This is a genomic window from Brevibacillus fulvus, assembly GCF_016908525.1.
GTDB lineage: Bacteria > Bacillota > Bacilli > Brevibacillales > Brevibacillaceae > Brevibacillus_G > Brevibacillus_G fulvus.
In genome coordinates this window covers 230,687-325,908 of record NZ_JAFBEB010000003.1, presented here as the reverse complement: position 1 = coordinate 325,908, position 95,222 = coordinate 230,687, and the positions used below count along the sequence as shown (strand labels likewise).

98 protein-coding genes, 1 rRNA gene and 4 riboswitches are annotated in these 95,222 nt (G+C 50.1%); of the genes, 37 read left to right on the top strand and 62 right to left on the bottom strand.

The window, feature by feature from the left end; translation table 11 throughout:
• Together JOD01_RS07020 and JOD01_RS07015 are read right to left on the bottom strand one after the other, a co-directional pair.
• A 16S ribosomal RNA gene (locus JOD01_RS07020) occupies positions 1-174 on the bottom strand; the annotation flags it as partial.
• A gap of 257 nt (positions 175-431) precedes the next feature.
• Complete coding sequence (locus tag JOD01_RS07015) at positions 432-1,295, bottom strand: nucleotidyltransferase-like protein (protein WP_204517547.1); 864 nt, start codon at positions 1,293-1,295, stop codon at positions 432-434.
• A 112-nt stretch (positions 1,296-1,407) separates the two neighbouring features.
• On the opposite strand from JOD01_RS07015, the gene JOD01_RS07010 reads away from it, so the two are divergent.
• Positions 1,408-1,764, top strand: a complete 357-nt coding sequence (locus JOD01_RS07010; protein ID WP_204517546.1) for a DUF2614 family zinc ribbon-containing protein — start codon at positions 1,408-1,410, stop codon at positions 1,762-1,764.
• 46 nt (positions 1,765-1,810) lie between these two features.
• On the opposite strand, the gene JOD01_RS07005 is transcribed toward JOD01_RS07010, so the two are convergent.
• The 8 genes from JOD01_RS07005 to bcp form a co-directional block, all read right to left on the bottom strand.
• Positions 1,811-3,559: a glycosyl hydrolase family 18 protein gene (locus tag JOD01_RS07005; protein ID WP_204517545.1), complete on the bottom strand. Its 1,749-nt coding sequence runs from the start codon at positions 3,557-3,559 to the stop codon at positions 1,811-1,813.
• Positions 3,560-3,794: 235 nt separating this feature from the next.
• On the bottom strand, positions 3,795-4,223 hold the full coding sequence (gene perR, locus JOD01_RS07000) for a peroxide-responsive transcriptional repressor PerR (protein ID WP_204517544.1): 429 nt from the start codon (positions 4,221-4,223) through the stop codon (positions 3,795-3,797).
• 140 nt (positions 4,224-4,363) lie between these two features.
• Positions 4,364-6,760 (bottom strand): tetratricopeptide repeat protein, encoded by a 2,397-nt coding sequence (locus JOD01_RS06995; RefSeq protein ID WP_204517543.1) that lies wholly within the window; start codon positions 6,758-6,760, stop codon positions 4,364-4,366.
• Between the two features lie 125 nt (positions 6,761-6,885).
• Positions 6,886-7,548 carry an endonuclease III gene (nth, locus tag JOD01_RS06990; protein ID WP_204517542.1) on the bottom strand — a complete coding sequence of 221 codons (663 nt, stop codon included), beginning with the start codon at positions 7,546-7,548 and terminating at the stop codon, positions 6,886-6,888.
• A gap of 157 nt (positions 7,549-7,705) precedes the next feature.
• Positions 7,706-8,266, bottom strand: a complete 561-nt coding sequence (locus JOD01_RS06985; RefSeq protein WP_204517541.1) for a cob(I)yrinic acid a,c-diamide adenosyltransferase — start codon at positions 8,264-8,266, stop codon at positions 7,706-7,708.
• Positions 8,267-8,314: 48 nt separating this feature from the next.
• On the bottom strand, positions 8,315-9,082 hold the full coding sequence (locus JOD01_RS06980; RefSeq protein ID WP_239565255.1) for a class I SAM-dependent methyltransferase: 768 nt from the start codon (positions 9,080-9,082) through the stop codon (positions 8,315-8,317).
• An 11-nt stretch (positions 9,083-9,093) separates the two neighbouring features.
• Entirely contained in the window at positions 9,094-10,146 is a 1,053-nt protein-coding gene (locus tag JOD01_RS06975; protein WP_204517540.1) for a M42 family metallopeptidase, read from the bottom strand.
• 22 nt (positions 10,147-10,168) lie between these two features.
• Entirely contained in the window at positions 10,169-10,636 is a 468-nt protein-coding gene (gene bcp, locus JOD01_RS06970) for a thioredoxin-dependent thiol peroxidase (protein WP_204517539.1), read from the bottom strand.
• A 171-nt stretch (positions 10,637-10,807) separates the two neighbouring features.
• Between bcp and JOD01_RS06965 the strand changes: the two genes are divergently transcribed.
• Positions 10,808-11,425, top strand: coding sequence for a winged helix-turn-helix domain-containing protein (locus tag JOD01_RS06965; RefSeq protein WP_204517538.1), 618 nt, complete (start codon positions 10,808-10,810; stop codon positions 11,423-11,425).
• Positions 11,426-11,500: 75 nt separating this feature from the next.
• Here the strand turns inward: JOD01_RS06965 and JOD01_RS06960 are convergent, their stop codons facing one another.
• The 4 genes from JOD01_RS06960 to JOD01_RS06945 form a co-directional block, all read right to left on the bottom strand.
• Positions 11,501-12,106: an ECF transporter S component gene (locus JOD01_RS06960; protein WP_204517537.1), complete on the bottom strand. Its 606-nt coding sequence runs from the start codon at positions 12,104-12,106 to the stop codon at positions 11,501-11,503.
• A 228-nt stretch (positions 12,107-12,334) separates the two neighbouring features.
• A riboswitch (FMN riboswitch) is annotated at positions 12,335-12,485 on the bottom strand.
• 76 nt (positions 12,486-12,561) lie between these two features.
• The gene (locus JOD01_RS06955) at positions 12,562-13,350 is read right to left on the bottom strand and encodes an ABC transporter permease (RefSeq protein WP_204517536.1); all 789 of its coding nucleotides are present in this window, start codon (positions 13,348-13,350) and stop codon (positions 12,562-12,564) included.
• Positions 13,351-13,353: 3 nt separating this feature from the next.
• Positions 13,354-14,148 carry an ABC transporter permease gene (locus JOD01_RS06950; protein WP_204517535.1) on the bottom strand — a complete coding sequence of 265 codons (795 nt, stop codon included), beginning with the start codon at positions 14,146-14,148 and terminating at the stop codon, positions 13,354-13,356.
• Positions 14,141-15,151, bottom strand: a complete 1,011-nt coding sequence (locus JOD01_RS06945) for an ATP-binding cassette domain-containing protein (protein ID WP_204517534.1) — start codon at positions 15,149-15,151, stop codon at positions 14,141-14,143. The genes JOD01_RS06950 and JOD01_RS06945 overlap by 8 nt, the downstream gene beginning before the upstream one ends.
• 143 nt (positions 15,152-15,294) lie before the next feature.
• Here JOD01_RS06945 and JOD01_RS06940 point away from each other — a divergent pair, with 143 nt between their 5' ends.
• From JOD01_RS06940 to JOD01_RS06920, 5 genes are all read left to right on the top strand, one after another.
• The gene (locus JOD01_RS06940; protein ID WP_204517533.1) at positions 15,295-16,596 is read left to right on the top strand and encodes a glutamate-1-semialdehyde 2,1-aminomutase; all 1,302 of its coding nucleotides are present in this window, start codon (positions 15,295-15,297) and stop codon (positions 16,594-16,596) included.
• 359 nt (positions 16,597-16,955) lie between these two features.
• Positions 16,956-21,488 carry a glutamate synthase-related protein gene (locus JOD01_RS06935; RefSeq protein ID WP_204517561.1) on the top strand — a complete coding sequence of 1,511 codons (4,533 nt, stop codon included), beginning with the start codon at positions 16,956-16,958 and terminating at the stop codon, positions 21,486-21,488.
• A 328-nt stretch (positions 21,489-21,816) separates the two neighbouring features.
• Positions 21,817-22,500 carry a zinc metallopeptidase gene (locus JOD01_RS06930; protein ID WP_204517532.1) on the top strand — a complete coding sequence of 228 codons (684 nt, stop codon included), beginning with the start codon at positions 21,817-21,819 and terminating at the stop codon, positions 22,498-22,500.
• A 169-nt stretch (positions 22,501-22,669) separates the two neighbouring features.
• Positions 22,670-23,494, top strand: a complete 825-nt coding sequence (locus tag JOD01_RS06925) for a pyrroline-5-carboxylate reductase family protein (RefSeq protein ID WP_204517531.1) — start codon at positions 22,670-22,672, stop codon at positions 23,492-23,494.
• A gap of 29 nt (positions 23,495-23,523) precedes the next feature.
• Positions 23,524-24,378: an NAD(P)-dependent oxidoreductase gene (locus tag JOD01_RS06920; protein ID WP_204517530.1), complete on the top strand. Its 855-nt coding sequence runs from the start codon at positions 23,524-23,526 to the stop codon at positions 24,376-24,378.
• Positions 24,379-24,446: 68 nt separating this feature from the next.
• On the opposite strand, the gene JOD01_RS06915 is transcribed toward JOD01_RS06920, so the two are convergent.
• The 4 genes from JOD01_RS06915 to JOD01_RS06900 form a co-directional block, all read right to left on the bottom strand.
• The gene (locus JOD01_RS06915; protein ID WP_204517529.1) at positions 24,447-25,139 is read right to left on the bottom strand and encodes a DL-endopeptidase inhibitor IseA family protein; all 693 of its coding nucleotides are present in this window, start codon (positions 25,137-25,139) and stop codon (positions 24,447-24,449) included.
• 90 nt (positions 25,140-25,229) lie between these two features.
• Positions 25,230-27,014: an ABC transporter ATP-binding protein gene (locus JOD01_RS06910; protein ID WP_204517528.1), complete on the bottom strand. Its 1,785-nt coding sequence runs from the start codon at positions 27,012-27,014 to the stop codon at positions 25,230-25,232.
• A gap of 70 nt (positions 27,015-27,084) precedes the next feature.
• On the bottom strand, positions 27,085-27,621 hold the full coding sequence (locus JOD01_RS06905) for a DUF402 domain-containing protein (protein ID WP_204517527.1): 537 nt from the start codon (positions 27,619-27,621) through the stop codon (positions 27,085-27,087).
• Positions 27,622-27,727: 106 nt separating this feature from the next.
• Positions 27,728-28,141 carry a GNAT family N-acetyltransferase gene (locus JOD01_RS06900; protein WP_204517526.1) on the bottom strand — a complete coding sequence of 138 codons (414 nt, stop codon included), beginning with the start codon at positions 28,139-28,141 and terminating at the stop codon, positions 27,728-27,730.
• 342 nt (positions 28,142-28,483) lie between these two features.
• Here JOD01_RS06900 and JOD01_RS06895 point away from each other — a divergent pair, with 342 nt between their 5' ends.
• From JOD01_RS06895 to JOD01_RS06885, 3 genes are all read left to right on the top strand, one after another.
• Positions 28,484-28,708, top strand: coding sequence for a hypothetical protein (locus JOD01_RS06895; protein WP_204517525.1), 225 nt, complete (start codon positions 28,484-28,486; stop codon positions 28,706-28,708).
• Between the two features lie 446 nt (positions 28,709-29,154).
• On the top strand, positions 29,155-29,316 hold the full coding sequence (locus tag JOD01_RS06890) for a hypothetical protein (protein WP_204517524.1): 162 nt from the start codon (positions 29,155-29,157) through the stop codon (positions 29,314-29,316).
• A gap of 142 nt (positions 29,317-29,458) precedes the next feature.
• On the top strand, positions 29,459-29,620 hold the full coding sequence (locus JOD01_RS06885; protein WP_204517523.1) for a YrzI family small protein: 162 nt from the start codon (positions 29,459-29,461) through the stop codon (positions 29,618-29,620).
• A gap of 85 nt (positions 29,621-29,705) precedes the next feature.
• Here the strand turns inward: JOD01_RS06885 and mutY are convergent, their stop codons facing one another.
• Positions 29,706-30,830: an A/G-specific adenine glycosylase gene (gene mutY / locus JOD01_RS06880; protein WP_204517522.1), complete on the bottom strand. Its 1,125-nt coding sequence runs from the start codon at positions 30,828-30,830 to the stop codon at positions 29,706-29,708.
• Positions 30,831-31,066: 236 nt separating this feature from the next.
• Here mutY and JOD01_RS06875 point away from each other — a divergent pair, with 236 nt between their 5' ends.
• Positions 31,067-32,068 (top strand): metal-dependent hydrolase, encoded by a 1,002-nt coding sequence (locus tag JOD01_RS06875; protein ID WP_204517521.1) that lies wholly within the window; start codon positions 31,067-31,069, stop codon positions 32,066-32,068.
• Positions 32,069-32,136: 68 nt separating this feature from the next.
• Here JOD01_RS06875 and JOD01_RS06870 read toward each other — a convergent pair whose 3' ends face one another.
• The 12 genes from JOD01_RS06870 to JOD01_RS06815 all read right to left on the bottom strand — a co-directional run bounded on the left by JOD01_RS06870 (position 32,137) and on the right by JOD01_RS06815 (position 46,222).
• Complete coding sequence (locus tag JOD01_RS06870; protein ID WP_204517520.1) at positions 32,137-33,243, bottom strand: hypothetical protein; 1,107 nt, start codon at positions 33,241-33,243, stop codon at positions 32,137-32,139.
• Positions 33,240-35,336, bottom strand: a complete 2,097-nt coding sequence (locus JOD01_RS06865; RefSeq protein ID WP_204517519.1) for a WG repeat-containing protein — start codon at positions 35,334-35,336, stop codon at positions 33,240-33,242. Before JOD01_RS06865 ends, JOD01_RS06870 begins: the two co-directional genes overlap by 4 nt.
• A gap of 93 nt (positions 35,337-35,429) precedes the next feature.
• Complete coding sequence (locus JOD01_RS06860) at positions 35,430-35,702, bottom strand: WXG100 family type VII secretion target (RefSeq protein WP_204517518.1); 273 nt, start codon at positions 35,700-35,702, stop codon at positions 35,430-35,432.
• 142 nt (positions 35,703-35,844) lie between these two features.
• On the bottom strand, positions 35,845-39,939 hold the full coding sequence (gene essC, locus JOD01_RS06855; protein ID WP_204517517.1) for a type VII secretion protein EssC: 4,095 nt from the start codon (positions 39,937-39,939) through the stop codon (positions 35,845-35,847).
• A gap of 27 nt (positions 39,940-39,966) precedes the next feature.
• Positions 39,967-40,368 (bottom strand): hypothetical protein, encoded by a 402-nt coding sequence (locus JOD01_RS06850; protein WP_204517516.1) that lies wholly within the window; start codon positions 40,366-40,368, stop codon positions 39,967-39,969.
• The gene (locus JOD01_RS06845) at positions 40,365-41,198 is read right to left on the bottom strand and encodes a hypothetical protein (RefSeq protein WP_204517515.1); all 834 of its coding nucleotides are present in this window, start codon (positions 41,196-41,198) and stop codon (positions 40,365-40,367) included. Before JOD01_RS06845 ends, JOD01_RS06850 begins: the two co-directional genes overlap by 4 nt.
• Entirely contained in the window at positions 41,195-42,169 is a 975-nt protein-coding gene (locus JOD01_RS06840) for a hypothetical protein (RefSeq protein WP_204517514.1), read from the bottom strand. Before JOD01_RS06840 ends, JOD01_RS06845 begins: the two co-directional genes overlap by 4 nt.
• A gap of 15 nt (positions 42,170-42,184) precedes the next feature.
• Positions 42,185-42,937, bottom strand: a complete 753-nt coding sequence (locus tag JOD01_RS06835; RefSeq protein WP_204517513.1) for a vWA domain-containing protein — start codon at positions 42,935-42,937, stop codon at positions 42,185-42,187.
• Between the two features lie 53 nt (positions 42,938-42,990).
• Entirely contained in the window at positions 42,991-43,818 is an 828-nt protein-coding gene (locus JOD01_RS06830) for a hypothetical protein (RefSeq protein ID WP_204517512.1), read from the bottom strand.
• 62 nt (positions 43,819-43,880) lie between these two features.
• Positions 43,881-44,114 (bottom strand): hypothetical protein, encoded by a 234-nt coding sequence (locus tag JOD01_RS06825; protein WP_204517511.1) that lies wholly within the window; start codon positions 44,112-44,114, stop codon positions 43,881-43,883.
• Between the two features lie 43 nt (positions 44,115-44,157).
• Positions 44,158-45,354 carry a WXG100 family type VII secretion target gene (locus tag JOD01_RS06820; protein ID WP_204517510.1) on the bottom strand — a complete coding sequence of 399 codons (1,197 nt, stop codon included), beginning with the start codon at positions 45,352-45,354 and terminating at the stop codon, positions 44,158-44,160.
• A gap of 259 nt (positions 45,355-45,613) precedes the next feature.
• On the bottom strand, positions 45,614-46,222 hold the full coding sequence (locus JOD01_RS06815; RefSeq protein ID WP_204517509.1) for a superoxide dismutase: 609 nt from the start codon (positions 46,220-46,222) through the stop codon (positions 45,614-45,616).
• A gap of 213 nt (positions 46,223-46,435) precedes the next feature.
• On the opposite strand from JOD01_RS06815, the gene JOD01_RS06810 reads away from it, so the two are divergent.
• Positions 46,436-47,209, top strand: a complete 774-nt coding sequence (locus JOD01_RS06810; protein WP_204517508.1) for a TSUP family transporter — start codon at positions 46,436-46,438, stop codon at positions 47,207-47,209.
• 41 nt (positions 47,210-47,250) lie between these two features.
• Here JOD01_RS06810 and JOD01_RS06805 read toward each other — a convergent pair whose 3' ends face one another.
• Positions 47,251-47,436 (bottom strand): hypothetical protein, encoded by a 186-nt coding sequence (locus JOD01_RS06805; protein WP_204517507.1) that lies wholly within the window; start codon positions 47,434-47,436, stop codon positions 47,251-47,253.
• A 16-nt stretch (positions 47,437-47,452) separates the two neighbouring features.
• Complete coding sequence (locus tag JOD01_RS06800; protein WP_204517506.1) at positions 47,453-47,683, bottom strand: YneF family protein; 231 nt, start codon at positions 47,681-47,683, stop codon at positions 47,453-47,455.
• Positions 47,684-47,828: 145 nt separating this feature from the next.
• Here JOD01_RS06800 and JOD01_RS06795 point away from each other — a divergent pair, with 145 nt between their 5' ends.
• Together JOD01_RS06795 and JOD01_RS06790 are read left to right on the top strand one after the other, a co-directional pair.
• Positions 47,829-48,647 carry an N-acetylmuramoyl-L-alanine amidase family protein gene (locus JOD01_RS06795; RefSeq protein ID WP_204517505.1) on the top strand — a complete coding sequence of 273 codons (819 nt, stop codon included), beginning with the start codon at positions 47,829-47,831 and terminating at the stop codon, positions 48,645-48,647.
• Between the two features lie 21 nt (positions 48,648-48,668).
• Positions 48,669-48,968 (top strand): hypothetical protein, encoded by a 300-nt coding sequence (locus tag JOD01_RS06790; protein ID WP_204517504.1) that lies wholly within the window; start codon positions 48,669-48,671, stop codon positions 48,966-48,968.
• A gap of 1 nt (position 48,969) precedes the next feature.
• Here JOD01_RS06790 and prpE read toward each other — a convergent pair whose 3' ends face one another.
• On the bottom strand, positions 48,970-49,806 hold the full coding sequence (gene prpE, locus JOD01_RS06785) for a bis(5'-nucleosyl)-tetraphosphatase PrpE (RefSeq protein ID WP_204517503.1): 837 nt from the start codon (positions 49,804-49,806) through the stop codon (positions 48,970-48,972).
• A gap of 270 nt (positions 49,807-50,076) precedes the next feature.
• Entirely contained in the window at positions 50,077-50,625 is a 549-nt protein-coding gene (locus tag JOD01_RS06780; RefSeq protein ID WP_204517502.1) for an rRNA adenine N-6-methyltransferase family protein, read from the bottom strand.
• Between the two features lie 305 nt (positions 50,626-50,930).
• Positions 50,931-51,067: riboswitch (cyclic di-AMP (ydaO/yuaA leader) on the top strand.
• Positions 51,068-51,071: 4 nt separating this feature from the next.
• On the opposite strand from JOD01_RS06780, the gene JOD01_RS06775 reads away from it, so the two are divergent.
• The 3 genes from JOD01_RS06775 (at position 51,072) to JOD01_RS06765 (ending at position 53,830) form a co-directional block, all read left to right on the top strand.
• Positions 51,072-51,590 (top strand): C40 family peptidase, encoded by a 519-nt coding sequence (locus JOD01_RS06775; protein ID WP_204517501.1) that lies wholly within the window; start codon positions 51,072-51,074, stop codon positions 51,588-51,590.
• A 174-nt stretch (positions 51,591-51,764) separates the two neighbouring features.
• Entirely contained in the window at positions 51,765-52,484 is a 720-nt protein-coding gene (locus tag JOD01_RS06770; RefSeq protein ID WP_204517500.1) for a response regulator, read from the top strand.
• Positions 52,484-53,830, top strand: coding sequence for a sensor histidine kinase (locus JOD01_RS06765; protein ID WP_204517499.1), 1,347 nt, complete (start codon positions 52,484-52,486; stop codon positions 53,828-53,830). Before JOD01_RS06770 ends, JOD01_RS06765 begins: the two co-directional genes overlap by 1 nt.
• Positions 53,831-53,969: 139 nt before the next feature.
• Here the strand turns inward: JOD01_RS06765 and JOD01_RS06760 are convergent, their stop codons facing one another.
• The 3 genes from JOD01_RS06760 to JOD01_RS06750 all read right to left on the bottom strand — a co-directional run bounded on the left by JOD01_RS06760 (position 53,970) and on the right by JOD01_RS06750 (position 55,400).
• Positions 53,970-54,569, bottom strand: a complete 600-nt coding sequence (locus JOD01_RS06760; RefSeq protein ID WP_239565253.1) for a hypothetical protein — start codon at positions 54,567-54,569, stop codon at positions 53,970-53,972.
• A gap of 78 nt (positions 54,570-54,647) precedes the next feature.
• Positions 54,648-54,794, bottom strand: coding sequence for a protein YhfH (yhfH, locus tag JOD01_RS06755; protein ID WP_204517498.1), 147 nt, complete (start codon positions 54,792-54,794; stop codon positions 54,648-54,650).
• A 264-nt stretch (positions 54,795-55,058) separates the two neighbouring features.
• Complete coding sequence (locus JOD01_RS06750; RefSeq protein WP_204517497.1) at positions 55,059-55,400, bottom strand: hypothetical protein; 342 nt, start codon at positions 55,398-55,400, stop codon at positions 55,059-55,061.
• 137 nt (positions 55,401-55,537) lie between these two features.
• Between JOD01_RS06750 and rlmD the strand changes: the two genes are divergently transcribed.
• Positions 55,538-56,920, top strand: coding sequence for a 23S rRNA (uracil(1939)-C(5))-methyltransferase RlmD (gene rlmD, locus JOD01_RS06745; RefSeq protein WP_204517496.1), 1,383 nt, complete (start codon positions 55,538-55,540; stop codon positions 56,918-56,920).
• A gap of 56 nt (positions 56,921-56,976) precedes the next feature.
• Here rlmD and JOD01_RS06740 read toward each other — a convergent pair whose 3' ends face one another.
• From JOD01_RS06740 to JOD01_RS06725, 4 genes are all read right to left on the bottom strand, one after another.
• The gene (locus JOD01_RS06740) at positions 56,977-58,476 is read right to left on the bottom strand and encodes a sodium:solute symporter family protein (RefSeq protein ID WP_204517495.1); all 1,500 of its coding nucleotides are present in this window, start codon (positions 58,474-58,476) and stop codon (positions 56,977-56,979) included.
• Positions 58,476-58,679, bottom strand: coding sequence for a DUF3311 domain-containing protein (locus JOD01_RS06735; protein WP_204517494.1), 204 nt, complete (start codon positions 58,677-58,679; stop codon positions 58,476-58,478). Before JOD01_RS06735 ends, JOD01_RS06740 begins: the two co-directional genes overlap by 1 nt.
• A gap of 135 nt (positions 58,680-58,814) precedes the next feature.
• Complete coding sequence (locus JOD01_RS06730; protein ID WP_204517493.1) at positions 58,815-59,561, bottom strand: EAL domain-containing protein; 747 nt, start codon at positions 59,559-59,561, stop codon at positions 58,815-58,817.
• A gap of 222 nt (positions 59,562-59,783) precedes the next feature.
• Entirely contained in the window at positions 59,784-60,731 is a 948-nt protein-coding gene (locus JOD01_RS06725) for a tyrosine-type recombinase/integrase (RefSeq protein WP_204517492.1), read from the bottom strand.
• A gap of 299 nt (positions 60,732-61,030) precedes the next feature.
• Between JOD01_RS06725 and JOD01_RS06720 the strand changes: the two genes are divergently transcribed.
• A complete protein-coding gene (locus JOD01_RS06720) occupies positions 61,031-61,543 on the top strand; it encodes a GNAT family N-acetyltransferase (RefSeq protein WP_204517491.1) in 513 nt (170 codons plus the stop codon).
• A gap of 141 nt (positions 61,544-61,684) precedes the next feature.
• Positions 61,685-62,608 (top strand): DMT family transporter, encoded by a 924-nt coding sequence (locus JOD01_RS06715; RefSeq protein ID WP_204517490.1) that lies wholly within the window; start codon positions 61,685-61,687, stop codon positions 62,606-62,608.
• A gap of 72 nt (positions 62,609-62,680) precedes the next feature.
• Here JOD01_RS06715 and JOD01_RS06710 read toward each other — a convergent pair whose 3' ends face one another.
• Together JOD01_RS06710 and JOD01_RS06705 are read right to left on the bottom strand one after the other, a co-directional pair.
• Positions 62,681-63,622 (bottom strand): DNA-3-methyladenine glycosylase 2, encoded by a 942-nt coding sequence (locus tag JOD01_RS06710; protein WP_204517489.1) that lies wholly within the window; start codon positions 63,620-63,622, stop codon positions 62,681-62,683.
• A 144-nt stretch (positions 63,623-63,766) separates the two neighbouring features.
• On the bottom strand, positions 63,767-64,687 hold the full coding sequence (locus tag JOD01_RS06705) for a proline dehydrogenase family protein (RefSeq protein WP_204517488.1): 921 nt from the start codon (positions 64,685-64,687) through the stop codon (positions 63,767-63,769).
• Positions 64,688-64,912: 225 nt separating this feature from the next.
• Between JOD01_RS06705 and JOD01_RS06700 the strand changes: the two genes are divergently transcribed.
• Positions 64,913-66,589 (top strand): sigma-54 interaction domain-containing protein, encoded by a 1,677-nt coding sequence (locus JOD01_RS06700; RefSeq protein WP_204517487.1) that lies wholly within the window; start codon positions 64,913-64,915, stop codon positions 66,587-66,589.
• Positions 66,590-66,639: 50 nt separating this feature from the next.
• Here the strand turns inward: JOD01_RS06700 and JOD01_RS06695 are convergent, their stop codons facing one another.
• On the bottom strand, positions 66,640-67,242 hold the full coding sequence (locus JOD01_RS06695; protein ID WP_204517486.1) for a PilZ domain-containing protein: 603 nt from the start codon (positions 67,240-67,242) through the stop codon (positions 66,640-66,642).
• A gap of 137 nt (positions 67,243-67,379) precedes the next feature.
• Between JOD01_RS06695 and JOD01_RS06690 the strand changes: the two genes are divergently transcribed.
• Positions 67,380-67,553, top strand: a complete 174-nt coding sequence (locus JOD01_RS06690; RefSeq protein WP_204517485.1) for a DUF5325 family protein — start codon at positions 67,380-67,382, stop codon at positions 67,551-67,553.
• Here the strand turns inward: JOD01_RS06690 and JOD01_RS06685 are convergent.
• Positions 67,550-68,599, bottom strand: coding sequence for a tetraprenyl-beta-curcumene synthase family protein (locus tag JOD01_RS06685; RefSeq protein ID WP_204517484.1), 1,050 nt, complete (start codon positions 68,597-68,599; stop codon positions 67,550-67,552). The two genes, JOD01_RS06690 and JOD01_RS06685, sit on opposite strands and share 4 nt — an antisense overlap.
• Before the next feature lie 210 nt (positions 68,600-68,809).
• On the opposite strand from JOD01_RS06685, the gene JOD01_RS06680 reads away from it, so the two are divergent.
• From JOD01_RS06680 to JOD01_RS06670, 3 genes are all read left to right on the top strand, one after another.
• Positions 68,810-69,847, top strand: coding sequence for a TAXI family TRAP transporter solute-binding subunit (locus JOD01_RS06680; protein ID WP_204517483.1), 1,038 nt, complete (start codon positions 68,810-68,812; stop codon positions 69,845-69,847).
• A gap of 148 nt (positions 69,848-69,995) precedes the next feature.
• Positions 69,996-70,379 (top strand): DUF1850 domain-containing protein, encoded by a 384-nt coding sequence (locus JOD01_RS06675; RefSeq protein ID WP_239565252.1) that lies wholly within the window; start codon positions 69,996-69,998, stop codon positions 70,377-70,379.
• Positions 70,380-72,323, top strand: a complete 1,944-nt coding sequence (locus JOD01_RS06670) for a TRAP transporter permease (RefSeq protein WP_204517481.1) — start codon at positions 70,380-70,382, stop codon at positions 72,321-72,323. It begins immediately after the preceding gene.
• A 98-nt stretch (positions 72,324-72,421) separates the two neighbouring features.
• Here JOD01_RS06670 and JOD01_RS06665 read toward each other — a convergent pair whose 3' ends face one another.
• Entirely contained in the window at positions 72,422-73,414 is a 993-nt protein-coding gene (locus JOD01_RS06665; RefSeq protein WP_204517480.1) for a CvfB family protein, read from the bottom strand.
• A 170-nt stretch (positions 73,415-73,584) separates the two neighbouring features.
• On the opposite strand from JOD01_RS06665, the gene JOD01_RS06660 reads away from it, so the two are divergent.
• Positions 73,585-74,367 (top strand): undecaprenyl-diphosphate phosphatase, encoded by a 783-nt coding sequence (locus JOD01_RS06660; protein ID WP_204517479.1) that lies wholly within the window; start codon positions 73,585-73,587, stop codon positions 74,365-74,367.
• A gap of 15 nt (positions 74,368-74,382) precedes the next feature.
• Here the strand turns inward: JOD01_RS06660 and JOD01_RS06655 are convergent, their stop codons facing one another.
• Positions 74,383-74,592: a hypothetical protein gene (locus JOD01_RS06655; RefSeq protein ID WP_204517478.1), complete on the bottom strand. Its 210-nt coding sequence runs from the start codon at positions 74,590-74,592 to the stop codon at positions 74,383-74,385.
• 192 nt (positions 74,593-74,784) lie between these two features.
• Here JOD01_RS06655 and JOD01_RS06650 point away from each other — a divergent pair, with 192 nt between their 5' ends.
• The 4 genes from JOD01_RS06650 to JOD01_RS06635 all read left to right on the top strand — a co-directional run bounded on the left by JOD01_RS06650 (position 74,785) and on the right by JOD01_RS06635 (position 79,405).
• A complete protein-coding gene (locus JOD01_RS06650; RefSeq protein WP_338028532.1) occupies positions 74,785-75,957 on the top strand; it encodes an MFS transporter in 1,173 nt (390 codons plus the stop codon).
• A 295-nt stretch (positions 75,958-76,252) separates the two neighbouring features.
• On the top strand, positions 76,253-77,605 hold the full coding sequence (locus JOD01_RS06645) for an ammonium transporter (protein ID WP_204517477.1): 1,353 nt from the start codon (positions 76,253-76,255) through the stop codon (positions 77,603-77,605).
• Positions 77,571-78,677 (top strand): DUF294 nucleotidyltransferase-like domain-containing protein, encoded by a 1,107-nt coding sequence (locus JOD01_RS06640; protein WP_204517476.1) that lies wholly within the window; start codon positions 77,571-77,573, stop codon positions 78,675-78,677. The genes JOD01_RS06645 and JOD01_RS06640 overlap by 35 nt, the downstream gene beginning before the upstream one ends.
• Positions 78,674-79,405, top strand: a complete 732-nt coding sequence (locus JOD01_RS06635) for an exonuclease domain-containing protein (RefSeq protein WP_204517475.1) — start codon at positions 78,674-78,676, stop codon at positions 79,403-79,405. The genes JOD01_RS06640 and JOD01_RS06635 overlap by 4 nt, the downstream gene beginning before the upstream one ends.
• Positions 79,406-79,525: 120 nt before the next feature.
• Here the strand turns inward: JOD01_RS06635 and JOD01_RS06630 are convergent, their stop codons facing one another.
• Both JOD01_RS06630 and JOD01_RS06625 read right to left on the bottom strand, forming a co-directional pair.
• Positions 79,526-80,248, bottom strand: a complete 723-nt coding sequence (locus tag JOD01_RS06630; protein ID WP_204517474.1) for an MOSC domain-containing protein — start codon at positions 80,246-80,248, stop codon at positions 79,526-79,528.
• Between the two features lie 35 nt (positions 80,249-80,283).
• Positions 80,284-81,099: an NAD kinase gene (locus tag JOD01_RS06625; RefSeq protein WP_204517473.1), complete on the bottom strand. Its 816-nt coding sequence runs from the start codon at positions 81,097-81,099 to the stop codon at positions 80,284-80,286.
• Between the two features lie 155 nt (positions 81,100-81,254).
• Here JOD01_RS06625 and JOD01_RS06620 point away from each other — a divergent pair, with 155 nt between their 5' ends.
• Positions 81,255-81,611, top strand: a complete 357-nt coding sequence (locus tag JOD01_RS06620; RefSeq protein WP_204517472.1) for a L,D-transpeptidase — start codon at positions 81,255-81,257, stop codon at positions 81,609-81,611.
• 67 nt (positions 81,612-81,678) lie between these two features.
• Here the strand turns inward: JOD01_RS06620 and JOD01_RS06615 are convergent, their stop codons facing one another.
• The 7 genes from JOD01_RS06615 to JOD01_RS06585 all read right to left on the bottom strand — a co-directional run bounded on the left by JOD01_RS06615 (position 81,679) and on the right by JOD01_RS06585 (position 85,846).
• Complete coding sequence (locus tag JOD01_RS06615) at positions 81,679-82,089, bottom strand: YugN family protein (RefSeq protein ID WP_239565251.1); 411 nt, start codon at positions 82,087-82,089, stop codon at positions 81,679-81,681.
• A gap of 65 nt (positions 82,090-82,154) precedes the next feature.
• Entirely contained in the window at positions 82,155-83,270 is a 1,116-nt protein-coding gene (gene thiO, locus JOD01_RS06610) for a glycine oxidase ThiO (protein WP_204517470.1), read from the bottom strand.
• Between the two features lie 97 nt (positions 83,271-83,367).
• Positions 83,368-83,474: riboswitch (TPP riboswitch) on the bottom strand.
• Between the two features lie 12 nt (positions 83,475-83,486).
• Positions 83,487-83,732 carry an excisionase family DNA-binding protein gene (locus tag JOD01_RS06605; RefSeq protein WP_204517469.1) on the bottom strand — a complete coding sequence of 82 codons (246 nt, stop codon included), beginning with the start codon at positions 83,730-83,732 and terminating at the stop codon, positions 83,487-83,489.
• On the bottom strand, positions 83,719-85,080 hold the full coding sequence (locus JOD01_RS06600; protein WP_204517468.1) for a glucose-6-phosphate isomerase: 1,362 nt from the start codon (positions 85,078-85,080) through the stop codon (positions 83,719-83,721). The genes JOD01_RS06605 and JOD01_RS06600 overlap by 14 nt, the downstream gene beginning before the upstream one ends.
• 120 nt (positions 85,081-85,200) lie before the next feature.
• Positions 85,201-85,380 carry a hypothetical protein gene (locus JOD01_RS06595; RefSeq protein WP_204517467.1) on the bottom strand — a complete coding sequence of 60 codons (180 nt, stop codon included), beginning with the start codon at positions 85,378-85,380 and terminating at the stop codon, positions 85,201-85,203.
• Positions 85,381-85,433: 53 nt separating this feature from the next.
• Positions 85,434-85,583 carry a hypothetical protein gene (locus JOD01_RS06590; RefSeq protein WP_204517466.1) on the bottom strand — a complete coding sequence of 50 codons (150 nt, stop codon included), beginning with the start codon at positions 85,581-85,583 and terminating at the stop codon, positions 85,434-85,436.
• Positions 85,580-85,846, bottom strand: a complete 267-nt coding sequence (locus JOD01_RS06585) for a DUF3886 domain-containing protein (RefSeq protein ID WP_204517465.1) — start codon at positions 85,844-85,846, stop codon at positions 85,580-85,582. Before JOD01_RS06585 ends, JOD01_RS06590 begins: the two co-directional genes overlap by 4 nt.
• 80 nt (positions 85,847-85,926) lie before the next feature.
• On the opposite strand from JOD01_RS06585, the gene sspK reads away from it, so the two are divergent.
• Entirely contained in the window at positions 85,927-86,058 is a 132-nt protein-coding gene (gene sspK / locus JOD01_RS06580) for a small acid-soluble spore protein K (RefSeq protein WP_204517464.1), read from the top strand.
• A gap of 57 nt (positions 86,059-86,115) precedes the next feature.
• On the opposite strand, the gene JOD01_RS06575 is transcribed toward sspK, so the two are convergent.
• Positions 86,116-86,907: a glycosyltransferase family A protein gene (locus JOD01_RS06575; RefSeq protein ID WP_204517463.1), complete on the bottom strand. Its 792-nt coding sequence runs from the start codon at positions 86,905-86,907 to the stop codon at positions 86,116-86,118.
• Positions 86,908-87,040: 133 nt separating this feature from the next.
• Here JOD01_RS06575 and JOD01_RS06570 point away from each other — a divergent pair, with 133 nt between their 5' ends.
• From JOD01_RS06570 to JOD01_RS06550, 5 genes are all read left to right on the top strand, one after another.
• Complete coding sequence (locus JOD01_RS06570) at positions 87,041-87,397, top strand: DUF3905 domain-containing protein (RefSeq protein ID WP_204517462.1); 357 nt, start codon at positions 87,041-87,043, stop codon at positions 87,395-87,397.
• Positions 87,398-87,495: 98 nt separating this feature from the next.
• Positions 87,496-87,795, top strand: a complete 300-nt coding sequence (locus tag JOD01_RS06565) for an iron-sulfur cluster biosynthesis family protein (RefSeq protein WP_204517461.1) — start codon at positions 87,496-87,498, stop codon at positions 87,793-87,795.
• A 66-nt stretch (positions 87,796-87,861) separates the two neighbouring features.
• Positions 87,862-89,007: a site-2 protease family protein gene (locus tag JOD01_RS06560; protein ID WP_204517460.1), complete on the top strand. Its 1,146-nt coding sequence runs from the start codon at positions 87,862-87,864 to the stop codon at positions 89,005-89,007.
• A 146-nt stretch (positions 89,008-89,153) separates the two neighbouring features.
• Positions 89,154-89,849: a sporulation protein YunB gene (gene yunB / locus JOD01_RS06555; protein WP_204517459.1), complete on the top strand. Its 696-nt coding sequence runs from the start codon at positions 89,154-89,156 to the stop codon at positions 89,847-89,849.
• 172 nt (positions 89,850-90,021) lie between these two features.
• Positions 90,022-90,146, top strand: a riboswitch (cyclic di-AMP (ydaO/yuaA leader).
• A gap of 78 nt (positions 90,147-90,224) precedes the next feature.
• On the top strand, positions 90,225-92,042 hold the full coding sequence (locus JOD01_RS06550) for an APC family permease (RefSeq protein ID WP_204517458.1): 1,818 nt from the start codon (positions 90,225-90,227) through the stop codon (positions 92,040-92,042).
• A gap of 58 nt (positions 92,043-92,100) precedes the next feature.
• Here the strand turns inward: JOD01_RS06550 and JOD01_RS06545 are convergent, their stop codons facing one another.
• The 4 genes from JOD01_RS06545 to JOD01_RS06530 all read right to left on the bottom strand — a co-directional run bounded on the left by JOD01_RS06545 (position 92,101) and on the right by JOD01_RS06530 (position 95,206).
• Positions 92,101-93,072: a bile acid:sodium symporter gene (locus JOD01_RS06545; RefSeq protein ID WP_204517457.1), complete on the bottom strand. Its 972-nt coding sequence runs from the start codon at positions 93,070-93,072 to the stop codon at positions 92,101-92,103.
• Between the two features lie 139 nt (positions 93,073-93,211).
• Entirely contained in the window at positions 93,212-94,012 is an 801-nt protein-coding gene (motB, locus tag JOD01_RS06540; protein ID WP_204517456.1) for a flagellar motor protein MotB, read from the bottom strand.
• Entirely contained in the window at positions 94,005-94,805 is an 801-nt protein-coding gene (gene motA, locus JOD01_RS06535) for a flagellar motor stator protein MotA (protein ID WP_204517455.1), read from the bottom strand. The genes motB and motA overlap by 8 nt, the downstream gene beginning before the upstream one ends.
• Before the next feature lie 149 nt (positions 94,806-94,954).
• Complete coding sequence (locus JOD01_RS06530; RefSeq protein WP_204517454.1) at positions 94,955-95,206, bottom strand: YozQ family protein; 252 nt, start codon at positions 95,204-95,206, stop codon at positions 94,955-94,957.
• Positions 95,207-95,222 lie beyond the last annotated feature (16 nt).

Genomic DNA, 95,222 nt, shown 5'->3' with positions numbered 1-95,222 from the left:
AATACACTATCCGGTATTAGCATAAGTTTCCCTATGTTATCCCGGTCTTACGGGCAGGTTGCCTACGTGTTACTCACCCGTCCGCCGCTAGGGTCTTAAAGACCCTCGCTCGACTTGCATGTATTAGGCACGCCGCCAGCGTTCGTCCTGAGCCAGGATCAAACTCTCCAATAAAGTTAAGTGTTGATCTTTGGTTCAAAAAGAAATTGCTTGGCTTGTGATTTGATCACTTCAAACGTTTCGCTGTTCAGTTTTCAAAGAACATTTTTAAACGATCGCCCAGAAGCGACTTTTTTAATTTACCACACTTTCACACATAATTTCAAGTGGTAAATTTCAGTATTTCACTCGTTGTTTCGTTCAATATCGAATCAACGTTAATTAATATAGCACATCAATCAAAAAGATGTCAATGCTTTTTCTGCATTTTTTTAATCAGACAATAAATATGCCTTCTCACTATAATCTCCAGCACCTGATAAAATGATCTCCTGAACCAACGATCGTTTTACCATTTTATCCAATAACAAATGAAGTTCGATCCCGCTTCCGTCAATTTGCGGGAGTCGAAACAACTCGGAGAGCAGCCAAGGTTTGTTCCGTGTACCGAGAATATCTATAATATATTGTGAACTTGGCTCCAATTTCGCCAACAAGCCGACCTCAATGGGGATCATCAGCAGTTCGATCCTTTTGGCCAAAGGCTCGTTGCCGATAACCAGTTCCTCATACAATTTATAGACCGCGGAGTCGAACTGCTTGATTTGCATCCAAACCGAATGATCGGGATATTCATTCATCTCATAAGCAACCAACCTTGCCCAGCGGCGAAGAGATTGCTGCAATGACAAAAAGCAATCAAGAATATGACCTTTGCGAAATAATTCTTTCGCTTCGGTAAAAAACCGCAAAAACAGCGAATATTCTTTGCATATTTGCAGTTTTTGCAGATGAGACGGCAGTTTGAGCAGCTGTTCCCGCTTCCTTTTCATATAATCGCCATCGTCATGAACAATACGAGCAGAGGCGAACAATCTTGCCATCTGTTCATCTAATCCATGCATGGCCCACCTTTCAATTTGCCATCGGCTAAACCGATGCTCGACAATCGGGCATCCCGCGAACACAAAATAGTTTGTGCTCCAGTTTGCTCCCGGCCGATCGGAAATAACAAGATAAATCCGGTGCGCCCCATCCGCAAACAAACCATTTTGCTCAGGTTGGGTAATCGCTAAAACAGATAAAACATCTTCACATTTTGCAATATTCTCGATATATGTGTGAACATGCTCCATCGCTCATCCCCCCCGATTCTCGTAAGCTTAAAATTTCTACAGAATCTCTTTGTTTCCTGCTTGTAAACAGAGAAATGGTTCTATGCTATACTGTTGCTCAGGAGGAATGTTCATGAAAAATCTGGACCGTCTAAGCAAGATCAAGCGGTTGCGCACTTGGGGAAACTGGAGTATCGGAATTGGAATTTTGCTGATGTATCTTGGTTACGCTTTCTTTGCCGGTTATTTGGGTCCGTGGCTAAAAGGCCAAGCTTGGTTTATGACCCTCCTGTTGATAATCGGTTTCCTGTTAACGATGGGTGCTACGGTTATTTTCATGGTTTCGGGCATGGTATCAACCACTGCTCCACAAGTAGAATGCCCGGCCTGCAGGAAAGTAACGAAAATGCTTGGCAAAGAAGATGCTTGCATGTTTTGCGGACAACCGCTGCTCCTTGAAGAAGACAGCAGGCAAGGTACCAACGCGTAAGTCAAAAACCCACTCGGACTTTTTGCACCGAGTGGGTTTTTCTTTTTCATGGCTTGCCCGATTTGTTCAACGTTTCCTGAACAGTCTCCCAAATTCCCGACTTTTCATAGCCTCGCCTCCAGGAAGCAACGCCGGCAAGCGCGTATTTATGAACCAATTCGACCCGTTTTTGAATAGAGCCCGCTTCTTCCAGCCACATCTTGTAGGTTGCCCCATCCTGCGGGTCAGTGTAACTCACGAAAAGCTGCCCGCTTTGCTCATCAGGCTGCGCCTTGAGATTGCGCTCCTTCATCCACGCTTCAGCCGTCTCCATGGTCAGTGCCTTGGAGCTTACTTTGATTGTGCCGTCGGACTGTTTCTCTTCTTTCCAAAGCCGCGTGTAATACGGCATGCCCAGGATAAGCTTATCGTTTGGAATTTCCGCCAACACTCCGCGCAGTCCTTCTTCCACCCACGGCAGAGAGGCAACCGATCCGGCTTCCGGGCTGGCAGCGGCATGCTCGTCATAAGTCATGACAATCATATAATCAACGACTTGAGACAGAGCAGGACGATCATAAAAGAGCGACCATCGCTCACTCGTTGATTTGATCGTGACATCCATCGATACTATCAACCCCTGCTCGTGCAAATATGGGGTTAATTCACGAACAAACTGGACAAGATTCTGTTTGTCCTCAAGATAGACGTTTTCAAAATCGAGGTTAATACCGTCAAGATTGTACAAATCAGCATAGTTTAAAATTTGCCCAACCAGTTTTTCACGCAAGCGGAAATCTTTCAACACTGCCTGTGTCCAATCCGGGTTAAACCCGTTGGAAACAAGCCCCCATACCTGATAGCCGCGTTTGTGCGCCCATTCCACATAAGCAGGATCAGCCTTATTGCTCAAAGTCCCTTGTTCATCCTTCAACTCAAACCACGTAGGCGAAATAACATTTAGTCCTGGCATCGCAGGTATATTGGCAAGATTCGGATTTCGGCTGGAAACTTGCTCCCACGTCAAATTAACCTTGCCTTCAAGCGGCTTGATCGGGGCGGCTTTGGCTTGTTCAGGCGTTTGCGGCAGGGTGACTTTTCGAATTTCCTGCAAACGGACAGATTCTTTCGGCAAATAACCGACAATTCCGTCGCTCGTCTCAACTTGATACCAGTTATCCCGCTCACCCAAAATGTCTACCTTCGCTTTGGCGGGCTGCTCAGCGACGATCGGCTGTTTGATCGAAGGACCAAGCCGCATCAATTCCGGCTGGTCTTCATCGGCAATCACTTCACCGCTTTGCACGCTATACCCGTCCTGTTCAACAATCAACATCCCGCTCTCGGTGACACGGACCGTGACCGGATACAACTTTTCCAGCGGGGAAAACGGGACAAAGCGCACGCCGTCTATCTCCTTGACCGGCACGCTCAGGTCAACCGGCGTCCGGTTGAGATATGCCACCACTTTTTCGCTTTCCATTCGCAAAACCTTGTCCTTTGTCGTGACAATGATCGAGTTGCTCGGCTCGTCCCAGAAAATATGGGGGTCGAGATGCTCCTTAATAAAATCAAACGGCAACAGCACTTGCTCGTTCTCTTGCGCGAAAGGCTTTTCGTAGGGCTTGCCTTGAAAAACGATCACCTGTTTTCTTCCTTCATAAGGAGCTACCCGCTCGCCGGAGGGAATTTGCGTGACGACCCACCAACAGATCGGAATAAAGGCAAGCAACAACAAAAACAAGATCATGACCATATACAAGCGCGGGCTCCGTTTGCGCCGCTTGCGTGAGGCCATCCCCAATGGAACATTCATCCACATACCCTCCCATCATCGGAATCACTGCCTGTCGGCTGGGGAGGATGGCATACTTTGTTTCAAATCCAGCAAACCACATCTCGCTTCCACAACCTTCTCCAAAGCTCTCTCTACTCCATCATACTTAATAAACATGACGAAACATGCGTCCAAATTGTTACATCCTTCTGTCAAACAAAAAGCTCCTCCCTGTAACAAACCAGGTTGGAGCTGATCGAAAATATGGCGGCTTTCAATGTTTCTGTTGGCAAGCCTCGCAGATACCGTAAACTTCCATCCGATGCCCGGTAGCCTGAAACCCAATCGACTTGGCAGCGGTTTCGGCATCCTCCAGGTATGGATAATGAAAATCCTGGATGGAACCGCACTTGGTGCAAATGGCGTGATAATGATCCTCGGCGACATTTGCATCAAACCGGCTGGAAGCATCTCCGTACGTCAATTCGCGTACGAGGCCAGCATCTTTAAACACCCGCAGATTATTGTATATCGTTGCCACGCTCATATTAGGAAACTTACCTTCCAACGCTTTGTAAATCTCATCGGCTGTCGGATGAGACATGGTTTCAAGTAAATAAGCTAATATCGCATGACGTTGCGGTGTCATCCTTACTCCTGTATTTTTCAGGATTTCGACCGCCTTTTCCACTCGCTGCGTCATTTTGTCATGCACCTCTCCGTCTACAAAAAACGTTGCTCAAAATAATAATGAGCCTTTTATTAGAATTGTTATAAATAAGTGTACGTCTAGTTAGTAGGCCGTGTCAATAACCATTGTGTGGAAAATATTTAACAATGTGTTCAATTTTGCTCCCAAACAAGCGATTTCTGCTGAATAAACCGGTAAGGTAGCCGAATCACCTGCTCCTGCTTCTGCCAGGCTTTGGGTAACGCATAGCGCGAAAAACCGAACGTTACGCCTTGGCGATCAGCCGCTGCTTGAAAATAGACACCTTCCGTCTCCTTGGAAGCAATATAGATGTACGCCCAGTCCCCGGATCGCTTCCAATCCCGGTATTGCGGATTTTGTTTGTTTTGTTCCACCCAATCTTTGATGTCCGACGGCACCCGCCAATCCGTTACATCGACAGTTTGATAAGGAAGATAAGAGCGAAGCGGATCGTTTGCTCTCTCTTGTTTGGCAATCAGCAATTCCTTGGCAGTCGTCACCATATCCCCTTGCGGATAGTTTTGAACAACTTGCTGTAAATATGCCCGATCCAAACTGTAATAATAAGCCAGCAATAAGGCATCATCCGCCAGAGCGGATTGAGGGTAGCGCTCTGTCAAAGTATGGCAATAACCCAGCAACTGTTCTCCCAACTCGACGCGGCTGGCGTAATAGCGCACTTCTTCCCCATATTCAAGCAACTTGCTGTTGCTGAGAGCAAGAGAATAAAGCGTCTTCGCCGCTGTTTCCGGGTCGGCCACGTTGAGATCGACAGTGGAGAAGGCTTTGATCGCTTGCGAATAGTTGTTAAAGCGACCGATGTAGTCAGCCAAAGTTTCATTGTAATCCATCGTCTTGATTTGTCCAAACCAGAAAAAGCTTTGCCGGCCGCCAAGCCATAAATGATTGTAAAACAGCAGCGGTTCGCGATAAATCAGGGCCGCCAGTTTGTATTGCAGCCTTGCCCGCTCTTCACCAGTCGCATTGGTTGCCTGACTGCGCAAATTGGCCAATTCATTGGCCAACCGTTGCTGCTTGCTGACTTCCTCCCAAAATGGGTAACGTTCGGCACTGCTTGCGACAGTGCTGTTCAGATCAGCAGACAGCAAAGCCGGTTGAAACAGATCTTTCCCTTTATATTGGGCAAGGAATTGTTTCAGCGCCTCGTTGGCTTCTGCATACGCTCCTTGTCGCAAACGTTCCACCGCTTGCGAATAGTCGATCCACGCTTTCGTCCAGGCCGGCAGTTGCACATCGGCAGAATGGACACCACGCCCATCCGCCATTTCTGTATCCAACACATACAAAAATTGGCCAAAGGCGTCATAGGACAGATCGCGATCACCCGATTTTTGCGCCTGCAAAAACCAGTGAAGCGCTTGCGCGAAATTGCCTGTTTGCTGATAACAACGGGCCAGCCGATATGCGGCATCGTCTGCTGCGGGATGCAGGGGAAACTTGTTGAGAAATGCCGTCCACTTTGCAATCGCTTGCACCGGTTGGGCAAAATCCTCGCCGTAAGATTGGTAGGCGTACCAATCCCCTTCCGCTTCTTGATAAAAATAAACTTGTCCGCGAATTTTGCGGTACTCCGCGATCCCTTTGCTTAACATACTGTCGGGATACAGTTCGGCCAACGTCTTTTCTGTTAATCCATCCACCGATACGAGGAACCCGTTCTGCTCCGAACTGGCAATCAACCGCTCGGCTGCTTTCCGGTCACCATGATTGCGTAACAAAAAAGCGTCGATCAGTTGTTCTGTATAGATATCCTTCGTAGACATGGCGATGTCGCGAAGCAAATCGAGGTGATCATCGCCCAACAAAGCCTGAGCGATTTGTCTCTGCTGTTCAACCGACAGCGCTGGGTCATCGTACCATTTGGCCAATAAATCCGCATAATCGGACTTGGCGGAAAGAAAGTTGATGAAGCCCTCCCATTGCGGTTTGTCCCGATAAGGTAAATACCATTGTTCAAGCTGACTGTCGGTGATTTTCTCCCGTTCCGATAAAGTCATCAAAATCGTAAAGGCGCCGTCGGAGCTGGCTTCAGGGAGATAGGAAAGCAGCTGCTGCTCTTTGCCTTGCGGTATTAATTGCAGCAACGTCTCTTGATACAAATAACGATCAGGGATTTCCGATGCTGACAGCCATGTGTACAATGCCGGCAGCAAACTCGGATCATTGAGTCGTTTGGCAAGATTCAGCCAAAAATTCCATTCAATCGCGGGCTCAGTTTGTTCGGCTCCCTCTCGTTCGGCAAGGACCGAACCATTCGTTGAAATGCCTTTGTCTACGACGGCAAGCAATTGCTTGTGATGCTGATCCAATTGCGCTCCCAACTCGGCAGAAATTTGCCACGATTCCCGATACTGCTGAAAGGCGCTTTTGACAAGTGCATCAATTTGTGTGTCCGGCAATTCTGCCGCATATACGGTGGCAGCAGAAAGTTCTCCGGTTGGCCCCTCCCAGACAAAAAGGCCGCTGACTGTGCAGACCAAGGTCAGTATCAGTTGTTTTCTCCCCATCTTAATCCCTCATTTTACGTAAGCTCGTATTGGATATAGTTGTATGACGCACATAGCGGGAAAATGTTTCCGGCAAAAAAGAAAAGACCGTTTCCTATTGTTTAAGGAATAACCGGTCATATAAGTCAGTTGATTGCCGTTTTTTTCGTTTTTTTCAACCCTCGCTGAAATGCGGGACAAGCATCCTGCAGCGGACAGACCGCGCACTGCGGATTTTGCGCCTTGCAGTGGTACCGTCCGAAAAAGATCAGGCGATGGTGGCTGTTCGTCCACTCTGCCTTAGGAATTTTCTTCATTAAGGTTTTTTCGACTTGCAGAGGAGTATCTGTCTCCTCACAAAAGCCCAGCCTTTTGGCGATTCTCTCCACATGGGTATCGACAGCCAGCGCCGGCACGCCAAACCAGGTCGAGACGATGACATTAGCTGTCTTTCGGCCAACCCCCGGCAGCTTGACCAGTTCTTCATGTTTGTCGGGAATTTCTCCGTTATACTGCTCCAGCAGCATCCGGCACAGTTCCTGAATATGCTTTGCTTTGTTTTTGTATAGCCCGATCTGTTTGATGTCTTCTTGCAGTTCTTCCAGAGAGACGGCGAGATAATCCTCCGGTGTTTTATATTTTTCAAAGAGACGCTCCGTAACCTGGTTCACTTTTTTATCGGTGCATTGTGCAGACAACAGGACGGCAATCGTCAATTCAAAAGCATTCCGATGATTCAGTTCACAATGGGCATCGGGAAACATTTCGCTCAATGTTTGCAAAAAACGTTTCGTTGTCAGTTTTTTCATAGCCATCCTCCTGCACGTTTGACTCATGATGTCTCCATTATATACGGTATATGTCGAATGTTTGAAGAGGAAGTTAGCTTCTGCCATTTTGCGGAATTATTTGCATTGCCCGTGATTCCGTTTGCGGAAGGGATCAAACAATAGCTCAAATAACGCGTTATTTATCTTGTTCTGCGTGCAAAAGCGGTTCGTGAATCCCGCTTCTCCAATTTACATAGCGGGCCGCAACAAACAAAAAATCAGACAAGCGATTCAGATAGATGAGCACCAGGCTTGAGATGCTCTCCCGCTCCATCGCTTCCACCAGCCGCCTTTCCGCTCTCCGCACAATCGTACGCTCCAGGTGCAGCGATGCAGCCGCGGAATGCCCGCCGGGAAGAATGAACTGGCGCAGTTCCGGGAGCTGCTCGTCCCAACTGTCAATTTGCCGCTCCAGAAATGCCACATCTTCCTCTTTGATCGGCCAGCCTACTTTTTTTCCAGGGGGAGTGGCTAATTCGGCTCCAACATGAAACAGTTGCGTCTGAATTTTTTCCAGCGATCGTCTAATCTCCACCCATTCCTCTCCCGGCGGTAAAAAAGACAGCGCCAGTCCGATGGCTGAATTCGCCTCATCACAAGTACCGTATACCTCCACGCGGGCATCGTGTTTGGACACGCGCTGGCCATAAACCAAGGACGTTTTCCCTTGATCACCTGTTTTCGTATAAATTTTCACCTGACTCCCCCCGAAATTTTATTTCCCCGGAAATTCGACAAACTTTTACTATAACGCTTCAGCGATGATGATTAATTCCGTACTTTTGGCATCGAATGGTTTGCGATCAAAGGAACCATACCGTTCAACGATTTTAAAGCCATTCAATCTCAGCAGATGATGCAGCTCTGCCGGAAATATGTAACGCAGTGTAAACCGACCGACCACCTTTTCCGTAACAACGCCTTCCGGACTGATCCTTTCATACGTTCTCGTAATTTCCGCCAACTGCTGAAAATGATCGTATCTGGTGTAATCCCACATCGCGATTTCTTCGCCTGATTCGAGCCGATAGCTGCCGCGGAAGGTCATTTTCTCGGCTTCTTCATATAGATGCGCGATATGCGGAACAAAAACATTTAGCGCCAGCTTTCCGCCCGGTGTCAAGTGACGGCGAATACAAGCGAGTGCTTTCATCTGTTCCTGAATATGCAACAAGTGCAAAAAAGAGCGATACGGAATCATAATCAGCGAAAATTGCTGATCCAGGGCAAATTTGCGCATATCGCCTTGCAAAAAGTGAACTTGCTCCAAAACGCCCCGTTCCGCTGCTTTTTGTTTCGCCTTTTGCAACATATCGCCAGAAAGATCAAGGCCGGTCACAGACAGACCGGCCTCAGCCATCGGTATGGTAATCCTGCCGGTGCCACAGGCCAATTCCAGGATGTCTCCGCCGGCAGCTTTCGCCAGTTCGAGAAAAAACTCCACATCTCCCGGAACACCGCGCTGGGTCAAGTCATAATAGTCGGCCCAGCGGTACATATTGTTCGCACTCATCTGGCCACCTCCTACACCATCAATTCAGTTGAATTCAGGTAAGCCAGCACAAGCTTGGCCGTGTTTTCCAGAGAATCCCGATGGGTCCGTTCATGGGAATGGGAAGCATCGACGCCCGGTCCGATCAGACCATGCACGATATCCGCTCCAGCTCTGATCGCCGCGCTGGCATCCGAACCGTAATATGGATAAATATCAACCTGATAGTAGATGTTGTTTTCCTCGGCCAATTTGACCAAATGCTTTCGCAATCCGTAATGGTACGGTCCGGAGGAATCTTTTGCACAGATGGAGACGCAATATTCATCCGTCGTCTGCCCATCCCCAATCGCACCCATGTCTACGGCAAGATATTCGACGACTTCCTCCGGTATGTTGGAATTGCCGCCATAGCCAATTTCTTCATTATTGCTGATCAGAAAATGGGTGGTAAACGGCAGCGTGATGCCGCTTTCGCTGATATGCTTCAACACGCCGAACAAAATGGCGACACTGGCTTTATCATCGATATGACGCGATTTGATAAAGCCGCTTTCCGTAACGGTTACCCGCGGATCAAAAGAGACAAAATCCCCGACCGCGATTCCTAAGGCCAGCACATCTTCCCTGGTTTTGACCTTTTCGTCAATCCGCACTTCCATCAGCTGCTCCGTTCGTTCCAACTTGCCGGCATCTCGTCCGTAGACGTGAACGGAGGCTTTGCTCGTCAGAATTGTACCTGTGTAAATTTTCCCGGCAGCGGTTTCAATCTGGCAATACTCACCTTCAACCGCATTCCAGGCAAATCCGCCGATCATCGCCAGTTTCAGCCGACCGTTTGCCTTGATTTCCTTGACCATCGCTCCCAAGGTGTCTACATGTGCGGTCAACAGGCGATGCCGTTTCGTATCCGTTCCCGGCAAAGACGCCAACAAGGCGCCTTTTCTGGTGCGGACCGTTTCCAAGCCAAGGCGGTGCAACTCTCCTTCCGCCCAGTTGATCACATTCGCTGTATTTCCTGATGGGCTGGGGATGTTGGCAAGTTTGGTAAATGTTTCCACAATATAGTCAATATGCTGCTTCATTTCAGAACCCTCTCCCAAAGCCTTATTGGCCAATTTCTTTGACTGCTTGCAATACCTCCTGAACGTGTCCGGACACTTTCACCTTGTGCCAGATTTTCGCGATCTTCCCTTCCTTGTCAATCAGAAAAGTGGAACGCTCGATCCCCATATACTCTTTGCCATACATTTTCTTTTGTACCCAAACGCCATACTCTTCCGCTACGCGATGATCGGTGTCAGCCAACAAAGGAAAAGGAAGTTCATACTTGGCCGCGAATTTATCATGTGACTTGACATCATCAGGACTGATTCCGAGCACGATCGTATCCAGCTTGCCAAACTCCGGATGAAAATCGCGGAAATCACACGATTCCGTCGTACAGCCGGGCGTCATATCTTTGGGATAAAAGTAAAGAACGACATTTTTCCCGCGCAAATCACGGAGCGAAATCGTCTGATTATTGCTTGCTTGCAAAGTGAAATCTGGTGCAGGTTGTCCTATGTCGACCATTTCAAATCCCTTCTTTCTGCCATGCTATATCTTCATTTTAACACAGGACAATCTTCCGAATACACCATGGCAGCGAGAGAAGCATATAAGTTGCTAATAATATCGTAAAACGATACAATTAATTGAAAAATAGAAGCAAATTATTTTTAATTATAGATGGATGGTGATCTAATGAAAGATTTTTTTGAGGTAACGGATCCTGAAGCGATGAAATGCCTGGCAATACCGGAACGGGTGAAAATCCTGGAATTGTTTGAAGATTCGGAACCTCGCACCGCCAAGCAGATTGCCACCGAATTGGGGGAAAACGCAGCCAGGTTGCATTATCATGTAAAAGAGCTGGTTCGAGTCGGCCTCTTGGAACAGGTCGACACCCGAATCAAAGGCTCCATCGTCGAAAAGTACTACCAACCGATCGCCAAAGTGATTCAAGTCCGCTTGCAACTGATGATCGAAGAAAATTCGCAGGAGATAAGCGACATCATGTTTACTCCGCTGCGGACAACCGAACAGGACCTCATGCGCACTCTTCAACGTTATGCCACCAGCAACGAAGATATGCGAAAAGAATACCAGGACACGTTTGGATACAATCTCGCCGAATTTTATTTAAGCAAAGACGAGCGCAACGAATTTCTCAAAGAGATTCAAGAAGTGATACATAAATACAAATCATTCCCGAAAGCGGAGAACCGTCTGAAATTCAAGTTCTACGACGTCCTGTTTCCCCTTACTCAACCGGAAACCATTCATCTGGAAGAAGAAGAACAAACCAACCAGAACGTATAAGCGAAAAAGGCTTCTGCTTCAATGCGATCACTGAAGCGGAAGCCTTTCTTTGGATCAGCGGCAAGCGGTCCACTTTCAGCCGCCAATTCGCAATTTTGCCGCGATTTTGCTATAAATCGGATAAGCAACGAGCGAAAGCGCCAAACCTTTGATGAGGTTAAAGGGAGCAATCGCGTATAAGATCAACGACCACAAGCTGTCAATGTGCATGCTTTCCAGCATTTGGTCCAAAGGCAAGCGGGACAACGCGGCATAGGCCGGCATCAGGAAATACACGTTGGCCACAGACATCGCGATCGTCATTAAAACGGTGCCGAGAGCCAACCCCAGAACAAATCCGCTTTTCCCTTGTCCCTTCCGTTGCAAAAATACGGCCGACCAAATGAAAATGGTTCCTGCCACAAAGTTTGCCACTTCCCCGACCAGCAAACCATCTGTATTGTGTAACAGCATGTGAAGAGCGTTTTTCAGCAGTTCAATCATCATGCCGGCAACCGGTCCAAACACCAGTCCGCCAATCAGACCGGGCAATGTGCTAAAATCGAGCTTCAAAAATGCAGGGATCACCGGCAATGGAAATTCCAGCATCTGCAGGATCACCCCAACCGCCGCCAACAGCGGAATCGTCACCAGCTTTCTGGTTTGCATCGTCTGTTCTACGTGAATCTCGGTTTGTCTCATCTGTTCCCTCTCCTCTCATTGATCTTCCTTCTGTGAGGAATGGCAACAGTTTCGCATTCGCGCCCAGACGCAAAAAACCCTGAAGACACCAAAGTCTTCAGGGCTTTTTCTCCAAATATGCATAACCTGACGGCAACGAGAAAGCAAGGGTCGCGATCCATAATCATTCGCCCCTGTTTTTCCGCCGCTTGGCATCATTGAAGAGAGCACGTTTGCGAACGTACTGTCGTCATCCTTCTCCCATCCAGACTGTACTGTCGGCTCTGGAATCGCACCAGATCCTGCACTCTGCTTACAAGTAACCAGAGGCTCGCGGGCTTACACTATACATGCAGTGATCACCGCCGGTCGGGAATTTCACCCTGCCCCGAAGGAATGTGAAGTTGTATGTGGCTCATTATACTGCAGCGCAGTTCGTTTTGGCAATAGCTTAGTATTCTGCTTGGTTTTTTGGGCTAGGAACCGGCTCCCTGATATTTGTTGACGCCCCAATTCCAAATCGCCAACCCGATGCCGAAAAAGACGATTCCCATCAGCGGCGTCAACATTGCATAGCCGTAAAGCGTCTTTTTCCCCAGCAAGTAAGCGGCCGGATAGACGCCAACAAACGCAAACGGCAAAATCCAGGTGAGAACAAACCGAATCAATTTGTTATACACATCGACCGGATAGCGCCCATAGTTTTGAATGTTGTAAATCATCGGGGCAATTCCCGTTCGCGAATCGGAAAAGAAACTGATTGCCGCGATCGCGGTATAGACGCCACCGTAAATCAAAGCGCTGCTGAGCACCAATCCGATAAAAATCGGCAGGTCATACCAAGCGAAGTCCAGCTTTAAGCGTACGGCGGCATACCCCATAATGATCAAGCCGGTGATTACGCCAAAAATCCGGTCAGGAGCAATTGACTCCAGGCAAACTTGCGCCAGATTATGCAGCGGCCGCGTCAGGATGCGGTCCATCTCGCCCTTGATAATATACCGCTCATTAAAGTCCCAAAAGCTGAAAAACATGGAAAACAGCGCGTACGGAACCAAAAAGAAACCATAAATAAAAATGATCTCATCCCGGTTCCATTCATTGAGAAACGGGACATGCTGGAATACAACAAGAATAAACACGAGGTTAATCAATTCCGAGACGAGGTTGGAGACCATCTCCCCCAGAAAATCCGCGCGATAGGCAAACCTGGTTTTAAAATATTGGCTGAGATATTGAGCGAACAAGCCAATGATCTCTTTCATCCATCATCCCCCCTGCACGATCATTTTCCGCCGTGCCTGTTGCCACAAAACGGTAATCGGAATCAGAATCACCAGCACCCAGACGATTTGCAGCGCGATCATTTGCAAAGCTCTGGCTTCGCTGACCGCGCCGGTAAAAATAACGCTGGGGTAATAATTGATCGCCTGAAACGGCAGGAACCCCATCACGGTCTGGGCCCATCCCGGAAAGAAACTGATCGGCAAAATCAAGCCAGACAGCAAATCGACAACCACCCGTTTGGAACGCATCATCCCTTCATTGCGAAACAGGAAAAAAGTGATGACGCCGGTGAGCAGGTTAATTTCCGTATTGATCACAAAAGCAAACAACAGACTGAGCAAATAGAGCCCCCACGCTTGCAGCGAAGCGGGAAAGTGAAACGGAATCAAGAAACTGATCAGAATCATTCCCGGGATCGCAAAGAAGAGCATCCGAAAAATCCCCTCGCCCAAAGCTTGAGCGGTTTTGACCGACAAATAATTGTACGGACGGATCATTTCGATGGCGACTCGCCCATCGCGAACTTCCTGCGCAATCTCCTGGTCAATATTATTGAAATAAAAAGCGCGCGACATCCAGGCAATCGCCACATAAGCAGTCATCTGTCCAGCAGAAAGGCCCGCCATCTGCTGCTGTCCGCCGTAAATGGCTCCCCAAAGAAAGTAATACGCTCCGATATTGATCGCGTAAATAATGATTCCGCTGTAATAGTTGACGCGGTAGGCGAGCATCGTTAAAAACCGCATGCGGATCAACTCCGCGTACATCTTACCCATAATGGGACACCTCGACAGGAGCGGAATAAATATTGCGGACAATTTCCTCGGTGCTTGTTTCCATAATTTTCACATCGCTCACCTCGAAAGCAGTCATCACCGTGGACAGCACATAAGGCAGCATTTCGTGGTTTTGCACGATTCTGACCCGAATCGCGTATTCATTTTCCCGCAATAATTCGCACGGCAATTCCGCCAAAGCCGCTTGCAGCTGTTCGATCGTCGTGCGCTGTTTAAATTGGAAGACAACCTCCGTGCCGTTCCCCCATGTCTCTTTCAAATCATGCAGCTGTCCGTCAAAGATCAATTTTCCTTTATCCATGACCAGGACTCGTTTGCAGAGTGCTTCAATGTCGGAAACATCATGGGTCGTCAGCAAAATGGTCATGTTTTCCGTTTCGTTCAGATTGCGCAAAAATTCACGGATTTTCTGTTTGACCAATACATCCAGCCCCACTGTCGGCTCGTCGAGAAACAACAGTTTCGGCTTGTGAATGAGCGAAGCCGCGATTTCGCATCGCATCCGTTGGCCGAGGCTCAGTTTCCGAACCGGCTGACTGACAAACGACCCGATATCCAGCTCCTCAATCAGACGTTCCAGCCATCGCTGTCCTTGCAGTTCATCCACCTTATACACACTGCGCAGCAGTCGAAATGATTCCAGCGGAGATAAATCCCACCACAGCTGAGAGCGTTGTCCGAATACAACGCCAATTGAACGGACATATTCTTCCCTCTGTTTATAAGGAACATAGCCGTTAATCTGCATCTCTCCGCCGCTGGGAGTCAAAATCCCCGTCATCATCTTGATCGTCGTCGATTTGCCCGCGCCGTTCTCGCCAATCAGCGCAAAAATCTCTCCTTCCGCTACTTCAAAAGAGACATCATCGACCGCTTTGACCGTTTTATATTCACGACGAAACAGATCGCGAAATGCACCTGCCAGTCCTGACCGTGCCTGATGGATACGAAACTCTTTTTGCAAGTTTTGTATCTTGATCACATTTTCACATCCCTTTCCCAACCATTTGCGGGTTTACCACTTGAATAGTGTATCCGAGTCTCCAGCAATTTTCAAAAGCAAATGTGCCGAAATCGTTTGGGAATTATGCTAAGATAAGAATTGGACTTTTAAGGAAAAGAGGAATGGCAGTGAAACGGGAAAAATCAGCACAACTTCATGAAGCGGCATTGGAAGTGATCCTCGGGGGGGTCAACAGCCCTTCTCGTTCATTTAAAGCAGTGGGCGGCGGGGCACCTGTCGTCATGGAAAAAGCGCAGGGAGCCTACTTTTGGGACGTCGATGGCAATCGCTACATCGATTTTTTGGCAGCCTACGGTCCGATCATCACCGGACATGCTCATCCCCATATTACGAAAGCGATCACGCGGGCAGCGGAAAACGGAACCTTATATGGCACGCCGACCCCATGGGAAATCGACTTTGCCCGGATGATCCGCGAAGCCATCCCTTCGATGGAACGGATTCGCTTTAACAACTCGGGGACGGAAGCGGTCATGACCTGTATCCGGGTGGCGCGGGCCTATACCGGCCGCAACAAAATCATCAAATTTGCCGGCTGTTACCACGGCCATTCGGATCTGGTGCTGGTTGCCGCCGGCTCCGGTCCATCCACGCTCGGAATTCCGGACAGCGCGGGGATTCCGCAAAGCATCGCCGATGAGGTGATCACGGTTCCGTTTAACGATATCGACGCGTATGCGGAAGCATTGCGCCATTGGGGCCATGAAACAGCCGCGGTTCTCGTCGAGCCGATTGTCGGCAACTTCGGCATTGTGCCGCCAAAACCCGGCTTTTTGGAAGAAGTCAATCGCCTGACCCATGAAGCGGGGGCGCTCGTCGTCTACGATGAGGTGATTACCGCATTCCGTTTTTGCTATGGGGGAGCGCAAAATCTGCTTGGGGTTGAACCGGACCTGACGGCACTGGGCAAAATTATCGGCGGCGGACTGCCGATCGGAGCCTATGGCGGAAAAAAAGAAATCATGGAACAGGTAGCGCCTTTGGGCCCGGCCTATCAGGCGGGTACGATGGCCGGCAATCCGGCCTCGATCTCTGCCGGAATCGCTTGTCTGGAAGTGCTCCAGCAACCGGGGGTTTATGAAGAGTTTGCCCGGCTGGGCGAAATGCTGGAAAACGGCATTAACGAAGCGGCTGTCAAGCATGGGCTAACCATCCAGGTGAACCGGGTCGTCGGAGCGTTGGCCGTTTACTTTACAGCCGGACCGGTCACCGATTATGACTCGGCGCAAAAATCAGACAGCGAACTGTTTGCCCGGTTTTTCCGGTACATGCTGGATGAAGGAATCTGCCTGGCCCCTTCCAAATATGAAGCCTGGTTTATCACGACAGCCCATACAGAAGCCGATATTGTGGAAACGTTGGCTGCCGTCGACCGTTCCTTCGCCAAACTGGCTCAAAACTAAGCACTTTCTCCTTTGACCGCAAAAAAAATCCACTGTTCGCCTTCCTCCGGCTGACAGTGGATTTTTTTGCACAAAAGGACACCAGCCTTTTTTAACTGTTACCGTTTTTCGCTCTTGCCATTTTTCTTTGACTTCATAAAATAGTATTCTCGGTGAATTTTTATACATTTATCCAGCAAGTTCATGAACCAATAACCTATAGAAATCAGCTTTTTTCATATGTTACTGGAAAATTGTAAAATTCACAAAACTTATATTGTTTCACAGCTTTTTTCGTGATATTCTATTCATACTTTTATTGAAAGAACTTTCCGATAATTCAAGAGGAGGTGGAGGGTCAGTCATTCTGGCCACTGTATATGCAGAGAAAGAAAGAGCAACAGGAAAGTATTGAACAATTCCACCACTACCATAGAACCGAACATGACAGTTGTGGAATTATTTGTATTATTGAAAAATCCGGAACAGGCACACGCAAAAACCTTGATGAAACGATTCGCGCCTTGATCCAGATGGAGCATCGTTCCGGCTTCATTGACGGAGAAGGCGATGGTTGCGGCGTGTTGACCGATATTCCCCGCGATTTGTGGGCTGCTTACCTGGCTGAAGCAGGGCAAGACAAACAACTGGCCTATTCGCCCTATTTCGCCGTCGCTCATCTGTTCGTTCCGCGCAGCGGTCATGACGAAGAAACGGTGAAAGCGGAGATTCGCGCTATGTTTGCCCGCTATCGTCTGAATATTTTAGTAGAGCGCCAAAATCAGGTGAACTCTGCTGTCCTGGGAAAGAACGGGTTGCGTGACGAACCTACCTTCTGGCAAATCGCCGTACTGCCGGCAGAATCTGAAAACGTTTCAAAAGAAGACTACTCCCGCAATCTGTTTGCGCTTCATGTAGAGATCGAGCAGCGCTTCCATGTCCATGTGGCTTCCCTGAGCATGTATACGGTTTCCTATAAGGTGATGGGCGCGGCCAATATTTTACCGCTTTACTTTAATGATTTAGCGAGCCAAATTTTCCGCTCTTCGGCAACAATTGGCCATAATCGCTATTCTACCAATACCCTGTCCAACTTCTTCCGCGTTCAGCCCTTCTCTTTGCTCGGACACAATGGTGAAATCAACACCATCAGCAAATTGGAAGAAGAAGCGGCGATGCTCGGCGTGCCATTGGTAGATGGCGGCAGCGATTCGCAAAACTTGAACCGTACGATTGAAACGTTTATTCATAAATACGGTCTTTCCTTGTTCGAAGCAATGGAAGTGGTCTTCCCGCCGATTCACCATGAGATGAAAGGATTTCAAGCAGAATTGCAGGATCTTTACACATACTTGCGACAGGCATGGGGGCACTTCGCCCAAGGGCCGGCCGGCATCGTCTCCCGTTACGGCAACGAGTGCGTGTTCAGTGTCGACTCATTGGGATTGCGCCCGCTCTGGATGGTGGAGAGCGCCGCTTCTCTCTACTTTTCTTCCGAACAAGGCGTAATTCCCGTGTCGGAAATGGTAAGCGAGCCAAAATCAATTGCCCCTGGAGAAAAAATCGGCGTGATCCTTCATCACGATAAACCAGCGCAGGTGATTTATCATAACGAGCTGCAGCAGATCGTCTTGCAACGCTTCACGGACAAAGTCAGCTTCCATGGCGCTCGCCAGCATCTGTTCTTCGATTACAAAGTCGAACCGGCAGCCAGTGAGCCGGATACCGCTGTCCCTACTTCATCCGTATACAGCGCATTCGGCTGGGATCGCGAGCAAATCCAGCTGATCGAACAAATGTCCAGCAATGGCGCGGAACCGATCCGCTCGCTGGGCCATGACGGACCGCTCGCCGCGTTGAGCAAAGAACGGCAAAACTTGGCCGATTTTATCAAAGAAAGCGTGGCTGTCGTCACCAATCCGGCGATTGACCGCGACCGGGAAATTGAACATTTCTCCACTCGCGTCGTGATTGGCCCGCGGGTGCCGCTCAACGCTGCGGAAACGACAGGACCTCGCATCGAGCTGCCGTCCCCTTTGTTGCTGGAAGGACAATCGCTGCAAGCAGTCGCCGGCGAGCTGGGCACGCTTTCACTGGAACAGTTGATTCATGTATTCCACAACAATCCGTCCAGCATTGCGGTTTTATCGACGCATTTTACCGAGGAAGAAGGGTTGAAAGACGGGTTGGACCGTTTGCGCAGAACGGCAGTCCAGGCCGTGGAAAACGGGGCGGCGCTGGTGATCCTTGACGACACGGAGACTCATCAGGCAGGGAAATACTGGATTGACCCGCTGCTGGCTGTGGCGCAAGTCGATCAGGCGCTGAAGGCGCAAACCTCGCAGCAAGCGAATCTGCGCAGACAGTGCAGCATCGTCTTGCGCTCCGGAGCAATCCGCTCCTTGCACGACCTCGCTTTGGCATTGGGCGTTGGCGCGGACGCGGTATCGCCGTACGTCGCATTCGCCACTGCTTTTGCCAAAGGGGAAGCAAAAGGAGCGAGCAATCTTTACAGCGCTCTGAACAAAGGGTTGGAAAAAGTGATTTCCACGATCGGAATTCACGAACTTCGCGGTTACGGACGGCTGTTTTCTGCGATCGGCCTGCACAAAGAAGTGGCAGATTTGCTTTCGATCGTCAATTTCCTCGGTTCTGACAAAGCCGGAACTTCTCTCGCCGATTTGCAGTACGACAGCATGAAACGCCACAGCGACTACGCCAGCGATTCGGCCCGGGAAGCGAAAACGTTCCACATTTTCCCGAGGATCTGGAAATCGATCGGCCAAATTGCCGCCGGGGAAATTCCTTATAGTGACTATGCCGCCAAACTGGAAGAAAACGAACGGGAAAATCCGATTGCAATTCGCCACGTCGCCGATTTCGTCTTTGCCCAAAAACCGGAAGAAGTCGATCCGGCCAACGTCGATTTGTCCGTTGGCGAACATTCCTTGCCGTTCTTGATTTCCTCCATGTCTTTTGGTTCGCAAAATGAAACGGCGTTCCGCGCTTATCCGGAAGCGGCCGATCAGCTGAATATGATTTGTATGAACGGTGAAGGCGGCGAAATTAAGGATATGCTGGGCAAATATCCGCGGACACGCGGTTTGCAAATCGCTTCCGGCCGTTTCGGGGTGAATATCGAGCTGGCCAATTCCGCGAATTTGCTGGAGATCAAGATTGGGCAGGGCGCAAAACCGGGAGAAGGCGGCCATCTGCCGGGTTCAAAAGTAACCGCCAAAATTGCCGCCGCCCGCAATGCGACGATCGGATCTGACTTGATTTCACCTTCAAACAACCACGATATTTATTCCATTGAAGATTTGGCGCAAATGATTACGGAATTAAAAACCGCCAACAGTCAGGCGAAAGTGTGCGTCAAAGTGCCGATTGTCCCCAATATCGGAACGATTGCCGTCGGTATCGCCAAAGCCGGCGCCGACTACATTGCCCTCTCCGGATTTGACGGCGGGACGGGTGCTGCGCGGGTTCATGCCTTGCAATATGTCGGCCTGCCGGCGGAAATCGGCGTGAAAGCTGCGCATAACGCCCTGTTGGAAGCAGGCTTGCGCGATAAAGTCGAGCTTTGGGCAGATGGCGGGGTCAAAAGTGCAGCGGATGTAGTCAAATTGATGCTGCTTGGCGCCAATCGGATCGGTTTTGCGACATTGGCGATGATCGCTGTCGGTTGTACGACTTGCCGGGGATGCCACCTTGACACTTGTCACGTTGGAATTGCCACCCAGATTGACTCTCTGGAAGAAGCGCAGGAAAAAGGCTTGCGCCGCTTTGTTCCTCGTCAGTTTGACCTGGCAGTCAACGGCTTGAAAACATTCTTCCGTCTGTTTGGCGAGGAAGTCGCTCGGCTGACCGCTGCCCTCGGTTTTAGCAAAGCGCAGGATTTGGTCGGACGCTCTGATCTGCTCGTACAAGCGCGCGCTTTTGAGAAAATTGACTTGTCGGCCATGCTTGCCGTCCATCCATTGTTCAACGAAGCCGAGCGTCAAAAACACGCGGAAGAACGGGTGCTGGTTGCTGCCGGCGTAGCCGATGAGGCTGCGGCCAATCCATACTTCAGTGCGGACCGCCCCATTCAGCAGACTTTCACTTCCGTTCTCTCCGGGGAACGAGTGTTGGGCAGCCGGTGGTCGGGCGCACGGGTCAAAGATTATTTGGACGGAAGCTACGCGAAGCTGCCTGAGGTCTCCCTCCAGTTTACCGGTGGAAGTGTTCCGGGGAATGGTCTGGCTGCCTACAATGCCCAAGGCGTGAATATCCGCGTGGAAGGTGGAGCGCAGGACGGCGTAGGAAAAACCGGATTTGGCGGACGCGTCGCCATTCTCAAATCTAAAGGGGCAACCGGCCAATATATTAACGGTTCTGTCGGCAAAAGCTTCTGTTACGGTGCGCAAAAGGGCCTTTATATCGTTCAAGGAAACGCCGACTCACGCGCTTGCATCCGCCTCTCCGGCGCCGATGTCGTCTTTGGCGGAGAAATTACTGAACCGCTGCGTGATGAGTTGGGAGGTATCGGCTCCCGCGCCAATTTGAAAGGCTTTGCCTTTGAATATATGACCAATGGCCGGGCGGTTGTGCTTGGCGATCCGGGTCCGTGGATTTGCGCCGGGATGACGGGCGGTGTCGTTTACATCCGTCTGCAGCCGGAGCTGGGCTTCGATCGCGCCGCTTTGGAAAGACGGATCGCCAAAGGAGCAAAGGTGTTCCTCTACAATCTCGATCCACAAGGGGAAGCGGATGTCCGCGAACTGCTCTCCGCCTACAAGGAAGAATTGTTGAACACGGAACAATATGAAACAGCGGCAAAAATCCAAAAATTGATCGATGAGCCTGCCGCTCACTTCATTATGATCAGTCCGAAAAAAGAACAAGCGGACCCGTCCGTTTCGACCGAGTAACACGACGATTGTCTCAGCAGAAGCTCGTTGCGCAAGTTGCTCGGCATGGGTGCTATGGCCCTGCTGCAATTCAACACTTACCGTTGCACAAACTGAGCTCTTCTCCGGCTGGAGAAGAGCCTTTGCATGTTTAAAAAGGTTTGCACGACCCGATCTGCTTGATAAGCAAAGTATCTTTTCCAACATATAAGCGGATAATGATATTGTCAAAGTTGGTCAGACATTGTACAATTTTTATTGTAAGAAGTGAAACTTCCAACCTATATATCCGTATAAAGCTAGCAAAGACATCTAGTGATTTATATTCCCTTAAGGAGTGATAGAAACAATGTTTTTTCATCCGATGGATTTTCTGATTTTGATCGCGTTTGGCTTGTCACTCTGGGCTCAATTTCGCGTCAAGGGAACATTTTCCCGCTTTTCTGACGTTGCCGCTTCTTCCGGCATGACCGGTGCCGAAGCAGCGCGCAGAATGTTAGACGCCAATGGACTCACCCACATTCCTGTTGAACATATACCCGGTACCTTGACGGATCACTACGATCCCATCTCTCGTACGGTTAGATTGTCTGACCCCGTTTACTTCGGAAATTCGATCTCGGCGTTGTCGGTCGCTTGCCACGAAGTCGGCCATGCCGTGCAGCATAAGGTGTCTTATCCAATGCTGGTTGCGCGCCACCGGATTTTCCCTGTGGTCAATCTGGCTTCCGGCGTTGCTCCCTTGCTGCTGTTGGCCGGTTTCTTCTTCCACGCAGCCAACTTGCTGCTGTTGGGGATCATTTTCTTCAGTGCGGCCGTTGCCTTCCAGCTGATTACGCTGCCGGTTGAGTTTAACGCCAGCAGCCGCGCCAAAACGATGATGCTCAAAATGGGCTTTATCCGCAATAACGAAGAAGGCGCGGTCAGCAAGGTTCTGGGTGCTGCAGCCTTAACCTATGTCGCAGCTGCCCTGATCTCTGTGCTTGAATTGGTCAAATATGTGATGATCTTCAGAGCCTCCGAGGAAGATTAATCCGTCACGCAAGCAACTCCTGATAACAAGAACTCCGAAGCTTCTGCCGTTTTTGCCGGCAGAAGCTTTTTTGCTTTTGCTTTGGCTGATTGGAAACACCTTCTTTATATTCATGCCTGGGTGTTCTTGTTATAATGGGAGAAATCCAAGAAGCAAAGGCGGGACAGAAATGAACATCGGAATTATCGGCCTCGGCAGTATTGGACAAATGCTGGTGAAAGGCTTCAGCAAGAGTGGTGTTGCCTCTCCTGCACAATTATTTGTCTATAACCGAACCCGGGAGAAGAGCGAGCAATTTCAAGCGGACTGGCCTTTTACCATCTGCGCCAGCTTGCAGGACGTCAGCGAAGCTTGCGAACTCATTTTTATTTGTACAAAACCGCTGGACTTGTATCCGGTATTGCAGGAACTAGCCCCTCAACTTCGCCCGACGCAGCATATCGTTTCCGTTGCCGCGGGAATCAGTCTGGAGGATTTGACCTCGGTGTCGGCGACCGCGATTACGAAAGTGATTCCTACAGTCACATCGCAAATCTTGCATGGCGTGTCTTTATACGCCTGCAACCAATATGTAAGCAGTGAACAGCGGGAACAATTGCTTCGCTTGCTGCAGGCGCTCGGGAAAGCGGAAGAAGTGGAGGAATCGGTCATTGAAACGGCAACGATCCTCTCCAGCAGTGGACCCGGGCTGATCGCCGGAATGATGGAATTATTCGCACAGGCGGCCCATCGCAAATCGCCCGAGCTCTCCGTGGAGACGACGAGACGACTGCTCGTGGAAACCTTGCTGGGAACCGCGATGCTTTTATCTGAGGAAGATCTTCATTTTGAGCAGTTGATCGAACAAGTGGCCACCAAAGGCGGAATCACCATGGAAGGTTTGAATGTGATGGCCGAATACTTGCCGCCATGCTTTGATCAGTTATTCTTGATGACGCAGGCGAAACATGATAGTTTAAAATTGAAAACAAAGGTACAGTTTAACGAGAATTAGGATACATACGAAAAGGAGTATGGCGGAACATGAAAATTGGCTGGATTGGTCTAGGCAACATGGGCGTACCGATGGCGACAAATCTGCTCAAAGCCGGGCACGCGGTTAGCGTCTACAATCGTACCAAAGAAAAAGCGGAACCATTGCTTGCATTGGGCGCTGCTTTCGTGGACAGCCCGACGGCTCTCTTCGCGGAAAATGATGTCATTTTTACGATGGTTAGCGACGATGCCGCTGTCAAAGAAATTTATACCGGTGCGACCGGAGTATTGAAAACAACCGGCGTTGCCGGAAAAATTGCCGTCGATATGAGCACAGTCTCTCCCCAGACTTCCCGTTTCATCGCGGAGCAGGCGAACCAGGCTGGCGTGCGTTTCCTCGATGCCCCGGTGTCCGGCAGTGTTCAGCCGGCCAAAGAGGGCAATTTGATTATCATGGTTGGCGGCGACAAGGAAACCTTTGCGCAAGTAAATCCACTGTTTGCCAAACTGGGTAAACTGGCGTTGCATCTTGGCGACAACGGGGCCGGCAGCAGTGCCAAATTGGCGATCAATCTGCTGTTGGGCATCACCGGACAAGCGATTGCCGAGTCGGTTCTCTTCGCTCGCGAGCATGGCATCGCTGCGGAAGACATGCTGCAAATTATCAATGAAAGCGCTGTGGGCACCGGCATCTCACGGATGAAAACCCCATTGATTCTGCAAAATGAGTATCCGGCCGCTTTTGCGCTGAAACATATGGCCAAAGACCTCCGCTTGGCGAAAGAAGAAGGCGCCGCTTCTCCATTGGCCCAGGCCGCTTATGAAACGTTTCAGTCCGGTTTGCAGGCAGGACTGGGCGAACAAGATTTTATTGCCGTTTTGCGTCTGCTCCAAGATAAATAGCAAACAAACCAAAAACCCGTCCATCCGGATATACGGATCGACGGGCTTTTGTTTGCGTTTCTGTTTGTTCAATGCAGTTGCGCGGGCGACGTATTGATCAGCCACCCTTGTGCAAGTTTTTTCATATCGACTTCCACCACGGCAAACTCGACATCGTTGCCTTCCCCATAAGGAACTTTCAGCTCGTACTGCTTGCTTTCTTCATTGCCGTCAATCAGACTGGCCAGCGCATCCTCCCATCGCAGCATGCTCCCGCCATCGGCGTTTGGCTGCACCATCTTTCCCTCATGCTCGACTAGATTGGCGTCTTTGAGTAACTGGGCGATTGCTTCCGGTGTATACACCTGCGCGAGATAGGCGGTCAGCTTTTCTTTTGTTTCCAGATCGCTCCCCAAATAGCGATACTCCTGTCCGTTTACGGTAACAGTCGCAATCGGTCCGCCGTCTGTGGTGCCGCCAGCCCCTTCCCCGCCTGACATGACATGCCAGTATCGCTTCATCCCTTCCGTCACCAACTTTACCGCCGCCTGCTCGTTCATTTCCGTGACAGGCGGCACGCTGGCTTGCTCAGCGGCGCCATCAGCCGGGGCTTGTTGCGGCGGAGTCGGCGGTTGAGTGGATTGATCCTGTTGATCAGTCGGCTGTTCAGCGGCAGCGGGCTGTTCAGTGGTTTGTGCCTGCTTGCTTTGACCGCATCCGGCTGCCGCAAGCAATAAGAAAGCTGAAAACAACAAAATAATACCCTTCGTCTTGTTCTTCATCTGATCACTCCTTGCAACTCATTAGACGAAGCAAATCAAGAAACGTAACAGCAAACCGCCATTTTATTTTCGGAAGTTTGCTTCAATCCCTCAGGGTGTTGGCTGTTCGACCGCCGGCCCAAAATCTTGGACGTTCCACAACGTATAATAAGCGCCTTGCTGTTCCAACAGTTCCTCATGAGTACCCATTTCCACGATTTGCCCTTCCTTCATGACGACAATTTGATCGGCGTGGGTAATCGTGCTCAACCGATGCGCGACGATAATCGTGGTGCGGTCTTTGGTTAATTTGGCCAATGCTTCCTGAATGAGATGTTCGGATTCCAGATCAAGCGCGGAGGTCGCTTCGTCGAGAATCAAAATCCCCGGATTCCGCAGAAACACGCGGGCAATGGCAATCCGCTGTTTTTGCCCGCCTGACAGTTTTACGCCTCGTTCCCCCAGTTCCGTGTCATAGCCCTCCGGCAGTTCGCTAATAAAATCATGGGCATTGGCCGCTTTGGCCGCAGCGATCATCTCCGCCTCGGAGGCGTCGGGATTGCCCATCAAAATGTTGGCTCTGGCCGATTCGCTAAACAAGATGTTATCTTGCAAAACCAGTCCGATATGGCTGCGCAAATTTTGTTGTTTGACATCGCGGATATCGACTCCATCAATGGTGATGCGTCCTTCGGCAACATCCCAGAAGCGCGGCAGCAGACTGATCAGGGATGATTTGCCGCCGCCTGACATGCCGACGATCGCCACCGTCTGCCCGGGCTGGATCGTTAAGTTAATGTCCTTTAGCACATTCGGTCCATCCTCCTGATAGCGAAAAAAAACATTTTCATAGCGAATTTCGCCACGGATTCTCCCTGTGGCCGGATTGATCGGCAATTCGCCCGCGTTTGGCCGATCAACGATATCATATTGTTCATCCATAAATTCAAACATCCGATCCATGGAAGCAACCGATTGCGTCAAGGTGGTCGAAGCGTTGACCAGACGGCGCAGCGGGGTATATAGGCGCTCCAGATACGCGTAAAATGCGACCATCGTACCGACCGACAAGTTTCCATTGATCACCTGATAGCCGGCATACCCAATGACCAGCAACGGAGAAATGTCTGTAATGGAATTGACCACCGAAAACGTGTAGGCATTCCATTTCGTATGAGCCAACGCTTTTTGCCAGAAATGCACGTTTTGCTTGGTGAATTGTTTCTGTTCCTCTTCTTCCAAGGCGAAACTGCGAATTACGGAAATGCCGTTCACGCGTTCATGCAAATGTCCTTGCAGTTGCGCAAGCGCCGCAGACCGGTCTCTGGTCAGTTGCCGCAAACGCTTGTAAAAGAATTTGACGGAAAAACCATACAGCGGAAATATCAGGATAGAGGCAATGGTCAAAGACAAATCCATATAGACCATAATGCCCAGTGTCAGGAAAATCGTAATCAGGTCAAGCCAGACATTCATCAACCCGGTGTCGATAAAGCTTTTCGTCTGCTCAACGTCATTGATCACCCGGGAGATCACTTCTCCGACCTTGTGGTTGTTGAAATACCGCATCGACAAACGCTGCAAGTGTGCGAACAACTGATTGCGGATATCGTATAAAATGCGGCTCGCCACCCATTGGGCAAAATACTGACGGTAGTATTCGACAGGAGCTCGCACGACTGTAAAAATCAGCAAAGCCAAGCCCATCAACAACAGCAATTGCCGCAGTTTTTCCCCCGGGGACAGCGGACTTGGCAATAAATCGTCAATAATGTATTTGATAATCAACGGAATTAACAAGGGAATGGAAAACTTTATAATCCCGATCAAAATCGTCAGGAAAATCTGTTTTGCATAGGGCCTGACAAACCGTAAATATCGTCTTATGCTGTGCATTGCAACCCTCCACGTAACTTTCGGCTATCCACATAAAGTAAAATCCCTTCCCGAACACCGGGAAAGGGATTTACTCCTCATCGCCTCGAACCACTAGGTAACGTTCATACCAACGCTGTACAAAACCGCTCTGAAATGGACCTTTCCGCAGGCGTACCCATTCCAGCACTTCCTGAAGCGCGGATTGAACATGCTTTACGACTTCGGGAGGATATTTCATCTCCCGGCTATGTAACAAAAATTCTTCTTCATCCAGGATCGTGTAAGTCATATCCGGATAAACTTTTACATCAAGATCATAATCAATATAGCTGAGCAGTTGATTTTTCAAACTGAACGGCGAGCCGATGTTGCAGTAATAATAAATTCCGTCATCGCGGATCATCGCGATCGTATTAAACCATTGGCCGCGGCCAAACGTGCAAATCGCCGGCTCGCGGGTCCGCCACTCCCGACCGTCGGATTCCGTTACCTTGACACGATCATTACCGCCTATAACAACCGCATCACTAATATGAACGAGCGTAGTCTTGTCCCATATCCGGTGGAGGGAATGGTCATGTTTAAAACTTTCTATGCGGATGTTTGTGCCTGGAGCTGAGGACATGTCTCTCCCCTTTCTTCTCTTCTCTTTACAAAAGGAAACGATCGGATTTGACCGCGCAGTCATGGAAACTCCGAGTTTCAAACTGGTGTGATCGGCACAATAAACTTCAGGAAGAGAGCTTTTTGGAAAGTGTGATATATTTTTGCACTTTATACCCAAGGGAATGGTAAAATGGCAGAACTTCGGGTTTGTCTTGGTTCACCATTATCAGCACCCGGTTGACACCGCGCTGTTTAAATCGCTTCTCCAAGGCTTCCACAAGACTTCGACCAATGCCTGTTCCTTGCTTCCCTGGGAGTACAGCCAATCGATAAAAGTAAGCACGTGTCCCGTCCACCGTGCCGACGACTACCCCAACGACTTCTCCATCCAGTTCCGCAACCATTACCAAGTCACTATCCCAAGCCAATTGTTTTGCCAATGCATCAAATGATTCCGAATCGGTTTCTTCCAAGCCTGTTTCGTTCCAGATACGGGTAATGGCTGAATAATCTCCTAGGCGGAAAGAACGAATAAGCATGACAAGGCCTCCTTAGATGGCTTATAAATTCTATTTTACACCAGTTGATGACGTTTGTCTGCTGTTTGCTCTTCTCTTCCTCCGGTCATCCGGGAACTCATCGCGCCCAATCGTGCTGTGCGAAATGACTCGCTCAGACACTTTGCGTTTTTTCGCTCGATGGACGGCTAATAATGGACACCCGCGATCAAGTTATTTCGAGAACTTCTCCCATTATACACCGTAACGCCTGCCTGTGCCAAAAAGCGCCCAGTACCAGTAGTTAAAAAAATTACAACTGCATGAACACCTTTTCCCCAGAACATACTACAAGATGTCTAAGCTTGGAAAAGAGGTGGTAACGTGTATATCGGTCGAGAATTTTCCGAACTGACCATGACGCCGGTCGACCAATGGGAACTTCATGAACTTCTTTATTTTCATCATGCGATGTCGGAGCTGGCGGCTTATTTGAATACAGAAGGGGTATCCATCCATTCCAAAATTATTCACGAATTGGAAGCGCGCGGCCCGATCGGACAAGATTCCGGTGGATGGGACCATTCTTCTACCGTTATTTACGATTAATACCGCTTCTGGCTGACAAACACTCCTTTCGCAAAGCAATTGACCGCAGTGTTCAATTGCTTTTTCTTTTATATGCTTATTATCAGAAAATACTTTTTATTTCAAATCGAAAAAATAACCCTTTACAACCGGAAAAAAATGCCATACTCTTATAGTATCAAACAATCACTTACAAAGGAGGTGCGTAACCATGATGAGAACATTCCCAAGAAGAACTGCTGATGGCAAAACAAACTCATATGGTAGCACCTCCTTATTTGGCTAAACTCCAATTGATTTGAAAAGCCATTTTTGGCTTCCAATCGTTGAATGAGGCCGCAGGTGCTATCTCCCTGCGGTCTTTTTGTACCTTCCTGATTTCCAGTTTCAGGAAAAAGGCCGCAGGAATTCGGCATAACCTGCGGCCTTTTTCTATATATTTATCACGCTGGAAAGGAGGGAGCAGCATGATCGTTAATTTACTGTTTTTCACCGTCAAAATCGAAAAAAACAAACCGACTGCCGAACAGCGCTGGATTCAACACCAACAGGAATCGCTGTTAAAGCAGCGCGAACTCGACGAACAGCTGAAAGCGGCTGAGTATCCGGAATTTGTTACCCGTTTCTAAGGTTGATACCTTGCTCTGGAGGAGTGATGAATATGCACAACAAACAGCGAAAACAAATGATGAAATTAACAGGGGTAAAATCGATACACGGCACCTGACTATGCTTGCTGATGAGAGTGGGAACCGAGGAGGAATGGATGGCATGGTGATTCCATTGATCTTCTTTACAATCGTGATTGATAAACGCGTCGTCAGCGCGGAGAAACAATACATGAAATACCGGCAAATGCAACTGCTGGAGCAACTGGAAAACGAACGGCGCAATCTGCTGGCTTCATTGCCCCGCTACTTTTCCGGAATGTAGGGCTTCAGCCGTTTGCCCGAGGATAAAAAAGCGAGCAGTGTTCATTCCTGCTCGCTATCATCTTTTCCCGGAATGGGGTTTAAGTTCAAGCTTGCTTCCCGTGGTTTTTGAGCCATTCGGTAATTTTGGCGTGGGCAACCGGAAATACATACTCGCTCAGCTGGGAAAACGGCACGAATTTTGCTTGATCCGGCCAAAATGACAGCTCTTCCATCGCAATCGGCTCGCACCAATACACTTCGAGCTGCCAGTGCAGATGAGAAAAAGTATGCTCGATTCGCGTCAATTTTTGCTCAATGTCCGCTTCAATCCCATAGCGCTCCAACAGCCAATCATACAGCTGATCTTGCTCATTTCGGCTTGCCGCTTTTTCCACCATAGGGTATTCCCACATGCCTGCCAGCAGCCCTTGTTCCGGACGTTTTCTGATTAAAAGTTGATCTCCATTGGCGATGACTGCGACCAGCATGTCCACCGGACGAGGCGGTTTCGCTTTTCCTTTGACCGGCAGGTCGTGTTGAACCCCTTCTTTACGCGCCAGGCAATAATCAAAAACGGGGCAGGTCAAACATTGCGGCGTACGCGGCAAACAAACCAGAGCGCCCAGTTCCATCAACGCCTGGTTGAAATCGCCCGCCCGCCCGTCGGGGATCGTCTGCCGGACAAGCTGTTCGAACTTGACTCTCGTCGCCGGTTTGGCGATGTCGTCTTCCATCAGCAACAATCGGGAAAAAACCCGCATCACATTGCCATCAACCGCCGGTTCCGCCTTTTCATAGGCAATGCTTAAAATCGCCCCCGCCGTGTAGGGACCGATTCCTTTCAGGCGAGAAATTTCCTCCAATGTGTCCGGAACGATTCCGTTGTATTGTTCTTTCACTTCGCGCGCCGCCGCCTGCAGATTTCTTGCCCGGGAATAGTAGCCTAATCCTTCCCACGCCTTTAACACTTCTTCTTCAGGAGCATCCGCCAACGCTTCAATCGTGGGGAACTTCTCCATAAAGTTTTGGTAATAGGGCTTTACCGTCTCCACTCTCGTTTGCTGAAGCATAATCTCCGACACCCAGACCCGATACGGATCTCGGTTGATCCGCCAGGGCAAATCGCGTTTTTGCGCGTCATACCAGGCCAGCAAATCATTGGCAAAGCCAAACACTTCAAATTCTTCAGGTAGTTTGCTGTTTTGTTGCTTCGCTTTTTTTTCTGCCATTCTGTTCTGCGTCATCCTTCCTTGCGCACTTTGTCTTGTCGTAATGAATTGCCCAAATCAGAAGCACTCAACCTTGCATGATCTTTTTTTCCCTTTTCAGACTTTCGGCAGGAAATCTGTTCCGGAAGGCGTTATAATAAATAAAACCACAATACAGTTGTCAGTTGCTTCACAGGCGGCAGCCTGTTTTGAGGTAATGGATAGAACCTACCTTTGGAAAGGAGAATTTACACTGCATGGATACCGCCACTCATTTTGCGATGGGGTTTGCATTGGCAGGGTTGGCTCATCTCGATCCGGTTGTCGCCGCTTCCCCGGGATTGTCCGAAGCCGTTTTATTGGCTACGGTGATTGGGTCCCAAGCTCCGGATCTTGACGGGTTTACCCGCATTTTTGGAAGTGCCGCATACATCCGCAATCATCGCGGTCTGTCCCATTCCATTCCAGCTGTGTTTCTCTGGACAATTGCCATTTTCGGCCTGCTTCAGGCGCTTTCGCCGCAGCTCCATTGGGCGCACTTGCTCGCTTGGACGTTTGTCGCTGTAGGCTTGCACGTCTTTGTCGATCTGTTCAATTCCTACGGCACCCAAGGTCTCTATCCGTTCACTCGCAGATGGATTCGGCTCAATGTTATCTTTATTTTTGATCCATTGATGTTTGGCCTGCATGTGCTCGGTCTGCTGTTGTGGGCTTACGGTGCCGAACCGGGCCGCACCTTTTTGCTCATTTATCTCCTGCTTACATTTTACTACATTTGGCGTTATCAGGCGCAAAAGAAAGCCTGTGACTTGCTCCGGCAAGAATTGGGCGTCAGCGGCACCTACACGGTGATTCCGACGCATTCGTGGAATCAATGGACTTTTGTGGTCAAATCCGAACAACATTGGTACGTCGGAGAGTTGAATCATGGGGAACCGATCATTTTGGACACGTTTGCGATCAAACCGGAATCGGCCGTGGTCACAATCGCCAAACAAGATCAGAAGGTCAGATCGTTTCTTTCGTTCACCGAGTTTGCTCATCCGGAAGTGAAGCAACATGATTTCGGCTATGAAGTGCGCTGGATCGATTTGCGTTATCGCTCCCGTTCAGCAGGAAAAAGCCACTACAAATTGATCGCCGCCGTTTATCTGGACAAAAACATGAAAGTTCGGGATTCTTTCACCGGATGGCTCCATCGCGGCGAGGAACAGTTGGCGAAGAAATTGAACCCCGAGAAAGAAATTCAGTTAAATTAAACTATCAAGAGAGCAAAACAAGACAGCAAAAACGCTTCCGTTGTTCACATGACGGAAGCGTTTTTAGGTCAGCGTTGGATATAGTTGAATGAATCGATTATCCAGCCATATGGCGCCTTAGCTTGCTCTGCCGGTTTGACCAGCCGGTAATCGATTTGGTAATTCCCCATCTGGCTGGACCGATAGAAGCCGCTCAAACTGATCTCGCTTGCGCTCGTCTCACCGACCGTCAATTCACCGTAATATTGATGGAATGGCATCGGTCTGATCTTCTCCAACTGACTGATCGCCTTATCGCTGAAAAATTTTGTCAGCTGCTGACGATCTCCCCGCTGGTACGCGTAAGAGGCCGCGCTTAGCAACACGTTGATTTGATCGGCTTGTTCCGCCACACCCCCGGCAATCCGCTGGTGTTCTCCCGTTAGCAAATCATATAACCGTTTCAAGACGACGGCGTATTGACCGCGAGTCACCGCTTGTTTCGGCTGAAAGTCGGCATCCGCTTGAAATATTTTGTAGCTTTTCAGGACGGACGGAAACAGGGTAACTGTGTCGCGGTAAAGATTGTTTCCTTTCCAGTTGTAAAGGTCGTCGTACAACTGCTCGATTCCCGTCGAACGATTCGCTGCCCGGTCGATCTGCGGCGCCAACACATGGCTGAGCACCATGCTTAGTTCTTCTCTCGTCATGCTTTGCTGCAAGTGGGCGGCAGACAACCACCAATCGCTGTTGTAGCGCAAAGGCTGTTTCATCGGCTGCCCCATCGCAGACAAATGCAAATAGTACAACATTTTTTCCCCGGGCTGCAGTTTGCTTGTCTTTTTCTGTTCGATATTGACCAGCATATCGATTTGTCCGGCCAGTTGATCAATCTCCTGTTTGTATACCGCCCGATAGTCGGTTCGGTTCGTATATGCCCCCTCGCTTAAGGGACCATAGACCACTTTCAGCAAACGGCCAACCAGGGCCAGGCCTTCTTCCTTCGTAATGAGACGATCCGGTTGATACAACCAGGTAGGATCAGATACGATATCGGTCCGAAACAAAAACTCAATGTACTCTTTGGCCCAATTCTCATTCGGGAGTTTGGCCGCTTGCACTCCCTTGCTCAAGCTTGTCAACAGCGTCAAAACCAACAAAACGATCATCCATACCTTGTTTCTCTGTTTCCTCATTTCACAACCTCACCATTTTTATTAATGACCAGATTTTCTCCATTTTGCTTCACGGTAGCCCGGCCATTCTTAAAAGATGTCGCCCAGTCATAGCGAAGCGGGATGGCGACTTGACCGCCTGTATTGACATAGCCGAACTGCCCGTTTTTCTTGACCATCCCCAACCCTTCGGAAAAAGGAGCGGCAAAATCATACTGATAAGGGATGACCACTTGTTCCTGCCCCAGCTCATTTCGTTTCACATATCCCCACAAGCCGCTTTTCTGCTTGGCGATCAGGTTGGCCCCAGAGGCCATCTCTTGTTGCCGCTTTTGTTCTGCCAGCTGCTTTTGCTGCTGCAGTTGCTTCAATTCGGCCTGTTTTTGCGCCTGCAATTGCGCCTGTTTTTTCTGTTGCTGCTGACGAAGCGCCGATTGTCGCGCTCGTTCCTTAGCCGCGGCCAATTCCGCCTGCTGTTTTTTCCGGGCTTCCGCTTCGGCCTGTTTGGCCGCTTCCTCCGCCTGTTGCTGGGCAGTCCGTGTTTGCTGTTCGGGCAACTCCTGCTGTTGTTTCTGCGCTTCGGCCGCTTGCCTTGCCGCTGTTTGTTCGGCCTGCTGTTTTGCTGCCTGCTCCGCTTGCCTTGCCGCGGCCAACTGCGCTGCCTCCTGTTGTTTTCGCTCTTCTTCCTGTTGCTGGGCAAACAGTTCCTGCAACTTCTGTTGCGCCTCCTGCTGTTTGGCGGCTTCGGCTGCTTTTTTCGCTTCGATTTGCGACCAGGCGTAACCGGCACAGCCAAACACCAGCAGAACGGATACCGCGGAGATGAGCCAAATCTTGCGTTTGCCGCGCTGCGGCGGTTCCTCCGCAAGCGGCTTCTCTTCCCGCTGCCCCAACAGCCGCCTCGCTTCAATCCGCGCTTCCAGCTCATGGACCATCATGACCAGATCTTGCGCCAACGCATGGTTGAACGGCAACGTCCGCTGCAATGACCGATACACATCCAAGGCAGCTTCCAGCTTTCCTTGCTTCTCCAGCTCTTTGCCTTGTTCCAGCTGCAAATAAGCGCTTACCGTATTGACAGGCTGTTCGGGCTGGGCAGTCTGTGCAGGCTCAATGGGCGGCAACGGAGGCATCCAGCTTTGCGCCGGCGAGGAGGTGGAAGACGACGGCGCCGGCCTGTGGTGATCCAGTTCCATCAGTTCCAGCAACCACTCGCCAAATGTAGGGCACTCGTTCAATTGCTGGCTGTTCCACGCCTGTTCAAACAACGAGCCGACCGCTTCGCCCCAGTGTGTTCGGAGCGATTCGCGGAGAACCTCGTACCGCTCATTTTCTCCCTGCACTTCTTCCGGCATAAAGTAGCTGTCGCCCCAGGCCATATCACGAACCTGCGGATCAGACCAGCCAAGCATTTCCGCCAGCAAGACAGCCCCGGCGAATCGATCGGCGTCGTGATTCCACTGTTCCGTGTGCCGTGAATAAATGCTGTCATATCCGGGCGATGCCCCCAGCAGCACATCAGGCTGGTCCAGCTGCGGTGTATACATCTGCTCCACGTCAACCAGTTCTACATATGAAAACCCGTCTTCAATGCTGTCCTTGACCATGCGCGGCAAAATAATATTGGCACCGGACAAATCACAGTGAGCCAATCCGCGCTGCTCCATTCCGGACAATACCTTGGCCAGCGAACGCGCAAGCAGCAGGCTGTCCCGCTTGCTGATCTCCCGTTTTTCCAAAATCATGTCCATCCAGGTCGGTCCCTCAATCCACGGCATGACAACCGCATAAATGAGCTCGCGATATTGACTGAGCAGTTCGCCATTTTGCTGCGGGGTAACGACGAACCGTTCACAGGCTAACAAGCCCGGCATTTGCGCATACTTGCCCAACTGTTCCGACAAATAAACCAGTTTCGGATGACGATAATGACTGCGAAAAACTTTCATTGCTTTCCAACCGGTGCTTGTTTCGATTTTGGGGATTAACTGATAAACCGTGCCCTGGCGGCCTTCTTGTCCATAAGGAATCCCCGGCGCCATTGGATGTTCCCCAACCGTATAAGTAATCCCCCCTAAGGTAATCTCCTCACCAACATTAGGTTTGAATGCCATAGCAAAACGCCTCCCGCAACTCCTTGCAGTTTCTGGGATAACGGACAGCAATGAAAAAGACTAGGCAGACCTACACCTAGTCCTTTTCTATTATCAACCGTTGTCCGCTTGACGGAATTTATTGGCAATGTGTGTCAACTCTTGAGAGATGCTCTCCAGCAGTTGCGTAAAATTGTCCATCGATTTTTTTGCTTCCTGGAACTCTTGGAAGAATCTTTGCTTTGTCATCCCATCCCATTGACCTTCCATATTTTGTACCTGTTGGTTCAGGCGATCAATGATTTGCTGGCTTTCTTCTCTTCCTTGTCTGAACTGAGCTGCAACAGCATCCACCTGATCGGGGGTAATAAGAATACGCTGCGCCATACTTCAACCTCCATCTTTTTCTTTTTTCCTTCTGTTCAATAGTAACAAGGGGAAACAAAAAGATTCAATTCAATTTTAAAATATTACCAAAAATGGGAATATACTACCAAATCTGTTTTTTTCGGACAACTTTGCAAACCGACTATTGACCTAAGCCAATACAGCCGTTTTGCCCGGCCGGGTGCCAAAAGGCATCCAGCCATTTCACCCACTCGGCAGGAGGACGCTGCTCGGAAAAAGGCAACGCTGCCTTGATTCTGCAGAAGCGACGTTTGGCGAAATAGCCTTGGCCGGAAGGGAGAATTTTACTGTTTGTTGCATAATGATTCATCTCCGTAGACGGAATGCGGAAAACAGACAGATCGTTGCTGTCCAGACTTGCCAGCAGAAAACCGGTCTGCATCCCTTTAATATCTGCAAGCCAGTCATTGCTGCTGTACGGAAAATCATTGGGAACACCGGCGATCATTACATAGACTCGCTTGGTGCGCCCTTGCCTCAGCAATTGCGTTAATTGATCCTTTAGCTGATAATCCGTCAGTTGCCGGTAAAACAGGTCAGCGTCATCGATCACCAAAACAATGGCCGGCTCCTCGTGCAGTTCGCCGCTTTGCCCCGTCTCTTCCGCTTTCGCCGTAGCGTTGCGCCCGGCAACCATCTGTGTCAGGTGCTGCAACATCTCTCTTACTTCCTCCTCTTTGTCAGCATAACCTTTGACATGGGGAAGCGAGCGGACGGCTGCCAAACCTTTTGCCGTTGGCCGGTAATCAATCAAATAAAGGTCGAGATGACGCGGCGAGTTGTGAGTGGCAAGCGACAAGATCCAGGTCAGCAGCAGGGAAGTTTTCCCGCCTTCCAGCGGACTGCCTACCAGAAAGTAAGGTCCGTCCTCCAGGTCAACCGCAAATGGCGTCAGATCATCGATATCGAGAGCAATCGGGACCTTCAACCGGCTTTTGCCCGCTGTTCGTTCAAACTCGCTTGGCAAATTCGGAGCAAGCAAATCCTCCAGCCAAATCTCCTCAGGCAAGGTTTTGATTGCTGCGGCGCGCTCACCTGTCCACGCTTCATCCATCTGCTGGATCAACGATCGCATCGCGCCGATCCGCTCTGTCTCTGTTTCTCCTTTGGCTGGCAAGGCGGTTTGGAATTCCAGCGGCGGTACCGTTCCTTTGACCAACCCCCGGCCTTCTGGAAGATTTACCGGCGGTTTGCTGGGACGGCCGACGGCAAAATAATAATCGCCCGGCTCGGCCAGTTCAAAGCAAACCCCTAAAGCAAAATTGCTGCGCACCCGGTCAAAAATATCGGTAATCCGGTTGGCCGTTACCACAAATATAATGCCGACGCTTCCGCCTTCTCTCAGCAGCTGCTCCAGCTGCATGTTCTCTTGCTCATAAGCGTTGCGGAAGTTGAGGTAGCCATCAATGCAGACAACAATTGCCGGTATCTCATCGCCGGTTGCCTGCCGGTAAGCCGTTAACGTCTTGGCGCCCACGTTGGCCAGAAGTTCCCTTCGCCTGGTCAGCTCACGCAGCAAAAATCGGAACAGGCGCTGCACCTTGTCCCGCTCGTCATCCTGAATGACCGAACCGATATGGGGCAGCTTGGCAAAATCGCGCATCATCCGCCCAAAGTCCAGCACATACATATGCAGATCTTTCGGTGAGTAGCGAAGCGCCAGAGACAAGATCAATGTTTGCACAAAGGTCGTTTTTCCTGTGCCCGGCATCCCGTAGATCGGCAAATGACCTTCCTCCAGCGAGATGACCAGCGGCTCCTGCTTTTGATTGGCCAAATCGTCAACCAATCCGACGGGCGCTTCCAGCCAGCGCTCTGTATGCCGCCAGCCGCGGCCATTCCAGCCGGAACCGTCAGCGGCATACAGGTCCTCCAAAAAAAGCGTCGTTGGCAGCGGCGGAAGCCATGGGCCCGGCAATGACGCAATGCCTTCCTGCTTGGCCAGCCGGGACAAATGCCCTATTAACGCCTGCAGCTGCTTTTGCCCTCCGGCAGTCGTTTCCGCAGCCTGTTCCTGTCCTTTAATGGCGAATGCCGAGCGCTGGCCGTTCAGTTCAACTTTAACCACCTTGAGCTGCCGTTCCCGTGCCGCCCGGTCGGGTTGATAAGGGGCACCGCTCCACGCATATTGCACCAATTCAAACTCTTCGTTGCTCCCGACCTGCAAATATCCTCTGCCCGGCGTGGTTATCCAGGCCGCATTCGGCAATTTCAACATTTCCCTGCTGTCCGCATCATCCTGAACGCGCAAGCAGATGCGAAACCGCGAGTTGCTCCAAATCTTGTCATCGACCACGCCGCCCGGTTTCTGCGTTGCCAGCAGCAAATGAACGCCAAGGGTACGTCCGATCGCGGCTATGGAGATCAGCTCATTCATAAACTCCGGCTGATCTTTTTTCAACTGGGCAAATTCATCAATAATAATGATCAGGTGCGGCAGTGGATGCCGCTCCCGCCACGGCGATTGATAATACTCGTCAATATGCTGCAAATTGCCGGCCTCATTGAAAATGCGCTGGCGCCGAACCAGTTCAGCCCGCAGCGATACTTTGGCTCGTTCAATCAGACCGCCTTCCAGATTGGTGATCGCTCCGACCAGATGCGGCAAGTCGTGAAACGTGTTCGACATTCCGCCTCCCTTGTAATCGATCAGCAGAAAAGCCAGCTCATGCGGATGATAGTGGACCGCCAAAGAAGCAACGATCGATTGAATCACTTCACTTTTCCCCGAACCGGTTGTCCCCGCCATCAAGCCGTGTGGGCCATGGCCCTTTCGCTCGATTTTGTCGTGGATGTTCAAGACCATCAGTTTGCCGCCGGCCTTCACGCCCACAGGAACAGGCAATGTCTGCGGATAACGGTTTTTCTTCCACTTGTCGAGAACATCAAGTTCCTCTACCCGATTTACCGCAAACATGTCCAAGAGCGTCAGCACCTTGGGCAACTCGGACGACATCGAACGTTTCAGACGAAGCGGAGCCAGTTGGCGCGCCGCTTGATCAACCAGTTCCAACGGCACCTGATCGGGGGTGAAATGATGTTCAATCCCCCCCGCTTCCTGTCGGTTGACCGCCTCCGTTTCCACCAGTTTGGCCGTGTTGGAACCAGCCTCGACAATGACGCTGCAATGCATCGGCAACGAATCTTTGCTGTCCGCCAGCAGAACCGTACACGCCCCCACCGCCTCCGCGTCCTTCAACAGCAGCGGCAATATCGGTTCATCCTCGACCAAATGAGGGGCAGACAAAAAAAACACCCAGTTCGGTATTTGCAGCTTATCGCCACCTAGTTCCCCTTTGTTGATGCGCCGCCGATTCAATTCGGCATACAGCGTATCCAGCAACTGACGGGCAGGTCCTTTCTGGTTGGCCATGTAGCGGATCGTCCTGTCGTCATTCCAAATATGCGGCACCCAGCGCAGCCAGCTCCACTGCTCCGTTTCTTGCGAATGAAAAAACGCGCCCAGCTTCAGTTCATCGGGTGAATGATGGGTGACCAGCTGAAGAGCGATGGCCCGCACCGTATTCAATACATCCGCCCGTTGACCGACGATGCCTACCACCCTTGCTTTTAACAAAGGCAGATGAATCGGCACGTCCGGAACCATTTCATACTCTTGCGCCAGCTGTTCCGCTTCATCCAGCAAAGGCTCCTGTTCGTATCCCATCCGTTTCGGCACTTTCACGGCCACGCTCGACAAGCGCTCGCCGATCCCCAGGCGAAGCGACAAAAAATCCTCATCGCGCGGCGAGCGCTCCCATAACGAGCTGTCCCGCTGGACAATCTTGCGCAAGCATGTCTGCGGGTCCGGATCGATTTCCCGTAAAATTTGCCTTTGTTCCTCCCGGGACGCCTTCAGTTCCTCCCGATGCTTTTCCAGTTGTTCCCGATACGCTTTTGTGCGCTCCTGCAGTTGCTTTTTGTAGCCGCGTTTGTTGGACAAGTAAACGAAGAAGGGAATGGTATAGGAGACCATCATCATTCCCATGGAAATCATTTGGAAATATAAATAGGTAGGATTGCTCGATCTGCTCATGCTGGTGTTGATATAGATGTACAGACTGATCGTGACGACGGTCATAATCAGCGGCACGATGATCGAAACGACGGAAAAATTGGGGGAAACGGGATGGGGGGGCGGGGAGTGCACTTCGATCAGTTTTTGCGGGATCTGCTTCTTGATTCGCGGTGAGCGTTGAAAAAACTCCGACTTCATGGCATAGCTCCCTCCATTCTCCTTCCATTACTCCAACAGTTTCCAAACGTAACCCGGCTGCGGCTCGGTGTCTTCATCCCGCAAGCTGGAAACAAGCGCAAACGGCCGCACGGTGTCGAACAAGGAGCGCCAGCCATTCAATGGCTTGCCTGTGTCCACTGTGGAAAAACCGCGCTGAACCCGCAAATAAGCGCCATCGCAAACCAGTTGCTGTTCCAAAGATTTGTCTTGCTCCAGCGTCTGCCATTCTCCTTCCGCCCGCTTCTGCTCCAAAGAAAACTGAACCATTTCCAGATCGCTTACTTCTCCGCGCAAGGCGTCGGCGGTTAACACGGCGATACGGCCAACCGGAATCTCTGCCGGCAGTTCCATATCAAGCCATTCCCGTTCATCGGGGCCGGTCACAATCGTGGCGATAATCGTTCTCATGCACGACGCCCCCCGCCGCTTTCGGTCCTGGCAGCGAACGGCTCAAGCAGCGCAGCGCGCAGCCGGCTTTTCAGTTCCTCACCCGAGACAGGGCTCAGCTTCACCCAATCTTCTCCGGCGTTTTTTTCCAAGCGGATCACCCAATATCGATGATCTCCGCTAAAAAAGCTGATCCCGTCAATTTCCCACTCTTGCCGTACAGGATGACGAGCCATGACAATAACCTGCCCTTCCTCCGTCGGAGTTCGCAAGCTGCTGGCCAAATCGGCTGCTTCGTTCGGTGCGCAATATGCTTCCAGGAGTTGGGTCAATTCAGTCAAGGAACGTTCGGGGGCCGAATGACGCAGTCCCTGAAAAAACAGATTCGGCAGAGCGATCGGCTCGGCTTTGCTTGCAGGTACCGGCTGCAGCGAAAAACGCTCCGCAATGGTCTCGATTACCTGATAAGGATCACCCAATGCGGCTAACCGATAGCCGGACTCTTCCCGTCTGCTTTCCACCGCCAACGTTTCACCAAAATACACATAATACTCAAGCGGCACCGCCTGGGCGGGCGCGGAAAGATAGCATTGAGCCGTAGTCAGCGACGCCGCACAGGGGCGGACGAGCGAGTCCACCGCTTCATCGATAAAAAGTCCGCTTTCGTCCTCGTATAGGTAACCTTTTTGAATCAGCGCTGTTTTGCACTTGTGCCATTCCTGCTCAATCTCTTCGACAAGAAAACCGGGAAACGGATCAGCCAGACCGACCACTTGATCGGCTCCCAACAGCATGGTCAGGAAAAACAGCTCCTGCTCATTCAGTTTCAGCGAAGTCCGTGTATCAATCATGGAAGCCTCCTCAAATAACGCTCTAATCTATGCAAAGCATGCAACATCGCTTCCGTCAGTCCAATCAAGCCATGCAGCAGTTTGGAGAGCCCCTGCCTGAAGGTGCGCCTCACTGGCCATAACAGGCGAACGGGCTGAGACTTGGGCTGTTTTGGCGCTCCCCCCCAAGACAGTTCAAGCAGAGCAATGTCATCGCTGTAAGTCTGTTGTCCGGCCGCATCGATCAGCCGCTGCAACTCCCGGTCATCGGGCGGCCCCGTCCTGTCATCCAGTTGCGCCAATCCATCCGTATAAACCAGCAATCTGCTGATTGCAGCCGGTTGCAAGCCGGCGACAAACAGTGAAGGCATGCCGCCAATCGGTCCGCGATGCGTCGACCAGCGTTGTGAAGTTAAAAAGGTGCTGCCCAACATCGCCGTCCTCTCACGCTCTCCTTCCCAAATGCGCAAACGGGAATCGCCATGCCAGGCGAGAATAATTCGTCCTTCGGCAAACTTTTTGCTCGGGAGGTCGACCCGCCCGCATATAAAGGTAGATTCGCTGCCCCGTTCCCGTTTCTCTTCCAGCACGTCCCGAAGCAAGCCGGTGACCGTGGGAGGCAGATTGTAGCTGCGGATAAAGTGACTGGCCGGTACGGTCAGCTTTTGCAGATGTTCGTATAAATTTTTGCGCAGCTTTTGTTGATCGACGATTCGCTCCAATACGGGCGAACTGAGCCAGTCCAGCAAAGTGTCTCCCAGGAAACGGGCAGCCAAGTCGCCGTAAAAGGAGAGACTGACACCGTCACAGATGGCAAATATGAAAGAATCGGCCGTCTGCGCAAACGTCAAATAGTCCTGTCCTTTGTCGCCGAGCGCCTTGGTTTCCGCCGCTCTGGCATAGGCAAACCGCCCGTAAAACGGCCCTTTCAGTCTTTGCAACGGTGTTTCCTCATCCTGCCGCACTTTGACATACACATATTTGTCACGCATCGTTTCACCCTTTTCCTAACGAACGGGAGTAGCGGCTGACATTTGAAAACCGAGTGAGACCAACTCCGGTGTTGTTCCCGGCAGCATCATCAACGCTCCTTTTTCGATGCTGTAACTGGACTCCCGCATCATCTCCAAATAACTGTCGGGGATTGGCGAAGAAAGCTTGCGCAGCTTTTCGGCATGTTCGTCGATCAGCTTTGTCTCCGGCAGTATGCCGCTCCAGCGTTTCGGATCGGCAACCGGCTCCGCCAAGATCTGATCGGAGATAAAAATGTTCTCCACCAGCACATTGCCGTCTGGAACCGCCATATTCATGATTCGCTTGACAATCGGTTCCGGATCTTGGCCAGTGGCGGCACCATCGGTCATATGACAGACCAGCGGAGCGGGACAATCCTGCATAAAAGGCAGTTCTTCCTGCAGCAATTTTTCCACCTGTGCAAACGCCTTGGCCGTGTCTGTCAGGCGCAGCGGACTCAATTCGGGCAAAAGCCCCAGCCTTGCCACTTCATCGATCCCTTTGATGCCATCCAGCAAATCATACACTTCGTCGCTGTATGCCAGCATGGCAATTCGGTAACGAGGTGAAAGACGGCTGCCTTTCGTTGAACGAAAAATCATCTGCCTGATCGCTGTCGTCAATGAATCCATCACGACATCGATCCGTCGTTTGTCGCCCATCGGAAGGCACATGGAGCCGCTCACATCAAGTACATAAATAACCAGCGCAGGTGTTTTTTGCGTTGCCTGAATCCGATAGTTCATCTGTATTCCCCCTCGTTGGCCGCACGTTTCCCCACTCGAGTGCCGGCAACCGGCTAGACCGGCCTGATCTCTGGCGTTCGGTCGATCCCGAGCAGTTTTTTCAGCTCGGCCGCAAAAGCTGTGGTCGACCCGGAACAGATCCGCAGCTTCATCTCTGCATCTGTCCCTTCCTGCAGCACGATCCACAGGCGCGTATTCCCGGCCAGCATGAAAAAACCCGCATCGGAAACAGGACCTTGTTGCTCGTCATAATCAATTCGCATTACGTTGATGACACGACGGGGACGCTGCAAATCTTCGGCCAGCAATTGCGCGAGTGCCGCGGGAACACCCGATACTTCCAACATCGTTTGAATCCGTTCCGCTTCCATCGTCCGGAATGCTGCCAGATTGTCCAAAAAGTCGGAGGGTAGCCCAGTTTCCGGCAGTGATGTCTCGGCATATCCTTGCAGCTGGAAAGCCGCCACCGCCTGCTCAACCATCGACTGATAGCGGTCATGGACGAAAACTTTTTGCACGACGCCCAAGCTGCTGTCGTGCTCCACGAACTTGTCGGCCTTCACGTGAAACACCAGTTTTTTCTCCTGTCCCTGGTCAAACTGCTGCAATCCAATGGAAAAATCGGCCTTTGCCAAAATTTCGACAACTTCGGCGAGTTCCGCTGTTAACTGATGACGGGCACCTTGTTCATCGACGATCAGCTCCAGCCAATCTCTTGCCATCAATGAATGGCCTGCTACCAGCAGTCTCGTTTCCAGCTCTTTTTCCGGAAGTTCGCCAACAATCGTTTGCATCAGCGCTGCCCCCGCCTCGGTATGCCCAAGCAAATGCAAGCATAATACAAGCTCTTCAAGCGATAAACTGTAATTCGCTTTGCCCATCGTTCTGTTCGCCGGTGCCGCGATGGGATTTCACCGGCTTGCCTCCTTTTTGATTGATCGCTTCAGCCTCTTTTGCGGACGGTTCCCGCCGCTTTTCCCTCTTTTTTCTTAAAACCCAAAAAAGCTTTAAAACCCCAGCACAATCCTGCCGCGCCGGCAAAATACATCAGCGCCATCCCGTATTCGCCGCTGACCGCCCCGTAGATTGCCAAAAACAAGCCAAACAGAATAAACACTGAGACAAAGATTCGTGCGATCCATACAAGGCATATCCATATCAGCTGAATAATGTCCATTTTTTCCTCCGACTATCCCGGAACTGCTGCGCCGCGCTGCCTGTCACCCAAAAAACTCCGGTAATTTGATTAACGATTTCAGACCTTGGTCAATCTTTTTGCCCATTTCCTGTACGCCATCCTTAATGGCATCGCCGGCTTCTTTGAAAGTATTGCCAACGTTAGCGGCCAGCTCTTTTGTCTTATCGATTGCGTCCGGAATCAGATTGCCGACAAGTTCTCCCCCTTTTCGGGCGAAATTGTCCGTCCAGTCCGCAATCTGGTCTCCCAGCTGTGTGCCGACGTAACTGCCGCCAATCGCCGCCGCTACTGCTCCCGGTCCTGTTTCCCAGGTCACGGCAACAGCGGCTGCGCCGCCAGCCCACCCGCCGAGGGTACGCCAAAAGGCACGGTTCAAAGAACTCGCCGAGTCGCGGGCCACATTGCGCCAATATTCTTCCCGGGTCTCCCCTTGATGCGTTTCCACTGCTGTGCCGATCGACTTAACAGCGCCAAATCCTTCGATAAGCGCACCGACAACCGGAAATTTTTTGACGGCGTTTTTCAGCAAATGATTGGAGATCCCGGCCGAGGAGGCGCGGTTAAACGTTTCTTTCAAGCCTACGACTTGCTTGACCACACCGGAGAGCGTATTAGGCACTTTTTTGGCGATGCCAGCCGGCAAGTAGCGATTAGCCATCGTGCCGACATAGCGATAATAAAGGGAAGCCAATTTGGTCCCGGCCACTTTGGTGGAAACATTATAGACACCTGGTGTTTTGCCCGGCGTAAACGTCAGCATCGTTCGGAACAGGGCGATCTTTGCCGCCGGCGTTAACGCGGCCCTGCCCAGTTCAGCCAGCTTTTCTTTCCATTTTTCCTGCGGCAACTGTGTCAACGCCACACTGCCGGCCGCCAGCAAGGCAGCAGAACCAAGCGGTGTTGCCCCCATGCTTCTTAACAGCGAAGCGGCCACCGCACTCCCCAGCAGTTTTGCTCCTTCCTGGTCACGTGTCTGAAACAGCTCCGCTGATTGTGTCAGCCTGCGGGAAAACGCCTGGTTTTGCGTTGAAATGCTCGAGGCCGCGCTTTGCGCTGCATTCCACTTCTCCTCTATGCTCAATTTCTGTCTTACTTCCCAACTTAGCGAAGACATCGTTCCATGCAGCCGGTCACGCACCTGATTTAACTGATGGGCCGCCTGCTCAAAATCTTTTGACAAATTGTGCAGCAATTCGGGTGTAACCAGGATTCTGGTCATTTTGTTCCCCCCGGTCAATTAATAAAATCCTGTTCGCCTGCTAATCAATTTTTAATTTTACATGATCTTGAAAAGCATGAAACTCCAACTTTTTCCTTATTTTCCCTCCAGTTTTTCCTCATTCTGGGTTTTTTGAATCAGTTTGCATCCTCTCCTCACAGGTCTCCTCGCCTAGTCTTTCGCAGACAAAAAAAAGACATGCCCGCCAAAAACGAGCATGTCTGTTCATTTGCAATTTTGCTTTCAGCCCACCCGCTGATTAGCGAGCTGCTTCAAAACGTTTGCTGACTTCTTCCCAATTAACGACATTCCAGAAAGCGCTGATGTAGTCAGGACGTTTGTTTTGATATTTGAGGTAATAAGCATGCTCCCAAACATCAAGACCGAGGATCGGCGTTTTGCCTTCCATCAGCGGGCTGTCTTGGTTTGGCGTGGAGGTGATCGCCAATTTGCCGCCATCTACGATCAACCAAGCCCAACCGGAACCGAAGCGACCGGCCGCAGCTTTGGCAAACTCAGCTTTAAAGTTGTCGAAGCTGCCAAATGCAGCGTTGATAGCATCAGCCAAAGCGCCGGTTGGAGCGCCTCCGCCATTCGGGCTGAGGATTTCCCAGAAAAGGCTGTGGTTTGCGTGTCCGCCGCCATTGTTGCGCACAGCTGTACGGATCGCTTCAGGCACCGCGTCCAAGTTTCCAATCAATTCTTCCAGACTTTTTGCTTGCAAATCAGCATGGCCTTCCAATGCTGCATTCAAGTTATTTACATATGTAGCATGGTGACGATCGTGGTGAATTTCCATCGTCTGTGCGTCGATATGCGGTTCAAGGGCGTTAAAAGCATATGGGAGTGCTGGTAATTGATGTGCCATATGTGTATTCCTCCTTCATAATATTGGATTGAAAGGTTCTTCTCCATTATAAACCAATGATGCTACTATCGCAACAAATAGGTTTGTTAAGTTTCCTAACCAAATCGTTATTATATCAGTCATTACTATAACCAGCATATACATCTTGCAATGCGCTTATACCGTGTTAGACTTTTTATATTCCTTTACTAAACCAAAGCAGGTGATCTGTTCGTGGACCTTGATTTCACTACTGTCCTTCTTTTGGCCTTTTTTGGCTTTGTCGCAGCTTTTATCGACAGCTGTGTCGGCGGCGGCGGCTTGATTTCGCTTCCCGCTCTGCTGGGCATCGGAATTCCCCCTCATCTCGCTTTAGGTACAAACAAATTGGCGGGAACGGTTTCCTCCGCCACCAGCTCCATCACTTTCATTAGTATGGGCAAGTTTGACAAAAAGCTTATGTTGTACTTGTTTCCGGTTTCCTTTATTGGCGCAATGATTGGCGCGAGGACCGTCCTGTTCGTTCCGCAGGAGATCTTGAGCGTGCTGGTCATGGTAATGATGGGCATTATCTTCATTTATACTTTGCTCAACAAAAAGTTTGGCCATGATGTCAATTTTAAAGGCTACACCCGGTTCACGCTCGGCTGGGGCATCCCCCTCACCTTCTTGATCGGCTTCTATGATGGCTTTTTCGGTCCGGGAACCGGTTCCTTTTTCGTTTTCCTGATGGTGTTGCTGTTCGGTTATGATTTCGTGATCGCTGCCGGAAACGGGCGAATTTTGAATCTGGCCAGCAATATTGCTGCCTTGCTTGTTTTTCTGCTGGAAGGACAATTTATTTTCCTGCCGGGGCTGTTAATGGGGATTGCCATGATTGCCGGAGCCACGCTGGGCGCACGCATGGCCGTCAAAACCGGGGTGCGTTACGTTCGCCCGCTGTTCCTGCTTGTCTCCATTAGCTTGATCGGCAAAATGATTTACGAATTGCTATTCACCCAACCCTAACACAAAAAGAAGTTGGCCAGAGCGCCAACTTCTTTTTGTGATTATTCGTTTTTCCCCTTGCCTTGCTTGATTCGCTGTATAATCCCGTCAACCAGCAAGCCAATGCCTGCTCCGTAAAAAGGAGCGGCAAATCGGACACCTGAGGATATCGGCAATTCTTTCAACCAGACGATCAATACGCCAATAATGAAACCGAGCATTGTATAGCGCAAACGGGTCGGACCCAATGGAAGCCCCCCAGTGTTATTTCTTCAGCTTGTTCGGCAGCTTCATGTTTTTCATGTTGCGGCTCATCTGTTTCAATTGCTTTTGGTTCAAATTCATTCCCATCGATCGAGCCATCGCCTGGAGCTGTTTTTCATCCATTTGCATGTTGGAGATTTGCTTTCTTAAATAGTAGGCACCTCCAAAAAATCCGCCTACCAAACCAATAATGAGCGTAAGTATCGGGATAACCCAGCTCCATACTGTCATTCGTGCATTACCATCCTTCTCTGTATATATCTTTCTGTATATTGTACCATAAACCCTTATCCTGTCTATTGGGCCTTGTACAAATTATGCGTTTGTCTATCGCAATCGTCACCCGGTCACATAATCTGTAGGAGAGGTGATCAGAATGGCTCCTTTGTTAATTATTGATCCGGGACACGGCGGAATCGATCCCGGCGGCGGCAGCAATCAATTGTTTAAGGAAAGCCAGATGGTTTTGCAAATATCTCTTTATCAATACCAACGGTTTCAGGCGCTTAATGTGGATGTGGCCATTACAAGGACGAGTGATAAAACCTTATCGAGCAGCGAACGCGCGCAAATCGTACGCAACAGCGGCGCCAAATATTGCATCTCCAATCATATAAACGCCGGTGGCGGACACGGCGCCGAGGCGATCTACTCCATCTATGGGTCGGGGGCACTGCCAACCGAATTGCTCGCCGAACTGGAAACGGAAGGCATGCCGAGCCGCCGCGTCTATACACGCACCCTGCCGAACAACCCCACGAAAGACTACTATTTTATGCATCGGGAAACCGGCAGTGTCGAGACGATCATTCTTGAATACGGATTTGCCGACAACACGACCGATGCGCAAAAAATCAATACGGACTGGCGCGATTTGGCCGAAGCGGTTGTCCGGGGATTTTGTCAGTTTGTCGGTCATGCGTATCAACCCCCTGGGAGCAGCGGAACCTCTCCCGTCGCTTCACCGGCACCAACACCGACGCCGGCATCATCGACAACCGGCTCGACAACCGCTCAACCGGCATCTGGCCAGGAGCCGAGCAGTCCCGAATGGAAAACACAGGCGATCGACTGGCTTTACCAGCAAGGTTTACTAACAAGCGACGACTGGCGCGATCGCATTGACGAGCCGCTTCCTCTATGGGCGGAAGCCGTCTTGCTCCGCCGCCTGTTTCAAAAGCTGCAAAATCAATAGAGTAAGGGGGAGAAAGGAAAGATGACGCTAGAATTGGGGGCGATCATCGCCATCGCCTTAAGTGCAACCTCAGCCTTGTCCAGTCTGCTTAGAATCCCGAAAAAACTGAGAAGCTGGACAGCTTTTCTCCTCGTCATTGTGTTGAATTCGGCGAACGACTGGCTGTTTCAGACGACGTTTGACTGGCGAACTTCCCTGCTCACAGGTATTTCGGCCGGATTGGCGACCATCGGTATCCATTCCGCCAGCAAAAATACCGCACAGCATTTCCAGCAAAAAAAGACGAAGCAAGAATGGGATGACAACATCCCCTATGTATGAGCTATGAATGCTCGCGGATGCAGCGAGTAAGCGGTGTCTCCTCCAAGCCTGAGTAGTTCATTTCGGCCTTTACTCCGATACATTCATCCTCCGGATAACGGTAGGCGGTCAGCTGCCCGCCAAACACACATCCCTGATCGATATTGATTGACCCGTTTTTCCGCTCGGGTTGCGGACGCGGATCATGCCCCCAAACGATCAGGGGTGTCTGCTTTGTTCGCTCACTCGCCCACTCTTTGCGGATCGGTCGACCATCAGGACCCATGCCAGCCACATCACCGTATCGGCAAAAATTGCGGATTGCCGGCGAGTCCTTGCCGATATAATCATCCCTGATTCCGGCGTGGACAGCGACCACTTCCACTTTTCCGTTTCTTCTCAGCAACATATGCGACGGAGATGCCAGCAACAATTCACGAGCCTTTTCTTTTAAACTAGCTGCCATCTTCTCACCGTGCTGCTCTGCGTATCGTGTAAACTCATCCTCCACTTTCTCATCGCCATGCGCCAAGGAGACGTTCCGGCCGTCCAACCAACGCGCGATCTTCCAACCATGGTTGCTGTCTACCATTTCCGCGATACCCGCACGGATGTGCCGGATAAAAAAATCAAGCATTTTTAACGACTCCGGTCCCCTGCTGGTAATATCACCGAGCGAGATCAGCTTGCGGCCGGCGGGATGACGATACAAATCGTCGCTTGCATCTCGTACATAGCCCAGTTGGCCAAGCAGTTCCATAAATTCCGCAAAACAACCGTGGACATCGCCCACGATATCGGTGCCGCGATCTATATCGACCATATTGGAACGAAATTTTTGTCTCTGTTTCTGTTTCATAGTAAACCCCTCATTTCTGTAATCAATACTAGCTTTGCCAGATCAAAAGTAAAAAAACCCCCACTCGGCAATTACCGGGCCGAGTGGGGATCCCCCTTTTTTCATGAGGGTTGCCGTATTGCTCAAGATCGAAATCTTCTAACGATCCCTTACAACTTGTTTATTCAAAAAAGGTTATCCTTATGCATGCAGAGCAAGTGTTCCGCAGAAAACAAAGCAATGCGGAACCTTCGTCCAAGCCTAGCGATAAATCATTCAGCCAACGGCCATTTACTTGTAGCAGGTGTAAATAAAGGCTGGCGGAATGTTTAAGGGAGTAAAGCCGATTTTGACTTTACGAAAACGTTCTTTCAGTTCCGCGCGCATTTGCAGCGAATACTGAAACGTAATAAATATGCCATCTGGTGCCAGGACTTTATCCACTTCATCGAGTATTGCCGTACGCAACTCCGGCGGAAACACGGCGAACGGCAATCCGGAAACAATCACATTAATGGCGGGCAAATCCAGCTCACGCAAATATTTGCTCAGTTGCCCCGCTTCCTCGTAAATGCGCAGGGGCGGGAACCGGGCCTGAAGGATTCGGCGAAATTGCGGATCACGCTCAACGGCAAAAAAGGAGGTCGCCGGTCGTTTTTTCTCTAAAATTTCTTTGGTAAAAACCCCTGTACCTGGTCCCAATTCAACAATCGCCTTTGTCTTCTCCCAATTGACCTCCTTCAGCATACGTTCCGCCAAGAAACGGGAACTGGGTATGACACTCCCCACTCGACCGGGAGCCGAGATGAACCTTCGTAAAAAAAAGATAAAATCCGTCACCAGAAAACCTCCTAGATCAACAACCAGACCGGATGTTGTTCTCCTTCACACTATTTATACCATAGGACGTTCCGGTTTCCCCGCAGGTTTCGGCAGTGCCGAAAAAACATACTCCCTTTGCGGATGTCCCAAGGATTTTTACTATCATATCACAATTCGATTGCATTTTTTATTATTACCGTTTCCAGCCACTCAAACTATATGTCGGTGACATGCCAAAAAAGTTTGACTTTTTTGTGAATGAAAATAAGAAAAAGCAGGAAATTGGCAAAGGAGGGCGAATTGTATCAACTAGATGCGGAACAAATCGAAAAAAGCCGAGTTCCATTGATTTGGAAACGGGGGAACCAAGTTTTTGGGGTGAATAGCTGTGTTTGCACAGCTTAGGGTACCTTTCAACCGAACCCTTCAGCTAACCTCGTAGGCTTGGAAGGGAGCAGAAAGTTTTGCGTAAAATAGTTTGTGCATGGATGATCTTCGGACTCCTCGTAATGGTCGCCGGTGTCGCTTCTGCGGAGGAAAATCCTCTGATGAACACGATCCAGAAATTGTATGGTGTCCCTTACAAGGCTTCCGGAACGAGTAAAAACGGATTTGACTGCTCCGGATTTACAAGTTACGTCTTTGAATCGTTGGGCGTAAAACTGCCGCATTCTTCCGCAGCGCAATACAAGATTGGACAAAAAGTGGCACGCAAAGATTTGCAGCCAGGTGATCTCGTTTTCTTTAATACAAACGGTCACAGTATATCCCACGTTGGCATCTATATTGGGAACAATACATTTGTCCATTCCGAAACTGGCCGGGGTGTAGTCAAAACCAGCTTATCGGACCCGTATTATTGGAAAAAACGATATGTCGGAGCGACTCGCGTCGAAATTCCCGCTATGCAGGTTGCCAGCGGAAAACAAGCCGTACAAGCAGCTTCACTGAACGAAGGACAAGCTGCGCCAGAAAAAAACTAACGAACGACAGGTACATTTAAGTCAGGGACGTTGTCTCTGGCTTTTTTTGGCGTAACTTAGTACCTTGTCCCAAGATTAAGTCATAAGTCGAGAAATTGTTTCCTATTCCGACATCGCTGCACAAACCATGTTATGATAGAGAATATAGATATTGCAGATTTGGAGGTAGCTCCTGTGAAGGAACATGTTTTAGTCGTTGATGACAGTCCGGAAATCATTGACCTGTTGCAGGATATTTTAATAAATGAAGGATTTGCCGTCTCTTGCGCGGAAGACGGTGAGCAGGCGCTTTCCCTTTTGAAAAAAGGGCCGCAGCCCAACCTTGTGCTGCTCGACATTATGATGCCCAACATGAGCGGATATGAGCTTTGCTCCCTGATCCGCCGTGAATATGACATGCCGATTCTGTTTTTGAGCGCAAAAGGAAAAACGGTTGACAAAGTGGTCGGACTGGAAATCGGCGCGGACGATTATATTACCAAGCCTTTTGATACCGAAGAGCTGTTGGCGCGAATACGTGCACACATTCGCCGGTATGAACGAATCAGCAAACAGTCGAAAGAACATATGGATGAGCCCGGCAGCCAACCGGAAATTACCGTGCTCAAGTTTAAAGGATTGGAAATCCATAAAGAAACATACACAGTGTATGTGGAAGGCCAAAAAGTCGACCTGTCCACAAAAGAGTTCCAGCTGTTGGTCTTCCTCTCGGAGAATCCCGGCATTGTGTTTACGCGGGAACAAATCTATGACCGTGTTTGGGGATATGGGTACGGTTCATTAAATACCGTAACGGTGCATATCAAAAATCTTCGTGAAAAGCTGGAATTCGCCCAAACCTATATTAAAACGCAATGGGGGACAGGGTACGTATTTATCGGGGAGCGAGCTTGATGAGTATCGCGAAAAAGCTGTTTCTTTCCTTTATAGCTGTCATTCTTCTCAATCTGCTGTTCTTCAAATTTGTTTTTGAAGACAAGATCATCGAACAGCTTAAAAATGATCGACACGAGCAGTATATGCTGGAAAAAGAAGCGGCAGAGCGCGTTCGTTTCAATCAGTTGATGAAAAACGCCCGTTTCAAGGACCCGGTGGATGCGAGAATTATTTCCGAAGAGCTGCCCAATGATCTGATGTATCAAATTATTGTAGAAAATTCGGAAGGCAAGGAGATTTATCGCAAAAACTCACAGGCCCTGGCAAAAAAGGGAGCCGGTATGAAAGCGGTCTCCGAGTATTATTTTCAGCATGATCCCCCCAATGCGGGACGGACGATTATCCGTTTTTATACGGATGAATCGGATATTTTGGCGTCCAAAGGCGTCAGCATGATGGTGATGTACATTTATGGCAGCATTGTTGTGATCGGCCTGATCTTCGTTGCCCTGTTAGTCCGTTGGATATTGCGCCCGGTCAACGAACTTTCCCGCATTACGTCGGAAATCAAATCAGGCAAACGCAATATTCGCTTTTCCTATAAACGGAATGATGAATTCGGCCAATTGTTTCATTCTTTCACCGACATGGTCGATCAGCTCCGTTATTCGGAAGACAGGCAGCAGGAACTTATCTCCGCTGTAGCCCACGACTTCCGCACACCGCTGACCAGCATTAAAGGATATGCTTCCTATATCAGTTCGGGCCGGGTGACTGACCAGGCGCGAGTGCAAAACTACATGCACAAAATAGAAGAACGCGCTTCTGCTCTGGAAGAATTGATGGATGAATTGCAAGACTTTAATCAGTTGCACCATGAGAAACCGCTGAACATCGACAGGTTTCACGTTCACACATTTATGCGCAGCGTCATTGATGAATACCGCGGAAAAGCGAAGATGGCCGGGCTGGGCTTTCGATCGAAAGTCAGAGTTTCCGAAGCATTGCACATCTATGCGGACGAAGCAAAAATACGGCGCGTTCTGGAGAACTTGTTGAACAATGCGATCTACTACAATAAGCCGGATGGTTCCATTTTGTTGACGTGCGACCAACGGGATACGCATCTGCTTTTTTCCGTGATCGACAAAGGGGAAGGCATCGCCAAAGAGGACCTGAATAAAATTTTCACCAAATTTTACCGAGGGGAAAAATCACGCAATCGCAATAGCGGCGGAACAGGTCTGGGCTTGACGATTTGCCAAAACATTGTCGAACGTCACGGGGGGCAAATCGATGTGGTGAGTGAATTAGGAGAAGGAAGCTGTTTTTCGTTCAAAATTCCCTTTCACCCTTCTGTTTAATTTTATCAATATTTATTAGTTATTTATAAACATTTTACAATTTCATGGTATCTTTAGAACATAACTTGTTGCTTTCAATTTATAACCCCCAGTTTTGTTTTGATCTCTCCTTTGCTTCGGCATTGGCAGAGATCTTTTTTTATCGGTACCTGTCCAAATGAACGAGCGATTGGATGCAGTGTTCAAGCAGCTCGTGAATATCCTCAATATTGCCTTCGTCAATCTTGCGCTGAAAATCAAGCGTTGCCTTCAACTCGTAATCCGTCCGTGTCTGTTTGGCGTATGGTTCATCCGCGCGGAAACTGACGGTCGGTACGATCAGCGGGCGATTCCCCCAGATTTCCTGCAGCCCCAAAACGACCAGTGCTGGCTCCCGCTCCATATCGACGATGCGCAAGCAAAAATCAATGCAGATCGTGCAACCGATCTTCTCTGCCGATTGCTGCTGCAGTTGTTCGCCGGCGATGTCAGCAAGCGTCGTATCCAGACGGATCGTTGCGGTGACAGGATGAACCGAGCGGCCTGGCGCTGCCAATTGAAATTCCACGGCAAACCGCCGGCTGTAATTGGCCAAATCGAGAAGATCCATACGGTTTATAATCTCGATCGTTCCCGCAAAGTCTTGGTCATAAATTGCGCCTTCGAGCACTACTTTGATATTGTCAAATATGGTTGGATGAAACATAACCACTTCGCTTACCTCCAGTCCCTGCATTTTCGGTGGGATTAGCTTTAGCATATACAACAATGTCCTTCTGGTACAGTGTGCGCGCAGAAAAAAGAGTGCAGCCTCTTGTCTGCACTCCGCCCTATCCATTTACTTTTCTTCTTGAGGGTGCAATAGTTTCTCATGACAGTCCAGACATTCTGTTGCGTACGACTCCGCTTGTTCCCAAAGCTTTTGTCCGCATACGCTGCAGCACTTCTCCTGCAGATGGCTAAAAAAATATGCGACCGGTTCCATCCTGATTCCCCCCCGCATGTTGTTGCACTTATTGTAATACAACAGTTTTTCTTTTAAAAGTTTTGTTATAATACATTATCCGGTGTTTTCCTGCTCCTTTCTTCGTTTTTCATCCGTTTGCTTGCACAGACGCTGTTTTACAACTGATCCCACAATAAAACGACTGTTATACAACTGTTGCGAGACAAATAAAAAAGCAGATCCGAAAAAAGGATCTGCTTTGCTTGCAAACAAACCAGGTTGTGCTGTCTGGCCTACTGGCGCTTACACCGCTTCATAAATCGCTTCGTAACGTTTGCTGATCTCTTCGTCATTCAGCCCGAATTCACGGAGCCGGTTAATGATCGCTGCCGCCCAGATTTCTGTGCGTTTCGAGATTTTTTGATATTTTTTTGTTTCCTTGCCGCGCCGTTTTGCGCGATCATCACTGTTTGATTTCAAGTTATCGAGAATGAACAGCATATTCATGCTATCTTCTTCATTTAATGTAGTCCATTTGTCATTGAGGAAATCAAGCACCTTTTTGTAATATGCATCAAACTCTTCAAAAGAAATTTCTGTGTCCATATTCAAATATTCTTTCAGTTGGTCGAACAGCTCTTGCATCAGTTTATACACTCCCTCGTTTTTCTCTGACTCATTATAGCAAAAAGCGGCCGGGAGCAAAACCGGGAACACGATGCTTTTTATATCCAAATCTCCTATAATAAACAGAAACACAAATCAGAGGTGAACATCGCTGCATGCGTGAGAGTAAGCAAACGAAAGATGTACCGCTGCGGATCGGCCAGCAGATGACTTTGACCATTCGCAGCTTAGGCATTAACGGAGAAGGAATTGGCTATTACAAGAAAAAGATCGTCTTTGTTGATCAGGCGTTGCCTGGAGAAGTCGTTCACGCCGAACTGACCGAGGTTAAGGAAAAATATGCTCACGCCAAGCTGGTCAAGGTGGTTCAACGCTCCCCTGCCCGCGTGCAGCCCCCCTGTCCTGTCTACGAACAATGCGGCGGTTGTTCGCTGCAGCATATGGATTATCAGGCTCAGCTGGTCAGCAAACAGGAATTGCTGATCGAAGCCTTGCGCAAATACGCCAAACTGGAGCATCCGCCGGTCAAGCCGACAATCGGCATGGCCAACCCGTGGTCTTACCGCAACAAGGCCCAGTTCCAGGTCGGCAAACAGCAAGGGCAGCTGGTTGCCGGTCTTTATCGGACAGGGACTCATCAACTGGTCGATTTATCCGGCTGTCCCGTACAACATGAGCAAACGAATCAGATCGTGGAAGCGGCCAAACAAGCGGTGGAAAAACTGAACATTCCGATCTTTGACGAACGGACGCGCAGCGGAGTGATCCGGACGATCGTCGCACGGGCCGCTTTCGCCACCGGGGAAACCCAATTGACATTGGTGACCGCGACACAAGAGATTCCCCGCGTGAAGGAGCTGATTCTGGAATTGCGCTATCGACTGCCGCAATTGGTCAGCATCGCCCAAAATGTAAACTCCCGCAAAACCTCCTTGGTGTTTGGCGAAACAACAAAGCAGCTGTGGGGCAGACCTTCGATTGCCGAGAAACTGGGTGAACTGTCTTTTGACCTGTCGGCCCGCGCCTTTTTCCAGCTGAATCCGGAACAGACCGCAAAACTGTATGACCAGGTCAAGCAGGCTGCCGGACTGAACGGCACTGAAACCGTGTTCGATCTCTACTGCGGGACGGGAACGATCGCCCTTTGGCTAGCTCCTTCGGCTAAAGAGGTTCACGGGATTGAGCTGATCCCCGAAGCAGTGGAAGACGCGCGGCAAAATGCCAGAAAAAACGGAATCGCCAATGTCAGCTTTCACGTGGGCAAAGCGGAAGAGCTCATGCCGAAATGGGCGAAACAAGGCTTGAAAGCGGATGTGGTTGTCGTCGATCCGCCGCGAACGGGCTTGGCGGCGGAATTGATCCAATCGCTGCTGCAGGTCAAACCGCAGAAGATTGTCTACGTCTCCTGCAATCCGTCTACACTGGCCAAAGATATTCAGCGTTTACAGCAAAGCTATGCGTTGAAACAAGTTCAGCCGTTGGACATGTTTCCTCATACTCCCCATGTGGAAAGCTGCTCTCTGCTTGTTCGCATGTAAAAAAGAAAGAGGGACGGCCTTTTTACGCCGCCCCTCTCATATTTGCTTTATCGAACTTACGCCCCTTGTTTCCATTCATCCTGCTTGCTGCCCGCTTTGCCAAACAGCGTTTCCATTACAGGATTGTGCATTCCTTTCGTCTTTTGCGCAAAAAACGGATTGACGATCACCATCGCCAGCAAATTGGCGGCCAAACCCCAGAACCCTTCATACAACCCGTAGCTTTGGCCTGTCCAATAGACGATAAACGTCGTCAGCAGACCAACCAACAGCCCGATAATCGTCGCTTCTTTTGATTGGTTCCGCCAGTAGAGGCTGATCACCACCGCCGGGAAGATTTGTACCATCCCGGAAACGCCCAGCAATTGCAGCGAAACGAGCGCCGCCGGGAACACCATGCCAAAAATGAGCGCCAAGCCAATGACCACAAACACCATCAAACGGGTAACCATCGTCAGCTTGGACGGGGACACGTTTCGATTGATCAAATCCTTGTAAATATTGTTGGCAAACAGATTGGAAGCGCCGATAGCCATGATCGAGCAAGGAATCAACGAGGCCAAGGCAATCGTTGAGTAGGCCAGCCCTTGCGTTACGCCCCCATACGAAACTTGAATGAGGTTGAGCAATGCAAACCGCGGATTGATTCCCTCCGGCAAGACGAGAAAAGCAACAAAGCCCAAAAACACGACCAATATCAACACAATGTTGTATAAAGGCAGAAACATGGCATTTTTCCGAATTGCATCGGCGCTTTTCGAAGTAAAAATACCGGTTGCGGCGTGCGCCCACATAAACAGAGCCAAAGCCGAAATAAGCGATGCGGTAATGAACCAGGGAATCCCTTTGCTGCCTGCTGCAGGAATCGTCAGCAGTTGAGGCGCCTTTTGCTGAATCGTATCAATCATCGGGCTCCAGCCGCCAAAATGAATCATCGGCAAGCTGACAACCATGAACAGCATGATCACCCAAACGAGAATATCCTTGATGATCGCCGTATAAGTCGGACCTTTGATTCCGCTGAAAAATGTATACAGGGCGACGAGCAAGAAAGATAAAATCACCACAAATTTGACGTTAATAAACCCGGTGCCGGCAACTTGCAGCGTGTCCTGGATACCGCTCAATTGCAAATCGATATAAGGAATCAACATCAGGACGCCGACAATGGCGATCAAGGCCGACAGAAACGTGCTGCCAAACCGTTCTCTCGTATAATCCGCCAACGTGGTAAATTGATGCACTTTGGCCACTTTCCACAATTTCGGCAGAAAGAAATAGCCGAAGACGTAAGCCAATGTGGAATAAGGAATCGCAAAGAATGCGACGCTGCCCGCACTGTAAGCCGTGCTGGTCAGTCCGAGAAATGTGTATGCCGTATACAAATCGGCGCCAACCAGAAACCAGACCAGCAATGTGCCGAATTTTCTGCCACCGACGGACCAGTCCTCCACGGAATTGCGAACCGATTTATCCCGGCCAGCCAAAAATCCAATCAAAACAACTCCAACAATAACTGCGATCGTGATCATTAATGACGTAAAGTTTCCCTGCATTATTCAATGCCTCCCTGCGACTTCTGAAGATGATACACTGCCCACACACATACCGGACTCAACAGAATCCATAGGAACAGCCAAAAGTGCAAAAAAGGCAAGCCAAACAAAATCGGTTCAATTTGATTCACCCAAGGAATAAAAATGGTCAATGAGGCACTTGGGAGAAAAATTAGCAGAAAAATTATGAATTTTTTAACCATTTGTTGCACCTTCTTCTTCTGTTTAAATTCTTTAATTGGAGCAGAATGGGTAACATATTAGCATGTTTTAATTTTCATGACAAGACTTTTCATAAAATTTTTTCACTCAATAAAACCGGGGCGAATACCCCGGTTTTAGTTTGCAGACATATCCGTTTGTGTTGTGACGCAGCGTTGATCGATCAATTCCTCCGGTCTCCCCAGCAAATAGCCTTGGGCAATCTGAATACCCAAAAGTTTGGCCACAGCCAGATCCTCCGGTTGCTCAATCCCCTCGAGTACAAGATGCGTTTGATTGCGGCAATACTCGACCAGTGCCCCGATCAGTTTTTGCTTGTTGGCAGACGTCGACAACCCTTTGGCAAAATACCGATCCAATTTAAGATACTCCGGCTCTAATTCGATCACGTTTTGCAGCGTTGCCGCACCCTTGCCAACATCGTCAATCGCTACCCGGACGCCGTTCATGCGAAGATAATTGATCACCTGCTGCATCTGTTTTGTTTCTGCCACTGCTTCTCCTTCGTTGATTTCCAAAACAACCCTTTTCCCCCAAATGGCAGGATGGGTTAAAAACTTCTCAAAGAAGTTCAAAAACTTGCGTTGCAGCAAAGTTGACGGAAACACATTTAAAAACAACAGCCCCTCCTGTCTGAGCGAAAAAAATTCCACGGCAGCATGAAAGAGCGTTTCACTGTCTACCTCAAACAACTTTTTCTTTTTTCGCGCCACCCCAAAAAATAACTCCGGATTGGAAAAACACTGACTTCGCAATAAGGCTTCATACCCACAAAGAGACCAATTGGAAAGATAATAGAGAGGCTGATACAGGTGATAATAGTTTTGCTTTTCTATCAGTGCTTGAACATCTATTCTTCCCATTTCTTCGCTCTCCAGCTGTGTCCACTCCTCTCAAACTCGTCATTCCCGCCGTAATCGATAAAAAATCGTAGGTAAATTGTCATTTTTGCCCCCATGGAAGGGATTGGAAAAATGTCGTACAATGTTAGTTGTTCGACACTTTCTCCCTAAATTTGAGCAAATTTTACAATTATATTCCACTTGTATTATAGAATGATTCGTAAAAATTTTGCAACTTTCCGGCTAGACTAAATCTCCTAAGTAAGCTTCCACATAATCGGGAGCGGCTTTTTGCAATTGTTCAACAGTATGCAAATAGCGCTGGGTAGTGTTGATATGAGCATGCCCCAGGTTTTCTTGAACTTGTTGAAGAGAAGCGCCGCTCAATAGGGCCAAGGTCGCATTGGTATGACGCAACCAGTGCGGGGTCACTTTTTTATTGAGATTCGATCCCGCGGCCGCCTGTTTGATGACACGCTGAACCTGCCTTAAGGAAATCGTGAATACAGGCTGGTCAGTGGAAGCCGCAGATTCATCGACGCCCAGATTATGGCGATAAAACTCCAGGTACTTCCACAAAACTGCCGGAACTTTTACTTCGCGACGTCTCCCGCCTTTACCATTGACAACCGTCAGCCACATGCAAGTTTCGGATGGGTCTGGATGAAAATGCCCCCATTGAATGGAGAGTAATTCGGATACCCGCAATCCCAACAGAACGAGAGACAGGCCAATTAAGTAGTCGCGAATTCCTTGTCTCTTCAATTCCCTTAATAAGAGGTGAACCTCTCGTTTGGTCAGGTAATGATTTTTGCTGGTAACGGCAATTTTCGGCGTTCTCAAAGTAGATGTGGGATTATGTTGAAATATCCCGATATTGGGATCGCTTCCCCATTTGTACAATGATCGCAAAGGAGCGATTAAACTAGCAACCGTCGCGGGCAGATGTTTCTTCCGCTGTATACTGCAAACTCCCAGAATTAACCCCATTTTATATGCTTCTATATCTTTCCAGGTTACGTTTTTCAGAGGTTTGTAGTGAACAAAACTGCGAAACTGCTCGATGGCTCTTCGATAGTTTCGCAGAGTATAGCGAGATTGATGATAAGTTGCCAGAAACATTTCTATGATTTGTTCATCAGAAAGTTGGGAAGTTGGTTCGACAAGATGAGCTGGGAAAAAACCGTTCATTTGTAATAAACCTCCTTTCTTGGTGTCGAACAACTAACATTGTACGACATAGTACTATTTTACCAACCCCGCGTTACTTTCATACGACTTTTTGCGCTCCTTTTCTCCTTTAACCGTTTTCTTTCCACCGAGCTGATGAGCACTGAACTCCATCGATTTAACCTAGAACAGTCGTTCTCTTATGGAACGGCTTTTTGACTTTTGATATAATTTTCCAAAACCGGTACAAAACGAAACCGGCTATCCAAAACGTACTGATTTTTGGCTAAACATGACTCAACCAAAGGTGACCCATTTACATGAATCTGCCGCTGACCGGAGAACGCATTTGCATGACTCCGTTGACAGAAACTGATTTGCCTGAAGCTTTGCAGATCTACCACAGCAACCCGGCTTACAATGAACTGCGAAACGGGTCCGCTGCTTTTAGTCTGAACCAGTTGGAAGAAGAATACCGGAGTCTGTCAATGTTGCCCGGGAGCTATTGGCTGGCGATCACCCTGCGCGACGATGAAAGAATGATCGGGATTGGCCATCTGCGGCTTGAGCAAGCTGAGAGTCAAAAAGGCTGGATCAGCCTGCTTCTGCTCGCTGCAAACTTCCAAAGGAGCGGTTTTGGCAGGGAGGTTGTTAAACTTGTGGAGGAATTTGTGCGTTGTCAAAGCAAAACGCAAATTCACGTCGGAGTCGTCGCCGATCATATCTCTGCCTTGCTGTTTTGGGGAAAGCTGGGCTATGAACAATACCGACAGGTCATCGCTCCGGTAGGCAGGCTTACCCGGCCCGTGCTGCTGCTAGCCAAACATTTGTAGGAGGTGAGCATCATGCAACATTCACGCTTTGAACGGGATGTTCCCGGCGTTTGCTTCTAGCCGGGACATGGACGAACGAACCTGCCCGGCATTTCAACCTGCTAAAAAAGTTGAGTACCGATCCGGGAGGGTTTGATATCAATGAAATCAATGAACCGTCAGCAGCTGTTGGGCGCCTTGTTTCTTTCCGTGGCTGCCTCTATTTGGGGCGGCGTTTATGTTGTCAGCAAGGTGGTGCTGGACGTTATTCCACCGTTCACCTTACTGGAAATTCGCTTTTTGATCGCTTTTCTGCTGCTTGGTCCGATCGTGCTGAAGCGCAAGGAATTCCTCGAGAGATCCCGTTTGCCGCTGCTTATGGCGATCGGCTTGATCGGCGTCACCATCTCCATAGGCGCGCAATTTTTAGGCACCAAACTGTCCAGCGCACACATGGGAGCGCTGATCACTTCCGCCTCTCCGGCGTTTATCGCTCTGTTCGCGGTGTTATTGCTCAAGGAAAAGCTGACAATAGCCCAGATCGGCGGCATCGTGCTGGCCACAGTCGGCATGCTGATCGTAGTCGGAACACCGGGTGAAGCCGTGAACGCCGGCAGTGTCGCGGGCAATGTCATTTTGCTTGTCGCTGCCCTCAGTTGGGGAATGTATACCGTTCTTTGCAAAAAAGCGACGTTGCATTACAGTTCGCTTGCTGTCACCGCATACGCCGCCCTGTTTGGGGTCGTTTTCTCCAGTCCGTTGATGTTCTGGGAGCTTTCCGTCACCCCGCTTCATTGGGAATGGTCCGGCGGACTGCTGGCCGGCGTCTTGTACATCGGAGTCATTTCAACCGCAGTTGCCTTTTACTTGTGGAATAAAGGCTTTGAACTTCTGCAAGCAGGCAGCGGGGCAGGATTTTTCTTCTTTCAACCGGTGGTCGGAGCGATCCTCGGCTGGCTGCTGCTGGGGGAACAGCTTAGCTTGGCGTTCTTGATCGGAGCAGGCTTCATTTTTCTCGGAGTCGCTCTGTCCAATGTGGTCAAGCAAGCAAAGCTGCCGACGGACAATAAGCGCGACTTGTCGTGAAATAAAAGGTGTAAAACGCTCTCCTCGTATGTGCCGGAGAGCGTTTTTTTGTCCGGGGACTGCCCGCCTGTTTTACGCGTCTGCAGACGGCTGGGCAAACTCACCGCGCCGGAATGCTCCAAACGCTTCCCAGACATAGAGGGAGATATAACTGCGCCAGGGTGCCCAGCTCTCCCCGATTGCCCTGATTTTCGCCTCATCAGGCTTCTCAGGCAGATCGTAAACAAGCTGAATCCCGTTTCGCAGTCCGATGTCAGCCGCTGGCAACAGGTCGGGCCGACCCATGCCAAACATGAGCAGACACTCCACCGTCCAGCGTCCAATTCCGCGCAAAGCCGTCAGATAACCGATTGCTTCTTCATCGGACATCAGCTCCAAACGGTCGAGCTCAACTCGCCTGTTGACAACTGCCCTGGCAAAATCAATGATATATTCCGCTTTTCGTTGGCTAAACTGAAGCTGGCGCAACTGCTCAATTTCCAGCCGGGCGATTGCCTCAGCCGTTGGAAAAACATGAAAGGGCTGTCCCTGCTCATCATGGACGACATCGCCGGCCAAGGTAAGCAGCCTCTCCGTCAGGGTGGCGGCAAAGGCCAGATTGAGCTGTTGGCCAATGATCGTGCGCACCATCGATTGAAACAAATCGGGGTCCAGCAAAAACCGCAACCCGCGAAATCGTTCTGTCAAAGGAGCAAGCCGTTGGTCGGTTTGCATGTGCTGGTACACCGGTTCCAAATCAACATCTGCCTGAAACATGTGACGAACTGTTTTGCGCAGTTTTTCCTGCTGCGCCGCCGAAAGCGACTTGTCCGTCTGCACTTGCAGTACAGGTGTTTCCAGCCCACCCTTGAATGCCAGCGTAACAAGAAACGACTCCGTCTCAATCCGGAAAGCTCGCCGCAGCATCGAACATTCCGGTATCAGCTGGAACTGTTGATCCGGATGGGATTCCAGCCTGCTTCGCAAACGCTCATATGAATAGGGGGGGTTGATGGGGAGTTCAAACGTCAGCATTTTCATTTCACTCCTCGCCGCTTTCCTCTTATTACCATAAAGGAAAACCCCTCCGCCGGCAAGCCGAAGGGTCAGTTTGCAGACAAACCTAAATGTGTGCAATCAAAAGAGCCGTTCTCCTCGAACGAGCGGAAGGGGTTTCTGCTATCTTGTGAAAAATCCTTTCAGGATAAAAGCGACATTGGCCGGACGCTCGGCAAGACGGCGCATGAAATATCCGTACCAGTCATCTCCATACGGAACATACACCCGCACCTTGTATCCCTCCTTAGCCAAGTCGATTTGCGATTGGCTGCGGATCCCGTACAGCATTTGAAATTCAAATTGCGTCCGCGGGATCTGGTATTGTTTTTCCAACTCTTTGACATATTCAATAATATTGTCGTCATGCGTTGCGACGGCGGCATAATTTCCATTTAACAAGTGCTGTTTGATAATCTTTTTATAGTTGTCGTCGACATCGGCTTTATTGGGAAAAGCGACCTCTGCCGATTCCTTGTACGCCCCTTTGACCAACCGCAAATTGACACGATGTTGCTTCACGCTCTCGATATCGTCCGCTGCTTTGAACAAATAGGCCTGAATCACCGTGCCGACATTATCATAATCGTTCAACAGTTCATGCAAAATTTCCATCGTGACGCCGTTATGCGCATAATCCTCCATGTCGATTCGCACAAACATATTTCCGCACTTTTTCGCCGTGTCAAGAATACGGCGCATATTGGCGACACACAAATCGCGGCTAATATCCAGGCCCAGTTGCGTCAACTTGACCGACAAGTTGGACTGCACACCCGAAGCATGAATAGCTTCCACTGTCTTGATGCAATAATCGGCCGCTTCATTTGCTTCCTGTTCGCTAAAGACAAATTCGCCAAGATGGTCCAGTGTACACACCAAACCTTTTTGGTTCAAATCGCGCACGGTCTGGATGGCATCTGGAATCGTCATGCCGGCAACAAACCGGTTGGCGCCAAACCGAAGTCCCCAACGTTTCGCCGACCGATTCAAGGTGCGGTTTTTGGACAAAAACAGGAAAAAATTTCTCAGAAACATTTCCATTCCGTTCACTTCTCCTCTTTTTACTTTCGCTTCTAACGAAAATGAATTGCACGAAACATGCCAACCATCGCAAGAGCAGTTGTGCAAAAAAAAGTGCCGGACGATCAGAAATTGTCGTATAATGAGAGCGAATATTCTGCACAAAAGTGTTTAAAAAGTGTTTAACCTTTTACATTTCTGTCCAACTGATCGTTTGTGACTATTCTTATACGGGAAGTGATCGCAATGCCATTCGATTCTCTCGATATACCGCTCTCCGCGATCGCCCGGCCAATCGCCGCCGAAGCGATCATCATCAGGGATGGTGTCATCCAAGCCATCGCCAACGAACGAAATGAAACCGTTTCCGTTCTTTGTGTTCAACAAAGCCTTCTGCTGTCGCAATTAGGCGAAACTCTCCGGCAATTGCCGCAACCGTATCCCGATTTTCTGCTGTTGGATGAGCGGCAGCGACCCGCCGGTTTGGTCAAGGTGTCCGATTTGCTCAATTACTTGCTGAATGGCTGGCAAAAGCAAAATGTGGTCCTGCATACGATCCTGGAAACGATGAGCGAAGCGATCACGATCGTGGATGAGCAAAATATTGTGCAATTTTGGAACCATGCCGCCGAAAAAATTTATGAACTCGACCGTTCCAAAGTTATCGGCACTTCATTGGAAACACACTTTGCCCGCGACTCCATCCGCTTAAAAGATGCGCTTGCCGCCGGAAGCAGTTTCCAACGGGTTTATCATGTGCCGCGGCCGGACCGTCACGTGCTGATCAATTCCGCACCGATCAAACAGGAGCAACAGATTATCGGGGCGATCTCCATTGAACAGGACATTACCGAGTTGGTTCGCTTGCATGAAGAACTGACGCATACAACCGCCCATTTGCATAATTTGCAGCAAGAAATGAGCCGATTTCAAGCTGCCGATGATCCTTTTTACATCATCAAAGGGCATTCACTGCCATTGCAGTCAGTCATTCAAACCGCCAAGAAAGTGGCGAAAACCGATGTGACCGTGCTGCTGTACGGGGAAAGCGGTGTCGGTAAAGAATTGTTTGCCCAGGCGCTTCATCAGTTTAGCCGCAGGCAAGAACAGCCGTTTATCGCCATCAACTGTGCGGCGATTCCCGCTGCCCTGTTTGAAAGCGAGCTGTTCGGTTATCAAGGCGGGGCGTTTACGGGAGCGGAAAAGAAAGGGAAACCGGGGAAGCTGGAGCTGGCCCATGGCGGGACGCTGTTTTTGGATGAGATCGGCGAACTGTCGCTGGAATTGCAGGCGAAACTGCTGCGGGCCTTGCAAGAACGCCAGTTTTATCGTGTGGGCGGAACCGATCCGATTACCGTCAATACCCGAATCATCGCCGCGACCAATCGCAATCTGGAGCAAATGGTCGAACGCGGCGCATTTCGCGAAGATCTGTACTATCGCCTGAGCGTCTTTCAATTGGAAATTCCGCCGCTGCGGGAACGCAAAGAGGACATACCTGAACTGGTGCATCTGTTTATGCAGGAATTCTCATTCGCTCACGGTCATCCGGTGCCGCGGATCGCTCCCGAGGTCATGCAGGCACTGACAAACTTCCCCTGGCCGGGAAATATACGTCAACTGAAAAACGTAATCGAGCGGTTGCTCATCCTGCAAGAAGACGGTGTAATTCAGCTGGAGCATTTGCCGTCCGGCATTCGCCTCAACCATGAGACGGTCGCTCCGCCTTCTGCCCAAGACAGCGCTTTCGGCATGATGGCGGTCCAACCGTTCGAGCCGTTTGTCGCTGATCCGGAGCTCGAACGAAAAAAAATCGTTGCCGCCCTCGAACGAACTTACGGGAACAAAAAAGCGGCAGCAAAGCTGTTAGGGATATCGCGAGGAACCTTATATAACAAACTGAACAAGTACGGACTTCATTAGTCTGCGTGAAGCACAGCGAAGGGGATAGCCGCCTGCCAACCAGCAGAAATCTAGCAGAAATCGAGTTGCTGCAATTGGCGGCTGAGAATATATCTGCGCAAGATGTGGAGATTTTTCGGAGAAATCCCCACAATCTTGCAACCGTACATCAAAGATCTCGTTGTTCTTTCATGCAAAATTTCCACTTTTGCCTGCAGCTGCTCTTTGTCTTTGCCCGGTCCGGGCAACTCGGTAAACAAGTGATACGTCTGCTGCAGGCTCAACTTTTGTTCACAGCGGAACGCGAATCCGCCCATCCCTACATTGATCACTTCGATCATCAAGCTTTTCGGACCGTGAGCGGCGGCATGCTGAACACCTTTCAGCCATCCGCGAAAATTCACATCGAACCGCGGGTATCTGCGGCGTTGTTCGCGAAATTCGGCAATCGTCGGCGAATGAAACAAAACAATCCGCTTATCTTTTTTGGCCAATAATACCGCTTGAAAGGAATCGAGTATATCCAGGTTGCGGGAGATCAAACAATCGTATGAATTGCCGATCGTTATGTGCAGCCGCTCAGGAAAGACTGCCTCAAGCAGATCCCCTTCCTCATAGGTAACCTCACCCTGATACATCTTCTCGCCAATTTTCAAATGTATGACGCTTTCCATTGATATTCCTCCGTAAACGGATATGAGACAGGCGTTGTTTTTGTTTGCCAGGCACTGTTTGCCTAAGAATAGCAAAGCGACTTCGAAAAAAATGAGTTATAATAGTTGCGTTGTCAATGACAGGAGGTAGGATATCCATGACTCGTTACCAAGTTGTTACCTTTGTTCTAGCTGTCTGTGTCGCGGCCTGTATTATCGGAATTGGAGTGGCGATTGCGGAACAAAGCATCACGGGAATCATCGCATGTTTGCTCGGCTCCGCCGTGTTTATGGGCAGCGGTTTCCGCTATAAAAGAAAACATCTGCGTTAGCGGCGCAGCAGCAAACTGTTGATGTAAAAAAACCAACTGGGAAACCCTCGGGTATAACGCAACAGTTGTTTGGCAATCAGGTAGATCTCCGGCTGGTTGCGATTGACTTTGCGATCAGCCAAATATAAGGCTACCAAACCATCGACAATCATCTGATGAAATTCGGAGTTGGGCAGTTTCTTCGCGTTGAGCTTGGCCTGCTGTATAAAAAATTGCAGGCGGGTAATGGCTTCCTGTTCGGTATCATAATAGCTGACAAAATTCAGGTCGCCACCCTGCCGATCCTCTTCCAGATCGATCAGATAGTCGAGCAAAATGTGCAGTCCGCAAATCCAGGGAAAGTACGCCTCGATCACCGTTGTAACCGTTTGTTCCTCCAGATCGTGCGCAGTCGCCAGCGCAAACAAGGCAAAGATGCCAATTGTGGAACCGGTCACGGCAGAAAACTCCTGCCAGTAAATGTTCGGATACTTCTCCTGATACGGTTTCCACCAGTTTAATAATGCGGCTTCGCGTTGATCGTGGGCAATATGCTTGTATACTTGCAACTCACTGTACAGCGTAGACAAGCGAACCACATCCTGCTGAATGATCGCATAGGAAGGCAGCTGGCGAATCGACTCCTGACAGGTTCGCACCAGCGAAGCAAGAAAGCCGCCATCGTCCTTTTCCTCCCGATACAAATAGTAATCCCTGAGCGGAGCGTCCGGGGTAAGCGCATCCTGCATCGACAAATGCAGCTGCCGGAAATCTTGCGGATCGAGCGAAGTGCTGCGATCGCACAGATTATCCAGATAGTCGCTGATCGTCTGGTAGGCGATAATCAATGGAACAAGCACATTTATATAGGAAAGAGTCTGCGAGGCATACACACAGCCGCCTTCACAGTGAAACTTCTTTGTACTCATACTGGCCAATGCTTGCCTTCTCAGTTCAGAATCGGGAATCTGCTCCGCACGTTTGTACCAGGTACCGAATTCCTGTTCCAACACCGGTTTAATATAGCGATACATTCTATAAATCAACTGCCAGGATCGGCGAAACATCTTCCACTCACCTTCACTCTCTGAAATCGAATAGAACTATTTTACCACAAAATTGCTTCAGACTCCCTATCATGCAAAACTAGACACCATTTCGAAAATAAACTTTTAATTCACAATATTTTTTTCGCCAAAAACAATTCAAATATTGTATAATCTTCCTTATAGAAACGGTTACCTCAATAACCAGAAATTTATAAGGGGGCATTGAATTTGAAAAAAAGGAATGTTTTTCTTTCTATCACGCTTCTTCTCACCATGGCTCTTGCCACGGCATGCGGCAGCGGCGGCGGCAATACCGCTTCAACGCCTGCAAGCGATACTGCTTCAAATAGCGGCGCAGAGTCAAGCGGCGGCAGCGGAGCAGCAGCCAACGATCCGCAGCAGCTTGTGATCGCCACCGGTGGGACGGGAGGTACATATTATCCGCTGGGCGGAGGCATGGCCGAGCAAATCAGCAAAAATGCCGGCGTTACTGCAACCGCGCAAGCGACTGGCGCTTCTGCCGAAAACTTGCGCTTGCTGCGTGACCAACAAGCTGATATCGCTTTCACGCAAAGCGATATTGCCGAATACGGCAACAAAGGGATCAACATGTTCCAACAAGACGGTGCCCTTGACTTCAAAGCCATGGGTACTTTGTACAACGAAACCATTCAGATTGTTGTCTCAGCCAACAGCAACATCAACACCGTCACCGACCTGAAAGGAAAACGCGTATCCGTCGGAGCTCCCGGCAGCGGAACCGAAATTAACGCACAGCAAATTTTGGAAGCCTATGGCTTAACGTTTGACGATGTGCAAGTACAGCGTCTCTCCTTCGCCGATTCGGCCAAAGCAATCCAGGATGGACAGCTTGACGCCGCTTTCCAAACAGCAGGCGCACCAACCGCCGCCATCACTGAACTGGCCGCGACTACAGGCGTGAAAGTTATTCCGATCGACAAAGATAAAATCGATGCGATCATTGCCAAATATCCTTATTATGTAGAAGAAACCATTCCGGGCAATACGTATACCACTGTGAAAGACGATATTACGACTGTTGCTGTAAAAGCGATGCTGGTCGTTCGTTCCGATTTGAGCGATGACCTTGTGTACAAGATCACCAAAGCCATTTATGAAAACACCGATAAATTGGGCCACGCCAAAGCCAAAGACATTAAGATTGAAAATGCCTTGTCTGGTGTCAGCTTGCCCGTTCACCCCGGTGCCGAAAAGTTCTTTACCGAAAAAGGCGTGAAGAAATAACCGAATGGTTTCCTTTGGACTTGATCACAGAAGGCGGACAGCGTTCCGCCTTTTCTCCATTCTTATTCTGTTGGCTCTTGTGGCAGTTTGCTTCTTCCTTCCTTTGTTTTCTGTATTAACGATTCGCGATTCCAGGACCAATGCCTTGATGTGGCAGCACCTGGTCCATCAGGATACCGCTTTTGCCATCCGCTGGATTCATTCGATCCATCGAACACCTGTCGTCGAGTATTACCATGTCAAAGGTACTCAGCTCCAATTGACCGATATGACTTTTGAAGATTACGGAATCGGGATGAACAGCGAATTGGCTCCCGGCGAAACAATGGTGACGGAAAACGGTTCATTTCATATCCAAAACATGAATCGCTTGTTTCCGGCCCTTCATTTGTTCATCGGACAGGTACGTGCCAACCATACCTTGTTGTTTCAAGGCAAGGAATATCCGTTAAAACAGGTGGATCACCCCGGTTCGGCCATCAGCATTCAAGTAGAACAGCAATCGATTTATAACTGGATTGGAGGTTACTAGATGACTCAACAGACTATGAATCAGCAAGAGATGGATCAATTGATTGCAAAATACGACAAAGAATCGGCCTACCGTCAATTTACCGGTCCCATGAAATGGATCACGTTTGTCATCTTGGTTCTTTTCTCTTTATATCAATTGGCCAGCTCACTTTTGATCCCCTTGCCGCCGCAGATCCATCGCCCGATCCACTTGGCTTTCGGCTTGGGACTGACCTATTTGCTTTACAGCGGACGCCCGGGGAAAGGGAATAATAGCAATAAAGTTGGCGTTATCAATATCATTTTGTCTATCCTTTCCATCCTTGTGTCCCTCTACTGGGTCTTCGATTACGATGGCTTGGTCACCCGGACCGGGAACTACACAAACCTTGACCTGGTCATCGGCGGTCTGGCCATTCTGTTAGTATTGGAAGCGGCCCGCCGAGTCGTCGGCTTGCCCATCGCCATCATTGCCGTTCTGTTTTTGCTTTACACCTACTTTGGACCGCATATGCCGGGCTTTCTTGAACATCGCGGCTCCACTGTCAGCCGCATCATCGGCCATAGCTACTATACGTTGGAAGGTATACTGGGGACTCCTTTAGGCGTATCGTCCACCTTTATCTTCCTGTTCATTTTGTTCGGCGCTTTCCTGGAGAAGACGGGGGTCGGCGAATATTTCAACGACTTGTCGCTGGTTATCGCCGGACGGCGTATTGGCGGCCCGGCCAAAGTGGCCATTTTCTCCAGCGCTTTGCAAGGAACGATCAGCGGCAGTTCGGTTGCCAACGTCGTGACATCCGGCGCGTTCACCATTCCAATGATGAAACGGTTGGGCTACCGGCCTGAATTTGCCGCAGCGGTGGAAGCTTCCTCCTCGACGGGTGGGCAAATCATGCCGCCGATCATGGGCGCCGCCGCCTTCTTGATGTCCGAGTTTATCGGTGTGCCCTATTTTGATATTGCAAAATCGGCGGCGCTGCCTGCGATTCTCTTTTTTATGGGAATCTGGATTATGACGCATTTTGAGGCAAAACGTTTGGGATTGCGCGGCTTAACGCAGGAAGAAATTCCATCCAAAGCCGACGTCCTGAAGAAAATTTACCTGTTGCTGCCGATTTTGATTATCATCGTCGTCCTGATGATGAACGTTTCCGCTGAGCGTTCGGCGATTATCGGGATTGTCTCGACCATTGTCGTCGGCGCTTTCCGCAAAGAAACGCGGATGTCGCTCGCTGACATCCTGGAAGCGTTGGCTTCCGGCGCCCGCGTAGCGTTGGGGGTTGTGGCGGCAACCGCTTGTGCGGGGATTATCGTCGGTACCGTGACACTGACCGGGATCGGACTGAAGCTGGCCAATGGCTTGATCGATCTGGCCGGGGGACAAATCTTCCTCACCTTGTTCTTTACGATGATCGCCTCACTGATCCTCGGGATGGGGACACCGACGACCGCCAACTATATTATTACGTCAACAATCGCCGCTCCCGCTCTCGTGCAACTGGGAGTGCCGGTCATCGCGGCGCACATGTTTACTTTCTACTTCGGGATCGTTGCGGACATCACGCCGCCTGTGGCACTGGCCGCGTTTGCCGCTTCGGGGATTGCCAAATCAAAGCCGATCCAGACGGGGGTCGAGTCAACACGGCTGTCCATCGCCGCGTTTATGGCGCCGTACATCTTTGTCATATCCCCGCAATTGTTGTTGATTGACACGACAGTCGGCGAAGCGATTTGGGTCATGCTCACTTCCGTCCTCGGTATGATCGGGATGGGGGCTGGCTTGATTGGGTTCTGGTACAGCAAATTAAATCCGCTGGAACGCTTGCTGGCGATCGCCGGCGGTGTGCTTTGCGTCATCCCGGGACTGGCGACCGATATTGCCGGTTTCGTACTGCTCGGCGCCATCTGTGCGCTCAGCTATCGGAAGTCGCGCAAGCTGAACACTACAACCGCTGCCTGACAGCAACCAAAAAGGCATGTCTACGAAAGCGTAGCATGCCTTTTTTTCATGGATCATTGACGGGCGTCCGCGTCCGTTGCGCGCGGAAACATGGCGGCTCAGTCCGGCAATTCTGTCTGCCCTTCCTCCCGCCGATATTTGTCCAAAACGTCCCGATTCAGATGGGTCCAGCCTTCTTCCTGTTCAATCAACCGCTCTCTGAGCAACTTTCCCAGCGCCCGTTTGAAAGCGGCTTTGCTCATCTGAAACTGCCGCTTGATAGTGTCGGGTGGAGTATCATCGGTATACGGCATCGCCCCGTCTCGTTCCACCAGATATTGCAACAGCCGATCGGCATCTTCGCTATACTGGATTTCTTTGCGCTGGCGCATCGATCCGTTTAGCCGCCCATCCTCACGAACAAAGCTGACCCGGCATATAACCGTTTGACCCAGCCGCAGCGGCTCTGTCATCTCGTCGCGATGAATAAACAGGATATGCTCGTTTTCCGTAAACAAAAAGGCTCCCGCTTGAATGACTTTGTAAACAGTCGCTTCCACGCGTTTGTTCAGCATCTCTTTGCCTGCCGGTTGGGCAAAAGCGACCATTTCCTTTTCCCCCGCTGGTTTGGCCAACAGGCGCCCCTGTTCGTCTCGTGTCAGCGTGACCAGCAGCCGATCCCCTTTTTGCGGCCATTCTTCCCGCAGTTTGGGCAAGTCGTCGACAAACAGCAGCAGATCTTTTTTGATGCCATTATATAAAAAGACCCCCATGCGCGGCGAAACTTCTTCCACTTTCAGCCACCCGTACTCCCCCATTTTGACATAGGGCATTTGCATCGTAGCGGCCAGGCGGTTTTCATGGTCGTGATACAGAAATACTTCCACTTCCTCGCCGATTTCCAGCTCGCGCGTCGCTTCTGTCCGATGCAGCAGCACTTCCGCATCTTCATAAGCGAGAAAATAGCCGAATTCACTGGTGCGCTTGACGGGCATGGTGATGACCATTCCGGCTTGCAGACCTTGCGGATTGGCTGCAGGCCGTTTCCTGGCCGGGAGCGGCCGCTTGCCGGTCAGCGGCCGGTTACGCTGATTATTTTGACGGTATCTCATCGTCACACATCCTTATAACACTCATTTGTCCAACAGGAGAATTATAACAGACTTATCCGCAACAATTCACTTTCGGTTACAAGGAATCAGGCAAGTCCGTCTGATTTTTACATACATATATTGTTGTCCAGATTTGTCGCCTGGAAAATAGCCGGAAAGGAGAGAAGGATATGCTCACACTGCTGGAACATATCTTTTTGGGCATTGTCCAAGGCTTAACCGAATTTTTGCCGATTTCCAGCACCGGTCACTTGGTTTTGTTCCGAAGCTTGTTTGGATTGCAGGAAGTGGGGCTGTTGTTTGATACTATGCTTCATGTTGGGACATTGCTGGCAGTTTTCGTTGTCTTTTGGCAAGAAATTGCCTATGTGGTAACCCATCCGTTCAGCAAACTCACCCGCTTGCTGGTTGTCGGCACCATCCCGACCGCGATCATTGGCGTTGCCTTTGAAGATTTTTTCGAACAAATCTCGACCACCGGAGTCACGATCGGATACGAATTTCTGGCAACCGGTCTGATTTTGTGGGGAGTAGAGTCGATGCGGCCCGGAACGCGCAAGCTGGACCAGATCAATTACGTCGATGCCCTGATTATCGGCACACTGCAAGGCGCCGCCATCTTGCCGGCGATTTCCCGCTCCGGACTGACGATCGCCGGCTCTCTCCTGCGGGGAATTGATCGAGCGGATGCGGCCCGGTTTTCATTTCTGCTTTCGCTTCCGGCCATTCTCGGCGCAGCCGGGTTACAAGCGGTGAAAATAGCAAAGGAACCGCTGGAAAACGCCGCGTTGATCCCAATGTTGATTGGAACTTGCGCTGCTGCGCTCGCCGGCTACTTCGCCATTCGCTGGATGATATCGCTGATCAGCAAAGGTTCGATGAAAGGCTTTGCCGTTTATGTCTGGGTGATCGGAGCGCTCATTCTCGTTTTGCAATGGCTCGGTATCATGTAATGGAAAAAACCGGGCTTATCGGTTCCCTTCCCGATTTTTGATCTGTCGGCTGGCCCAGCTTTTCAAGGCAAACAGCACAACCGCATAAAAGGCGGTAGCCAACAGCGAAGTGGCGAGCCAGCTTCGCGTTTCCAACAGCAAATACAGCAAGGCGTGTGCGACAAAAATGCCGACGATCCAGACCAGCAAATTCATTTTGTGAATAAAGGCGATCAAATTGTTCATCTACACCCCTCCGAATTGAGCAATCGCTATCATTATTTCCAACTTTTCGCTCAATCTTTCCTGTACCGAACAGATATATTTACTTGTCAACCACTTCCTGCTACGATGAGAAAGCCAGTTTGATCCGCAGGTTTCGCGGCTGACTGGCAACAAACGGCTTTAATCAATCATGTTTACACGGAGGGGCGGGAAGTGGGGCTATCAGTATGGAAAAACGGCCGATTTGTCAAACTGTGGACAGCACAGCTTACTTCGAATATAGGGGATCAATTTTACAGTATTGCGTTGCTCTGGTATCTTTTGCAACAAACCGGTTCTTCCGCCGCCTTGAGTCTGATCACGATTCCGGATATGGTGGCCGGCTTCCTGTTTTACTTGATTGGCGGCGTGTTGGCCGACCGTTGTCAACCGCGAAAATTGATGGTGGGCGCTGACTTGGCCCGCCTGTTCATCGTTGCGGCGATCGGATTAATGGTATACTTTTCCGATGTGCCATTCCCGTTCTTTTTCTTTGCGCAATTTTTGCTTGGCATTTTCTCAACCTTGTTTCAGCCGGCCAAAACGGTTGCATTGAAAGCGATGGTTTTGCCTGAACAGCTCAGTGAAGCTAACGCGATCCTGGACAGCACATTTCGAACCGTGCGAATATTGGCACCAATGTCGATCGGTGTCTTGGGCGGGCTTGTCCCGCTTGCCGGCCTGTTCTTTATCAATACGTTCAGTTACCTGCTTTCCGCATTATTGATCCGCTCTCTTGGCAACGACAAACCGCAGACAGATGCCTCTTTGTCCGCGCCACAGAACGCGGCCGCATACTGGCGGGACATCGCCAAATCGTTTGCTGACTTGCGGTCCAATCGACTGCTGTTTTCCATCTTGCTTTATGCCAACATGGGCTACCTGTTCTGGATGGTCTGTTGGAGCGCCGGTTTGCCAACCTTGGCCAAGCAGATCGGAGGAGGAGACCCTGGCACGCTGGGGCTGTTGATTGGCAGTTACGGCATCGGCAATTTGGTAAGCAGCCTGTTTATGACCCGTTTTTCCTATCGGCAGCATTTGCTGGTGATCTTGTGCGGTTGGCTGGCTCAAGCGGTTGGATTTGTAACGCTCGGTTTGGCAGACGGGTTTATACTGTTTGCAGCCGCTGCGGTTGCCGGCATTGGCGGGCCGTTGACGGGCATCCCGACAGTGACGGCGATTCAGACAATGGTCCAACCGACGAATACAGGAAAAATCTTTTCCGTAAACATGCTGGCGCAAAACGGCTTCGGCGTCCTGTCCAGCCTGTTGGGAGCCGTCTGGTTTGGCACATGGCAGGTTCATACGTTGTTTTGGCAAACGGATTGCTGCTGTTGGCAATGGTGATCAGCGGCTACTGGGTGAACAATCGCCTGAAATCCACCGGCTCCGACGAACAGCCCTTCTCGCTTTAGACGAGAAGGGCTTTTTTGTAAACATATCTACCATGACTGTGCATAGACCATTTGTTTCGGGGCGAGAGAAGCGGCGGTTCCTGACATAACAAAGTCAAATTCGCGCCTTTTTGCAACAAAATTTTGAAAATGGCTTGGAAAACAATTGCAATTCCCAACCTCTATGTCATATAATCTGACGTATAAATAAAATGTAAATAAACCTCACGCGAAAAGGAAGTGATTTTATGGAACCAACCGTAAGTCAACTGGCAACTGCAATCGATGCGACCTGGGTGATGGTTTCGGCAATTTTGGTCATTTTTATGCAAGGTGGTTTTGCCCTATTGGAAGCAGGCTCGACCCGTTCCAAAAACGCCGGGCACGTCGCTGGCAAAACGATTCTCACGTTCGGGATCTGCACGCTTGCCTTCTGGGCGCTTGGCTTTGGATTGACCTTCGGTTCCGGGAACTCATTCATCGGTCTTAGCGGGTTTTTCTTCAACGGTACGGAAGAGCAGGCGGCACAGGCGTATGAATCGCTCTCGGCAACCAGCATTCCGATCGGCATCAAATTTTTGTTCCAGCTTGCTTTCGCTGGAGTCTCGCTGGCGATCGCCTGGGGCGGTTTTGCGGAACGGGCCAAACTTTCCGTCTATTTCGTGTTCGGGGTCTTGTACACCGTGTTGATTTATCCGATTGTCGGGCATTGGGTCTGGGGCGGCGGCTGGCTGGCGGCACTGGGCATGCAAGATTTCGCCGGTTCGACCGTCGTTCATCTCCAGGGGGCATTGGCGGCATTGGCAGCGACCATCCTGCTCAAACCGCGGATTGGCAAATATAATCGGGATGGCAGTTCCAATTTGATTCCCGGTCACAACCAGGTCTACACCGTGCTGGGCGTGATCATTCTCTGGGTCGGCTGGTTCGGATTTAACGCCGGTTCCACACTCGGCTCGGTCTCCGGATTCTTCGGCTACGTCGCCTTGACAACCAACCTGGCTGCCGCTGCCGGCGCAGTTGCCGCCATGTTGATCTCTTGGGCTGTAATGGGCAAAGCGGACATCTCCAGCATGCTCAACGGTGTATTGGCGGCATTGGTGGCGATTACGGCCTCTTGTGCCTTTGTTGAACCATGGGCGGCCATCGTTATCGGCGCTGTGTCAGGCATTCTAACGTTCTATACGTCGATTTATTTCGATCGCAAAGGAATCGATGATCCGATTTACGCATTTTCCGTGCACGGGATTGCCGGAATTTGGGGTACGCTCTCGACCGGCTTCTTCGCAACCCCCGCTTTGGTTGAGCAAGCCGGAGTCGGAGCGCCTGGCTTGTTCTACGGCGGCGGTTTGCATCAATTGGGCGTGCAGGCACTGGGGCTGGTTGGCACGATTATTTATGTATTCATCGTTTCGTTTGTCATCTTGGCGATTATGAAATCTGTCATGGGACTGCGCGTCACCGAAGAAGAAGAAGTCGTTGGTCTTGATTTGAGCGAACATGGGGTATACGGTTATCCGGAAATGCACCCAACCGAGCGGATCAAACCGGTGCAGGAAGGCGGCGATGCCTCTGGTAAACCCGTTCACACTCTCGGCTGAGCAAAGCAACCGCATTAGTGAAGCAAAAACGTTTCAGGAACTTGGCCTGTTGCGCCAGGAAATGCTCGATCGTCGCTTTTTGCAAAACAAACAGAACGGCGGCGAATTGTCTTCGCTGGCGATCGTGGCGAACATGATCCACGAGCGGATCATTCGGCAGAGTGTTCAATTGTCGATTAATCAGCTGGAACTGATGGGGATGGGCAAACCTCCCGTCCCCTATGCCTTTCTGCAGTTCGGCAGCGGAGGCCGGGAAGAGCAAGGATTAATCAGCGATCAGGACAACGGGTTGATCTACCAAGTTGCTCCCGAACTCGCACCGGAAGAGGTTCAGCAAATTGAATCATACTTTCGCTTGCTGGCAGCTGCGGTCGTCCAGGGACTGGAGGAAGCCGGTTATCCCCCTTGCCAAGGCAACGTCATCTGTTCCAATCGCCGCTGGCACGGTTCGATTGAGACATGGACGGCAATGATTGACCAATGGGTGGAACAACCTGTCTGGGAAAATATTCGCTATTTGCTGTTGGTCAGCGACGTTCGCTTGTTGGCCGGCGATTCGGCTCTGCTCCAACGTTTTCAGGAGCATTTGTTTGCCAAGTTGGCTGCGACCCCGGCGATTATCCCGCGATTGGTCAGCAACACCCTTTATCATCGCGTTCCGCTCGGTTTGTTTGGGCGAATTTTGACGGAAGTAAACGGGAGATACCGGGGAGCAATCAATCTCAAGTACGGGGTCTATCTGCCGCTTGTCAACTGTGTGCGGATGTTTTCCCTGGCAAACGGGATCGAGGCCAATTCCACGCTGAACCGGCTTGCCGCCTTGCGCAGCAAGCAAATATGGCCGAGTCAATTTTGTCAGCAAGTCTCGGATCATTTTCACTATCTCCTCGGTTTGCGGCTGATTACTCCGCTGGATTGGGAAGACGACAACTACGCCGACAACAGCTATCTGAAACTGGACAGTGTTCCCAAAGAGGTGCGTTCCCATCTGAAAGATGCGATGAAATTGGCGCTTGAATTGCAAAGCATGACCGCCAAGCTAGCAAAGACAAAAAGGAGTTTAACAGGATGAGATCTGGCTGGAATCCATTTCAACGCTTCCGCACATCACAAAGGGAAGACGGTCTGCCCGATTCTCTTTCCACCGCCGGCTCGAACAGCAACCCGGGGTATCTGGCTTTTCTGCGTTCCCTGGTCAAAGAACGCCAATCGACCAGTACCCATGAACTGTCCCTGGAGGAGTTGGAAGTTGTCGTTGTCGATTTGGAAACAACCGGCTTTCAGCCCTACCGGGGAGATGAAATCATTTCCATCGGGGCCGTTGCCATGCGGGGTTCACATGTATTGGAGGAGGAACGTTTTTACAGTCTTGTTCAGCCCAACCGTCCGGTACCGGAGCATATTGCCTTGTTGACTGGAATTACGGACGACGATTTGAACACGGCTCCCGATCTTCCACAGACGCTTGGCCGCTTTTTTCAGTTTGTCGGCCAGCGCCCGCTGGTTGCGCATCATTCGCGGCATGAACGCGAATTTTTCCGGGCGGCCTTCCGAAAAGTCAGGCAAGCGCAGTTTGACCATCGTCTGCTGGATACGATGCTGTTGATTCAACTGTCCTCCCGACCGCTGGGCAATGCCACATTGGACACCTTGTGCGCGATTAATTCCATTGAAATCCTGAAGCGCCACGATGCTTTTTACGACGCTTTGGCCACCGCCAAATTGTGGGGCATCTATCTGGAAAAAGCGTGGCAATTGGGTTATCGTACGCTGGCCGACGTCTACGCCAATCATCGCTAACTACTGCAAACAAATAAAAGGCAGAGAGCTTACCGCAGTGCTCTCTGCCTTTTCTCTGTATGTAAAAATGACTCGCTCGAACCATCGCAGCGGTCGATCCGCAAAACGGAGGCTTCCTTTCTAGTCAAGAAGATAAACCGCATCGCCCTGGCTTACCCGACCTGTCTGCAGCACGGATGCATACACGCCAAAATGATTTTCTCGTGTTTGCACAACCGTTTTCAGCAAACTGGCGTCGATCCGCAAATTGTCAGGATCGATATTGATATACATGCAACGCTCACAATGTTTGTTGACTTTCAGCTCCACGTCGTTTATTTTGAGCGTCCGTCCAAACCAGTTATCTTCCACGAAAGGGCTGTCTTCATCAAGTGCGATGACAAAATTGCCGCGGAACCGCCGCGGATCAATTTCCGTTTTTCCCCATCGACGGGCAATTTCCCGCAGCGAAGCATCGGTGACAAGCAGCAGGTGGTCCTCCCAATTGGCCCCTCCCTGAGCCGGAGTATTGACCATCGGGGTGACCGGACGTTTGGCCAGTTCGGCGATTTCACGTTGAAAGTCGGGATCTTCCCAGCGGTACAGTTTGCCATCGGGGCTTTTAATCCGCACAGCCGGATACAGCTCCCCGCTTTGTTCATCGACATACTCCGCACTGTACCCAAGCAACCCCGGAACCCTGTCCGCACTCAAATATTTGCCGGAACGCGATTCGTCGCGGAAATAATAGCCGCGGTCGCCGAACAGGCCGAACCGGTCGACTGCACTGGACTGCAGAAGTTCGCCGCCAAACGCTTTGACGGGATGCCGGTAAATTTTTTGCAAAACACCTATCTTCTTCATCTTCGATCACTCCTCTCCCTCGATGAATTGTTTATCTATCTGCCAAGCGTTTCCCCCGATATAAAGGAATTATGAACGCGGCCCCAAAAAGTCAAACGTTTGTAACGGGCAAATTTGATCTTTCTGGCTCCCACCCTGCACTGGATGGAACGAACATCTTCCCAAACCGCCTGTTCCCGATCCAAGCCGATCATAATTTCCGGATTCATCACAATCAGTTCAATCTGGTGGTGCTTGGGCAAAACAAGCGAGCTGTTGATCGTCCGGTAAGCCTGATTGTTGATTGAAGCAATTTCAGAAAGTTGAATCGACTCAATCGATGGGTGGACAATCGCGCCGTTGACGGCTTTGTTATAAGCCGTACTTCCGGATGGCGTCGAAACGATCAAGCCATCGCCGCGAAACGTTTCAAACTCTTGGCCGTTAATGTAGACGCAAGCTACCAATGTCGAAAGCGATGTATTGCGAATCACCATCTCATTGAGCGCCCATTTCAGCCTCGTGCGTCCATCGCGTGTCTCCAATTGGCAATCAAGCGTCGGATATTCCACAGTAAAATATTGTTCGTCTTCCAACGCCGCGACAAACTGATCCAGCTCGTCGGGACGCCAGTCGGCATAAAACCCGAGATGTCCTGTATGAATGCCCACATACATCGGTTCAAAACCATATTGATGAACAGCTTCCAGCATCGTTCCATCTCCGCCGATCGATACAACCAAATCGGGCTGCTCTGTTGTTCCATCAACAAAGCGGGCGGATATCTTCCCGCTTCCTTTGATTTTTTCCGTTAATTGGCGGGCAACCTCTCTCGTATTGTCATCGTTACGCAACACTGTCGCAATTTTCATCACGTCTGCCCTCACTATACCATACACGTATTTCTTCCAATATATCACAATGCAAGACAGCGTTGGAACAGAATGATCGTGGCTGCCATATGCTTATCAGAAAACAGCACTTTCATGAAACGAATTTCCATTTACGCATGATGGGAGGACCTGCGATGAGCTATTCTATCGAAGTCAGCCTGTCGAAGCGAAGGCTGACGCTTTATCGCAATGGCCAAGTCCGAAAGGTATATCCCGTTGGAGTCGGGACGATCGCCACCCAAACGCCGCGCGGAAACTTTACGATCATCAACAAAGTCCCTTATCCAAACAGCTATCCTGGAGGGCCGCTCAGTGCCTTTGGCACGATGTGGATGGGACTCAGCAAACCGCATTACGGCATCCACGGCACCAATGATCCAAGTTCGATCGGCAAGTTTGTTTCGCATGGCTGTATTCGCATGTATAACCGTGATGTAGAAGAGCTGGCGCGGATCGTCCCGATTGGAACCCCGGTAAAAATTCGCCAATGAGCAAAAAGATACCCGGCGTCCAATTCGTGACCGCCGAGCGGTAGCCAGGAAAGCTCACAGCGGAAATTCAGGCTAACATTTGCTCCACTTTGCACAGAAGCTCTTGCGCTTTATCAATCCACTTTTGCTCTACCGGTGCGTCTTTATCGGCAGGCTGCTGGAATTGATTGACCAAGGCCGCCACCGGTGCCCCGATATCGTAGCCGATTTCCGTCTCCAGGCCATCCCGATACACATGTTTGAGAACAAAGGGAGTCCCCAGCTTGATCAGTGCGTCTTCATTATCCAACATGCCCTCTTCCACCTTGATCGGCAAGCGGAGGAAAACCATTCCTTTTTCGTCGAGCTTACAATCCAAGTAACCCTTCGTGTAGTCCCAGTTTGCCAGCGTGAATCCTTCTGGGGCCAATGTCTCGAGAATCACGCCCAAGGTTCCTTCGACACCGTTCAATCTGCTTTCAATCGTCTGCACGACCATCCCGCCTTTCTTTACAATTAGTTCTAGTTTGCGCAAAGCGGCAGAATGTAATCGGACGATATTATTTAAGCGCGGATCGCCGCAAAACGATCCGGCGAGAAAGGAGCGAGCGGAGCGCGCTGTCCGGTCAACAGCCAATCGGCCAGCAAGCGGGCGGTGATCGGCGAAAGCAAAATGCCGTTGCGAAAGTGTCCGGTGGCAAATGAAATCCCTTCCCAGCCGGTCAAGGGACCGAGAATAGGCAGTCCGTCCGCCGTCGCAGGCCGCAAACCGGCCCAGGCCTGCAAAAACGCCGCCTGACGTAGCTGTGGCACATAAGCCAAGACGCCATTGCTGATCTTGGCCAGTCCTTCCAATGTTACTTCCTTGCGATAGCCTGCCTCGTCTTCCGTCGCTCCGATGACAATACGGCCATCCTTTTTCGGGGCCAGGTAACCATTTGCGCCAAAAATCACCTTTTTCAACGGGAACCCGCTTGCCGATACAGCGGCAACCTGTCCGCGGACCGGCCGGACCGGAAGCGACAGCCCCAGTTGCGTGACAAGCAAACCGGACCATGCTCCGGCAGCGATAACCGTATGATCGGCCAGCATTTCGCCTTCGGTCGTTACAACCCCGGCGATTTGCCCGCGGCGAGGCTGGATCAGCCCGGTTACGGCCACCCCTTGTTTGAGGATGACCCCTTGCTGCAAACAAGCGGCGAGCAAGGTTTGCAACAGCAATTGGTTATTGATATGTCCCTCGCCCGGCGAATAGATCGCGGCTAGGGCATCTGCGGACACAAATGGTTCGACTTCCCGCAGTTGTTCTCCTTCGAGCCAGCTTAGGTCATATCCCGCTGCCCGTTGCCATTGGTACTTTGCCTGCAATGCTTCCCGTTCCGCTTCCGTCAGCGCTACCGTAAGCAAGCCGTCCAAGGCCAGCTGGACGCGACCGCCAGTCGTTTGTTCCAACGTCGCAACCCACTCCGGATAAGCCGCCAACGAAGCGATGCCTAAGTCCAGCAATGGGCCCGGTTGGGAAAACTCTTTCAAAGGAGCCAGCATTCCGGCGGCTGCCGATGACGCTTGACCTCCCCATTCCCCCTGTTCAATCAAGGTCACCGCCATCTGGCGCCGCGACAACTCGTAAGCCAAGCTCAACCCGATAATTCCTCCGCCAATAATCAAACAATCCGCCATGTTTCTCCTCCCATCTGCAAAACACTGCCAGGAAGGCGTTTCGAACAAAAAACCCGCCGATCCAGAGGAAAGGCGGGTGTCGTTGATAAACAACGATTGCTCACCGGCACCACTTCCCTGCGCCAGCATGATCTGGATCAGGTCCAAAGGGTCGATGGTTCTCCATCCTCTCAGCCCGCTGTTCGGACTCCCCTAGCAGTTGTTGTGCATTTCAATTTAATCTTCGTCTTTATAATCGTAGCTTTCGGGAATCGGTTCAAACTTTTGCTCGTCTTCCCAAGCTTTTAATTTCTTCATTTGCTCCAGATGATGATCGAATTGATGCTTGTAAATCAGGTATTCCTCTCCGTTGTGAACCGCCCGGATACGCCGTTCGGCAATTTTCTCCATGATAAAGGAAACAGGGAGGTCCAAATACTCCGCTGCTTCCGTTACCGTTAAGTATGTTTTAGCGATCTCCATGCAATCTCGCTTCCAATTCTGCTTTTTGCTGCTCATAGCCCGGCTTGCCGAGCAGTGCGAACATATTCGCTTTGTAAGCCTCTACCCCCGGTTGGTCGAACGGATTGACGCCCAGCAAGTAACCGCTGATCCCGCAAGCTTTTTCAAAGAAGTAGATCAGTTGGCCAAGCTGGTAAGCAGAAACTTCCGGCACTTCCACCAGCAAGTTGGGCACACCGCCGTCCACGTGGGCCAGCAACGTTCCTTCGAACGCTTTTTCATTGACAAAATTGACGCCTTTGCCGGCGAGAAAGTTCAAACCATCCAGATTGGCCGCTTCTTCATTGATTGTAATGTCGGCCAGAGGCTCTTTGACCATCACCACTGTTTCGAACAGATGCCGTTCCCCTTGCTGAATGTATTGTCCCATGGAATGCAAATCGGCGGTAAATTCCACGGACGCGGGAAAAATACCTTTTCCCTCTTTGCCTTCCGACTCTCCAAAGAGCTGTTTCCACCATTCGGCAAAAAAGCGAAGGCGCGGTTCATAGCCAACCAGCAATTCCGTCTTCTTGCCGGCCTGATACAAGGCGTTGCGGATCGCCGCATATTGATAGCACAAGTTGTTGGCCAGTTCGGGAGCGGCGTATTGCTCACGGGCGGCGGCAGCGCCTTTCATCAGCTCCTCGATATTCGCCCCACTCACGGCGATTGGCAGCAAGCCTACTGCAGTCAAGACGGAGTATCGTCCGCCGACATCGTCAGGGATCACAAACGTTTCGTACCCTTCCTCATTGGCCAACTGCTTCAACGCGCCACGCTCACGGTCGGTCGTCGCGTAAATCCGCTGCCGCGCTCCTTCTTTTCCGTATTTTTGTTCCATATATTCACGGAACAGGCGAAAGGCGATGGCCGGTTCGGTCGTCGTTCCCGATTTGGAGATCACATTTACAGACAGGTCCTTGCCTTCCAGGATCTCGAACAAATCGCGGATATAGGTCGCGCTTAAATGATTCCCGACAAAATAAATTTCCGGTGTTTTCCGTTTGTCGCTGGGCAACTGGTTATAAAAACTGTGCTGCAAAAAGTCAATCGCCGCTTTGGCGCCCAAATAAGAACCGCCGATCCCGATGACGACAAGAACATCGGAATCCCCTTGAATTTTGGCCGCCGCCTGCTTGATGCGGACAAATTCGTCCTTGTCATACTGCACAGGCAAATCAACCCAACCGAGAAAATCACTGCCGCGGCCCGTTTTTTGATGCAGCTTCTGATGAGCATCCTGGACCAATGGAGCGTACTTTTCTTGCCAATCGGCGGGAACAAAGGAAAGCGCCTTGCGATAATCGAATCCTAGTGCCTGACTCATAGCTACCTCCGTAATGAGAAGTTTTCGCTTTACTTCCTATATTAACAGAAACAGAGAATAATTTCTTGCCAACAAAAAAGCAACCCGACCTCGGTACAAACGAGTATTCCGGGTTGCCGATCAAATGGAGACAAAAGCTGTTTCCCACAACTTGAGGAACAAAAATAACAAAATGCCCATTGCCGTTACATAGCCCCACAGCCATTTGCTTCCGGGTTTCCCCGTCTTGATGATCCCCAACAGCTTCCAGGTCCCGACAGCCACACAGAGGATACTGATGACAAACAAGACCGTCCCCATAAGTCTTCTCCCTCCTCCTTCCTATTATTCTTATGGAAAAGAGGAGAAGAATATCACTTCATTTGTTTTTGCTTTTTCCCCAATCTGTCAAGAATGTCGCGTCCACGCCGTTTCGTTTGTTCACTGCTTGTCTGCTGATGCTTTTTCATCAGCCCGTTCTTGGAGGTGTCCGGGCGAAGCGTCGGCCGCTCCTGGTTGTTCAACTGAATTTCCCCCCGCCCTTTTTGTCGTATTCCTCCAGCAGTTCGGCAAAACTTTTGTTGCGCTCCCGTTCTTCTTTTTCCCGCCGCGCCTGTTCGGCCGCTTCCTGTGCCGCCAGTTCCTGCTGCGTTTTCAAATCTTTTTCCACTATTTTCAGTTTGGCCAAAGCATCGGCTCCCAAGAGATCTTTTAGGGTCGTTCCTGCTTTTTCCTCCGTTGCTTTCTCAACCGGTTGCATCTTGCGCATTTTCTGTTTTTTAGCCATAATGGTTCCCCTTTCTAGCCATGGTTTCAGGTCATTTCGGTCATACTAGCAAAAGTCTTAACAGAGGGGGGAAAGAACGCATGGTACGAAATAAAGCGAACGATTTCGCAAAAACCGCAGACATCCGCGGCCCGAAGTCCAAATCCGAAGCCATTCGCCCCAATGGTTCTATTAATAGTGAACCACAAGAGCGCATGAAAGAAAACCGTTAAGCCCAAAAACCCAATCGGCTTCAGCTTCCGATTGGGTTTTGTCTGCACACGGGGCCCTTACCGCCACGGTCGCTTTTTGGCCGTGCGCTGCGGCGGCCGCTCCTGGCAAAGCAGGGTTACTTTGTCGTTGATTCTGCACTGGAAACCGGCGCGGCGCAGCCGCCTGGCCATTTCTCGGTCCGTTAGGGAACGCAGCCGGGATGGCCCATGGAACAAGCCAACTCTGCCGAAAGCGCTGCGCGGCATGGAGAGATGTTGCGTGCCAAAAGCCGACCAGGCCAATTCGGCAGCGGGCACCGGATTCGGGCGCGGTGCGGGAAGAGCGATATCGAACAACAAGCCGTTGGCGATGTGCCACTCTTCCAGCAATTTGACTGTCTTTTGCTTCGTGTAGGGACGTTTGATTTGCGGATAATTGGCCAGCCAACGTTGGCATTCCTGTTTTTGGCAGTGGGAATACGCCGGGTACCAGACGGAATAGACCCTCTTCCAGTTCGCACTGACCAGCACCAATCTGTCCGTTCTGCTGTGTAACTGCAGATGAGTGCCGACAAAATGGCGAGGCACAATCATGTTGGCTCCCAAAAAAATAACGACTTCGCCATGAGCATTCCTGATGCCTGTATTCAAAACCTGATAAGGCAAAACGCGTGTCTTGAGTCGAATGTAGCGCAGGGGATAATTCGCTTGAAAGGATTGAATCCGTTTGTCCAACCCATCGGTCGAGGCGTTGTCGACGACGATCACTTCAAACTGATCGAATGGAACATATTGTAGGTTGAGGCTCAATAAAGTATACAGCAGACGGTCGACCGCGTTACGAGTTGGGATGACGACGCTGGCAAACATCGTATGTCCTCCCTTGCATAAAGCGGTATTTTTCCCATTGTATGCACACCCGATCGTTTTGGGATGGGCGCATAAACGGCAAGTGCGATTGGTTATACTCGTACCGAGATCTTCGCAAAAAGGGGGATAGCCGATGGCTGATCAACGCAAGAGATCCGCAGACCTGCTGAAAAATCCGGCAATCGATGGAACGTTGCCGCATCAGATTGCCGCTCCCGATTATAAAGATTCCTCCCGGCAAATGAAAAAGCCGTTTGTCAATGAGTTTGGCGTCGTGATCGGAGACAGTTTTTATGACTCTTTGGAATCACCCTTAAATCAGTGGAGCATCGAAACGGACCCTTCCATCATGGCAGGCGACCGCTGGGTTCATCCGACCAACGACATCGGATGGAACAGTACGGAAAATCGGGAATTGCTGGAGGACATCCCGCCAAAAGGCGCTCCATTCATGCACCCGGACAAGGACGTTGGCTACGGACGAGATTAAGGCAACCACTTGAAACCCACTGGCTGCGCACAGTGGGTTTTGCCATTTCCAAGGTGTGTTACAATAAAGAAGTAACCATCTGGAGAGGAGCAAAGCGCATGTCCATTCAATTGCAGATCGATCCGGAATTTGCCTTGGCCTACCAACGTTATGCCGATTTCAAACCCGGTGACAAACTGCGCTTATACGTGCGGACTGGCGGGCCGGGCAGCGGCGGGTTGCAATTTGCCATCCAAAAGGACGAAATCGATCCGGATGATGCTGTCTTTGAAGTGGCTGGCCTCCGTTTTCTGATTCGCCCTGCTGATTTTTGGTATTTTGACGGAGCCAAGCTGACTTACAATCCCGTCTATGGGGAATACGGCTTTGAATACGCAAATCCGCGGCTTGCCGACTAACCGAGAGAAACTTTTATTCGTTCCACCCGTATACATGAGGAGCATCTGCTTACGGAGGAGAAATCAGTGAAAAATCAATCACGTCCTTTTCTGATCGCGGTCGGTGCGTTTTTATTGACCAATTTGAAGTGGCTGATCGGTATTTTGAAGTTTTCCAAGTTTGGCGCAACGTTGCTATCCATGATCCTCAGTTTTGGCGCCTATGCGCTCTTTTACGGTTGGAAGTTCGCCGTTGCCTTGGTATATTTGATCTTTGTCCATGAACTGGGACACCTGATTGCCGCCAGGCAAAAAGGCATTCCCACTTCTCCGGCGATCTTCATGCCGTTTGTCGGCGCGTTTATCTCCATGAAAGAACAACCGCGCGACGCAAAGACGGAAGCCTACCTGGCATACGGCGGTCCGTTTGCCGGACTGCTTTCCTTTTTGCCGGCCATTCCTTTGTACTGGTATACCGGTGATCCGTTCTGGATTCTCGTCGTCTCGCTCGGCGCAACGCTCAATCTGTTTAACTTGCTGCCGATTTCTCCGCTCGACGGGGGACGGATTGTTTCCGTTTTATCGCCGAAAATCTGGTTTTTCGGTCTGCTGGGACTAGCTATTTTGCTGATCTTTTCGCCCAGTCCGATGCTCCTGCTGATATTGATCTTTGGCTTGATCTCCTGGTGGAACCATCTACGGGAAGGATACCAGGCAGAGTTGCTCGCCTACGAACGCGATAAATTGCAGGAAATCCTTGCACAACTGAAACTGTGGCCGCAAATGGACAGCTTCGGCGAGGTGCGCGCCCAGCTCTATTTTGCCAAACAGTCTGCCGCTTCCCACTTTCACGAAAAACGCGGATTTACGATTCCGCTGTTGCAGGATCAAACCAAACTGAAAAGGGAAAAAGCCCGCCTGGACTTGCAATATGCGGAATTGGCCTGGAACTTGTTTCAAGCCTGGGAAAGAAGCCCGATCGCTTTCAACGACGGCGACCCGCTTCAGCCATTGCCCGCTCCCGTCTTGCGGCAGGCAACTGAGCAGGGAGAAGAGAAGCTTCAAAAAATCGAAACGGACCTGCAAAGACTCACGACCTACTATCAGGCGCCCGCCCGTACAAAATGGAAAGTGCTCGCCGCCTATCTCGGATTGGCGCTTGTTCTATCCGTCTTTTTCCTGTTTGGCACGGAAATTATGGAATTTCATCGCCCTGCTTTGGGAACCTCGTAAACGCAGAGAAACGCCTCGTACAAAAAGTTCGTCCGAACACAATCGGGCGAACTTTTTTGTTTGCCTTCCACAGACGGAGCGGCGTCAACGGCGTCTAAAAATTTTGCCTGTCAAATAAACTAGCTAACAGAAAAGGAGGGGGGAAATTGTTTGTTCTACGCCGGCGAAGATTCGCAACTTCCAGCTATCGGTTGCAAAATTTTGTTTTTCTCTTCCTGATCGGTCTGCTGGGCCTCATCATTCTTTCGGTTTCCATTGAACGCAGCATGGAGCCCGCTTTGTTGGTGATCGCTGCGGAAAAGGCGGAACAATACGCCAAAGTTGCGATTGCCGATGCCGTGACGAAACGGATTGCCCAACAAGGCGTTGATTTTCGCCAAATCGCCGTGCTGGACAAAGATGAGCGGGGGAATATCCGGGCCATCAATTATAACTTTAAGGAATATTCACGCATTATCGGGGAGACGACGGCTCGCGTGCAAACTCGCCTGAAGGAATTTGAGCAAGACGGCATCAACTTTCATATTCCCCTCGGCGTAGCGACGCACAGCACGTTTCTCAGCAGTTGGGGGCCGCAAATTCCCGTTTCGTTTATCCCGATCGGAGCGGCCAAAACGAAGCTGGAAACAAAACTGCAGCAAGCCGGAATCAATATGGTATTGGCCACCGTTTATTTGTCAATTGAGGTGAATCTCGAGATCGTCATTCCGTTTTCCATTGAAGAGAAAACAGTTACCACCCAAATCCCCATCACCGAATCGCTGATCGTCGGAAAAGTGCCGGAATACTTGTACAATAATGCCGATGGACGGCCGGATGTCCCGCTGAAGGCCGAGAACTAAAAACCTTCTTTCGCGCGGGCTGCCTCCCGCAAGCGGCAGCCCTGCTTCGTCTCCTCTTTCGGCAGAACGCCAAATCAATCGCTTCCGCCGTTTAACTGGCGAAAAATAAATATTGTCTCCCTCTCGGCAGCTATGTATAATGATTTCCGTCATCAAACATTTTTCACCTTGTATCTTGAAAACGCTGAATCGTTTGAACGGGGGACCCGATCGAAGGGGTGAATCTCTTTACTGAGTAGGGCAATCAATCTGCCCGAATCCGTCAGCTAACCTCGTAAGCGTCGATTGAGGAGGATTGGACATGCTTACATCGTAAACCCTCATTTGTTTTTGGCGAACAGCGCAGACTAGTTAAAAACAAAGTGAGGTTTCATCATGGTAGAAAAATTAAAACGCTTGCTGATTGGCCGCCCGATGAAATCAACCGCATTGGCAGAGGAGAAACTGACAAAACTGAAAGCTCTGGCGGTACTTTCCTCCGACGCCCTGTCTTCGGTTGCTTACGGCACCGAGCAAATTTTGATCGTGTTGATGACCGTCGGATTTGCTGCCCTGTGGTATTCGATCCCGATCTCGATTGCGGTTTTAGGCTTGCTGCTGATCCTGATCCTTTCATATCGGCAAACCATCTACACGTATCCATCCGGCGGCGGCGCCTACATCGTCGCCAAAGAAAACCTCGGTTTGCCCTTTGGACTGGTGGCAGGCGGTTCATTATTGGTCGATTATATTTTAACCGTCGCCGTCAGCGCTTCCGCGGGGACCGATGCCATTACCTCGGCCTTTCCTGCACTGCATGATCATCGTGTGCTGGTCGCTGTGCTGATCATTGCCTTGTTGACGCTGCTTAATTTGCGCGGCGTGACGGAGTCCGCTTCCATCTTGGCGATTCCGGTCTATTTGTTTGTGATTGCGATTATCTTTTTGATAATCAGCGGTCTTTATCAGTTGGCGACAGGGGCTGTTCCTATTTCTGGCCCGCGGTATGGAGTGCCGGTTGGCGGAATCAGTCTGTTTTTGCTGCTCAAGGCATTCAGCTCCGGCTGTTCTGCTCTGACGGGTGTAGAAGCGGTCTCCAATGCAATTCCCAACTTTAAAGCACCCGCCGAAAAAAATGCAGCGAAAACGCTGATGCTCATGGGCGGAATCCTCGGTGCGCTTTTCATCGGCATCAGCCTGCTGGCTTACTGGTATGGGATCAGCCCCAATCCGAAGGAAACCGTTGTCTCCCAACTGGCAGCCAGCACGTTTGGCCGGGGGATCATTTACTATCTGATCCAGGCCGTTACCGCCGCGATCTTGTTTCTTGCGGCCAATACCGCTTTTTCCGCTTTCCCGCTGCTGGCGTTTATGCTGGCCAAAGACAAATTTATGCCGCGGATGTTTATGGTGCGCGGGGACCGGTTGGGGTTTTCCAACGGCATCATTGTGCTCGGCGTGTTCTCTGCCTTATTGATCGTTATCTTTAACGGGGATACTGAAAACTTGATCCCGCTGTATGCGGTAGGCGTATTCATTCCCTTTACGCTATCCCAAGGCGGCATGATGAAAAGATGGGTCAGCAATCGCCCGGCCGGTTGGCTTCTCCCCTTTTTGGTAAACACCGTCGGGATGCTGACAACATTGTCGATTGCCTTAATCTTTATCATTACGAAATTTTCACAGATTTGGATCGTCTTTTTGTTTTTGCCGTTGGTCATCTTTATTTTTCAGAAAATCAACCAGCATTATCAAGACATCGCCGACGAATTGCGCATTGATATATATCGCGAGAAACCGGAAATCAAAGGCAGCATTGTCGTGATCCCCGTTGCCGGGATTACCAGAGTGGTGAGCAGTTCGATCGGCTATGCCAAATCGTTGACCGATAACGTCGTGGCGGTCTACATTGGCTTTGATGAGGAATCGATTGAGCGAATGGAATCAAGATGGGAAGAGTGGAATCCGGGCGTACGGTTAATCGTGCTTCGTTCCCGTTACCGCAGCATTATCAAACCATTGGTGAAATTTATTGACACCGTAGAGTGGAAGGCGGCGGAAACCGATCATGTCACCGTACTGATCCCTCAATTTATCACCAAGAAATGGTGGCACAACATCCTGCACAATCAAACGAGCTTGCTGATCCGCGCCTATCTGTTCAAGCGGCGCGATGTCCGCATCGCAACCTTTCCTTATCATCTTCAGAAGTAAAGTAAAACGCAGCGAGTACCTTTTCCCGGGCTCGCTGCGTTTTTGTCATTCTCTCCATTTATGAAACTTTTTGGGTTGATTCTTCACTGCTTTGTTGCTTTTCGGTCATTCTGCTGTAGATAGTAGCCAAAATCGGGCCGGAGATATTGTGCCAAACACTGAAGATAGCGCTCGGAACGGCCGTAATTGGAGATGCGGCAAAATGGTGTTGTGCTAAAGATACTCCCAAACCGGAATTTTGCATTCCGACCTCAATAGAGATTGCCTTCCGCTTCGCCAAATCCAGTCCAAAGATTTTGGCGAAAACGTAACCGAGCAACAAGCCGAGGCAATTGTGCAAAATTACGACCGCAAAAATGGCCAATCCGGTTGTCGCGATATGCTCTTTGTTGCCAGCCACAACCGCCGCCACAATCGCTACGATGGCAATCGTCGAAACCAATGGCAGCGCCTTTACCGCTGCTGCTGCCGGTTTGCTGAAAAATGTCTTTACTAAAAATCCGAGTACAATTGGAATGATAACAACTTGCAAGACCGACCAAAACATATCGCCAAAGCTAACGGGAAGCCATTGGCTGGCTAACAGCCAGATCAGAAACGGCGTCACAACCGGCGCCAAAACGGTTGTGATGGATGTGACCGACACGGACAACGGCACATCCCCTTTGGACAGGTAGGTCATGACATTGGAAGCAGTACCTCCCGGACAGCAGCCTACCAGGATGACACCAACGGCAATCTCAGGCGGCAAATGAAGCAATGTTGCCAACCCGTACGCCAGTAATGGCATAATTAAGAATTGTCCGACAACACCGATCGCAACTTCTTTCGGGCGGCGAAAAACTTCCTTGAAATCAGCGGGCGAAACCGTCAATCCCATTCCGAACATCACGATGCCCAGCAGCGGCGTAATATAAGCGCTTATCCACTTAAATGTTTCAGGGGAAAAGAACGCCCATCCCGCAAAGAGCAACACCCAAACAGCAAAAGTATTCCCAACAAATTTACCGACTTTTTCGACTGTTCCCACGTTACGATCTCCTTTTAATATGTAATAGTGAAAGTATTCTTATTATAATCACGTTGTTTCAAAATTTCCACAACTTTTTTTGTGCTGATCTTAGGATCTGGTGCTAAAATAAAGAAAAAAACAAGGCAGCAGCCGCTGCCTAGTTTTGATTTCGATTTTTCGTTGACAAATCGCGCAAAATCGCCACTTCCACCCGTCGATTTTTTGCTCTTCCTTCAGGAGTGGCATTGGATGCCACCGGATGATACTCTCCTTTTCCGGTTGCGCTAAACCGTTTGGGATCCAATTTCTTGTCTTCCAGCAACACTTTCAGAAAATTGGTTGCCCGCTTCGTGCTCAAATCCCAGTTGGAAGGAAACTCCGCCGTATGAATCGGCACATTGTCCGTATGTCCGGTAACCGTAACCTGTTTCGGGTGAGGAACCAACAATCCGGAAATTTCATGCGCCAATTTCCTTGCTTCAGGTTTCAAAGCCGCGCTGCCCGAATCAAACAGCGCATTGTCTGAGATCGTAATGAGCAGTCCTTCTTCCGTCAAACTGGTTTTCAGCTTGTCCTGCAGCTTGTTTTCTTTGATATAACCGTCGAGCTGCTGTTGCAGCTGCTGCAAATCTTCCGTTTCTTTCTGATAGGCTTGTTCAAACTGTTGCTGCTTCTGTTTATCCTGATCCGATTCAGCGGAAGACTGGTTGTTGATCGTTTGCTGCTGCATGTCGGGGTCAAGCGGAACCGCACTCGGTTCCATCAAAACGCCCGTTCCGCCATTTAAAGCGATATTAAACGACTTTGCCAATTGGTCGAATTTTTTTGCGTCCATTTCACTGGAAGCAAACAGCACGATAAACAGCGCCAACAGCAACGTCAACAAGTCGGAGTAAGGGACAAGCCAAGTTTCGTCAACATGCTCTTCGTGTTGATGTTTTTTCCCTCGCTTAGCCATTCACCTCGACAGCCTCCCCGCTCTTCTCGCTTTGCGCATTCCGTTGTTGCGGTGGAAGGTAAACAAGGAGCTTTTGTTCGATTGCCGCTGGAGAAACCCCCGCTTGAATGGACAGCAAACCTTCGACCATGATCCGTTTGATTTCCAATTCGCGTTTTGATTTACGTTTTAGTTTGTTTGCAAAGGGATGCCATAAAACGTAACCAGTAAAAATCCCCAACAAGGTTGCAATAAAGGCTGCGGCAATGGAAATACCCAATGCGTCAATATCGCTAAGGTTTCCAAGCGCTGCAATCAAGCCGATAACGGCGCCCAACACCCCAAGCGTAGGAGCATAGGAACCGGCCTGGGTAAACATCGATGCCCCCACTTGGTGGCGTTCCTCAATCGCATCGATTTCCTCGTTCAGGACATCGCGGACAAATTCCGGCTCTCCGCCGTCGATGATCATTTTCATCCCGTTGCGCAAAAATGGGTCTTCAATTTCGTCCGAAGTGTTTTCCAATGCGAGCAATCCCTCACGACGCGCGATCGATGCCCAATTCATAAATTGATTGATCAGTTCGCGTTGGTCTGGCAGTTTCTGTTCGGTAAACAAAATCTTGAACAGCGTTGGAAGCCTTTTTATTTCCGACATCGGGAAGGCATTGAGTAGTGCGGCAAAAGTCCCTACGATGATGATCATAAATGCTGCCGGATTTAACAGTGATGAGATATGGGCGTGTTTGAGCACCATGCCCACAAGCACTGCAGCAATTCCGAGGACAACACCCAAAATGCTTGATTTTTCCATTGAGACAACCCCTTACGTGTTCAAAAATATCCCTATTATTGGTTTCGGAAAAATCGCGGCAAATTGTGAGCGTTTGTTGGAAATTTTAAAGGTTTTTGTCGAAACCTGCGAATAAAAAAACGGAGGATTCTCCTCCGCTTGCGTCAATTTCAATGTTTGTTTTCTTCAAACATCCCTTCATAACCGGTTTCCGGTATGTCCGCATCTGATCCTCCGGCATACTGGGCTTGCTCGATTTTTCCGTCATTGGTGCCTTCCATATAATCATCGCTGACTTGCTCGTGTGTCTTGGCCAACCCTTTTTCCACAAAGGTACTCCCTTTGTAATCGGTTGGCTGGTATGTCTTGTCTGCGATCGAATCGGCAACCTGTTGCCTGTTATTTTGCTCAGCGTTTCCCATCGTTGCTGCCTCCTAA

Excerpts from the sequence above, each read along its gene's own strand:
- JOD01_RS07015 (WP_204517547.1), bottom strand. The coding sequence starts at position 1,295 with ATGGAGCATGTTCACACATATATCGAGAATATTGCAAAATGTGAAGAT.
- JOD01_RS07010 (WP_204517546.1), top strand. The coding sequence starts at position 1,408 with ATGAAAAATCTGGACCGTCTAAGCAAGATCAAGCGGTTGCGCACTTGG.
- JOD01_RS07005 (WP_204517545.1), bottom strand. The coding sequence starts at position 3,559 with ATGAATGTTCCATTGGGGATGGCCTCACGCAAGCGGCGCAAACGGAGC.
- perR (WP_204517544.1), bottom strand. The coding sequence starts at position 4,223 with ATGACGCAGCGAGTGGAAAAGGCGGTCGAAATCCTGAAAAATACAGGA.
- JOD01_RS06995 (WP_204517543.1), bottom strand. The coding sequence starts at position 6,760 with ATGGGGAGAAAACAACTGATACTGACCTTGGTCTGCACAGTCAGCGGC.
- nth (WP_204517542.1), bottom strand. The coding sequence starts at position 7,548 with ATGAAAAAACTGACAACGAAACGTTTTTTGCAAACATTGAGCGAAATG.
- JOD01_RS06980 (WP_239565255.1), bottom strand. The coding sequence starts at position 9,082 with ATGAGTGCGAACAATATGTACCGCTGGGCCGACTATTATGACTTGACC.
- JOD01_RS06975 (WP_204517540.1), bottom strand. The coding sequence starts at position 10,146 with ATGAAGCAGCATATTGACTATATTGTGGAAACATTTACCAAACTTGCC.
- bcp (WP_204517539.1), bottom strand. The coding sequence starts at position 10,636 with ATGGTCGACATAGGACAACCTGCACCAGATTTCACTTTGCAAGCAAGC.
- JOD01_RS06965 (WP_204517538.1), top strand. The coding sequence starts at position 10,808 with ATGAAAGATTTTTTTGAGGTAACGGATCCTGAAGCGATGAAATGCCTG.
- JOD01_RS06960 (WP_204517537.1), bottom strand. The coding sequence starts at position 12,106 with ATGAGACAAACCGAGATTCACGTAGAACAGACGATGCAAACCAGAAAG.
- JOD01_RS06955 (WP_204517536.1), bottom strand. The coding sequence starts at position 13,350 with ATGAAAGAGATCATTGGCTTGTTCGCTCAATATCTCAGCCAATATTTT.
- JOD01_RS06950 (WP_204517535.1), bottom strand. The coding sequence starts at position 14,148 with ATGGGTAAGATGTACGCGGAGTTGATCCGCATGCGGTTTTTAACGATG.
- JOD01_RS06940 (WP_204517533.1), top strand. The coding sequence starts at position 15,295 with ATGGCAGTGAAACGGGAAAAATCAGCACAACTTCATGAAGCGGCATTG.
- JOD01_RS06935 (WP_204517561.1), top strand. The coding sequence starts at position 16,956 with ATGCAGAGAAAGAAAGAGCAACAGGAAAGTATTGAACAATTCCACCAC.
- JOD01_RS06930 (WP_204517532.1), top strand. The coding sequence starts at position 21,817 with ATGTTTTTTCATCCGATGGATTTTCTGATTTTGATCGCGTTTGGCTTG.
- JOD01_RS06925 (WP_204517531.1), top strand. The coding sequence starts at position 22,670 with ATGAACATCGGAATTATCGGCCTCGGCAGTATTGGACAAATGCTGGTG.
- JOD01_RS06920 (WP_204517530.1), top strand. The coding sequence starts at position 23,524 with ATGAAAATTGGCTGGATTGGTCTAGGCAACATGGGCGTACCGATGGCG.
- JOD01_RS06915 (WP_204517529.1), bottom strand. The coding sequence starts at position 25,139 with ATGAAGAACAAGACGAAGGGTATTATTTTGTTGTTTTCAGCTTTCTTA.
- JOD01_RS06910 (WP_204517528.1), bottom strand. The coding sequence starts at position 27,014 with ATGCACAGCATAAGACGATATTTACGGTTTGTCAGGCCCTATGCAAAA.
- JOD01_RS06905 (WP_204517527.1), bottom strand. The coding sequence starts at position 27,621 with ATGTCCTCAGCTCCAGGCACAAACATCCGCATAGAAAGTTTTAAACAT.
- JOD01_RS06900 (WP_204517526.1), bottom strand. The coding sequence starts at position 28,141 with ATGCTTATTCGTTCTTTCCGCCTAGGAGATTATTCAGCCATTACCCGT.
- JOD01_RS06890 (WP_204517524.1), top strand. The coding sequence starts at position 29,155 with ATGATCGTTAATTTACTGTTTTTCACCGTCAAAATCGAAAAAAACAAA.
- JOD01_RS06885 (WP_204517523.1), top strand. The coding sequence starts at position 29,459 with ATGGTGATTCCATTGATCTTCTTTACAATCGTGATTGATAAACGCGTC.
- mutY (WP_204517522.1), bottom strand. The coding sequence starts at position 30,830 with ATGGCAGAAAAAAAAGCGAAGCAACAAAACAGCAAACTACCTGAAGAA.
- JOD01_RS06875 (WP_204517521.1), top strand. The coding sequence starts at position 31,067 with ATGGATACCGCCACTCATTTTGCGATGGGGTTTGCATTGGCAGGGTTG.
- JOD01_RS06870 (WP_204517520.1), bottom strand. The coding sequence starts at position 33,243 with ATGAGGAAACAGAGAAACAAGGTATGGATGATCGTTTTGTTGGTTTTG.
- JOD01_RS06865 (WP_204517519.1), bottom strand. The coding sequence starts at position 35,336 with ATGGCATTCAAACCTAATGTTGGTGAGGAGATTACCTTAGGGGGGATT.
- JOD01_RS06860 (WP_204517518.1), bottom strand. The coding sequence starts at position 35,702 with ATGGCGCAGCGTATTCTTATTACCCCCGATCAGGTGGATGCTGTTGCA.
- essC (WP_204517517.1), bottom strand. The coding sequence starts at position 39,939 with ATGAAGTCGGAGTTTTTTCAACGCTCACCGCGAATCAAGAAGCAGATC.
- JOD01_RS06850 (WP_204517516.1), bottom strand. The coding sequence starts at position 40,368 with ATGAGAACGATTATCGCCACGATTGTGACCGGCCCCGATGAACGGGAA.
- JOD01_RS06845 (WP_204517515.1), bottom strand. The coding sequence starts at position 41,198 with ATGATTGATACACGGACTTCGCTGAAACTGAATGAGCAGGAGCTGTTT.
- JOD01_RS06840 (WP_204517514.1), bottom strand. The coding sequence starts at position 42,169 with ATGCGTGACAAATATGTGTATGTCAAAGTGCGGCAGGATGAGGAAACA.
- JOD01_RS06835 (WP_204517513.1), bottom strand. The coding sequence starts at position 42,937 with ATGAACTATCGGATTCAGGCAACGCAAAAAACACCTGCGCTGGTTATT.
- JOD01_RS06830 (WP_204517512.1), bottom strand. The coding sequence starts at position 43,818 with ATGGGCAAAGCGAATTACAGTTTATCGCTTGAAGAGCTTGTATTATGC.
- JOD01_RS06825 (WP_204517511.1), bottom strand. The coding sequence starts at position 44,114 with ATGGACATTATTCAGCTGATATGGATATGCCTTGTATGGATCGCACGA.
- JOD01_RS06820 (WP_204517510.1), bottom strand. The coding sequence starts at position 45,354 with ATGACCAGAATCCTGGTTACACCCGAATTGCTGCACAATTTGTCAAAA.
- JOD01_RS06815 (WP_204517509.1), bottom strand. The coding sequence starts at position 46,222 with ATGGCACATCAATTACCAGCACTCCCATATGCTTTTAACGCCCTTGAA.
- JOD01_RS06800 (WP_204517506.1), bottom strand. The coding sequence starts at position 47,683 with ATGACAGTATGGAGCTGGGTTATCCCGATACTTACGCTCATTATTGGT.
- JOD01_RS06795 (WP_204517505.1), top strand. The coding sequence starts at position 47,829 with ATGGCTCCTTTGTTAATTATTGATCCGGGACACGGCGGAATCGATCCC.
- JOD01_RS06790 (WP_204517504.1), top strand. The coding sequence starts at position 48,669 with ATGACGCTAGAATTGGGGGCGATCATCGCCATCGCCTTAAGTGCAACC.
- prpE (WP_204517503.1), bottom strand. The coding sequence starts at position 49,806 with ATGAAACAGAAACAGAGACAAAAATTTCGTTCCAATATGGTCGATATA.
- JOD01_RS06765 (WP_204517499.1), top strand. The coding sequence starts at position 52,484 with ATGAGTATCGCGAAAAAGCTGTTTCTTTCCTTTATAGCTGTCATTCTT.
- JOD01_RS06760 (WP_239565253.1), bottom strand. The coding sequence starts at position 54,569 with ATGCTAAAGCTAATCCCACCGAAAATGCAGGGACTGGAGGTAAGCGAA.
- yhfH (WP_204517498.1), bottom strand. The coding sequence starts at position 54,794 with ATGGAACCGGTCGCATATTTTTTTAGCCATCTGCAGGAGAAGTGCTGC.
- JOD01_RS06750 (WP_204517497.1), bottom strand. The coding sequence starts at position 55,400 with ATGCAAGAGCTGTTCGACCAACTGAAAGAATATTTGAATATGGACACA.
- rlmD (WP_204517496.1), top strand. The coding sequence starts at position 55,538 with ATGCGTGAGAGTAAGCAAACGAAAGATGTACCGCTGCGGATCGGCCAG.
- JOD01_RS06740 (WP_204517495.1), bottom strand. The coding sequence starts at position 58,476 with ATGCAGGGAAACTTTACGTCATTAATGATCACGATCGCAGTTATTGTT.
- JOD01_RS06735 (WP_204517494.1), bottom strand. The coding sequence starts at position 58,679 with ATGGTTAAAAAATTCATAATTTTTCTGCTAATTTTTCTCCCAAGTGCC.
- JOD01_RS06730 (WP_204517493.1), bottom strand. The coding sequence starts at position 59,561 with ATGGGAAGAATAGATGTTCAAGCACTGATAGAAAAGCAAAACTATTAT.
- JOD01_RS06725 (WP_204517492.1), bottom strand. The coding sequence starts at position 60,731 with ATGAACGGTTTTTTCCCAGCTCATCTTGTCGAACCAACTTCCCAACTT.
- JOD01_RS06720 (WP_204517491.1), top strand. The coding sequence starts at position 61,031 with ATGAATCTGCCGCTGACCGGAGAACGCATTTGCATGACTCCGTTGACA.
- JOD01_RS06715 (WP_204517490.1), top strand. The coding sequence starts at position 61,685 with ATGAAATCAATGAACCGTCAGCAGCTGTTGGGCGCCTTGTTTCTTTCC.
- JOD01_RS06710 (WP_204517489.1), bottom strand. The coding sequence starts at position 63,622 with ATGCTGACGTTTGAACTCCCCATCAACCCCCCCTATTCATATGAGCGT.
- JOD01_RS06705 (WP_204517488.1), bottom strand. The coding sequence starts at position 64,687 with ATGGAAATGTTTCTGAGAAATTTTTTCCTGTTTTTGTCCAAAAACCGC.
- JOD01_RS06700 (WP_204517487.1), top strand. The coding sequence starts at position 64,913 with ATGCCATTCGATTCTCTCGATATACCGCTCTCCGCGATCGCCCGGCCA.
- JOD01_RS06695 (WP_204517486.1), bottom strand. The coding sequence starts at position 67,242 with ATGGAAAGCGTCATACATTTGAAAATTGGCGAGAAGATGTATCAGGGT.
- JOD01_RS06690 (WP_204517485.1), top strand. The coding sequence starts at position 67,380 with ATGACTCGTTACCAAGTTGTTACCTTTGTTCTAGCTGTCTGTGTCGCG.
- JOD01_RS06685 (WP_204517484.1), bottom strand. The coding sequence starts at position 68,599 with ATGTTTCGCCGATCCTGGCAGTTGATTTATAGAATGTATCGCTATATT.
- JOD01_RS06675 (WP_239565252.1), top strand. The coding sequence starts at position 69,996 with ATGTGGCAGCACCTGGTCCATCAGGATACCGCTTTTGCCATCCGCTGG.
- JOD01_RS06670 (WP_204517481.1), top strand. The coding sequence starts at position 70,380 with ATGACTCAACAGACTATGAATCAGCAAGAGATGGATCAATTGATTGCA.
- JOD01_RS06665 (WP_204517480.1), bottom strand. The coding sequence starts at position 73,414 with ATGAGATACCGTCAAAATAATCAGCGTAACCGGCCGCTGACCGGCAAG.
- JOD01_RS06660 (WP_204517479.1), top strand. The coding sequence starts at position 73,585 with ATGCTCACACTGCTGGAACATATCTTTTTGGGCATTGTCCAAGGCTTA.
- JOD01_RS06655 (WP_204517478.1), bottom strand. The coding sequence starts at position 74,592 with ATGAACAATTTGATCGCCTTTATTCACAAAATGAATTTGCTGGTCTGG.
- JOD01_RS06645 (WP_204517477.1), top strand. The coding sequence starts at position 76,253 with ATGGAACCAACCGTAAGTCAACTGGCAACTGCAATCGATGCGACCTGG.
- JOD01_RS06640 (WP_204517476.1), top strand. The coding sequence starts at position 77,571 with ATGCCTCTGGTAAACCCGTTCACACTCTCGGCTGAGCAAAGCAACCGC.
- JOD01_RS06635 (WP_204517475.1), top strand. The coding sequence starts at position 78,674 with ATGAGATCTGGCTGGAATCCATTTCAACGCTTCCGCACATCACAAAGG.
- JOD01_RS06630 (WP_204517474.1), bottom strand. The coding sequence starts at position 80,248 with ATGAAGAAGATAGGTGTTTTGCAAAAAATTTACCGGCATCCCGTCAAA.
- JOD01_RS06625 (WP_204517473.1), bottom strand. The coding sequence starts at position 81,099 with ATGAAAATTGCGACAGTGTTGCGTAACGATGACAATACGAGAGAGGTT.
- JOD01_RS06620 (WP_204517472.1), top strand. The coding sequence starts at position 81,255 with ATGAGCTATTCTATCGAAGTCAGCCTGTCGAAGCGAAGGCTGACGCTT.
- JOD01_RS06615 (WP_239565251.1), bottom strand. The coding sequence starts at position 82,089 with ATGGTCGTGCAGACGATTGAAAGCAGATTGAACGGTGTCGAAGGAACC.
- thiO (WP_204517470.1), bottom strand. The coding sequence starts at position 83,270 with ATGGCGGATTGTTTGATTATTGGCGGAGGAATTATCGGGTTGAGCTTG.
- JOD01_RS06605 (WP_204517469.1), bottom strand. The coding sequence starts at position 83,732 with ATGGAGATCGCTAAAACATACTTAACGGTAACGGAAGCAGCGGAGTAT.
- JOD01_RS06600 (WP_204517468.1), bottom strand. The coding sequence starts at position 85,080 with ATGAGTCAGGCACTAGGATTCGATTATCGCAAGGCGCTTTCCTTTGTT.
- JOD01_RS06595 (WP_204517467.1), bottom strand. The coding sequence starts at position 85,380 with ATGGGGACGGTCTTGTTTGTCATCAGTATCCTCTGTGTGGCTGTCGGG.
- JOD01_RS06585 (WP_204517465.1), bottom strand. The coding sequence starts at position 85,846 with ATGGCTAAAAAACAGAAAATGCGCAAGATGCAACCGGTTGAGAAAGCA.
- sspK (WP_204517464.1), top strand. The coding sequence starts at position 85,927 with ATGGTACGAAATAAAGCGAACGATTTCGCAAAAACCGCAGACATCCGC.
- JOD01_RS06575 (WP_204517463.1), bottom strand. The coding sequence starts at position 86,907 with ATGTTTGCCAGCGTCGTCATCCCAACTCGTAACGCGGTCGACCGTCTG.
- JOD01_RS06570 (WP_204517462.1), top strand. The coding sequence starts at position 87,041 with ATGGCTGATCAACGCAAGAGATCCGCAGACCTGCTGAAAAATCCGGCA.
- JOD01_RS06565 (WP_204517461.1), top strand. The coding sequence starts at position 87,496 with ATGTCCATTCAATTGCAGATCGATCCGGAATTTGCCTTGGCCTACCAA.
- JOD01_RS06550 (WP_204517458.1), top strand. The coding sequence starts at position 90,225 with ATGGTAGAAAAATTAAAACGCTTGCTGATTGGCCGCCCGATGAAATCA.
- motB (WP_204517456.1), bottom strand. The coding sequence starts at position 94,012 with ATGGCTAAGCGAGGGAAAAAACATCAACACGAAGAGCATGTTGACGAA.
- motA (WP_204517455.1), bottom strand. The coding sequence starts at position 94,805 with ATGGAAAAATCAAGCATTTTGGGTGTTGTCCTCGGAATTGCTGCAGTG.
- JOD01_RS06530 (WP_204517454.1), bottom strand. The coding sequence starts at position 95,206 with ATGGGAAACGCTGAGCAAAATAACAGGCAACAGGTTGCCGATTCGATC.